96 protein-coding genes (1 of these 96 running past the window's edge) are annotated in these 115,343 nt (G+C 64.4%); 53 read left to right on the top strand and 43 right to left on the bottom strand.

All coding sequences use genetic code 11. The annotated features are described in order from the left end of the window. Window positions 1-108 precede the first annotated feature (108 nt). From JNB89_RS19720 to JNB89_RS19735, 4 genes are all read left to right on the top strand, one after another. The gene (locus JNB89_RS19720; protein ID WP_135893768.1) at window positions 109-1,701 is read left to right on the top strand and encodes an ABC-F family ATPase; all 1,593 of its coding nucleotides are present in this window, start codon (window positions 109-111) and stop codon (window positions 1,699-1,701) included. Window positions 1,702-1,882: 181 nt separating this feature from the next. Further along, on the top strand, window positions 1,883-3,307 hold the full coding sequence (locus JNB89_RS19725; protein WP_220363328.1) for an aldehyde dehydrogenase family protein: 1,425 nt from the start codon (window positions 1,883-1,885) through the stop codon (window positions 3,305-3,307). A gap of 129 nt (window positions 3,308-3,436) precedes the next feature. Beyond that, window positions 3,437-4,627 (top strand): NAD(P)H-dependent flavin oxidoreductase, encoded by a 1,191-nt coding sequence (locus JNB89_RS19730; protein ID WP_220363329.1) that lies wholly within the window; start codon window positions 3,437-3,439, stop codon window positions 4,625-4,627. 69 nt (window positions 4,628-4,696) lie between these two features. Further along, window positions 4,697-5,377, top strand: a complete 681-nt coding sequence (locus tag JNB89_RS19735) for an OmpW/AlkL family protein (RefSeq protein ID WP_220363330.1) — start codon at window positions 4,697-4,699, stop codon at window positions 5,375-5,377. A gap of 101 nt (window positions 5,378-5,478) precedes the next feature. Here the strand turns inward: JNB89_RS19735 and JNB89_RS19740 are convergent, their stop codons facing one another. From JNB89_RS19740 to JNB89_RS19750, 3 genes are all read right to left on the bottom strand, one after another. Then, complete coding sequence (locus JNB89_RS19740) at window positions 5,479-5,682, bottom strand: DUF1289 domain-containing protein (protein WP_027213691.1); 204 nt, start codon at window positions 5,680-5,682, stop codon at window positions 5,479-5,481. A 121-nt stretch (window positions 5,683-5,803) separates the two neighbouring features. Beyond that, a complete protein-coding gene (locus JNB89_RS19745; protein ID WP_220363331.1) occupies window positions 5,804-7,165 on the bottom strand; it encodes a phospholipase A in 1,362 nt (453 codons plus the stop codon). 328 nt (window positions 7,166-7,493) lie between these two features. Next, window positions 7,494-8,789 carry an Nramp family divalent metal transporter gene (locus JNB89_RS19750; protein WP_220363332.1) on the bottom strand — a complete coding sequence of 432 codons (1,296 nt, stop codon included), beginning with the start codon at window positions 8,787-8,789 and terminating at the stop codon, window positions 7,494-7,496. Window positions 8,790-9,322: 533 nt separating this feature from the next. Between JNB89_RS19750 and JNB89_RS19755 the strand changes: the two genes are divergently transcribed. The 4 genes from JNB89_RS19755 (at window position 9,323) to JNB89_RS19770 (ending at window position 13,424) form a co-directional block, all read left to right on the top strand. After that, complete coding sequence (locus JNB89_RS19755) at window positions 9,323-10,423, top strand: polyamine ABC transporter substrate-binding protein (RefSeq protein ID WP_013339474.1); 1,101 nt, start codon at window positions 9,323-9,325, stop codon at window positions 10,421-10,423. A gap of 93 nt (window positions 10,424-10,516) precedes the next feature. Next, window positions 10,517-11,683 (top strand): ABC transporter ATP-binding protein, encoded by a 1,167-nt coding sequence (locus JNB89_RS19760; protein ID WP_013339473.1) that lies wholly within the window; start codon window positions 10,517-10,519, stop codon window positions 11,681-11,683. Further along, window positions 11,680-12,609: an ABC transporter permease subunit gene (locus JNB89_RS19765; protein ID WP_013339472.1), complete on the top strand. Its 930-nt coding sequence runs from the start codon at window positions 11,680-11,682 to the stop codon at window positions 12,607-12,609. Before JNB89_RS19760 ends, JNB89_RS19765 begins: the two co-directional genes overlap by 4 nt. Further along, window positions 12,609-13,424 carry an ABC transporter permease subunit gene (locus JNB89_RS19770; RefSeq protein WP_013339471.1) on the top strand — a complete coding sequence of 272 codons (816 nt, stop codon included), beginning with the start codon at window positions 12,609-12,611 and terminating at the stop codon, window positions 13,422-13,424. The genes JNB89_RS19765 and JNB89_RS19770 overlap by 1 nt, the downstream gene beginning before the upstream one ends. A gap of 31 nt (window positions 13,425-13,455) precedes the next feature. On the opposite strand, the gene JNB89_RS19775 is transcribed toward JNB89_RS19770, so the two are convergent. The 3 genes from JNB89_RS19775 to JNB89_RS19785 all read right to left on the bottom strand — a co-directional run bounded on the left by JNB89_RS19775 (window position 13,456) and on the right by JNB89_RS19785 (window position 17,782). Continuing rightward, window positions 13,456-14,859, bottom strand: a complete 1,404-nt coding sequence (locus JNB89_RS19775; protein WP_013339470.1) for a methyl-accepting chemotaxis protein — start codon at window positions 14,857-14,859, stop codon at window positions 13,456-13,458. Window positions 14,860-15,205: 346 nt separating this feature from the next. After that, entirely contained in the window at window positions 15,206-16,222 is a 1,017-nt protein-coding gene (locus JNB89_RS19780) for an alpha/beta fold hydrolase (protein ID WP_220363333.1), read from the bottom strand. 60 nt (window positions 16,223-16,282) lie between these two features. Next, window positions 16,283-17,782 carry a flavin-containing monooxygenase gene (locus tag JNB89_RS19785; protein ID WP_220363334.1) on the bottom strand — a complete coding sequence of 500 codons (1,500 nt, stop codon included), beginning with the start codon at window positions 17,780-17,782 and terminating at the stop codon, window positions 16,283-16,285. A gap of 275 nt (window positions 17,783-18,057) precedes the next feature. Here JNB89_RS19785 and JNB89_RS19790 point away from each other — a divergent pair, with 275 nt between their 5' ends. Continuing rightward, on the top strand, window positions 18,058-18,747 hold the full coding sequence (locus tag JNB89_RS19790) for a TetR family transcriptional regulator (protein ID WP_220363335.1): 690 nt from the start codon (window positions 18,058-18,060) through the stop codon (window positions 18,745-18,747). Window positions 18,748-18,850: 103 nt separating this feature from the next. Here the strand turns inward: JNB89_RS19790 and JNB89_RS19795 are convergent, their stop codons facing one another. From JNB89_RS19795 to JNB89_RS19805, 3 genes are all read right to left on the bottom strand, one after another. Beyond that, window positions 18,851-20,068 (bottom strand): tetratricopeptide repeat protein, encoded by a 1,218-nt coding sequence (locus JNB89_RS19795; protein WP_220363336.1) that lies wholly within the window; start codon window positions 20,066-20,068, stop codon window positions 18,851-18,853. 176 nt (window positions 20,069-20,244) lie between these two features. Further along, on the bottom strand, window positions 20,245-20,925 hold the full coding sequence (locus JNB89_RS19800) for a PspA/IM30 family protein (RefSeq protein WP_013339464.1): 681 nt from the start codon (window positions 20,923-20,925) through the stop codon (window positions 20,245-20,247). 450 nt (window positions 20,926-21,375) lie between these two features. Then, a complete protein-coding gene (locus JNB89_RS19805; protein WP_220363337.1) occupies window positions 21,376-22,122 on the bottom strand; it encodes a plasmid mobilization protein in 747 nt (248 codons plus the stop codon). A 522-nt stretch (window positions 22,123-22,644) separates the two neighbouring features. Between JNB89_RS19805 and JNB89_RS19810 the strand changes: the two genes are divergently transcribed. Beyond that, entirely contained in the window at window positions 22,645-25,146 is a 2,502-nt protein-coding gene (locus tag JNB89_RS19810) for a penicillin-binding protein 1A (protein WP_135893744.1), read from the top strand. Window positions 25,147-25,462: 316 nt separating this feature from the next. Here the strand turns inward: JNB89_RS19810 and JNB89_RS19815 are convergent, their stop codons facing one another. Genes JNB89_RS19815 through JNB89_RS19825 form a run of 3 tightly spaced genes read right to left on the bottom strand, consistent with a single transcriptional unit; the run spans window position 25,463 to window position 31,331 of the window. Further along, window positions 25,463-27,040, bottom strand: coding sequence for an efflux transporter outer membrane subunit (locus JNB89_RS19815; protein WP_220363338.1), 1,578 nt, complete (start codon window positions 27,038-27,040; stop codon window positions 25,463-25,465). Window positions 27,041-27,042: 2 nt separating this feature from the next. Beyond that, on the bottom strand, window positions 27,043-30,171 hold the full coding sequence (locus tag JNB89_RS19820; RefSeq protein WP_220363339.1) for an efflux RND transporter permease subunit: 3,129 nt from the start codon (window positions 30,169-30,171) through the stop codon (window positions 27,043-27,045). Then, entirely contained in the window at window positions 30,168-31,331 is a 1,164-nt protein-coding gene (locus JNB89_RS19825) for an efflux RND transporter periplasmic adaptor subunit (protein WP_220363340.1), read from the bottom strand. Before JNB89_RS19825 ends, JNB89_RS19820 begins: the two co-directional genes overlap by 4 nt. A gap of 216 nt (window positions 31,332-31,547) precedes the next feature. Between JNB89_RS19825 and JNB89_RS19830 the strand changes: the two genes are divergently transcribed. Further along, window positions 31,548-32,165 (top strand): TetR/AcrR family transcriptional regulator, encoded by a 618-nt coding sequence (locus tag JNB89_RS19830; protein ID WP_013339458.1) that lies wholly within the window; start codon window positions 31,548-31,550, stop codon window positions 32,163-32,165. A gap of 157 nt (window positions 32,166-32,322) precedes the next feature. Here the strand turns inward: JNB89_RS19830 and JNB89_RS19835 are convergent, their stop codons facing one another. After that, window positions 32,323-32,535, bottom strand: a complete 213-nt coding sequence (locus tag JNB89_RS19835; RefSeq protein ID WP_013339457.1) for a hypothetical protein — start codon at window positions 32,533-32,535, stop codon at window positions 32,323-32,325. A gap of 273 nt (window positions 32,536-32,808) precedes the next feature. Here JNB89_RS19835 and JNB89_RS19840 point away from each other — a divergent pair, with 273 nt between their 5' ends. Continuing rightward, on the top strand, window positions 32,809-33,810 hold the full coding sequence (locus JNB89_RS19840) for a LysR family transcriptional regulator (protein ID WP_220363341.1): 1,002 nt from the start codon (window positions 32,809-32,811) through the stop codon (window positions 33,808-33,810). 13 nt (window positions 33,811-33,823) lie between these two features. On the opposite strand, the gene JNB89_RS19845 is transcribed toward JNB89_RS19840, so the two are convergent. The 8 genes from JNB89_RS19845 to JNB89_RS19880 form a co-directional block, all read right to left on the bottom strand. Next, the gene (locus tag JNB89_RS19845; protein ID WP_135893723.1) at window positions 33,824-34,213 is read right to left on the bottom strand and encodes a cupin domain-containing protein; all 390 of its coding nucleotides are present in this window, start codon (window positions 34,211-34,213) and stop codon (window positions 33,824-33,826) included. 283 nt (window positions 34,214-34,496) lie between these two features. Then, complete coding sequence (locus JNB89_RS19850) at window positions 34,497-35,426, bottom strand: AraC family transcriptional regulator (RefSeq protein ID WP_222859004.1); 930 nt, start codon at window positions 35,424-35,426, stop codon at window positions 34,497-34,499. A 50-nt stretch (window positions 35,427-35,476) separates the two neighbouring features. Then, on the bottom strand, window positions 35,477-35,707 hold the full coding sequence (locus JNB89_RS19855) for a DUF2795 domain-containing protein (protein WP_220363342.1): 231 nt from the start codon (window positions 35,705-35,707) through the stop codon (window positions 35,477-35,479). A gap of 155 nt (window positions 35,708-35,862) precedes the next feature. Beyond that, window positions 35,863-36,117, bottom strand: a complete 255-nt coding sequence (locus JNB89_RS19860; RefSeq protein WP_013339452.1) for a hypothetical protein — start codon at window positions 36,115-36,117, stop codon at window positions 35,863-35,865. 248 nt (window positions 36,118-36,365) lie between these two features. Then, on the bottom strand, window positions 36,366-37,703 hold the full coding sequence (locus tag JNB89_RS19865) for a C45 family autoproteolytic acyltransferase/hydolase (RefSeq protein WP_220363403.1): 1,338 nt from the start codon (window positions 37,701-37,703) through the stop codon (window positions 36,366-36,368). Window positions 37,704-38,005: 302 nt separating this feature from the next. Next, window positions 38,006-39,739: a ClcB-like voltage-gated chloride channel protein gene (locus JNB89_RS19870; RefSeq protein WP_220363343.1), complete on the bottom strand. Its 1,734-nt coding sequence runs from the start codon at window positions 39,737-39,739 to the stop codon at window positions 38,006-38,008. 112 nt (window positions 39,740-39,851) lie between these two features. Further along, window positions 39,852-40,589, bottom strand: a complete 738-nt coding sequence (locus JNB89_RS19875) for a glutathione S-transferase family protein (RefSeq protein WP_220363344.1) — start codon at window positions 40,587-40,589, stop codon at window positions 39,852-39,854. A gap of 301 nt (window positions 40,590-40,890) precedes the next feature. After that, window positions 40,891-41,988, bottom strand: a complete 1,098-nt coding sequence (locus JNB89_RS19880; protein ID WP_220363345.1) for a YeiH family protein — start codon at window positions 41,986-41,988, stop codon at window positions 40,891-40,893. A gap of 115 nt (window positions 41,989-42,103) precedes the next feature. Here JNB89_RS19880 and JNB89_RS19885 point away from each other — a divergent pair, with 115 nt between their 5' ends. From JNB89_RS19885 to JNB89_RS19920, 8 genes are all read left to right on the top strand, one after another. Further along, window positions 42,104-43,072, top strand: coding sequence for a LysR family transcriptional regulator (locus tag JNB89_RS19885; RefSeq protein WP_220363346.1), 969 nt, complete (start codon window positions 42,104-42,106; stop codon window positions 43,070-43,072). 165 nt (window positions 43,073-43,237) lie between these two features. Then, window positions 43,238-44,011: a sugar phosphate isomerase/epimerase family protein gene (locus JNB89_RS19890; RefSeq protein ID WP_220363347.1), complete on the top strand. Its 774-nt coding sequence runs from the start codon at window positions 43,238-43,240 to the stop codon at window positions 44,009-44,011. A gap of 67 nt (window positions 44,012-44,078) precedes the next feature. Further along, window positions 44,079-45,059, top strand: coding sequence for a sugar kinase (locus tag JNB89_RS19895; RefSeq protein ID WP_220363348.1), 981 nt, complete (start codon window positions 44,079-44,081; stop codon window positions 45,057-45,059). A gap of 172 nt (window positions 45,060-45,231) precedes the next feature. After that, a complete protein-coding gene (locus tag JNB89_RS19900) occupies window positions 45,232-46,521 on the top strand; it encodes an MFS transporter (protein WP_013339444.1) in 1,290 nt (429 codons plus the stop codon). Between the two features lie 4 nt (window positions 46,522-46,525). After that, on the top strand, window positions 46,526-47,491 hold the full coding sequence (locus tag JNB89_RS19905) for a 2-hydroxyacid dehydrogenase (protein ID WP_220363349.1): 966 nt from the start codon (window positions 46,526-46,528) through the stop codon (window positions 47,489-47,491). A gap of 72 nt (window positions 47,492-47,563) precedes the next feature. After that, the gene (locus JNB89_RS19910; protein ID WP_220363350.1) at window positions 47,564-48,688 is read left to right on the top strand and encodes a LacI family DNA-binding transcriptional regulator; all 1,125 of its coding nucleotides are present in this window, start codon (window positions 47,564-47,566) and stop codon (window positions 48,686-48,688) included. Window positions 48,689-48,883: 195 nt separating this feature from the next. Then, window positions 48,884-49,744: a YhfC family intramembrane metalloprotease gene (locus JNB89_RS19915; protein WP_220363351.1), complete on the top strand. Its 861-nt coding sequence runs from the start codon at window positions 48,884-48,886 to the stop codon at window positions 49,742-49,744. Between the two features lie 86 nt (window positions 49,745-49,830). Next, entirely contained in the window at window positions 49,831-50,196 is a 366-nt protein-coding gene (locus tag JNB89_RS19920) for a DUF3022 domain-containing protein (protein WP_220363352.1), read from the top strand. Window positions 50,197-50,203: 7 nt separating this feature from the next. Here the strand turns inward: JNB89_RS19920 and JNB89_RS19925 are convergent, their stop codons facing one another. Both JNB89_RS19925 and JNB89_RS19930 read right to left on the bottom strand, forming a co-directional pair. After that, window positions 50,204-50,641: a PGDYG domain-containing protein gene (locus JNB89_RS19925; protein WP_220363353.1), complete on the bottom strand. Its 438-nt coding sequence runs from the start codon at window positions 50,639-50,641 to the stop codon at window positions 50,204-50,206. A 270-nt stretch (window positions 50,642-50,911) separates the two neighbouring features. Further along, a complete protein-coding gene (locus JNB89_RS19930; protein ID WP_220363354.1) occupies window positions 50,912-51,442 on the bottom strand; it encodes a Spy/CpxP family protein refolding chaperone in 531 nt (176 codons plus the stop codon). Between the two features lie 208 nt (window positions 51,443-51,650). On the opposite strand from JNB89_RS19930, the gene JNB89_RS19935 reads away from it, so the two are divergent. From JNB89_RS19935 to JNB89_RS19945, 3 genes are all read left to right on the top strand, one after another. Beyond that, entirely contained in the window at window positions 51,651-52,535 is an 885-nt protein-coding gene (locus JNB89_RS19935) for a LysR family transcriptional regulator (RefSeq protein ID WP_220363355.1), read from the top strand. Between the two features lie 72 nt (window positions 52,536-52,607). Beyond that, on the top strand, window positions 52,608-53,066 hold the full coding sequence (locus JNB89_RS19940) for an Lrp/AsnC family transcriptional regulator (RefSeq protein ID WP_013339436.1): 459 nt from the start codon (window positions 52,608-52,610) through the stop codon (window positions 53,064-53,066). 258 nt (window positions 53,067-53,324) lie between these two features. After that, window positions 53,325-54,431, top strand: a complete 1,107-nt coding sequence (locus tag JNB89_RS19945; RefSeq protein WP_220363356.1) for a saccharopine dehydrogenase family protein — start codon at window positions 53,325-53,327, stop codon at window positions 54,429-54,431. A gap of 99 nt (window positions 54,432-54,530) precedes the next feature. On the opposite strand, the gene JNB89_RS19950 is transcribed toward JNB89_RS19945, so the two are convergent. Both JNB89_RS19950 and JNB89_RS31245 read right to left on the bottom strand, forming a co-directional pair. Beyond that, window positions 54,531-55,151, bottom strand: coding sequence for an AAA family ATPase (locus JNB89_RS19950; protein WP_220363357.1), 621 nt, complete (start codon window positions 55,149-55,151; stop codon window positions 54,531-54,533). Next, the gene (locus JNB89_RS31245; RefSeq protein WP_262928050.1) at window positions 55,148-55,279 is read right to left on the bottom strand and encodes a hypothetical protein; all 132 of its coding nucleotides are present in this window, start codon (window positions 55,277-55,279) and stop codon (window positions 55,148-55,150) included. Before JNB89_RS31245 ends, JNB89_RS19950 begins: the two co-directional genes overlap by 4 nt. Window positions 55,280-55,511: 232 nt before the next feature. Between JNB89_RS31245 and corA the strand changes: the two genes are divergently transcribed. The 11 genes from corA to JNB89_RS20005 all read left to right on the top strand — a co-directional run bounded on the left by corA (window position 55,512) and on the right by JNB89_RS20005 (window position 72,812). Next, on the top strand, window positions 55,512-56,489 hold the full coding sequence (gene corA / locus JNB89_RS19955; protein WP_013339432.1) for a magnesium/cobalt transporter CorA: 978 nt from the start codon (window positions 55,512-55,514) through the stop codon (window positions 56,487-56,489). Window positions 56,490-56,887: 398 nt separating this feature from the next. Then, window positions 56,888-57,850 (top strand): sugar ABC transporter substrate-binding protein, encoded by a 963-nt coding sequence (locus JNB89_RS19960; RefSeq protein WP_013339431.1) that lies wholly within the window; start codon window positions 56,888-56,890, stop codon window positions 57,848-57,850. A 423-nt stretch (window positions 57,851-58,273) separates the two neighbouring features. Further along, window positions 58,274-59,866: a sugar ABC transporter ATP-binding protein gene (locus JNB89_RS19965; RefSeq protein WP_220363358.1), complete on the top strand. Its 1,593-nt coding sequence runs from the start codon at window positions 58,274-58,276 to the stop codon at window positions 59,864-59,866. Continuing rightward, on the top strand, window positions 59,863-60,930 hold the full coding sequence (locus JNB89_RS19970; RefSeq protein WP_013339429.1) for an ABC transporter permease: 1,068 nt from the start codon (window positions 59,863-59,865) through the stop codon (window positions 60,928-60,930). The genes JNB89_RS19965 and JNB89_RS19970 overlap by 4 nt, the downstream gene beginning before the upstream one ends. Before the next feature lie 145 nt (window positions 60,931-61,075). Then, window positions 61,076-62,116 (top strand): LacI family DNA-binding transcriptional regulator, encoded by a 1,041-nt coding sequence (locus JNB89_RS19975; RefSeq protein ID WP_013339428.1) that lies wholly within the window; start codon window positions 61,076-61,078, stop codon window positions 62,114-62,116. Window positions 62,117-62,242: 126 nt separating this feature from the next. Then, entirely contained in the window at window positions 62,243-63,166 is a 924-nt protein-coding gene (gene rbsK, locus JNB89_RS19980) for a ribokinase (RefSeq protein ID WP_135893696.1), read from the top strand. A 491-nt stretch (window positions 63,167-63,657) separates the two neighbouring features. Beyond that, window positions 63,658-65,496 (top strand): methyl-accepting chemotaxis protein, encoded by a 1,839-nt coding sequence (locus tag JNB89_RS19985; RefSeq protein ID WP_220363359.1) that lies wholly within the window; start codon window positions 63,658-63,660, stop codon window positions 65,494-65,496. 491 nt (window positions 65,497-65,987) lie between these two features. After that, window positions 65,988-66,749, top strand: coding sequence for a 2-keto-4-pentenoate hydratase (locus JNB89_RS19990; RefSeq protein ID WP_220363360.1), 762 nt, complete (start codon window positions 65,988-65,990; stop codon window positions 66,747-66,749). Window positions 66,750-67,682: 933 nt separating this feature from the next. Continuing rightward, window positions 67,683-69,605 carry a PrkA family serine protein kinase gene (locus JNB89_RS19995; protein WP_013339422.1) on the top strand — a complete coding sequence of 641 codons (1,923 nt, stop codon included), beginning with the start codon at window positions 67,683-67,685 and terminating at the stop codon, window positions 69,603-69,605. Window positions 69,606-69,828: 223 nt separating this feature from the next. Continuing rightward, window positions 69,829-71,100 carry a YeaH/YhbH family protein gene (locus JNB89_RS20000; protein ID WP_013339421.1) on the top strand — a complete coding sequence of 424 codons (1,272 nt, stop codon included), beginning with the start codon at window positions 69,829-69,831 and terminating at the stop codon, window positions 71,098-71,100. Further along, the gene (locus JNB89_RS20005) at window positions 71,097-72,812 is read left to right on the top strand and encodes a SpoVR family protein (protein WP_220363361.1); all 1,716 of its coding nucleotides are present in this window, start codon (window positions 71,097-71,099) and stop codon (window positions 72,810-72,812) included. Before JNB89_RS20000 ends, JNB89_RS20005 begins: the two co-directional genes overlap by 4 nt. Before the next feature lie 56 nt (window positions 72,813-72,868). On the opposite strand, the gene JNB89_RS20010 is transcribed toward JNB89_RS20005, so the two are convergent. Further along, window positions 72,869-73,906 carry a GSU2403 family nucleotidyltransferase fold protein gene (locus JNB89_RS20010; protein ID WP_220363362.1) on the bottom strand — a complete coding sequence of 346 codons (1,038 nt, stop codon included), beginning with the start codon at window positions 73,904-73,906 and terminating at the stop codon, window positions 72,869-72,871. Window positions 73,907-74,231: 325 nt separating this feature from the next. Between JNB89_RS20010 and JNB89_RS20015 the strand changes: the two genes are divergently transcribed. After that, the gene (locus tag JNB89_RS20015) at window positions 74,232-75,536 is read left to right on the top strand and encodes an MFS family transporter (protein WP_013339418.1); all 1,305 of its coding nucleotides are present in this window, start codon (window positions 74,232-74,234) and stop codon (window positions 75,534-75,536) included. Between the two features lie 80 nt (window positions 75,537-75,616). Here JNB89_RS20015 and JNB89_RS20020 read toward each other — a convergent pair whose 3' ends face one another. The 6 genes from JNB89_RS20020 to JNB89_RS20045 form a co-directional block, all read right to left on the bottom strand. Then, window positions 75,617-75,838, bottom strand: a complete 222-nt coding sequence (locus tag JNB89_RS20020) for a hypothetical protein (protein WP_013339417.1) — start codon at window positions 75,836-75,838, stop codon at window positions 75,617-75,619. A 144-nt stretch (window positions 75,839-75,982) separates the two neighbouring features. Next, window positions 75,983-77,290 (bottom strand): glycosyltransferase family 2 protein, encoded by a 1,308-nt coding sequence (locus tag JNB89_RS20025; RefSeq protein ID WP_220363363.1) that lies wholly within the window; start codon window positions 77,288-77,290, stop codon window positions 75,983-75,985. 210 nt (window positions 77,291-77,500) lie between these two features. Then, the gene (locus JNB89_RS20030; RefSeq protein ID WP_013339415.1) at window positions 77,501-77,680 is read right to left on the bottom strand and encodes a hypothetical protein; all 180 of its coding nucleotides are present in this window, start codon (window positions 77,678-77,680) and stop codon (window positions 77,501-77,503) included. Between the two features lie 54 nt (window positions 77,681-77,734). Continuing rightward, window positions 77,735-78,655 (bottom strand): LysR family transcriptional regulator, encoded by a 921-nt coding sequence (locus tag JNB89_RS20035; protein WP_220363364.1) that lies wholly within the window; start codon window positions 78,653-78,655, stop codon window positions 77,735-77,737. A 232-nt stretch (window positions 78,656-78,887) separates the two neighbouring features. Continuing rightward, window positions 78,888-80,279 (bottom strand): DHA2 family efflux MFS transporter permease subunit, encoded by a 1,392-nt coding sequence (locus JNB89_RS20040; RefSeq protein WP_220363365.1) that lies wholly within the window; start codon window positions 80,277-80,279, stop codon window positions 78,888-78,890. Window positions 80,280-80,659: 380 nt separating this feature from the next. Continuing rightward, window positions 80,660-81,097: a carboxymuconolactone decarboxylase family protein gene (locus JNB89_RS20045; RefSeq protein WP_135893685.1), complete on the bottom strand. Its 438-nt coding sequence runs from the start codon at window positions 81,095-81,097 to the stop codon at window positions 80,660-80,662. A gap of 232 nt (window positions 81,098-81,329) precedes the next feature. Between JNB89_RS20045 and JNB89_RS20050 the strand changes: the two genes are divergently transcribed. Continuing rightward, a complete protein-coding gene (locus JNB89_RS20050; RefSeq protein ID WP_220363366.1) occupies window positions 81,330-82,427 on the top strand; it encodes an NAD(P)/FAD-dependent oxidoreductase in 1,098 nt (365 codons plus the stop codon). 72 nt (window positions 82,428-82,499) lie between these two features. On the opposite strand, the gene JNB89_RS20055 is transcribed toward JNB89_RS20050, so the two are convergent. Next, complete coding sequence (locus tag JNB89_RS20055; RefSeq protein ID WP_220363367.1) at window positions 82,500-82,736, bottom strand: hypothetical protein; 237 nt, start codon at window positions 82,734-82,736, stop codon at window positions 82,500-82,502. Between the two features lie 512 nt (window positions 82,737-83,248). Between JNB89_RS20055 and JNB89_RS20060 the strand changes: the two genes are divergently transcribed. After that, window positions 83,249-83,743, top strand: a complete 495-nt coding sequence (locus JNB89_RS20060; RefSeq protein ID WP_135893683.1) for a DUF421 domain-containing protein — start codon at window positions 83,249-83,251, stop codon at window positions 83,741-83,743. Between the two features lie 43 nt (window positions 83,744-83,786). Here the strand turns inward: JNB89_RS20060 and JNB89_RS20065 are convergent, their stop codons facing one another. After that, a complete protein-coding gene (locus JNB89_RS20065; RefSeq protein ID WP_220363368.1) occupies window positions 83,787-85,184 on the bottom strand; it encodes an MFS transporter in 1,398 nt (465 codons plus the stop codon). Window positions 85,185-85,415: 231 nt separating this feature from the next. On the opposite strand from JNB89_RS20065, the gene JNB89_RS20070 reads away from it, so the two are divergent. After that, window positions 85,416-85,568, top strand: coding sequence for a hypothetical protein (locus tag JNB89_RS20070; RefSeq protein ID WP_220363369.1), 153 nt, complete (start codon window positions 85,416-85,418; stop codon window positions 85,566-85,568). Between the two features lie 240 nt (window positions 85,569-85,808). On the opposite strand, the gene JNB89_RS20075 is transcribed toward JNB89_RS20070, so the two are convergent. Next, entirely contained in the window at window positions 85,809-85,949 is a 141-nt protein-coding gene (locus JNB89_RS20075) for a hypothetical protein (RefSeq protein WP_013339406.1), read from the bottom strand. 410 nt (window positions 85,950-86,359) lie between these two features. Between JNB89_RS20075 and mprF the strand changes: the two genes are divergently transcribed. From mprF to JNB89_RS20115, 8 genes are all read left to right on the top strand, one after another. After that, window positions 86,360-88,957 (top strand): bifunctional lysylphosphatidylglycerol flippase/synthetase MprF, encoded by a 2,598-nt coding sequence (mprF, locus tag JNB89_RS20080; RefSeq protein ID WP_220363370.1) that lies wholly within the window; start codon window positions 86,360-86,362, stop codon window positions 88,955-88,957. Then, window positions 88,954-90,276 carry a virulence factor family protein gene (locus JNB89_RS20085; RefSeq protein ID WP_220363371.1) on the top strand — a complete coding sequence of 441 codons (1,323 nt, stop codon included), beginning with the start codon at window positions 88,954-88,956 and terminating at the stop codon, window positions 90,274-90,276. The genes mprF and JNB89_RS20085 overlap by 4 nt, the downstream gene beginning before the upstream one ends. Before the next feature lie 513 nt (window positions 90,277-90,789). Further along, window positions 90,790-92,403 (top strand): amino acid adenylation domain-containing protein, encoded by a 1,614-nt coding sequence (locus JNB89_RS20090; protein WP_220363372.1) that lies wholly within the window; start codon window positions 90,790-90,792, stop codon window positions 92,401-92,403. A gap of 69 nt (window positions 92,404-92,472) precedes the next feature. After that, entirely contained in the window at window positions 92,473-92,733 is a 261-nt protein-coding gene (locus tag JNB89_RS20095; RefSeq protein ID WP_013339402.1) for an acyl carrier protein, read from the top strand. A gap of 28 nt (window positions 92,734-92,761) precedes the next feature. After that, window positions 92,762-94,744 carry an alpha/beta hydrolase family protein gene (locus tag JNB89_RS20100; protein WP_220363404.1) on the top strand — a complete coding sequence of 661 codons (1,983 nt, stop codon included), beginning with the start codon at window positions 92,762-92,764 and terminating at the stop codon, window positions 94,742-94,744. A gap of 294 nt (window positions 94,745-95,038) precedes the next feature. After that, window positions 95,039-96,610: a threonine ammonia-lyase, biosynthetic gene (gene ilvA / locus JNB89_RS20105; RefSeq protein WP_220363373.1), complete on the top strand. Its 1,572-nt coding sequence runs from the start codon at window positions 95,039-95,041 to the stop codon at window positions 96,608-96,610. Between the two features lie 264 nt (window positions 96,611-96,874). Next, a complete protein-coding gene (locus tag JNB89_RS20110) occupies window positions 96,875-98,053 on the top strand; it encodes a 4-hydroxybenzoate 3-monooxygenase (RefSeq protein WP_220363374.1) in 1,179 nt (392 codons plus the stop codon). A gap of 155 nt (window positions 98,054-98,208) precedes the next feature. Continuing rightward, window positions 98,209-98,457, top strand: coding sequence for a hypothetical protein (locus JNB89_RS20115; RefSeq protein WP_013339398.1), 249 nt, complete (start codon window positions 98,209-98,211; stop codon window positions 98,455-98,457). A gap of 95 nt (window positions 98,458-98,552) precedes the next feature. Here JNB89_RS20115 and JNB89_RS20120 read toward each other — a convergent pair whose 3' ends face one another. Continuing rightward, a complete protein-coding gene (locus JNB89_RS20120) occupies window positions 98,553-98,822 on the bottom strand; it encodes a hypothetical protein (RefSeq protein ID WP_013339397.1) in 270 nt (89 codons plus the stop codon). A gap of 98 nt (window positions 98,823-98,920) precedes the next feature. Next, window positions 98,921-99,277, bottom strand: a complete 357-nt coding sequence (locus JNB89_RS20125; protein WP_220363375.1) for a hypothetical protein — start codon at window positions 99,275-99,277, stop codon at window positions 98,921-98,923. A 660-nt stretch (window positions 99,278-99,937) separates the two neighbouring features. Here JNB89_RS20125 and JNB89_RS20130 point away from each other — a divergent pair. Beyond that, window positions 99,938-100,492, top strand: coding sequence for a cytochrome b (locus JNB89_RS20130; protein WP_220363376.1), 555 nt, complete (start codon window positions 99,938-99,940; stop codon window positions 100,490-100,492). 77 nt (window positions 100,493-100,569) lie between these two features. Here JNB89_RS20130 and kdgR read toward each other — a convergent pair whose 3' ends face one another. From kdgR to kduI, 3 genes are all read right to left on the bottom strand, one after another. After that, on the bottom strand, window positions 100,570-101,448 hold the full coding sequence (gene kdgR / locus JNB89_RS20135; protein WP_220363377.1) for a DNA-binding transcriptional regulator KdgR: 879 nt from the start codon (window positions 101,446-101,448) through the stop codon (window positions 100,570-100,572). A gap of 107 nt (window positions 101,449-101,555) precedes the next feature. Continuing rightward, window positions 101,556-102,356: a 2-dehydro-3-deoxy-D-gluconate 5-dehydrogenase KduD gene (gene kduD / locus JNB89_RS20140; protein ID WP_220363378.1), complete on the bottom strand. Its 801-nt coding sequence runs from the start codon at window positions 102,354-102,356 to the stop codon at window positions 101,556-101,558. A gap of 139 nt (window positions 102,357-102,495) precedes the next feature. Continuing rightward, the gene (gene kduI / locus JNB89_RS20145; protein ID WP_220363405.1) at window positions 102,496-103,332 is read right to left on the bottom strand and encodes a 5-dehydro-4-deoxy-D-glucuronate isomerase; all 837 of its coding nucleotides are present in this window, start codon (window positions 103,330-103,332) and stop codon (window positions 102,496-102,498) included. A gap of 313 nt (window positions 103,333-103,645) precedes the next feature. On the opposite strand from kduI, the gene kdgT reads away from it, so the two are divergent. Next, window positions 103,646-104,662, top strand: coding sequence for a 2-keto-3-deoxygluconate transporter (gene kdgT, locus JNB89_RS20150; RefSeq protein WP_220363379.1), 1,017 nt, complete (start codon window positions 103,646-103,648; stop codon window positions 104,660-104,662). Window positions 104,663-104,792: 130 nt separating this feature from the next. Here the strand turns inward: kdgT and JNB89_RS20155 are convergent, their stop codons facing one another. Next, window positions 104,793-106,238, bottom strand: a complete 1,446-nt coding sequence (locus tag JNB89_RS20155; protein WP_013339389.1) for an NAD-dependent succinate-semialdehyde dehydrogenase — start codon at window positions 106,236-106,238, stop codon at window positions 104,793-104,795. A gap of 306 nt (window positions 106,239-106,544) precedes the next feature. Here JNB89_RS20155 and JNB89_RS20160 point away from each other — a divergent pair, with 306 nt between their 5' ends. The 3 genes from JNB89_RS20160 (at window position 106,545) to JNB89_RS20170 (ending at window position 108,467) form a co-directional block, all read left to right on the top strand. After that, window positions 106,545-106,748, top strand: coding sequence for a cold-shock protein (locus tag JNB89_RS20160; protein ID WP_013339388.1), 204 nt, complete (start codon window positions 106,545-106,547; stop codon window positions 106,746-106,748). A gap of 58 nt (window positions 106,749-106,806) precedes the next feature. After that, the gene (locus JNB89_RS20165) at window positions 106,807-107,190 is read left to right on the top strand and encodes a hypothetical protein (protein ID WP_220363380.1); all 384 of its coding nucleotides are present in this window, start codon (window positions 106,807-106,809) and stop codon (window positions 107,188-107,190) included. A 335-nt stretch (window positions 107,191-107,525) separates the two neighbouring features. Continuing rightward, window positions 107,526-108,467: a ProQ/FinO family protein gene (locus JNB89_RS20170; protein ID WP_220363381.1), complete on the top strand. Its 942-nt coding sequence runs from the start codon at window positions 107,526-107,528 to the stop codon at window positions 108,465-108,467. Between the two features lie 43 nt (window positions 108,468-108,510). Here JNB89_RS20170 and JNB89_RS20175 read toward each other — a convergent pair whose 3' ends face one another. After that, on the bottom strand, window positions 108,511-109,851 hold the full coding sequence (locus JNB89_RS20175) for a TAXI family TRAP transporter solute-binding subunit (RefSeq protein WP_220363382.1): 1,341 nt from the start codon (window positions 109,849-109,851) through the stop codon (window positions 108,511-108,513). Between the two features lie 599 nt (window positions 109,852-110,450). Here JNB89_RS20175 and JNB89_RS20180 point away from each other — a divergent pair. Both JNB89_RS20180 and JNB89_RS20185 read left to right on the top strand, forming a co-directional pair. Beyond that, window positions 110,451-111,197: a glucose 1-dehydrogenase gene (locus JNB89_RS20180; RefSeq protein WP_220363383.1), complete on the top strand. Its 747-nt coding sequence runs from the start codon at window positions 110,451-110,453 to the stop codon at window positions 111,195-111,197. A 456-nt stretch (window positions 111,198-111,653) separates the two neighbouring features. After that, window positions 111,654-113,129: a DUF1254 domain-containing protein gene (locus tag JNB89_RS20185; RefSeq protein WP_220363384.1), complete on the top strand. Its 1,476-nt coding sequence runs from the start codon at window positions 111,654-111,656 to the stop codon at window positions 113,127-113,129. 130 nt (window positions 113,130-113,259) lie between these two features. Here JNB89_RS20185 and JNB89_RS20190 read toward each other — a convergent pair whose 3' ends face one another. Next, window positions 113,260-115,343: the 3' portion of an Hsp70 family protein gene (locus JNB89_RS20190; protein ID WP_220363385.1), read on the bottom strand. Its footprint extends 937 nt past the window's final position; the window shows 2,084 of its 3,021 coding nt (coding positions 938-3,021); the start codon falls outside the window, past its right edge; its stop codon occupies window positions 113,260-113,262.

A 115,343-nucleotide genomic window follows, 5' to 3' on the forward strand; every position in this document is an offset into this window, starting at 1 on the left:
GCCCCTAAAAGCCCAATCCCCGCCGCCCCACTTTCGCGCCGGGCGACTTCCCGATAACCTGCTAAAATACTCGGTTTTTCGCCGATATCACATTCAAAGGGACGCGCCGTGCTGTCTACTGCCAACATCACCATGCAATTCGGGCCAAAGCCCCTGTTCGAGAACATCTCGGTCAAATTCGGGGAAGGGAACCGCTATGGCCTGATCGGGGCGAACGGCTGCGGTAAATCCACCTTCATGAAGATCCTCGGTGGGGATCTTGAGCCGAGTTCGGGCAACGTCATGCTCGAGCCGAACGTGCGCCTCGGCAAGCTGCGCCAGGACCAGTTCGCCTATGAAGACGTGCGCGTGCTCGACGTCGTCATGATGGGCCACACCGAAATGTGGGCCGCGATGACCGAACGCGACGCGATCTACGCGAACCCCGACGCGACCGACGACGACTACATGCACGCCGCCGAACTCGAAGCGAAGTTCGCGGAATACGACGGCTACACGGCCGAAGCGCGCGCCGGCGAACTGCTGCTCGGCATCGGCATCGCAATTGAAGATCACAACGGCCCGATGAGCAACGTTGCGCCGGGCTGGAAACTGCGCGTGCTGCTCGCGCAGGCGCTGTTCTCGAAGCCGGACGTGCTGCTGCTCGACGAACCGACCAACAACCTGGACATCAACTCGATCCGTTGGCTGGAAGACGTGCTGAACCAGTACAACTCGACGATGATCATCATCTCGCACGACCGGCACTTCCTGAACCAGGTGTGCACGCACATGGCCGACATGGACTACGGCACGCTCAAGGTCTATCCGGGCAACTACGACGACTACATGCTGGCGAGCACCCAGGCGCGCGAGCGCCAGCAGGCCGCCAACGCCAAGGCGAAGGAGCGCGTGGCCGACCTGCAGGACTTCGTGCGCCGCTTCTCGGCCAACAAGTCGAAGGCACGCCAGGCTACCAGCCGTCTGAAGATGATCGACAAGATCAAGATCGAGGAATTCAAGCCGTCGTCGCGGCAGAATCCGTTTATCCGCTTCGAATTCGAAAAGAAGTTGCACAACATCGCGGTGGTCGCGGAGAGCATTTCGAAGAAGTATGAGCGCACCATCTTCAACAACTTCAGCATCAGCGTGCAGCCGGGCGAGCGCATTGCGATCATCGGGGAGAACGGCGCGGGCAAGACCACGCTGCTGCGTGCTCTGCTCGGCAATCTGCAACTCGATCACGGCACCGTGAAGTGGGCCGAGAACGCGAACATCGGCTACATGCCGCAGGACACGTACGAAGAGTTTCCGAACGACGTCACGTTGATGGAGTGGATCGACGCCTACCGCAAGGAAGGCGACGACGAGCAGATGGTGCGCGGCACGCTCGGCCGCCTGCTCTTTAATGCCGACGACATCCGCAAGTCGGTCAAAGTATTGTCGGGCGGCGAGAAGGGCCGCATGATCTGGGGCAAGCTGATGCTTGGCCGCCACAACGTGCTGATGATGGACGAGCCGACCAATCACATGGACATGGAATCGATCGAGTCGCTGCAAATCGCGCTCGATAAATTCGAAGGCACGCTGATTTTCGTCTCGCACGACCGCGAGTTCGTGAGCGGCCTCGCGAACCGCATCATCGAAGTGAAAACGGACGGCACCCTGAACGACTTTGGCGGCAATTACGAGGACTTTCTGGCGAGCCAGGGCGTGCAGTAAATGCAGTAAAGCCCGCTGGCCGGACCGGATCAGGTTCGCGAAAGAGAAAGCCCGCTTCTTCGAAGCGGGCTTTTTTCATGGCGCCGGCCTCGCGCGTGCCGGGCGCGCGCCGCAAACACCGAGCCTTCGCGCGACGCTGGTTAGAATAGACCAACCAACATCCGAGCGAGGGGCGATCATCATGAAGACCTACGACAAACTCTATATCGACGGCAAATGGATCGCGCCGTGCGGCACCGGCACTATCGACGTGATCGACTCCGGCACCGAGCAGGTGATGGGACGCATCCCCGAAGGCGTCGAGGCCGACGCCGAAAGTGCAATTGCGGCCGCGCGCGTGGCCTTCGACGGCTGGGCTGCCACGAGCGCCGCACAGCGCGGCGACTATCTGGAGCGCATCGCGGCGAACCTCAAAGCACGCACGGACGAGCTGGCCGCGCTGATCGCAGGCGAAGTCGGCATGCCGCTGAAGCTCACGCGCGCAATCCAGGTGGGCAGCCCCGTCTACAACTGGAGCGCGTATGCGCAGCTTGCGAGGAGCTTCGAGTTCGAGAAGCGCGTCGGCAATTCGCTGGTCGTGCGCGAGCCGGTCGGCGTGGTCGCTGCAATCACACCTTGGAACTATCCGCTCAATCAGATCACGCTGAAGGTCGCGGCGGCGCTCGCGGCCGGTTGCACGGTGGTGCTCAAACCGTCGGAGGTCGCGCCGCTCAATGCGTTCGTGTTGGCCCAGGCGATTCACGAAGCCGGGTTGCCCGCCGGCGTGTTCAACCTGGTGAGCGGTTACGGGCCGGTGGTCGGAGAAGTGCTGGCGAGCCATCCATCGGTGGACATGGTGTCGTTCACAGGCTCGACTCGCGCGGGCAAGCGCGTGTCGGAACTGGCGTCGGCGACGGTCAAGCGCGTTGCGCTCGAACTGGGCGGCAAGTCGGCGTCCGTCATTCTCGACGACGCCGATTTTGCCGCCGCCGTGAAAGGCACCGTGAGCGCGTGCTTTCTGAACTCGGGGCAGACGTGCTCCGCGCACACGCGCATGCTGGTGCCCGAAGCGCGCTACGACGAAGCACGCGCGCTCGCGAAACAGGCGGCCGAGAGCTATGTGCCGGGCGACCCGCGCGATGAGAAAGCTCGTCTCGGGCCGCTCGCGTCCGCGGTGCAGCAGGCACGCGTGCAGCAGTACATCGCGAAGGGTATCGAAGAGGGCGCCGAACTGGTGACGGGCGGCGCGGGGCTGCCTGACGGCCTGTCGAAAGGCTTTTTCGTCAGGCCGACCGTTTTCGGCCGCGTGCATCCGAAGGCAACGATCGCGCAAGAAGAAATCTTCGGCCCGGTGCTGTCCATTCTGACCTACAAGGACGAAGAGGAAGCGATTCGGATTGCCAACGATTCGCCCTACGGCCTCGGCGGCGCGGTATGGGCCGGCAGCGACGAGCGGGCGCAAGCCGTTGCGCGCCGCCTGCGCACGGGCCAGGTGGACATCAACGGCGGCGCGTGGAATATGGCGGCGCCGTTCGGCGGCTTCAAGCAATCGGGCTTTGGCCGCGAGAACGGCGTGTACGGTCTCGAGGAATATCTCGAGTTCAAGTCGATGCAATTCAAAGTGTGATAAGCATGACCGGCGTCAATGTTCACGCGGATGCGGCCCGCGCGATCGCATGCAGATTGACCTGAAGCAACGCCGCGCGCGCCCGACGGACGATTATCCACGCTTCGATAATCGTCCGTCGGGTCCGCCATGCTTCACTCTCATTCGTTTTCTCCGCTAGTCATTCGTGGCCGCTCGTTACTGCCCATCGTGCAGGGCGGCATGGGCGTCGGCATTTCGGCGCATCGTCTCGCCGGCAGCGTTGCGCGCGAGGGCGCGCTCGGCACGATCGCCAGCATCGACCTGCGCCACCACCATCCCGATCTCGTCGAACGTTGCCGCGAATCGCCCGATCGCGCCACGCTCGAACAAGCGAATCTCACGGCGCTCGCGCGCGAAATCCACGCGGCGAAGAAACTCAGCGAAGGCCGCGGCATGATTGCCGTCAACGTGATGAAGGCAGTCAGCGCGCAGGCGGACTACGTGCGCGTTGCCTGCGAGAACGGCGCCGACGCGATCGTCATGGGCGCCGGCCTGCCGCTCGACCTGCCGGAGATGACGCAGGGCTACGACATTGCGCTCATTCCGATTCTGTCGGACAGCCGCGGCGTTGCGCTCGTGCTGAAGAAGTGGATGAAGAAGGGCCGCTTGCCCGACGCAGTGGTGATCGAGCATCCGGCGCACGCGGGCGGCCATCTTGGCGTGACCAACCTCGCGGACATGAACGATCAGCGCTTCGGCTTCATGCGAATTCTCGAGGAGCTGGAGGCCGTATTCGCCTCGCTCGGCGTGGATCGCAAACAGGTGCCGCTGATTCTTGCGGGCGGCATCAACAGCCATGAGGCCGTGCGGGCGCTGCTGAACGCGGGCGCAAGCGGGGTGCAGCTCGGCACGCCGTTCGCGGTGACCGAGGAAGGCGACGCGCATCCGAATTTCAAACGCGTGCTGGCCGAGGCTGCGCCGGAAGACATCGTCGAATTTGTCAGCGTGACCGGTTTGCCCGCGCGAGCGGTGAGAACACCGTGGCTTACACGCTATTTGCGGCATGAGGCGCGCATTCGCGAGAAGATCGGCGCGCTCAAACATGCGTGCCCGACCGCGCTCGAATGCCTGAACGTGTGCGGCTTGCGTGACGGCGTCGAAAAATTCGGGCATTTCTGCATCGACACGCGGCTGGCCGCCGCATTGCGCGGCGACGTGGCGAACGGCCTCTTTTTCCGCGGCAAGGAAGCGCTGCCGTTCGGCTCGGCGATTCGCAGCGTGCACGACCTCATTGAACTGCTGCTGACCGGCGTGGCGCGACCGGCTGTCGCAGGGCGCTGGGCGTTCTCGCTCGGTTGATGCGAGTCAAACTGTCGCGCGGCCTGAACTTCCACAATCCCCACATATCATCAATAACGGGGAAGGGAAATGAAAGTCTCGCTCAGTAACACCGCCAGTAACACCATCAGTAGCACCATCAGGACCGCTGCAATTGCTTCCGCGCTACTGTGCGCAACGGCGCTGAGTGCGCCCGCGCATGCAGCGGGCGACGACTCGATGAGCGGCATTCACGCCGGCGACGTGCTCGTGCGTCTGCGCGCAATCAGCATCATGCCGAGCGTTTCGACGACGGGAACGCTGTCAACGCTGCATACCGACGTGAACAACGCGACCGTGCCGGAGCTCGATTTCACCTACATGATTCGCGACAACATCGGCGTCGAACTGATTCTCGGCACTTCGCGGCATCAGCTCACGTCGAGCATCGGCGGCTTGGGTGGCGTGAACGTGCTGCCGCCCACGTTGCTGCTGCAGTACCACTTCAATCACGCCGGGCGCGTGCGTCCCTATGTCGGCGCGGGTTTGAATTACACGCTGTTCTACAACAACGGGCTGCACGCCGGCGCTCAGCCGGTGTCGATCCGCAATCACAGCTTCGGTCCGGCGCTGCAGGCCGGCGTGGACGTGCAGGTGACGAAGACACTGTTCGTCAACGCGGACATCAAGAAGATCTGGATGCACACTGACGCGTCGCTCGGCGCTCAGCCGCTCGGCCGCGTCAGCATCGATCCGGTGGTGGTGGGGCTTGGCGTCGGCATGCGCTTCTGAGTGATGAACCGGCGCGTGGCGTAAGCCGCATCGCCGGGGCGGCTCGCCGAACCTTTCAAGGAGCGTCACAACAAACGGCTCAAGAAGCGCCCGGCGATCCCTCAGAGCTTGTCATTCTGGAAGCGCATGGCCGTGCCTTCCTGCTCGATGCGCGCCCACACGGCGCGCTTTTCCTCGTCGCTCAGGAACACCCAGTTCGACACCTCGCCGGCCGTGCGGCCGCAGCCTTTGCAGACTTCGTCGAAAAGTGTCGAACACACGCCAATGCATGGGCTGTCGGGAAGAGCGTGGAGATTGGAAGCCATCTGGAACCTTGCATCGGGAAAGCGGAGTGCCGCTATGTTAACCGATACGTAAGCGCGGCGTGGCGGCGGCCCCGGATGCCGATGGCCGTCGTCCGTCGCCCGTCGCCCGTCGCCCGTCGTTTCATCGCGCGATGCTGAAGCCAATGCGCGCCATCCAGTGCTGGCGGTTGTTGTAGTCGAGCAGATCTTCGCCGTAGCCGTTGAAATAGCCGGCCCACAGATAGCCGCCCCACGCGCTGCCGAGCAGCTTCGCGAGCGGATAGGTAAATTGCGTGTCGATGCTGCCGTACCAGTGCTTGGTGCCTTTGCGCAGCGTGGTGGCCAACTGCCAGCCGTCGGGGCTGCCGTACTTGACCAGCAGGTCCACGTAACCGCGATAGGCCGCAATGTCGGGGTTGTTCTTCGTGCCGACGTAGTAGTAGATTTTCGGCGACACGGTCAGATGGTTCGCTGCCAGGTCGCCGAATTCCCACGTCGGGCGGATAAACGGCATGTTGATGCTGCGCGAATCGTCGCCGCCCTTGCCGTTCGATTCATGCGCAATGCCGGCCGCAAAGCCCATGCGCGTGAAGAAGGGACTGCGCCAGCCCGTGTCCGGCACGTAATAGAACAACTGCGGCGAGTAGGTGGTGTCGCGAAACGGCCGCGATTCCGCGGAGAGATCCCATATCGAGGTTTGCGTGTACGCGAAGTACAGGTTGTCGGTAAATGCTTTCGAGCGCAGATCGTCCGGAATGCGCAGGCGATACTTGAAGCTCAGTTGCAGCCGGGCATTGGTGTCGCCGTTGTGGCCGAAGGCGATATACATCGGCTCGTAATAGGAGACGTGCGCGAAGACGCCGCGTCCGGTTGTCGACAGCGAGTCTCCGGGCGGCGAGATCGCGTCGCCCGTGGGGCCGTCGAGCGCGGCCGCCGTCGCTGCGGCCTGGGCGGGCGTGCTGGCCTTGCTCTCGTTGCGCTCGGCCTGCGCGATCGCATCCTGCTCGGGGCCACGATTGATCACGACGAGCGCCGGGGAAGCGTCAAAGCCAATCGGATCGATACGCACCTCCCCGCGTGCCGACTCGGGCCACGGCGCCGTGAAGCGCACCTTGCGGAACTGCCCCGGCCGCAGACGCAGCGTGCTGGGCACGCCCGCTTCGCGCGCGAGTTCAAGCGGCCGCGGAGACTGCTCACCGCCGCTCAGATTCACGCGCAAGGTCTGCGGCACGGTGACGGTCAGCGCAGTGCCGTCGTCGGCGGCATAGAGCAGCGTGATCTGCAGCGGCTCGTTGGCTGCGGCGATGCGCGCCGGCTGTAGCATCGAGACCGTGGCAGACGCCTCGCCGCAAACCGCGCTCAACAAGGCCAGCGCGGCGAGGGCGCGAGCCGGCCCGCCGCGCTTTTGGTAGTTGGATGCCCGGCGGTGCCTCGCAAGGCTGCAGGGCGTGAAGCGGTCGAACAGAGCGGCAAGGAACGCGAGGCTGATAGCAACAAAATGCATAGGCTGTCGTCCGGAAGCGGGGGCTTGGAGTTCAACGGCGCGACGCGTGTCGGGTAGGCATCATGCCCGATGCATCGCATTTCATCGGCTCGCCGGCTTTGGGGCGAGACGCGTGCAGATAGAAACGAGTAGAACCGAATAGAAAAAACAGAAAACCTGGTGGCACAACAGGGCTGCCGCGATTGCAGCGCGGCCATTCGAATTACGGCAGCAGATGGCTGCGCCGCCGCGCGCAGCAGCGCGGCGCACACGTCAAGACCGACAGAATATTTACAAGTTCACTACGCCGCCCGCCGAAAGCCGGGTAGCTGCTGCCCGGCCTCGCGCCTTAGTCGCCGAATGCGGCCTGCCACAGCAGCGCGCCGTTGAGCACGATGATGAAGCTCGCGGACATCCACGCGAGCACGAGCGGCACGCCGCGCACGCGCCAGCTTCGCATCAGGCGGGCATCGGACGCATAGCGGATCAGCGGCACCACCGCGAGCGGCAATTGCAGGCTCAGCACCACCTGGCTTGCGACCAGCAACTGATTCGAGCCTTGCTGGCCGAACATCGTCACGGCCACGAGTGCTGGTCCGATCGCGAGAGCGCGCGTGAGCAGTGCGCGTTTCCAGCGCGGCAGGCGCAATTGCAGAAAGCCTTCCATCACCGCCTGGCCCGCCAGCGTGCCCGTGACGGTCGCGCTCAGGCCGCACGCGAGCAGCGCTGCGGCAAACAGAATGCCGGCCCAGCGCGTGCCTAGCAGCGGCGCGATCAGACGATGCGCGTCCGCGAGATCGGTGACGTCGCGGTGGCCACTTGAATAGAACACGGCCGCGGCGACAATCAGCAACGCGGCATTGATCACGAACGCAAACAGAAGGGAGCCGATGGTGTCGATATTGACGACCTGCAATGCGGCCCGGATCTGCGCGTCGCTGCTCTCGGGGGCATGGTGCTTGACGAGCGACGAGTGCAGATAGAGGTTGTGCGGCATGACCGTCGCCCCGACGATGCCGGCCGCGAGCCACAGCATGCCCGCGTTGCGCAGCAGTTCGGGACTCGGCGCGGTGCCGGCCAGCGCCGCGTGCCAGTCGGGCCGCGCGAGCGCCAGTTCGATGACGAAGCACAGTCCGACGAAGCCGATCAGCGACGCGATCACCGCTTCGAGCTTGCGGCCGCCTTGCTGCTGGAGCGCGAGCAGCGCGAACGTGCATACGGCCGACATCAGCACGCCGACCGTCAGCGAGACGCCCAGCAGCAATTGCAAGGCGACGGCGCTGCCGACCACTTCGGCGACGTCGCAGGCGATGATCGCCACCTCGCTGGTAAGCCACAGGAAGATTGTGCGGCGGGGCCCCGAACGCTCGCGGCAGACCTGCGCGAGATCGCACCCGGTGACGACGCCGAGCCGCGACGACAGCCATTGCAGCAGCATTGCCATCAGGCTGGAGAGCACCACCATGCCGAGCAACTGGTAGCCGTAGCCGGCGCCCGCGCCGAGCGCTGTCGCCCAGTTGCCGGGATCGATATAGCCGACGGCGATCAGCGCGCCTGCGCCGACGAACGAGAACCAGTGCGCCGGTCCTCCTTGGGGCAGACGCGGGCGGCGGTTGTGGCGCAGCGCAAACGGATTGGTATTCATGGATGCCTGAGGTCAAGGACTGCCTGAATCCGCAAGGCGTGTGCCTGGAGGCAGCCGGCAGTCGCTGGCAAGCGGGCAGACGCCAGGCGCTGCATTCCCCCAGCGATGGCGGCTCGTGACTTGCCCGATGCCTTTGTCAGCCGCGAACCGCGCTTACGCGAAGCCCGGGCGCCCGCGCGGGCGGGACAGCCAAAGCGTCGCGCAACCGCCACGAGGCAGTCGGCAAACCCGCCGCGCACCAACGCCCCCGAGTGCCGGCCGAGCGCCTCGCCCGGCTGCCGCCCGCTCGTCGCCTTGCTTCCCCGGCTTTTTTTCAGGTAGACATGCGCCTATAACCCGCTAAAATTGCGCCCATTTTCCGCCGGCACGGCTTACGCTGTACCGTTTGCGCGACACTGCGGCATTTTTTTTGGTCCGCGCAATAATTGATGGTAGTTTTCGGGTTTTTCAGGGGAGCCGCAGGCGCAGCGTGGTCGCTGCATCGCGGCGTGCGTGAGGAGGGCCGGCTCGGGCCGGTCACATCGGAGAACGGGATGAAAAGACGGGTATTGGGGCAAGTGGCTGCGCTGGTCTTGTGCGCGGCGCCGTGGCTGACGGCGGCAGCCAAAGATACGCAGCTCAACGTGTACAACTGGTCCGATTACATCGCCAAGGACACCATTCCGAACTTCACCAAGCAGACCGGTGTGCAGGTCAAGTACGACAACTATGACAGCGACGACACGCTGCAAGCCAAGCTGCTGACAGGCAATTCCGGCTACGACATCGTCGTGCCGACCAGCAATTACGCCGGCAAGCAGATTGCCGCCGGCATCTTCGCGCCGCTCGACAAATCGAAGCTGCCCAATCTGAAGTATCTCGACCCGTCGCTGATGGCGCTCGTCGCCGGCGCCGATCCGGGCAACAAGTTCACGGTGCCCTGGGCCTACGGCACGACCGGGCTGGGCTATAACGTCACGAAGGCCCAGCAGATTCTGGGCAAGAACGTGCCGCTCGATAACTGGGACATCCTCTTCAAGCCGGAAAACATCTCGAAGCTGAAGGCCTGCGGCGTGTCCGTGCTGGACGCGCCGGACCAGATGTTCGCCGCCGCGCTTCATTACATCGGCAAGGATCCGATGAGCACGAACCCGGCCGACTACCGCGCCGCGCTCGCCATGCTGAAGAAAATCCGTCCGTACATCACGCAGTTCAACTCGTCGGGCTATATCAACGACCTGGTCGGCGGGGACGTCTGCTTCGCATACGGCTGGTCGGGCGACGTCGTGATTGCGAAGCATCGCGCGATCGAGGCGAAGAAGCCCTACAAGATCGAGTATTACATTCCGAAGGGCGGCGCCCCGGTCTGGTTCGACGTGATGGCAATTCCGAAGGACGCGAAGAACAAGGAAGCCGCGCTCGAGTGGATCAACTACATCGAAACGCCGCAAGTTCATGCTGCGATCACCAACGCTGTCTACTACCCGAGCGCCAACCTCGAAGCGCGCAAATACGTGGACAAGGACGTCGCCAACGACCCGGCCGTGTACCCACCGCCTGACGTCATCAAGACGTTGTTCCTGTTGAAGCCGCTGCCACCCGAAGTTCAGCGGCTGCAGACGCGGCTGTGGACCGAGTTCAAGTCCGGCCGCTGACCCACGGCCACAGGGAACGGGTCGGCATCATCAAGAAGCCCTCGGTTGTTCACCGGGGGCTTTGTTCGTCAAACGCCGGAGTAAAGCATTGTGATGAGTAGTGAGCAGTCGGGCGCGCTGGACCGCACGGCCGGGCCGTCCACCGGCGGCAACGCCGCAAGCGGTGAGGCAGCCGGGAATTTCGTGCAGATCGTCGACGTCGTGAAGAAGTTCGGCGAGACCACGGCGGTCAAAGGGGTGAATCTGTCGGTGCAAAAGGGTGAGCTGTTCGCGCTGCTCGGCAGTTCCGGCTGCGGCAAGTCGACCTTGCTGCGCATGCTGGCCGGGCTGGAGACCGTGACCTCGGGCAAGATCCTGATCGACGGCGAAGACCTCGCGCAACTGCCGCCGTATCGCCGGCCGGTCAACATGATGTTCCAGTCGTACGCGCTCTTTCCGCACATGACGGTGGAGTCGAACGTGGCGTTCGGCCTGAAGCAGGAGGGCGTGCCCAAGGCCGAACTGAAGGAGCGCGTGCAAACCGCGCTCGAACTGGTGCAGATGGGCCGCTTCGCGAAGCGCAAGCCGCATCAGCTCTCCGGCGGCCAGCAGCAGCGCGTCGCGCTCGCGCGCTCGCTGGTCAAGCGGCCCAAGCTGCTGCTGCTCGACGAACCCATGTCCGCGCTCGACAAGCAGATCCGCCAGCGCACGCAAATCGAACTCGTGAACATTCTGGACAAGGTGGGCGTGACCTGCATCATGGTCACGCACGATCAGGAAGAAGCGATGACCATGGCGAGCCGCCTTGCCGTGATGAGCGAAGGCGAGATCGTGCAGCTCGGCACGCCGCACGAGGTCTACGAGTATCCGAACAGCCGTTTTTCGGCGGAATTCATCGGCTCGACCAATCTGTTCGAAGGCCACACGGTCGAGGACGAGCCTGACCACGTCTTCATCGAAACGCCGGATCTCACCACCCGGCTCTATGTGAGCCACGGCATTACGGGCCCGCTCGGCATGCCGGTGACCATCTCGGTGCGGCCCGAGCGCATCGCGCTCACGCGCAAGCCGCCCGAGGGCGCGTTCAACTGGGGCAAGGGCGTGGTCTCCAATATCGCTTACATGGGCGGCTACTCGCTGTATCACGTGAAGCTGGAAGGCGGCAAGACGGTGATTGCGAACGTTACGAGCCTCGCGCTCACCGAAATCGATCCGCCCACGTGGGGCGACGAGGTGTACGTGCGCTGGAGCGCCTCCGCCGGTGTGGTGCTGACGTCATGAAGCACCTGTTCGACTCGTTCCTGAACTGGCCGGTGCGGCGCTTTAACCTGACCGGGCGCACGGCGGTGGTGGCTGGTCCGTTCGTCTGGCTGCTGCTGTTTTTCCTCGTACCGTTTCTGCTGGTCGTGAAGATCAGCTTTGCCGATCTGCAACTGGGCATTCCGCCGTACACGGAGCTCACGAATTTCACCGACGGCGCGCTGAATATCAAGCTCGATCTGTCGCATTACGCGTTTCTCGTCACGGACAGCCTTTATTTCGCGACGTACGTGAATTCGGTGGTGGTGGCGGCGATTTCCACGCTGCTGTGCCTGCTGATTGGTTATCCAATGGCGTATTACATTGCGCGTTCGGACCCGGCGCGCCGTAATCTGCTGATGATGGCCGTCATGCTGCCGTTCTGGACGTCGTTTCTGATTCGCGTGTATGCGTGGATCGGCATTCTGAAAAACAACGGTCTGCTAAACAATTTTCTGATGTCGATCGGCCTGATCCATTCGCCTATCGAGCTGTATCACACGAATACCGCCGTGTATATCGGCATGGTGTATTCGTACCTGCCGTTTCTCGTGATGCCGTTGTACGCGCATCTCGTGAAAATGGACATGACCTTGCTGGAAGCCGCTTACGACCTCGGCGCGAAGCCGTGGAAGGCGTTCTGGCAGATCACCTTGCCGCTGTCGAAAAACGGCATTATTGCCGGCTGTCTGCTGGTGTTCATTCCCGCAGTGGGCGAGTACGTGATTCCGGAACTGCTCGGCGGCGCGAATACGCTGATGATCGGCCGCGTCATGTGGAATGAGTTCTTCGACAACGCCGACTGGCCGATGGCGTCGGCCGTAACCTGTGCAATGGTGTTGCTGCTGCTGGTGCCAATGGCGTTCTTCCAGTACGCGCAGGCGAAGGCGATGGAGGAGCGACGCTAATGAAGCCGAACCGGATCTTGCAGTTCACCGCGCTGGCGCTCGGCTTTCTGTTTCTTTATGTGCCGATCATCAGTCTGATCGTCTATTCGTTCAACGAATCGCAGCTTGTCACCGTGTGGACGCGTTTTTCGACGCGCTGGTATGCGGCCTTGCTGCACGACGACGAACTGATCGCGGCTGCATGGCTGTCGTTGCGAGTGGCGGTGCTGACCGCGTTTGCGTCGGTGGTCATCGGCACGTGGGCGGGTTTCGTGCTTGCGCGCATGGGCCGTTTTCGCGGGTTCACGCTGTACACCGGCATGATCAATGCGCCGCTGGTGATTCCCGAAGTGATTCAGGGCATATCGCTGCTGCTGCTCTTCATCGAAATGGCGAAATGGTTCGGGTGGCCGGCGGGACGCGGCATCTTCACGATCTGGATCGGCCACGTGATGCTGTGCATTTCGTACGTGGCGATTATCGTGCAATCACGCGTGAAGGAACTGCATCCCTCGCTGGAAGAAGCGGCGCTCGACCTTGGCGCAACCCCGGTGCGAGTGTTTTTCTCGATCACGTTGCCGTTGATTTCTCAGGCGCTGGTGTCCGGATGGCTGCTGTCTTTCACGCTGTCCATCGACGATCTGGTTCTGTCGGCGTTTCTCTCGGGGCCCGGGTCGACGACGCTGCCGCTGGTGGTGTTCTCGCGCGTCAGGTTGGGGCTGAATCCCGAGATGAATGCGTTGGCGACCTTGTTTATCGCAGTGGTGACCGTGGGCGTGGTGGCGGTCAACTATTTCATGCAGCGGGCGGAAAAAAGGCGCGTGGGGCTTGCATGAGTGGTTGTCGCCACGAGGGTCTGGATAACGGCTAAACCCGATATCCGATTCTCACGCCGCCCCAATGCCGCCCCTGCACGTACACCGGGGCGGACGCGTCTTTCATCAGCACGAACTCGCCGCCGCCCATATCGCGCCGATAGGTTTGCAGCAGAAACTTCTTGGTATGCGAGCCGGCCGCGAGGCCCGTGCGGTCGTTAAAAATGCGCCGGTTCCGGCAATTGGCCATATTCCACACCACGTCGTCGCGCTGCGGCAAAGAGAACTTTAAATTGTGCGTCGGCAGATAACCGCGCACGTCGATCGCCGCACAAAATGCGACTCGCGGGTCGAGTTCGAGCAAGGGCTCCTGAATCGCCGGCAATACCCGATCGGTAAATGCCGTGAAGCGCGTCATGAACTGCTGGGGATTGCTGCCCGGCACCGGCACGTAGTGTTGATCGAACAGATCGTCGAGCGAAATTTCGCCACGCGCGACGGCCGCCTCGAACACCTTGCTGACGGCCGCGGCCGCATTCTGCACCGCTTCGATAAAGCGGGTGTCAGTGGTTTCCACGCCTGCGGCCGCCGTCAGTTCGATCAGCGTCTCGGACACGCCGAGCAGATTGCCGAGCCGGTCTTTCGCCTGCACGAAGTTTTCGCTGGAATCTTCGACGCCGCTTGCCATTTCCAGCACCTGCGCCTCCAGTCCGCCGCACTGCGTTTCGATCTCGCCGGTGAGCGCGGCGATCTGTTCGGCCTCGTTGTTCAGGTGCGCGATCGCGTCGCCCGTCGAATGAACGACGTCGCCGATCCTGCGCGTGCCTTCGCGCACGCGATGGGCTCGCTCGGTATTCACCGAGCCTTCGTTGATCAGTTGCTCGGTCTGCTGCGTGAGCTCCGCGAGCGTGGTTTCGATCTGACCGGTCGCCTGCGCGGTCTTCGCCGAGAGGTTCTTCACCTCGGCCGCCACAACAGCGAAACTGCGGCCCGATTCACCGGCGCGCGCGGCTTCAATCGCGGCATTGAGCGCGAGCAGATGCGTTTGCCGCGCGATCAGCGAGATTTCCTCGGAGACGCGGCTCACATGCGCTAGCGCGCTGCGCAAAGCGCCGATCTGGCTTTCGATCACCGTTACGCCTTCCACCAGACCGTGAATGTCGGCGAGCGATGCTTCCAGCGTCTGTTGCGACTCCTGCACCCCGGTCGCCGCCTGCGCCGATACATCGCGCATACCGCGCGCGGCCGTTGCGATGCGATGATTGCCTGCGAGCGTCTGCGCGGCGGACTCGCGCAGCGCCCGGCACACCTGCGCCTGATGCTGCACGCGAGCGGCGACCTCGTCGACGTGGCCCGAGACATCGCAGATTTCGATACCCAGTTTGCCGGCTTGCGCGGCGATATCGCCGACGACCCCTTGTGAACGGGCCGACCGCCGAAAGCTGAAACGCGACATGAACGTCTCCTAGATGACGCTGGCGACGCTGGGTTTTGCGCGCTGACCGAGCGCGAACACAGCGTCTTCTCGATGCGTTTACGGCTGGGTTTCGGCCGACTTGATGCGGGGTATCCCTCAGTCGGTATCATGTGCGCTGCGGCGGCGCTCCGCGCTCGAGCTCTCCGGCAAGCGGGCTGCAGCCGTTCCTTACCCACGGTAACAATGATCGATTCCTTCGCGCGTGTTTCGGGCTGGCAACAGCTCTATCATCTTTGGCAACTGCTCGTCATGCTCTGCCAGTTTCTGTGGAGCCTGCTGCGTTTTCTCGGCGGCGGCGCCTAGGCGTGAGCGCTGCCGCCCGCGCTCAAGCCCGCGTGCGACGTGTGTGTTCGTCCGAGGAGTGCAGCGTAGTTGTGCTTTCGCGCGGCAGGCCGAGAAAAGCGCGCAAGTCGGCGAGCACGCGCTCCGGCGCTTCTTCCATTGGGATATGCCCGAGGCCCGGATACATCACCGACTTTGCATCCGGAATGCGCCGGGCGAATTCAGCCGCATGCGCGGTCGGAATCCAGCGGTCTTTCGCGCCCCACAACACGAGCGTCGGAACTGCCAGTGTGGTCAGAACGTTGGTGTCCAGTTCGGCGAAGTCGAGCGTGGGCACCATTTTGCCGATCGCAGTGCGCGTGCCTTCGCCGTGAAAGAACTCGACATAGCGTCGCAGCGTGTGCGGGTCGAGCTTGCGCGGATCGCCGTACACGTTGCGCACCGCGCTTCTGATAATCGCTTCGGGCAGCCAGCGCGGCGAAGTTGCGCGTACCAGCGCGCTGTTGAAAAGGCCGATGTAGATGGGCAGCCGCATCGGAAAGCCTGCGGAATCGATCAGCACGAGGCGCTCGACGGCCTCGCGATGCCGGACCGCGTAGTCCCACGAAATCAGCCCGCCAAGCGAATTGCCGATGAACGTCGCGCGCGTAATGCCGAGTGCCTGCAAGAAGGTGTCGATGAAACGCCGGTAGGTCGGCAGGTTCATCGTTTCGATTGCGCCTGTAGCGGAGCGCAGCGGGCCCGTTACGCCGAACGGCGGCAGATCGAGGCGGATCACGCGGTAAGCGCGCTTGAGTTCATCCGCGACACGGTTCCACGTGTGCAGCGAAGAGGCAAAACCATGAATCATCACGATGATGTCGCCGCTGCCTTCGTCCACGTAATGCACGTCCGCGCCCATGATGCCGATGAACTTCGAGCCGCTTTGCGTATAGCGGCGCCGCAATTCGTCGCGCGGCACGCTCGTAATGCCGAGGCGGGCGGCAAGCGGGCGGGGCGGCAGTGGAGCGGCGCCGCTGGATGCCGGTGAATTCGACGACTGCGGTTCGATGCTAGCCATGTTTTCCGTCTCCCTTTTGTTTGAACCGGACCTGCAATCGCACCCTGGCCGTCGCATGCATCAAGGCAGGAAGCGATAGTCGCGTGGCCGCGCGCGGCGCGTGCGCTTGCGAAAGCTGAACGTGAAGCCGGGCCACTGGGTGGTCACTTTGCCGCTTTGGGTCTGATACCAGCTGTGGCAGCCGCTGACCCACACCGAGCGCCGCATGTCCTCTTGCAGGCGCGTGTTGTAGTCGCGTTGCACGTCGGGCCGCAGGTTCATCGCACGCGCGTTGCGTTGACGCAGCACGCGCAGGCAATCGGCGATGTACTGCACTTGCGACTCGATCATGTAGATCATCGAGTTGTGGCCGAGGGACGTGTTGGGGCCGACGATCATGAAGTAATTGGGGAATTCCGCGATGCTCGTGCCGAGATACGCTTGCGCTCCGTCACGCAGCCACAGCGTGCCGAGGTCCGCGCCGCCGATACCCGTCACGTCAAAAGGCGGGCCCACGTCGTTGACCTGAAAGCCCGTGCCGCAAATGATCGCATCCACACGACGATGCACACCGTCCTCCGTAATAATGCCGTCCGCGACGATTTCACGGATGCCCGTGGTGATTACGTTCACGTTGGGTTCGACAAGCGCGCGATAGTAGTTGCTCGACAGCAGCACGCGCTTGCAGCCAAGGCGGTAATTCGGTGTGAGTTTCGCGCGCAGTTCCCAATCTTTGATGCGCCGCTCGAGGTAGCGCAGACACAGCTTCATCGGCCGGTTCATGAGATTTGGATTCCTCACGAATGCAAGGGCCTGCGATTCCAGCTTCCAGTAGATTGCGCTGCGCACGAGGCGCTGCGTGAAGGGCAGATGCTCGAACAGCCACTGCGCGCGCCGGCCGATGCGCTTGTCGGGCTTCGGCATGATCCACGGCGCCGTGCGCTGGAACAGATCGAGTTGCGCGACGCGCGGCTGGATTTGCGGCACGAACTGGATCGCGCTTGCGCCGGTGCCGATCACCGCGACGTGCTTGCCTTCGAGCGGATATGCATGGTCCCAGCGCGCGGAATGGAAGAGCTTGCCTTCAAAGCGTTCTATGCCGGCGATTCGCGGCATCGCCGGGCGCGACAGGCCGCCGCTCGCGGCAATCAGCACGTCGGCCTCGATCGTCTCGCGCATGCCGTGCGCATCGAGTTCTATGGCCCACACATAGCGCGCTTCATCAAAGCGCGCGGCCACCACGCGCGCATTGCAGCGCACGTACCGCTCCACGCCGTATTTGCTCGCGCAATGCTTCAGGTAGGCGAAAATCTCGGCCTGGCCGCTGAACACGCGCGACCACGCCGGGTTCGGTTCGAACGAAAACGAATACAGATGCGAGGGCACGTCGCAGCCGGCGCCCGGATAAGTGTTGTCGCGCCAGGTGCCGCCGATATCCGCGGCGGCTTCGTAGATCGTGAACGACGTGATGCCCATTTTTTGCAGCCGCACTGCCATGCCGATGCCGGAAAACCCGCTTCCCACGATCGCAATGCGCGGCGCGATGGCTGGTGTGAATGCGGCGGATGAAGCGGATGTCACGTCGGTCTCCAGCAGGGAATGTTCGTGCGCGGCCTTGGTGGGCTGTCTCGTGGGCTGTCGGTGGGCTCGCGGTGGACTGTATCCGCGCGCTGTCTTTGTATGCTGGCCGCACGCGCCGCACGCGCCGCACGCGCCGCAGGCGGCGTAGTCGTCGTCGGTAGCCGCTCGAACGTACCGCGCAGGGTAGACAACTGTACACATCGCGTCAAGATCGTTTAGAGTACCTCTATCAAACGCGCGCCCCGAGCAGCAATTCAAAGCCCACGATGAAGGCCATGAAATCCGTTTTCGACACGGCGCGGCAAACGCAGACCGACGCGCTCGCCGCGCAGCCGTTGCCCGCAGGCAAGCGCAAGCTGATCGACGCCGCGCTGCGTCTGACCGCAGGTGGGCGCAGCTTCGCGAGCCTCGGGCTGCGTGAGCTTGCGCGCGAGGCGGGGCTCAATCCGAACACCTTCTATCGTCATTTCGACACGCTCGACGATCTCGCACGCGAAGCCGTCGACTCGGTCAGCCGCCGCTTGCGGCCCATGCTGCGCCGCGAGCGCTGGCTCGCCGCGCACGACGAACCGCACAGCGTGGCGAGGCGTGCGTGTGTCGCATTCTTTCTGTTTGCGGTGGACAACCGCGAGGCGTTTCTGAGCGCGTTGGCGGAATATCACGGCACGTCGCCGGCGTTGCGCGAAGCCGTGCGCGCGACGCTTCACGCAGTGTCCGCGGAAATGGCGGACGACGTCGTGCAATTGCAGCTCATGCCGACACTCGCGCGCGACGTTGTCGATGAAGTCTGCACGCAGGTGGTGCTGCAACTGTTCCACCTTTCCGCCGAGTATCTCGATGCCGACGCCGCACGCCGTGAGGCGCTCGTCGCGTATGCCGAGCGCTTTATCGTGAGGCTGTTTGCGGGTTCGGTGCTGCTTGCGGAGCATCAGGAGGAGCGCGAGCCGGTGTCGCGGCTTGCGTGAACCGGCGCGGCGCGCGGTTGAAAAGCAAAACAGGCTCCGCGAGGGAGCCTGTTTCATGCCGATGCAAAAGCGCAGAACGCCGCGCTTGACGCGCTGTGAACAATCAGGTGTCGTCGCTCCAGCCGCCGGAATCGTCGTTGCTGCCCATGTCGATGCCGCCGCTGTTGTCGCTCCAGTCGTTCGAGCCCTGCCCGAAGTCGAGGCTGTCGCCGCCAGTGTCGCCGCTGCCGCGGCGGCGCGCTTCGTCGTCGACGATCACGTCGCGCTCCACGACACGCTCACGCCCGGAGTTCAGCGCTTCGCCGAGCAGCACGCCGGTCAGCAGGCCGCCCATGCCGCCGCCGAAACCGCCGCCTTGCTGCACGACGACAGGTGGCTGCTGCTGATACGGCCCTTGCTGCGGATAGGGCGCTTGCGGAGGATAGGGTGCCTGCTGCGGGTTGCCGAAGCGTTCGGCTTCGCGTGCATAGGGCGATTGCTCATTGCCTGCCGCGCCCGCCGCGTTCGCCGCGTTCGGATCCGGCCGGCCTTCGGCACGCGCGCGCAGGCTGCCGATGCGTTGCTCCAGCTCATCGAGCTGATAGGGCGGAACCGGGTTCTTGCTGTTCGATAATGCTTCGACAAGTGTGCGCAACTGGTCTTCGGTGGCTTCCACTTCCTTTTCCAGCGCTTCGTGGCCGGGCGCGTTCGAGAGCTTCACGTCGAGTTTCAGCGAACGCACGGTGTTGAGCAGCTCGGTTGCGCGCTTCAATTGCACGCGACGCTCGTCGTCGGCGCGAGTGTCGTCCTGTTTGCGGGCACGGCGCAAGGTCCAGCGCAAGACCAGGGCGATCACGCCGACGAGAATCAGAATGCCGACCCACATGCCGATGCCGGGACCGTGGCGCTCAGCCGCACGCGGGACGATTGCGGACTGTTGCTGTACGGCGGGTGCGTTCTGCTGCGCAAACGGGTTGTCGGCGCGGCTCGTCGACCGGGCTGCGGCATTGCCTGCGCGTTCCGCGTCGCGGCGAATGCGCGCCTCGGTCTGGGCAAAGCGCGTGGGGTCGGTAAAACGGATTTGCGGATCGAGCGTTTTGGCCTGTTGAAGCTGGGCGAGCGCGTCGCCATAGCGGCCTTCGCGGTCGAGCACCTGACTGTACAGGTAGTGCGCGCGTGCATTGTTCGGATGCGCCTGCAGCACTTCGGACAGGCCCGCGTCAGCCTGCTGCCAGTTGCCTTGCGACATCGCGGATTCGATCTGCTGAACCGTGGGCACGGCAAACGCCGCCGCCGAAACGAGCATCAGCGAGGCGAATGCGCTTGCAATAAGTTTTTTCATTTGCGGACCGGGCGCGGGGCGCCCGTCTCCTTCAGTCGATTGCGGCGGCCGGCGCTCCGGCGGCCGGCGATCCGGCGGCCGGCGATCCGGCGGCCGGCGGCGCTGCTGCCGATGCACCGGACGCCGCTGCGGCATGTCCATCGGCACCCGTCCGCCGTCATGCGAGCCTCACGCAATTACTGGGCCGGTGTATTGAGTTGCTTTTTCAGCGCTTCCAGACGATCTTCGACCGACGGGCCGCGGTTCAGATCGGCGAGCTTGTCGTCGAGCGCCTTGCCGCTTTTGACGTCGGCGGAATTCAGGCGTGCGTCCGATCGTGCATTCGAAAGCGCAACCTTGTCTTCCAGCTTCTGGAAATCTTCCGCCAGATTCTTCCCGCCAATGCCGCCGAGCGCAGTTGCCGCCACGTCTTTCGCCTCGGCGATCTGCTGCTTGGCTTGCAGAATGTTGGAACGCGCGTTCAGGTCGTTGCGGCGCGCACGCATGTCCTCGATCTGGCTCTTCAGTTGCGCGACCGACGGCTCGAGCGTGGCGAGTTCCTTCGTCAGCGCATCGCGTTCGGCCTCGGCAGTAGCCTGCGCGCCGAGCGCCTCGCGCGCGAGCGCTTCGTCGCCGGCTTGCAGCGCACGCCTCGCGCCGTCTTCGTATTTCTTCGCCTTGTCGGCGGCAACGTCGCGCTTGCTTTGCTGCGTGGCCACTTGCGCCTGAATTTCGATCAACGAATTTTCGGCCTTGCCGATGCTCTCGTCGAGCTCGCGCACGATCTGGCGCGAGTCGCGCGACGGGTCTTGCACGGAGTCGGCCGCGTCGTTCAGGAGACCTTTTAGCGTGCGCGAAATGCTGTCAAAAAGCGACATGAAAACCTCCAAAGAATTGTGTCGGCGCTGAAAAATTTCCGCGCATCCAACTGCTTGCCATTGCTACTTTACGCCGCCGCGCAAAAGGCAGAGCAAGCAGTGTAGGCAGCGCAGCGTTCGGACCGCAGGTCGGGGCGCGCGCGCCGAATGCAATAGCGCGAGCGCAGATTGTCCTGTTCGTTCGTGCCACGCGTGGCGAAGCGGGTAGCTCGCAACGATGATTATGCGGGACGTCCCTTCAGCAGCTCGCGGATATTACACCACGGCCTCTCTTAAAATGGCCTTAAAGGGCACGATGCGCGAGAGCTGAGTATGAGAGCGGCGAGTGTCGCCGGCGTGAATTGCGCGGGGCAGGCATGAGCGTGCGAGTCGCCGCAAGAGGGGTGCGGCCGCGTCTTCCTCATCGGCGTCGCGCGTCCATTGGGCTTGGCTATCGATCCTGGTCTATTGCTAGGCGAAGCGGCCGCCCTCGGTGCCGAGGTCGCCTTGCGGCTCGTCGTCCTCAGGCGTGGTGTCGAGACGAGGGCGCCCGAACACGCTCTTCATGCGCGATTGCGTGCTCGCGGTGACGGGCGCTGGCGTGCCGCTCGCGGCCGCGCGGGCGGCGGCGATTCGCGCCACGGCCTCGGCGGTCGCGACGGCGTTCGCATCGACTTCGGTAGTGAGCGCGGCGAGCACGTCTGCGGGCAGCAGCGGGGCAGGTGTCGAAGCGCTCGGCATGCTGTCCGCCGGGGCTTGGCCCGCCGGCGCGGGCATCCGCGACTCGCGCGCCGTGCCGCTTGCCGCGGCGAACGGCGCTGCGTCCGCATCGATATTTGCATTGGCACTGGCATCGGCGAGCGGCTGTGCCTCACCGCTCGCGCGCGCTCGTAGCGCGGCGGGCAACGCTGCGCGCTCACTTGCGCTGCCATGTGCTGTGCCGTGCGCGGTGTCGTGCGCGGTGTCGTGCGCGGCGTCTCGTGCGGTATGGTTCGCAACGCGCCGCAGCGCCGCGTCCAGCGCATCGGGCGCACGCGGCGCATTGAGCCGGTCGACGATGCTCGCCGCTTTCACCTGCTCGCTCGTTGCGTCGAAGCTCAGCACGGCGCGCCGCATGAGCTCGCTGACGCTGATACCGTGCTGCTCGGCTGCGGCGGCTATCGCGCGTTTCTGCGCGGGCGTGACGAATACGACGATGCGTTCGCTGGGCTTTGTCATGATCGGCTCGCATACTTGTTGGGCATGGCGCTTCGCGGCGCGCATCGGTGTGCGCGCAGTCCATCATATGACGAGTTGCGTCGGTGGGAAACGGGCGCGTCGCAAAAATGCCGTGACATCAATGGCTTGTCGCGTTTTCTGTGGGCTTGTCCACAGGGCTGTCAACTTTTTCTGTTGATAACTCCGGCAGTGTGCGCAAGCGCATCGAAAGCTTGCCGAAACTACTCACGTGCTCGCCGGGTGGACTTGCGCGAAGGGAACTCTTACAAAAAAACTGCGTTGGGCGGCGCTTGATTTCTTTAAAATGCGCTGTTACGTTGCGCCGGATACTGTGCCGGGATGCGCCGTGGCGACTCGCCGGGGGCAAAGGGTCGCGCGGCGGTTTGCGTCCCGCACAGCGCCCGCTCGGTATTCAAGCGCGCCTCATGCGCGAGAACAAGGCGGTGACTCAAGCCGTTGAGTAACACGGTTGAGCAACGCGCTCGAGTCTCGCGGTCGAGTCTCGCGCCCACTATTCCAGTCATGCCAATCATCAAACCACCGCATTCTTCGCATTCTCCCGCCGGTCAAGACCGGGACTCCTACCGCCGCACCCAGGGACGCAACGCCGCTTCGCGCGACGCAGACGAAGGCGGCCGCTCGCTCGGCGCAAGCATCGCAATCTGGTTTGCGAGCCTCGTTGCGATTGTCGCCGTGGTGGGCGCGCTGATCGTCGGCTATGCACTCGTCGTCATGGGGCCGCAACTGCCTTCGCTCGAGGCGCTTACCGACTATCGCCCGAAAGTGCCGCTGCGTGTCTACACGGCCGACCACGTGCTGATCGGCGAATTCGGCGAGGAACGGCGCAGCCTCGTGCGCTTCCAGGACATTCCCGACCAGATGAAAAAAGCGGTGCTCGCCATCGAGGACTATCGCTTCTACGAGCACGGCGGCGTCGACTTTCTCGGCATTCTGCGCGCCGGCTTTGCGGACATTGCGCACGGCGGCGCCTCGCAGGGCGCGAGCACGATCACGATGCAGGTCGCGCGCAACTTTTTTCTGTCGAGTGAAAAGACCTACACGCGCAAGATCTACGAAATGCTGCTCGCGTACAAGATTGAACGCGCGCTGACGAAAGACCAGATTCTCGAGCTGTACATGAACCAGATCTATCTGGGCGAGCGCGCTTATGGCTTTGCGGCGGCCGCGCGCGTGTACTTCGGCAAGGATCTGAAAGACATCACGCTCGCTCAGGCCGCGATGCTCGCGGGCCTGCCGAAAGCGCCGTCTGCGTATAACCCGGTGGTCAATCCGAAGCGCGCGAAGATCCGTCAGGAATACATTCTCAGGCGCATGCTCGAGCTTCGCTACATCAGTCAGGAGCAGTACGATCAGGCGGTGAAGGAAGAGATTCACACGCGCAATCCGGGCAACGAGTACAGCGTGCACGCCGAGTACATCGCCGAAATGGTTCGTCAGATGATGTACGCGCAGTACAAGGACGAGACCTACACGCGCGGCCTGAACGTGACGACCACAATCGATTCGGCGGATCAGGACGCCGCGTACCGCGCGGTGCGCAAGGGCGTGATGGATTACGAGCGGCGCCACGGCTATCGCGGGCCCGAAGGTTTCGTGCAACTGCCGGCGGCGGGCGACGAGCGCGACCAGGCTATCGACGACGCGCTGACCGACCATCCGGATAACGGCGAGATCGTCGCCGCGGTGGTCACGGAGGCGGCTCCGAAACAGGTGAAGGCGCAACTGGTCGACGGCACGCAACTCACTATCAGCGGCGAAGGGCTGCGGTTTGTCGCGAGTGCGCTGAGCGCGCGTGCCCCGGCCGCGACGAAAATCAAGCCGGGCTCGATCGTGCGCGTGATGAGCGACGACAAAGGCAACTGGCAGATCACGCAGCTTCCGCAAGTGGAAGGGGCGCTCGTGTCGCTCACGCCGCAGGACGGTGCGATTCGCGCGCTGGTCGGCGGCTTCGACTTCAACAAGAACAAGTTCAACCACGTGACGCAGGCATGGCGTCAGCCGGGGTCGAGCTTCAAGCCGTTCATCTATTCGGCGGCGCTCGACAAGGGGCTCGGACCGGCCACGATCATCAACGACGCGCCTCTGTACTTCCCGTCGAGCACGCCCGGCGGCGAAGCGTGGGAGCCCAAGGACGACGACCAGCCGGACGGCCCGATGCCGATGCGTCTCGCGTTGCAGAAGTCGAAGAACCTCGTGTCGATTCGCATTCTGTCGTACATCGGCACGAAGTACGCACAGGACTTCGTCACGCAGCGCTTCGGCTTCGACGCCGACAAGACGCCGCCGTATCTGCCGATGGCGCTTGGCGCAGGGCTCGTCACGCCGTTGCAGTCGGCGGGCGCGTATTCGGTGTTCGCGAACGGCGGCTATCGCATCAACCCGTATCTGATCAGCGAAGTGACGGACGCGCGCGGTGAGCCGCTTTCGAAAGCGCAGCCGCTCACCGCCGGCCGCGACGCGCCGCGCACGCTCGAGCCGCGCAACGCTTACATCATGAACAGCCTGCTGCACTCGGTCGCGACGGCCGGCACGGGTGCGGGCACCAACGTGCTGCATCGCTCGGACCTGCAGGGCAAGACCGGTACCACGAACGACGCGAAAGACGGTTGGTTCGCCGGTTATCAGCAGTCGCTGGTGGCCGTGGCGTGGATGGGTTACGACCAGCCGAAGACACTTGGCAGCCGCGAATTCGGCGCGCAACTGGCGCTGCCCATCTGGGTCGAGTACATGCAGCGCGCGTTGCGCGGCGTGCCGCAAAGCGAGCCGGCGCAGCCTGAGGGCGTGACGACCGTCGACGGCGAACTGTTTTATTCCGACATGACGCCGGGCAATGGCTTTGTGGCGAGCATCGGGCTGGACTCGGCGAATCCGACAGCGGGCGTCAGCGATGCAGTGGGCGGCGTGGGGCCTGCGGGCATGACGCCGCCGACGGTGCCGCCGCCGAGCGTGTCGTCGAATGAGAAAAAGCAGATCATGGATCTGTTTGAATCGAATAAGCCTTGATGGGGGAAGCGCGTGTGGCGGGGAGGGTAGGGCTGCACGCGTAAGCGCTTTCCATCTTGAGCGCGACCTGGTTTGGCGGCGAGCGGAACGTCAGGCCACGCGCCTGCACACGGTTGTTGTACGGGCCATCTGTACGGGCCATCGCGTCGATTGCCAGGGGCATCGGCGCGTTTTGCTCCGTTCCACACCGCGCGCCGCAATTCCAAACCGCTCGACGGTTTAGCCCGCTTATCAGAAAGTTTTCAACAGCCTCTTCAACACGAAGTGGGGATAACTGCGACGCATCAGGCTGCGGCGACCGCGGCAACCTTGCAGATCAATTCGCATTCCCAGGCTTGTCGCCTGCCGCTTGCGAAGTGGCCTGCGGGGTGGCCTGCAACCCCGCCTGCGCCTCATCCCCCACGGGCGGCTCGCCCATCGCCTGAAACAACGCCGCCGTATCCGTGAGCCGCGCGCTGGTGTAGCGAATCTCATCGAGCTGTGCATTTCGAAACTGCTGCTCGCTCGCGCGTGTCGACGCGACCGGCACAGCGCCGAGCCGATAGCGCGCCGCGGTTTCGTCGAAAATACCCTGCGCCGAACGCGCCGCCGTGTTCGCTGCGTCGAGCGCCTGCGCGTCGTGTTCCAGCGCGGCGAGCGTATCGGCGACGTTCTGGAACGCAGCGAGCACCGTCTGCTTGTATTGCGACACCGTGGCCTCGTAGGTGTTCATCGCTGCGCGGCGCTGTGCCACCAGCGCGCCGCCATGAAAGAGCGGCTGCGAGAGCGACGCGCCGATGCTCCAGATCGCGCCCGCGCCCGACAGCGCCACGGGCCAGCTAAAGCCGCCTTGTCCCATCGACGCGCTCAGCGACAGGCTCGGATACATCTGTGCGGTCGCCACGCCGACATCGGCGGCGGCGGCTTTCAGCGCGGCGTCGGCGGCCTGGATGTCGGGCCGCGCGCGCAACAGTTCGCTCGGCACCACCACCGGCACCTGCTGCGGAAGACGCAGGCTCGCGAGTTCGAGGTCCCCGGGTGCCGCGTCCGGCGTGCGGCCGAGCAGCACGGCGAGCGCATGGCGCGTGGTCTGCCATTGCTGCCTGAGCCCGGGCAAACTCGCCGAGAGGCTCGCCGCATTTTGTTGCGCGCTCAACTGATCGGCGTGCGAAACGGCGCCGAGCGCGTAGCGCCGTTGGGTATCGCGAGCCTGTTCGTTGGCGAGCGTCACGAGCCGCTCGGTCGTGTCGATCTGCGCGTGCAACGCGGCGCTCGTGATCGCGGCGCTTACGATGTTGGCGGCGAGCGCGCGCCGCGCGGCGTCGAGTTGGTACGCCTGCACGTTCACGCGCGCGGCCAGCGCAGCGTCCGCGAGACGGGCGGCGCCGAACAGGTCGATCGTGTAGTGCGCCTGCAATTGGCCGACGAAGATGTTGTACAGGAACGTGTTGGAGCCGATCTCGGGAATCGCCAGCGCGCGATTGCGCGTGGCCTGGCCGCCGGCGTCGATGGTAGGCAGCAGCGAACTGCCGATCTGTGCCCGCAACTGTTCGCGCGCGGCTGCAAGCGTTTGTTCGGTGGCGGCGAGCGTCGGGCTATTGCGCAGCCCTTCGTCGACGAGCGCATTCAACGCATCGGACTGATACAGCTTCCACCATTGCGGCACCGGCTTCGCGCCGACCATGAACTGTTGCGCCACGCCTTGGGCGGCGACCGTCTGCGCAGGCTGCGCTTCGCTGCCGTAGTGAACGGGCTGCGGCAGCGCGGGCGGCTCGCCGCTCGGACCGAACGAACACGCGGCAAGCATCGACGCGCATGCGACGAGCGAGGCGGGCATCGCGAAGCGGGTCGCCGGGAGACGCACCAGGAAACCCGCAGCGCGGCGAACGAAGCGCACATCTGCAAACTGGCTCATGCTCAATTCCCCGTATGGGCCGCGCCGGACGCCGACGGCGTGGGCGGTTCGCGCTCGTCGTTACGTACGCGGAACGACATCGCATAGAGCGCCGGCAAATAGAACAAGGTGAGAATGGTCGCGCTCGTAATGCCGCCCATCAGCGCGGTGGCCATTGGTCCGAAAAAGTTCGAGCGCAACAGCGGAATCAGCGCGAGCACGGCGGCCGCGGCGGTCAGCGTAATTGGGCGGAAGCGCCGCACAGTGGCGCCGACAATCGCGTCGAAGCGCTTGTGCCCGGAGGCAATATCCTGCTCAATCTGGTCGACCAGAATGACCGAGTTACGCATGATGATGCCGAACATCGCGATCACGCCGAGCATGGCGACGAAGCCGAACGGCTGGCCGAACAGCAGCAGCGTGAAGACCACGCCGATCAGTCCGAGCGGCGCGGTCAGCACGACCATCAGCACGCGAGCGAAGCTTTGCAACTGGACCATCAGCAGCGTGAGCACCGCGATAATCATGATCGGAATTTGCGCATTGATCGAAGTCTGGCCCTTGCCGCTTTCCTCCACGGAGCCGCCTATCTCGATCCGGTAGCCGACCGGCAAACTGGCGCGAATCGGCGCAAGCGCGCGGTCCACCGCATGCGTGACGTCGATGCCTTGCGCGCCCGGCGCGACATCGGACTGCACGGTGATCGTCGGCTGGCGGTCGCGCTCCCATATCACGCCGTACTCGAGATCGTTGCGCAGATGCCCGAGCGTGCCCAGCGGCACCGCGCCGTTCGGCGTAGGCATGGCGAGCGTGACAAGCTTTGCCGGGTCCACGCGCTCGGCCTTCGGCGCGCGCAGGTCGACGCTGATCAGCTTGTCGCGCTCGCGGTACTGCGTGACGGTATAGCCGGAGAGCGTCATCGCGAGGAAGCTCGAAATGTCGTCGGAGCTCACGCCGAGCTCGCGCGCCTTTTTCTGGTCGATCTCGAAGCGAACCGAGCGTTCGGCCGGTTCGTCCCAGTCGAACTGCACGTTGCGCGTGCCGGCGTCGGCGCGCAGCGTCGCGGCGACGCGTTCGGCGATCGAGCGCACCGTCGCGATCTCGTCGCCGCTCACGCGGAACTGCACCGGATAACCGACCGGCGGTCCGTTTTCGAGGCGTGACAGACGCGTGCGGATTGCGGGGAAATGATTGCGCAGTTCCGGCTCGAGCCATTGCGCGAGCTTCTCGCGGTCTTTCACGGACTTGGCGGTAATCACGAACTGCGCGAAGTTCGGCTGGGTGAGCTGCTGATCGAGCGGCAGATAAAAGCGCGGCGCGCCGCTGCCGACGAAGTCCACCGAGTGCGCAATCTCAGGGCGGCCCACCAGTGCCTTTTCCAGCCGCTTGGCCTCGCGCAGCGTGGCCTCGAACGACGCACCCTCCGGCAGGCGCACGTCCACCAGCAGTTCCGGCCGGTCCGAGCTTGGGAAAAACTGCTGTGGCACCAGCGAGAAGCCCGCCATTGCCAGCACGAACAGCACCACGGTAATCGCGAGCACGATGAAGCGCCGCTCGATGCACCAGCCGATCCAGCCACGCAGACGCGCGTAGAAGCGCGTGTCGTAGATGTCGTGCTCGTGGTCGTGCGCCTCGTGTGCCTCGCGCTTGCGCTCGGGCAGCAGGTGATAGCCGAGCAGCGGAATCAGCACCACCGCCGCAAGCCACGATGCGATCAGTGCAATGGCCGACACTTCGAAGATGGAGCGGGTGTATTCGCCGGTGCTCGACTTGGCGAGCGCAATCGGCAGGAAACCCGACACGGTGACGAGCGTGCCGGTGAGCATCGGAAACGCGGTGCTGGTATAGGCGAAGGCCGCGGCGCGCGCGCGGTTCCAGCCCTGCTCGAGTTTCACCGCCATCATTTCCACGGCGATGATCGCGTCGTCGACAAGCAGGCCGAGCGCGAGCACGAGCGTGCCGAGCGAGACCTTGTGCAGCCCGATGTCGAACAGATACATGCACAGCGCCGTGACGGCGAGCACGACCGGAATCGAGATGACCACCACCATGCCAGTGCGCACGCCGAGCGACACGAGGCTGACCACCAGCACGATCGCGACGGCTTCTGCCACGGCTTCCAGGAAGTCGTCGACGGAATGGGCGACCGCGTGCGGCATGCTCGACACCTCGGTCAACTGCAGGCCGGCGGGCAGGGCTTTGCGCAGGCGCAGCATCTGGGCGTCGAGCGCCTTGCCGAGGCGGATCACGTCGCCGCCTGGCTGCATCGTCACGCCGATGCCGAGCACCGGCTTGCCGCCCGCGCGCATTTGCGTGACGGCCGGGTCGTCGTAGCCGCGCCTGATCGTGGCGATATCGCCGAGACGGAACGAGCGGCCGTTGATGCGGATCAGCATGTCGGCAAGCGCATCGACGTTCCCGAACTGGCCCGTGGGACGCACGAATACGCGGTCGTCGGTGGTGGTCAGCGTGCCGGCTTGCGACACCGCGTTCTGCGCGTTGATCGCCTGGCCGAGCTGCTGCGGCGAAATGCCAAGCCGCGTGAGCTGCGTATTGGCAATCTCAATGTAGATGTGCTGGTTGGGGTCGCCGAAGTAGTCGACCTTGGCGACGCCGGGTACGCGCAGCAGCACGGTGCGCAACTGGTCCGCATAATCGTGCAGTTGCGCGGGCGAGAAGCCGTCGCCTTCGAGCGTGTAGATGTTGGTGTAGACGTCGCCGAATTCGTCGTTGAAGAAAGGGCCTTGCACGCCCTGCGGCAAGGTCGCCGCAATGTCGCCGACTTTCTTGCGCACCTGATACCAGGTTTCCTGCACCTGGCTGACCGGCGCGGAGTCTTTCATCGTGAAGAACATCAGCGACTCGCCAGGGCGCGAGTAACTGCGCAGGAAGTCGATGGCAGGCGTCTCCTGCAACTTGCGGCCGATGCGGTCCGTGACCTGTTCCTGCACCTGCCGCGCCGTTGCGCCGGGCCAGAAGGTGCGGATCACCATCACGCGGAACGTGAACGGCGGGTCTTCCGACTGCGCGAGGCGCGTGTACGCGAGGATGCCGAAGGCAGTGGCGAGCGCGATCAGAAACACGACCAGCGCCTGATGGCGCAGCGCCCACGCGGACAGGTTGAAGCGTCCCTCTTCATGGGTCGTGCTCATGAAGCGAAGTCCTCGGGATGCAGCGGCGCGACGGCGCGCACTTTTTCTCCGGCGCTCACCGTGTGCACGCCTTGCAGCACGACGTGCTCGCCGTCCTTCAGACCCTGGCTCACCACGATCGTGCGCTCGTTGTAGCGCGCAACCGTGACGCGGCGCAGTTCAAGCGCGCTGTCTGCCGCCCGCACGACCCATACGGCTGGTTGCGGGCCGTCGTGAAAGAGCGCGGTGGCCGGCAACACGAAGAAGCCATGCTGGCCTTCGGCGCCGCTCGCGGTCGATGCGGGGGGCGCCGACAGCGCGATGTCCGCGGTCATGCCGAGGCGCACGTCGGGGCCGGGATTGTCGAGCGTGAGTTTCGCGCGATAGGTGCGGCTTTGCGGATCCGCCGCGGGCGAGAGTTCGCGCACGCGCGCCGTGAACGTGCGGCCCGGCAGCGCGCCGAGCGTGACTTTCGCGGTCTGTCCGGGCGCGAGTCCGGCGAGCGCGCTTTCGGGCACATCGCAGACCACGTCGACTTCGCCGCTCCATGCGAGGTTGTACACGGCCTGGCCCGCCGACACGTTTTGCCCCGTGTCGGCCTGCTCGGCCGTGATCACCCCTGCGTGATCCGCCACGAGCGAGGTGTACTGCAACTGGTCTTTCGCCAACGCCGCCTGCTGCGCCGCCTGGTCGCGCTGCGCAGCGGCCGACGCAAAGGCGTTCGTGGTCTGCTCCAGTTGCGCGGGCGCGATCAGATTTTCTTTGGCTTGCGCCTGATCGCGGTCCAGCTGTTGCTTCGCGTAGCGGTAGCTGTGCTCGGCGGCGGCGAGCTGCGCCTGGGCGCTCGCCGCGTTTTTCTGTGCGTCCGCCGGATCGAGCCGCGCGACGATCTGGCCGTTCTTCACCACGTCGCCGAGGCGCACGCGCCGCTCGATGATCTTGCCGCCGACGCGAAACGACAGCGGCGTCGAGTAGCGTGCCTGCACTTCGCCGGGCAAGGAGGTGACGGGCGCTGTGTTGCCGTCCGCATGAACCGCGACGGCGACGACCGGTCGCGGCTCGGGCGCGGCCGCCTCCTTCTTCGAGCATGCATTCAGTCCGACGACAGCGGCAAAAGCGAGCGCCAGAGCCGCATCGCGCGGCCGCCTGCGGCGCGGGAGCCGACCAGACTGCTGACGCATCGGCGAAGATGCGTGAAAACCGGGACGCTTCACAATGACCTCAGACAGGAAACGGCGAAGGAACAGGCAAGCCGCAGCGGCAGCCCGTGAACTGCGCAGGCCCGCTCATGCAATTGGCATACGCATCTGATTTCCGATGATTCTTCGCATTCTAATACACACATGTATTTGAATGTCGATGTGAATTGGAATTCTTTTCGGTGCTAGACTTCCGCCATGAAACGGCAAAGACTGACACGCGAGCAAAGCAAAGACCAGACACGGCAGCGTCTGCTCGATGCTGCGCAGGCAATTTTTATGAAGAAGGGCTTTGTCGCGGCAAGTGTCGAAGACATCGCGGCAGCGGCAGGCTATACGCGCGGCGCGTTCTATTCGAATTTCCGCAGCAAGAACGAGTTGTTGCTCGAACTGCTGCGGCGCGATCACGAGGTCATGCAGGCAGGCTTGCGCGCCATTTTCGAGGACGAGGCCACGCGCGAGCAGATGGAACAACGCGTGATGCACTACTACAGCAATCTGCATCGCGAGAACAAATGCTTCCTGCTGTGGGTGGAGGCGAAACTGCTCGCGGCACGCGACGGCCGTTTCCGGCTGCGTTTCAACGCGTTCCTGCACGAAAAGCTCGCGCAGCTCTCTGCTTACGTGCGCGAGTTCTCCGAGCGGGTCGGCACGCCGCTACCGTTGCCGGCGGAAATGCTGGCCATGGGCCTGATGGGTTTGTGCGACGGCGTGCAGTTCTTCCACACGGTCGATCCGCAGAATGTGCCGGGAGACATGGCGCAAGCAGTGCTGGCGGGATTTTTTGCGCGCGTCGTGTACGGGCGCAGCGCTTGAGGGCCGCCGGCGCTTAAGCCGCGCGGGCGGCAAGACGACGAGCGCCCAAGGAGCGAGGGGCGCGAGGCGAGGGGACGAACGAGAGGGGACGAACGGCGGCGCGCGTGAGCGGCGTGAGGTGAACGATGCCTCACGCGCAATGGCGCATGTGCCGCGATCAGTTCACGGTGACTTGCGTGCAGGTATCGCCAACGGGGCTCGCGCATACGAACGCATATTGGCCGCTGTAGCGCAGCACTTCCTTACCCGCATGAAGGACGACCTTGATGTCCGGGCAGCGCTCATAAGCAATGAAGGCTGAGCAGGCTGCGGCAGACCAGCAGACCAGAGAAAAGGCGATTTTTTCGAGAAGCTTGAAACGATGTGGCATGGCAATCAACGAGCGGCGTAGCGGGCGGTTCTTCGAGGCGTTATCTTACCAGTGCATAAGGGTTTCTACCTAGCCAGTTTCCGCAATAATGCGTGAAACAGTGGCGTGCACGCGTCACCGGAAGCTGACGAGATTGTCATGTGCGGGTCAGCATTGGGACAGGTCGCGTCGATACAATCGATTCGTTGGGCAAATCCGCGCGAGCCTTGTCGCGCGGGGCGATACAGGCGGCAGCGTTGCGCCGGCCCGGCATTTCGAGGCAGGAGTCGTCCCATGAATCAATTGCAGTCCATGCGCGTGTTCGTCAAGGTGGCGGACCTCGGCAGCTTCGTTCGCGCGGCAACTTCGCTGGATCTCTCCACCGCTGTGGTGACCCGTCATGTGGCGGATCTGGAGGCGCGTCTCGGCACGCGGCTGCTCAATCGAACCACGCGCCGTCTTTCGCTCACGGAATCGGGCGCCACCTATCTGGAGCGGGTGCGCCACATACTCGACGACCTGGAAGGCGTTGAGCAGATGCTGGCGGCGCGTCATCATGAGCCGGTCGGCACGTTGCGCATCGTCGCGCCGGTGGTGTTCGGGCTGCAAAGTCTGGCCCCGGCGGTGCAGTCTTACGCGGCGCGCTATCCAGACGTGGTGCCCGACGTGACGCTCGCCGACCGGCAGGCGGACCTCGTCGACGAAGGCTTCGACGTCGGCATTCTGATCGGGCGGCCGGCACGCAGCGCGAGCATCGTCACGCGGCGCTTGACCACCTGTCAGTTGACCGTATGCGCGACGCCGGCTTACCTGGAGCGCCACGGCACGCCGACGCGGCCCGAAGATCTGCGCAGCCACCCGTGCCTGAGCCGTCCGCCGGAGCAGGGCGGCGAGGAGCGCGTGTTCAGCGGACCGCAGGGATCTGTCCGCGTGCGGCCCGCGAACGCGATCGCCGCGAACAATAGCGAGATGCTGCGGCAGTTCGCGCTACTCGGCATGGGCGTCGCAATCCTGCCGAGCTATCTGATCGGGCGGGACCTGGCGGAGGGCCGGCTTGTCGAATTGCTCGGCGATTATCGTCTGCCCGAGATCGAAATCACCATTGCTTATCCGAGCCGCCTTCACTTGCCGGCGAAGGTGCGGACCTTTGTCGATCATCTGGTCGAGCATTTCCAGTCGGACGCGACCGCGCCGGCGCGCACCGCGCGGCAGCTGAAGCCCGCGCATTCGCTTCGGACCTCGGCGGGCCGGGCCGGGCGCCCGCGCGCGGCCGCGGCGGCGTCGCTGTCTGCCTGAAAGCCGCCACCGCTCAGATCCACAGATCGTTGACGGCCGTGCGTTCGCTGGTTTCCTCGCCGGTGTTGCGCACGCCGCGCGGCTCCACCAGCAGCAGCTTGACCTCGCGTTCGGCGAACGGCTTGTGTTCGGTGCCCTTGGGCACGACGAACATTTCGCCCGCTGACAGCGTCACGAAACCGTCGCGCATGTCGATGCGCAACTGGCCGTCCAGCACGATGAAGGTTTCGTCGGTGTCCGCGTGCTGGTGCCACACGAAATCGCCCTCGATACGCACGACCTTGAACTGGTAGTCGTTCATTTCCGCGACCACGCGCGCTTGCCATTGGTCGTCGAACAGCGCGAGTTTTTCTGCAAAATTGATCGCGCGATAGGCTTTCTGGTTGGTGAGAGTGTCGGACATGCGGTGCTCCTTCGAAAGAGGGTGGCTGTTTCCGGAAGAAGCGTAGCGGGTGCGGTGCGCAGAGGTCTTGAACGTTTGTGGGCGCGCGGTGTTCTGAGAGGCGGGATTTGGCGCTGCGATCTGAATTGGCTTCGGGGCTGCGGTTGGTATCGCGTTTTGCGTTGCGCCTTGAATTGCGTTTTGTGCTTTGTTTTCTGCTTTGTTTTGCGATGCGTTTTTCCGGAGCATTTTGCGGTGCGTTTTCCGGAGCGTTTTGCGGTGCGTTTCCCGCCGGCCTTGCGCGCTATGCCCTGTCCCGCGATGAAATCCCCAGCATCCCGAGCCACTGCGCCGGCGCCACGCCCCACGCGCGCTTGAAGTGCCGTGTCATATGGCTCTGGTCGGCGAAGCCGCTGGCGGCGGAGGCATCCGCGAGCGGCATGCCGGCGAGCGCGAGTTGACGCACGCGATCGAGCCGCCGCATCGTCAGATAGCGGTGCGGGCTCGTGCCAAACAGCGCGCGAAAGTCGTGCGACAAGCTCCAGCGGTCGCGTCCGGCGGCGGCCGCCAGTTCGTCGAGCGTCACGTTGCGCTCGAGCGACGCCAGCAGATATTCGCGGGCCCGCCGCGCGGCGCCGAAATCTACCGGGCGGCGAGTCGCGCGCGCGCCGGCTGCCGCGTGCAGCGCCATCGCCAGTTCGTAGAGGCCGTCGTCCTGTTCCAGCGGATTCATCGCGCGATCCATGCTGCTGAGCACGTTGTGCGTGGCGGCGAAAAGGCGTGGATCGTTCGACAGGCCGCCTTTGACAAACGGCAGCGGCTGGCCGCCGAGCGCTTGCTGGAACAGCGCTGGGTCCACATAGATCATGCGATACCGGAAGCCCTCGCCGGTGCCGGCCTGGCCGTCGTGCGGCTCGTCGGGGTGCAGGACCATGGTGCCGCCGGGCAGGCTGTGACGCATGCTGCCGCGATAGCGAAAGCTTTGCACGCCGGCAAGCGTGCGGCCGATCGCATAGGTATCGTGGCGGTGCATCGCATAGCCGGCGCCGTGGAAAAACGCCTCGATCCGCTCGATGCCGTCCGCGCCCGCCGCGGCTGCCGATGCCGGCGAGCGGTAGATCCAGTCCCCGCCTCGCTTTTCCACCGACGTTGTGGCTGCGGCTCGTGCAGACGCCGGGGCAGCGGTGCCGGGCGGGCTCTGCGCGGCGCCGGTCAACGGCTCGCGGGCGCTCATGGGCTCGGGCCCGGCCGGGCGCGCCGACGGGCCAAAGCACTCCGATCCGCTCACGCGCTCAAGCCTGGCCCGAAATTCCCGCCGATCAGCCGCGTGACCGAATCGACATCCGCATAATCCTGCTCAGGCAGGCCGTCGAGCATCGCCAGCACTTCGTTGCTCGCGCCGCCCTCGCGAGCTGCGTCGACAAGCGTGTCCTTGTTGGCCGGGAAGCGGACTTCGCTGAGCACGTCGGAAATCTGCAGGTCGATGGATTCCCCGGGAATGGACGGTGTCGTCATGCAAGCGCTCCTGCGGATACGGTTAGAAAATGAATGATGGCGCGCGCGAACCTCGGCTCCCATCGCCCGGGACCGGATAGCGCGAGACGAGCCGTGCGCCGCACTCGTCGCCCGATCGCGGCCGATCGGGACAAGCCGGCGCCCAAACGTCGCTCTCAGGTCTGCAAACGCTCATTGTGTGCCGCGAACCCGCGTTGCAGATGTCGCGACTTCGGCAGGACGATGTGCTGCCATTGCTGTGGACGGTTGTCGTCCGTGACCGCCACGTCAGGCGCCGCGGGGGCGACAGGCGCGGCGTTCGCGCGGGCGGCAAGGGCGTTCGCCGGCGTGCTTTCCTGCGCTGTGTGAACCGGCGCGGCAAAGCACGAAGCGGACAGCGTCACCATGGTCAACAGTGTCGAGGTTTTCATGCCCGACCTCCTAAGCTCATGCGGCGCTATGCATTCAGCAAGGCCTGTGCCGTCCCCGCGTCGAAAGGATAGCGCAAGCCGCGCAAGGCCAGGCTGCGAGGCCGCGCGCTTTGCTCACGAGCGGCGCGCGAATTCTGCAACGCGCCCGTCGAGACTACTCATTGTAGATCGCCAATGATGGCGCGGGAATGGCAGCAAATGGGCAGCAATGTTCAGCTGTTCGCGCCTGCACGCCGCTGTTGCAATGGCTATCGCAGCGCCTCGAAGCGCGTCCACGGCCAGGAAGGCCGGTCCCGCATGTAACCGTTCAGCCAGTTCCACTGCGGATGCCGTTTCATGAACGCCTGGGCGTCGAACGGCCGGCCGCACGGATGACCCCAGCGCGCGCTGAACGCCATGTCGCGGGCCATCTCGCTGTCGGTCACCTTGCCGTCGTTCGCGCCCCAGGGATTGAACGGCCCGTGGTCCGAGCCCCCGAAGCGCGCGTCGTCCAGTTCCAGATGCCCGCAGATGGTGCGTGAACATGGGTTGTCGTTGCGGTCGAGGTAGACGTCGTGGTGATCGGCGATCATCGCCTTCGCAAGCTCCGCGTCTATCTTGCCGCGGTGCGTCGCCTCGAGCTGCATGAAGCGCAGCCGCCGCGCGCCGTTCTTGCGCACGTCGGTATAGTCCTCGCCTTCGCCGATGCATTCCTGATTGCGGATTTTCAGGTCGGTCGCGGTGTTGTAGCCGCTGTAAAAGCCGTCCCTGGTGCTTTCGAAGCCCGAATAGTGCAGCCCCAGTTCGTAGCGCGCGATTTCGCCCGTCCTCGTGTCGCCGAGCAGCCAGCTGTTCGCATAGCCGCCGTTGTTGGCGACCGCAAACATTTCGCACCATTCGCCGATGCTGTTCGCGTATTGCGACGCCCGGCGCGAGCGGTAGAACTCCGGTGCGCCCGCCGCGTTGTAGCCGACGAAGTTCGAGATGGTGGTCTCCGTCACCATCAAACCGGCGGCGGTGATCCAGAAATCGGTAAGACTGGAGATGCAGCCGGGCACGCCCTGCATGAGAATGCGGTTGCCCCGGTCCGGAACGATGTCGAACACGACGTTGAACGCGTCGCCGGCGGCGTAGCGGTCCCACGAGTTGTGCGCCATCACGATGCGGCCGTCGCGTGTCGCGCGCCCCGTGGCAATGAACGCGCTGCAATGGTGGCCGCGCCGGCCGCGCCACGGTTTGAGCCCCAGGCCGGGCTTCTGCTGCGCCACGTGCGCGGGCCACCAGCTTTGCAGCAGGTCCATGTAGCCGTTCCACGCCAGCACTTCGGCGAAAGGCAGATTGGCGCCGTCCGCAATGCCCTGGATTTCGTCGGCGAATTCGGTGTCGAGCTTGCTGCCGAACTGGGCAACGGCGGCCGCGACGAAGGTGTCGAAATCTTCGCCGGTGTCCCACTTGGCGAGATAGCGGGCGGTGCGCATCGCGTTGCGGATTTCTGCCGCGAGCAACTGGCCGTGCTGTTCGCCGCGGTCATACGGCTCGCCTTCGATATGTACAAAGATCCAGCCGGCCTCATCGCGGCGCACGGCGTCTGATGACGGTTCGCTCATCTTCGCTCCGGTCGAATGGCGGGCAGGGCCGCACTCCGGCGCGCCCGTCGTGGCGTAAGCCGCGCCGCGGCCAAGGCGCCGCAGCGTCGTTTCATTGTAGAGACTTTGCGCTTCTTTGCGCGGCTTGGTGCGGGGTCTGCGCGCGGTCTGCGCGGTTGGGCGCGAGCGCGCCAGAACCGCCAGACGCACCAGACGCACCAGACGCACCAGACGCACCAGACGCACCAGACGCACCAGACGCACCAGACGCACCAGACGCGCCTCCGGGAGCGCCGGGCCGCCGCAGCACCGCAAGGCCACCGTCAGCGCGTCGGATTCATGCGGAAATACGCATCCAGCAGCGACGTCTTATAGACCACGCCCGCAAGCCGCGGATGCGCGGCGCTTTCTATCACCGGCAGCCGTTCGCCCTGAAATGCCATGAAGCGCTGCAACGCGACGCCGAGCGGCATGTCGGGCGTCAGCACGTCGAAATGCGGCTGGAGATAGTCGGTGGCGGTTCGTGTGGAGGTGTCGCGTTTATCGAGCAGATCGGACGTGATGTCCTTGAGCGCGACCACGCCGAGAAACGCGCCCGACTCGTTCGCCACGTACAGATACTTCACCGGATACTCGAGGAATACGCGCGTCATGTCGTGCACGGTTGCATTGGGCGGCACCACGGTTTGCGCCGGGCGGATCAGCTCGCGCATCTGCGTGGCGCGCAGGCGCGAGCGCTCGAGCTCTTCCTCGTTGCGGCGCAGCGTGATCTCGTACATCGACGTTTTGCCGATTGCGCGCGCCACGAAGTACGCGACCACGCACGACAGCATCAGCGGCAGCACCACCTGGTAGCTGAGCGTCATCTCGAAGATCATCAAGATTGCCATTAGCGGCGCTTGCGTGGCGCCCGCCAGAAACGCGCCCATGCCGACCATCGCATACGCGAACGGCGCCGAAGTGCCGTGCGGCCACAGCGCGTGCATGCCCTGGCCGAACAGCGAGCCGACCACCGCGCCGACGAAGAGCGTCGGCGTGAACACGCCGCCCACGGCGCCCGAACCCGCGGTCGCGGCGGTAGCCACCAGCTTGAATACGAGCACGACGACGAGCGCGGTCCACGTCCACGGCGAATGCAGGATGGAGTTGACCACGCTGTAGCCGTTGCCCCACACCTCGGGTGCCCACACCGACAGCACACCGACCACCAGTCCGCCGAGCGCGAGCCGCGCCGGCAGCGGTAACGGCATTGAGCGAAACAGGGCCTTGGCGCCGTCGAGGAGCCGCAGGAATTGCGGCGCAGCCGCGCCGCACAGCAGGCCAAGTGCGACGAAGAGCAGCACCTCGATACCCGCCACCGGCGGGAATACCGGCATCTCGTACGGCGGCTTGTAGCCGGCGAACTCGCGCATCGTGATGTTCGCGACGACCGCTGCGACCAGCACGGGCCCGAAGCTTTCCATTGCGATCGAGCCGAGCACGATCTCCGTGACGAAAAACGCGCCCGCAATCGGCGCGTTATACGCGGACGTGATGCCGGCCGCCGCACCGCACGCGACCAGCAGGCGCAGGCGCGGCGGATCGAAATGCACCCAGCGTCCGATCAGCGAGGCGGCCAGCGCGGCGAGCTGCACCATAGGACCTTCGCGGCCGATCGAGCCGCCGCTTGCAATCGTGAACAGCGACGAGATGCTGCGCCACAGGCTCAGCTTGACGGGCACCACGCCGTCGCCGATCGCCACGGCCTCCATGTAGTCGACGTGGTTGCATTTGTCCGCGTGACGCCGGGCGACCAGCAGCAGAAAGCCGGCGATCAGCCCGCCGGCCGCCGGCAGCCAGATGCGCACCGTCCACGGCAGGCTGCGCGCCATCTCCACGAAGCTGCCGGAGTGCCCGGAGACGGCGATTTGCAGCATCTCGATGCCCATGCGAAAGGCGATCGTCGCAAAAGCGCCGCCGACGCCCACTACCACCGACCAGACCAGCATGGTATGGGCGTCGGAGAGGCGGAAAAGGTGTTGGGCGCGGGTGCGCAGCTTCAGCAGGAATGAAAGCACGTCGGCGGTACAGGGTGGCAGGAAGGGTTGAAGAACGCGCACGGCAACCAACGCGCGCCCGCTGGACTGAGCGGGCGCTGGGCCGGGCGGGAGCGTGAAACGATGCTGCGCATCAAGCCGCCGCCTTGTCGAGTTCGGGGTAGTGCCTGAAGATGCACGCCTCGTTGTGTTCGATGCGGCGCTCCGACTGCAGATAGGCTGCAATGTTCGGCCGTTCCTGCACGGCGGCATGCAGGGCGGCGAGCCGCGGATAGTGCGCGGCAAAGCGCTCGAGCGCGCGGGGAAACGCGTAAAGCAGGCCGTCGATCAGCTGGAACATGCAGAGGTCGACGTAAGTGAGCGAGTCGCCCACCATGAATGTGTCGCCGGCGGGGTTCTGCTTCAGCACGCGCTCGAAATACTTCATGAACTTCGGGATGCGGTTGTCGATGAAGTCGTGCGCGCGGGCTTTTGCGGCGTCTTTCTGGTCTTCGTAATAGAGGCTCGTTGCGAGCGGATGATGGGTGTCGTGCGCCTCGGTCACCACGTCGGCAATGGTCAGTTGCAGGCCGTTTGCCACATAGCGCAGGCTCTCCACGGACGGTGCGAGATTCAGCCGCGGTCCCAGATAAAACAGAATGTTCGCGGTCTGCGAGATCACCAGATCGCCGTCTTTCAGAAACGGCGGTGCGAAAGGTGGATAGGGCTCGTCGCGGCTTTTCATGACCGCCATCATCGCGTCGGTGCCAAGACCTTCGGACGGCTCGCCGCGCGCCACTTCGACGTAGTCCGCGCCGGCTTCTTCAAGCGCCAGCCTCACGAATTCGCCACGGCCTTGCAGACCGTCCCAATAGTAAAGTTGCAGGCTCATCGATCTGTCCTCATTCGGGTTGCAGGAACGCTGTGCCGAACGCGTGCGCTCCGTGGGCAGTGCAGGGTCCTCGCAGGCCGGCGCCGTCCGTGCTGTTCTTGCTCCAGGTACTGCACGTACTGCACGTACTGCACCTGCGTGCCGACCAAGGAAAGTTGCCGACGTTGCCCATCCCGCAGGTGCCCGCCAGCGCCTGTCGCGTTCTTCGCACGCCAGCCAGTATGCCGCGCCGCGGCGCCGATTGCTTTGCCAGACGCACGAAACCCCGCACGCGGCGGGGTGTGTTCGAGTGAAGAGCGGTTTAGCCGAAGAGGCGCTGGACAGCCCATGTAATACCCAGTCCGCCCGCGATCAGCCACACATACAGAATCAGGCCGGTGGTCAACGCTCGCGGACCTGCCTCACGAATCTGCGAAATGCGTGTTTCGATGCCGAGCGCGGTCATGGCCATCGTCAGCGCGAAGGTGTCCAGCGTGTTGAGCGTGGCGGTGGCGGCGTGCGGCAGCATGTGCAGCGAATTGATTGCCACGCAAGCGAGGAAGCCGAGCGCGAACCAGGGCACCGCGAGTTTGCCGCTGCGATGCTGATGACCCGAAGCGCTTGCATGGGAGTTCACGGAAGACGCGGGGCGGCGCGCGGCGCGATTGACCCACAGCCCGACTGCGAGCAGCACCGGCACGAGCAGCATGACGCGAGTCATCTTGACGATGGTGGCGATATGCGTCGCCTCCGGACTCACGTTGCTCGCCGCGCCGACGACTTGCGCGACTTCGTGAATCGTGCCGCCGAAGAAGAGCCCCGCGCCGACTGTGTCCAGATGCAGCCAGCCCGCGTTGAACAGCACCGGGTACAGGAACATGGAAAGCGTGCCGAACAGCACGACGCTGCCGACCGCCATCGCGCTCTTGTGCGGCTTCGATTGCAACGTCGACTCGAAGGCGAGCACCGCCGCGGCGCCGCAGATAGCGCTGCCCGCCGCCGTGAGCAGTGCCGTGTCGCGGTCGAGCTTCATGATTTTCATGCCGGCCCAGGTGCCTATCAGGAGCGTGCTCACGACCACCAGCACCGATTCGGCGAGGCCCGGCAAACCCACCTGGGCGATTTCCTGGACACTCACGCGCAGCCCGAAAAAGGCCACCGCAATGCGCAGCAGCTTGCGCGCCGAAAAGTTGACGCCGGCCGCCCAGCTTGCCGGCATGCCGTCGCGCAGCGCGTTGCCGTACAGCGCGCCTGCGACGATGCCGACGATCAGCGGGCTCAGGCCGAGCCCGGCGATGGCCGGAATGTTCGCGATGTGGGTGACGGCGGCGGCGAAGAGCGCAACGAACAGGATACCGTTGAGCTGGCCGCGCGCGGACGATGCTTCGGCAGTGGTGGCAGTAACGTGGGCGGTGGTCATGGTGGCAGCCTCGGGACTGACTGGATTCGATGGGCCTAATCCTAAATTAGATATATGAATATGAAAAATCGTGATTTAGAATGGAAAATATCCATAAATCCGATATTTCATTCGTATGACCCCGGATCAACTTATAACCTTTGCCGCCGTGGCCGAGCACTTGAATATCAGCCGGGCGGCGTTGGCGTTGCACTTGTCGCAGCCGGCGGTATCCGGTCAGTTGCGCCAGCTTCAGGACGAATTTGGCGAGCCGCTTTATCAGCGCGACGGTCGCGGCGTGCGCCTGACGGCAGCCGGTGAGCAACTCGCGCAATATGCGGCGCGGCTACGCGACACGTGGCGCCAGGCGCATGCGTACCGCGACGCGCTGCGCGGCCTCGAGCAGGGCACGTTGCGGATCGGCGCGACGACCACGCCGGCCAGTTACCTGCTGCCATACCTGCTCGCGGATTTTCATCGGCGCTATCCGGAAGTGGCGCTGCATACCGTGGACGGCAACACGACCGACATCGTCGGCGCGCTGGGCTCGGTCGACATCGCGTTGATAGAGGGGCCGGTGGGCACGGACTTGCCGCCTGACACCGCCGTGCACCCCTGGCACGAAGATGAGATCGTCGCGATCATGCCCCGCGCGCATCGGCTCGCGGGCAGTGAGGGCGCGGGAGGCGCGGGGGGCCCGGAGGGCTCGCAAGAAGCCCAGCACCGGCAAGACCGCGCGAGCCCGCCGGGCGTCGCGGGCTCGCGGCTCGATCTGGCACAGCTCGGCGCAGAGCCGCTGATCGTGCGCGAGGCCGGCTCGGGCGTGCGGCAGATTGTCGAGCGCGCGTTCGCCCGCGCGGGCGTGCCGATGCGGGTCGCGCTGGAAATTGCCGGCGTGGAGGGCGTCAAGGAGGCGGTGCGGGCGGGCATGGGCATCGGCTTCGTGTCGGCGATGTCGATGCGCCATGAAAACGGCGCACTGCGCGTTTTTTCGCTGGGTCCGCAGCCGCTAACGCGTCGGCTCTCCATTGTCGTGCCGCACGCAAGCGCGCCGTCACGCGTCGTCCAGCAGTTCCTGGGGCTTTGTCTTGCCAATGGTGGGTAGGCTTGCCGACCCGCGCGCAGCCCTTACGGCCAATCGCCTGGGGATTTCCACTATGGCGCCGGTCCCGGACGCCGGCGCACTATTTAGCCATCGCAGCGCTTCGGCGCTTTTTTGAAATCCGCTTTTGGAACCGGTTCCAAAAGCCAAATCGTTCAAGATTGCCCCATGTCGAACGAAGTCGAAATAGCAATTGTCGCCAGCGCGTTCGGTGCCGACGCGGTACGTGTTTCGGGTCATCGCAAGTGGGCGGAAGCGAGCCGCCGCGCCGGAGCCGCCGGTTTCGAGGTGCGCCGCGAGCTGTTCGGTGATGAGGCCGACGCCGCACCGTCTCGCCTTGCGGCGCTAGGCGAGCAGATTGCGGAACTGGGTTTGTGGTCGGTGTACTCGACCCCGTCGTCGCTCTATACGGACCGCGGCCGGCTCAACACGGCCGCGCTGCGCCGCGCATTGGACGAAGCTGCCGCGCTCGGCGCGCGCTTCGTCAAGCTGCAACTCGGCGGTTTTGTCAGCGAAGCGCATGGCGATGCAATCGCCGCGCAATTGCGAGGGGCGGGCGTCCGGCTCGTCGCCGAAAACGGTCAATTGGCGCAAGGCGGCTCACTGCGCCAGTTCGTCGACCTGTTCGCGGCTCTGGAGAAAGAAGGTCACGCAGGTCTCGTCGGCATGACGTTCGACGTCGGCAACTGGGCGTGGTGCGGCGTGCCGGCGCTCGACGCGGCGGTGGCGCTCGCGCCCTACGTCGAATACGTGCATTGCAAGAGCGCGGCGGGCGAGGGCGCACGGCGCTTTGCCGCCGCGCCCGCCGCCGACGACGCCCGTTTTGCCGCCGTACTGGAGCAGTTGCCGCGCGACGTGCCGCGCGGCATCGAGTTCCCGCTCGACGCCGCGTGCATCGACGAGGACGCCACGCGGCGGGTCGCCTGGCTCGCCGCCGCATGAGCAGCGAGCCGCGTGCGGCCAAAGGCCAGCAGGACAGACACAGCCGACGCATCATCAGGAGCAACGCATGAGCACCACAGCCGCAGCGCTGGACATCATCACCTACGGCGAAGCCATGGCCATGTTCGTGGCCGCCGAAACCGGCCCGCTCGCGCGCGTCGGGCAGTTCACCAAACGCATTGCGGGTGCCGACCTGAATGTCGCAATCGGCCTCGCCCGGCTCGGCTTCAAGGTGGGCTGGATGAGCCGCGTCGGCAACGATTCGTTCGGCCAGTACGTGCGTGACACGTTGACGCAAGAGGGCATCGACCAGCGCTGCGTCACGACCGACGAGCGCCATCCAACCGGCTTTCAGCTCAAGTCGAAGAACGACGACGGCAGCGATCCGGCCGTCGAATATTTCCGCCGCGGCTCGGCGGCGAGCCATCTGTCGGTCGCGGACTACGTGGCGGACTATGTGCTGCCGGCGCGTCATCTGCATCTGACGGGCGTCGCCCCCGCGATCTCCGAGAGCTCGCGCGAACTCGCGTTCCATCTGGCACGTGAGATGCGCGCAGCCGGCAAGACGATCTCGTTCGATCCCAACCTGCGTCCGACGCTGTGGCCTTCGCGCGCCGCGATGGTGGAAGGTCTGAACGCGCTCGCCGCGCTGGCGGATTGGGTGCTGCCGGGCATCGGCGAGGGCGAGATTCTCACCGGCTACACGCAGCCCGAGGACATCGCCCGCTTCTACCTCGAACGGGGCGCACGCGGTGTGATCGTCAAGCTCGGCGCCGCGGGCGCGTATTTTCGCAGCGCCGACGAGGCCGGCGTGATCGCCGGCCAGCCGGTCGAGAAAGTGGTCGACACGGTAGGCGCCGGCGACGGTTTCGCCGTCGGCGTGATCAGCGCGTTGCTGGAGGGCCGCACGCTGCCGCAGGCGGTCGCGCGCGGCAACCGCATCGGCGCACTGGCCATTCAGGTGATCGGCGATTCGGAAGGCTTGCCGAGCCGCGCCGAACTCGATGCACTGGAACGCAGCGAGGCGAGCATCGCGCACGCTGCGTAACGCGCGCGTGGCCGGACGCATCGGCACGCATTCACGCACGCAGCCCCGCGAAGCGCGCCAGCGCGAAGCCGAGGGCCACGCCGAGCGTATTCATAAGAGCAAGAGCGCCGCAAAGCGCCGTGGAAGCTCCGTTCATCATCGTTTCGGGAAGCCGTAAAAAGGAGACATTCCCATGTCATCATCTCTCGCGATTCGCCGCTGGTGGGCGATCATGCCGATCGTATTCATCACCTACAGCCTCGCTTATCTGGACCGCGCCAACTACGGTTTCGCGGCCGCCGCCGGCATCAATCAGGATCTGGGCATCAGCAAGGGACTCTCGTCGCTGATCGGCGCGCTGTTCTTCCTCGGTTACTTCTTCTTCCAGATTCCGGGCGCAATCTACGCCGAGCGCCGCAGCGTCAAGAAGCTGGTGTTCTGGAGCCTCGTGCTGTGGGGCGGCTGTGCGGCGCTCACCGGCATGGTCAGCAATATTCCGTCGTTAATGGTGATCCGCTTCGTGCTCGGCGTGGTGGAGGCCGCGGTGATGCCGGCCATGCTGATTTTCATCAGCAACTGGTTCACGAAGAGTGAACGCTCGCGCGCCAACACGTTCCTGATTCTCGGCAATCCGGTGACGGTGCTGTGGATGTCGGTCGTGTCCGGCTATCTGGTGCATTCGTTCGGCTGGCGCAACATGTTCATCGCCGAAGGGCTGCCCGCTGTGCTGTGGGCCGTGTGCTGGTGGTTCATCGTGAAGGACAAGCCGCAGCAGGTGTCGTGGCTCACGCAGCAGCAAAAAGACGCGCTTGCCGAAACGCTGCGCGCCGAACAGGCCGCGATCAAGCCGGTGCGCAACTACGGCGAGGCGTTCCGCTCGTCGGCGGTGATCAAGCTGTGCGCACAGTATTTCTGCTGGAGCATCGGCGTGTACGGTTTCGTGCTGTGGCTGCCGTCGATTCTGAAGAACGGCTCGACGCTCGGCATGGTCGAAACCGGCTGGCTTTCGGCGCTGCCGTATCTCGCCGCTACCATCGCGATGCTTGCAGCCTCGTGGGCATCGGATAAACTCAACCGCCGCAAAGCGTTTGTCTGGCCGTTCCTGCTGATCGGGGCAATTGCGTTCGCGATGTCGTATGCGCTCGGCACGACGCATTTCTGGCTCTCGTATGCATTGCTCGTGATCGCGGGCGCCGCGATGTACGCACCGTACGGCCCGTTCTTCGCAATCGTGCCGGAGCTGCTGCCGAAAAACGTCGCCGGCGGCGCAATGGCGCTGATCAACAGCATGGGCGCGCTTGGTTCGTTCGTCGGCTCGTACGTGGTCGGCTATCTGAACGGCGCGACCGGAACACCGGCGGCTTCGTATGCGTTCATGAGCGTCGCGTTGATCGCCGCGGTCGTCCTTACGCTGATCGTCAAGCCGCAACAGCAGGCTGCGCAGCCTAAGCACACGCTCGCTACACCGTTGCAAGGAAAATAAGCTGATGAAGAAAATTGTCGCGTGGAAGCCGCTGCCCGAGGACGTGCTGGAGTATCTGCAACAGCACGCGCAGGTCGTGCAGGTCGATCCCGCTCGCCACGATGCGTTCGTCGCCGCGTTGCGCGACGCGGACGGCGGCATCGGCGCGAGCGTGAAGATCACGCCGGCCATGCTGGAGGGCGCGACGCGACTCAAGGCGCTTTCCACCATCTCCGTCGGCTTCGATCAGTTCGACGTCGCCGATCTCACGCGGCGCGGCATCGTGCTCGCGCACACACCGGACGTGCTGACCGAATCCACCGCGGACACTGTGTTTTCGCTGATCCTCGCTTCCGCGCGCCGGGTGGTCGAACTCGCCGCGTGGGTCAAGGCGGGGCACTGGCAGCAGAGCATCGGCCCGGCGCAATTCGGTGTGGACGTGCAGGGCAAAACGCTCGGCATTGTCGGTCTCGGGCGCATTGGCGGCGCGGTGGCGCGGCGCGCGGCGCTCGGTTTCAACATGCAGGTGCTTTACACGAACCGCAGCGCGAATCCGCAGGCGGAAGCGGCTTATGGCGCGCGCCGCGTCGAATTGCAGGAGCTGCTGGCGACGGCTGACTTCGTCTGCCTGCAGGTACCGCTCACGTCGCAAACGCGGCACATGATCGGCGCAAAGGAACTGGCGTCGATGAAGAAAACCGCAATCCTGATCAACGCGTCGCGCGGCGCGATCGTCGACGAACAGGCACTCGTGGAGGCGCTCAGGAACGGCACCATTCACGGCGCGGGTCTCGACGTGTTCGAGAAAGAACCGCTTGGCGCCGACTCGCCGCTCCTGCAGATGGCGAACGTGGTCGCGCTGCCGCACATCGGCTCCGCGACTCATGAGACGCGTCATGCGATGGCGCGCAACGCGGCGGAAAACCTGCTCGCCGCGCTGGCCGGCACGCTCGCGACCAACGTCGTGAATCGCGAAGTCCTACAGCGGTGAGGAGCGTGCGGATGAAGCGCTTGCTTGCGAGCCTCGTCGACCGACTTTGCGTCAAGCCGCACAGGTGAGCCGATGAGCGCCACGCCCACCTCCCAACGCGCGCCGCGCCGCGCGACGATTACCGACGTCGCACGCGAAGCCGGCACCGGCAAGACCAGCATCTCGCGCTATCTGAATGGCGAAATGAGCGTGTTGTCGCCCGAGTTGCGCGCGCGGATCGAGGCCGCGATCGAGCGGCTCGACTATCAGCCGAACCAGATGGCGCGCGGTTTGAAGCGCGGCCGCAACCGGCTGATCGGCATGCTGCTTGCCGACCTGACCAATCCCTATACCGTCGAAGTGCTGCAAGGCGTGGAGGCCGCATGCCACGCGCTCGGCCTTATGCCGCTCATCTGCCACGCGGCGAACGAAGTGGAAATGGAGCGGCGCTATCTGCAACTGCTCACGACGTACCGCGTGGAAGGCGTGATCGTGAATGCGCTCGGCGTGCGTGAGGAGTCGCTGCGGCCGGTGGGCGGCGGCAGCATTCCGGCGGTGCTCGTCGACCGCAGCGTCGAAGGGCTCGTCGCCGATATCGTCGGGCTCGACAATCGCGCGGCGGCGGAGCTCGGCACCCGGCATTTGCTGGACGGCGGGTTTCGCGATATCTGGTTCGTCGTGCAGCCGTTCGAGCAGGTCAGCTCGCGGCGGCTGCGCGAGGCGGCCTTTCGCGACACGATGCGGGCTCATGCAGGTGCGCATGCAGATGCGCATGCGGGCGCGGTGCAAGGCCATACGCTGGTGCTGAATCTCGCGGATGCCGTGCAGACCGAACACAGTCTCGCGGAACTGGATCGAGCGGTCGACGCGCCTGGAGAGCCCGGCGCCGCGAATCGCCTCGCGAGCACTAACGGCAACGCTGCGCGCGTCGCGGTGTTCGCGGCAAACGCGCCGGTCGCGCTGCGGCTTGCGCTGCATTTCAAGGCGCGTTACGGCGCCGCCTGGCAGACGCGCGTCGCGCTTCTTTCCATCGACGACCCGGAGTGGGCGGAACTGACCGGCATCACGACGATCCGTCAGCCTACTTACGACATCGGCTATCGCGCGGTGGAGTTCCTGCACGAGCGCATCGAGGGCGTGCAAACCACCGCACGCGATTGTCTGCTGCCGGGCGAGTTGATCGTTCGGGCATCGACGGGTGGGCGCCCGAACGGCTGAAACGCTGAGCGGGCAGAGCGCACCGGCCAGTCAATTCACCTGCGTGTCATGCGCCCCACAAAGTGCGCCGTCGCGCTTCGATGGCAACCTGGGCCTCGCGCATTCGCGCGAGCTTCGGCGCCCATTTCACGCCAATCTGCGATCATGCGGGCTGCGGCGCGCAGCGGTTGTGCGCCGGTCATCGCAAGGAAACACATGGTCGTTGCACCGCTTACCCTGTCGAGCCTCGTACTCGCGACGCTCGGCGTCGCCGCTTTGCCTTTTCTCATTTATCGACGCCTGCGCCGGCCGCTCGCGCTGGAGCCGCGCCCCGCGATTGCCGGCATTGCCGTGTTCGCGCTGTTCGCAATGGTCATCGAGCGGGCGCTCAACGACTTCGTGCTGCATCGGAACGAGGCGACGGCCAGCCTGTTGTCCCATCCGCTTGCATTTGTCGTGTATGGCGCGCTGGCCGCGGGAATCTGCGAAGAAGTGGGCCGCTTCATCGGCATGCGCCTGCTGATCAAACGCGCGGCGGCAAGGGCCGCGGCAGCTGCTCAGGTGCGTGCAACGGCAAAAGCCTCTCCCGTAGACACGACCGGGCGCACGGACGACGGTACCGCGCTCGCCTACGGCCTCGGTCATGGCGGCGCAGAGGTGTGGTTCGTCGGCGTGCTGGTGCAGATTCAATGGATTCTGTTCGCGGTGTTCGAAAACCGCGGCGAACTCGACAGCTATCTCAGCAATCTGCCGGGCGAATCCCTGATGCGCATTCATCTGATACTCGCCAGCATGACGCCGCAGACGGCCGGCATTTTTGCGCTGGAACGGGTCGCCGCGCTCGTTTTCCAGATCGGTTTGTCGGTGCTGATGTGGCGCGGCTTGCGGGCTGGCTGGCGCGCCATCCTGCCGCTTGCCATTGCACTGCATGCTCTGGTGGACGTGCCCGCGGCGCTGTTTCAGGCGCAACTGGTGCCGCTCGCGGCGGTCGATGCGGTGTATGCGCTCACAGCGGTGGTCGTGGCGGGGCTGCTTGTCAGATCGTTTCGACGTCGCGGCGCGCAAAGCATGACGTAGCTACCGAGGTAGGCGGGCCGCTGGCTGCATCGATTGCTCTACAATCGGCGGCTTGCCACCGCATGCCTATAACTTTCGGCACATTCATGGAAGCTTACCAATACGACTGCGCGAGTCCCGAGTTCGAGGAACTGGCGCGCGTCATCAGCGATCTTTTTCCCGAGCAGACGCAGTTCATCCAGCGTGAGACTGAAGACGGCACGCCCACGCTGGCCATTCACTGGGTGGCGATGCGCTTCGGCGCGACGGCGCGCCGCATCGTCATGACGGTGGAGATCGCGCCGGCGGCACTCGCGCGCTACCGGGAGTTGCCCGCGCGGCTGCGTGGCCGCAGCTTCGCGGTGCTGCGCGCGTATGTCGAGGCGAGCATCGGTTCGCTCGAGGAACAGTATGCGAACGGCGAGACGGTGCCGCGCGAAGTCACCGTGGATCTCGGCGACGAATTCGCATGACGGCGCTTCAGTCTGCGAACCGGTAGACCTTGGCGAAGCGGGTGGCCTGCACGACGCCATAATCGCCCGGTGCATACTGCATGATCCAGTCGCCGGCAGCGCCGCGCAGCACATCGCCGCCGTTTGCCGAACGGGCGAGCGAGAACGCCTCGTGCATCTGCTTCGCGAGCACGACAGCGGGCCTGTTGCGATAGACGCCAGGCTCGCCGTGCGCGAGCGCCGCATCGGCAGGAAGGTATTTGGCGTCGAAGCGCTCGCGCGATACGACCCAACGGTCGCCGGTCGAGCCGGTGATCAGCGCGTCGCCCGGCAAGAACCGGTTCGGGCCTTCCAGGCTCATCAATTCGCCTTGCGTGGCGGCAAATGCGACGGTGACCGTTTCGTCTTTGACGACGCGGCGGGCGGCGGCGTCGTGGCGCAGGTCGAGATTCGTCAGGTCGTTCATGAGGCGGCAGATGATGTATGACAGCGTGGATGGACCGCAGCATCGTGACATGGCGTCATCGATTGCGGACCCGCATCATGCCAGACTCGTCTTACGGCGCGCTTTTTTGCGAATGCGATGCAAGCCGATATGCGGTGCGCTCGGGCTAAAAACCGTCGTGAGCGCACCGACATCGCGCGGCACCGCTTCATCGCGACAAGTTCATCGCGGCGAGCTCATCGCGCGAGAATCCGCGCGAGAATCCGCGCGACCCTTGCGACCGGCAAGCCTTTACGGCTTCACCGTCGCATCGCTTGCCGGGGCCGGCGCGGCCTTGCCGCTCTTGCCCTTGCCATGATGACCACGCCGGCCCTCAGGACCGCCGTCACGACGGAACGTCGTGTCGGCAAGCTTCTTCTGCTCCGGCGAGAAGCTGTTGTAAAGCGGATCGAACGCGTCCACCAGCTTCTTCATGCCGTCTGCATGTGCCTGAGCGATGGTGGCGTACTGCTTCATGTCGTCGAGTGCAGACACATTGGTCGCGGCGCGCCGCTCCTTGAACAACTCGCCCATCGTCTGGCCGTTGCCGCGCATCACGTCGGCGAAGGCTTTCCATTGCGGCTCCTGCGCCGGCGTGATCTTCAACTGCGAATGCAGATAGGCGATGCGGTCCTCGACATTGCGTTCATGTCCGCTCTTTGTGGCGGGGGCAGCGGGCGCGGAGGCGGCCGTAACCGAAGGCGCTGCGGCCGGCGCCGAAGCTTGTGCGAATGCGCCGCTCATTGCGACTGCGGAGGCCAGCAAGACCAGTACTTTTTTCATCGAAACTCCTGATGTCTGTTCGAATTGGGACGGATCGGAATAGGGCGTGTGGCGAGCGGCCCGCCTGCGCTGTGCCGGAAACTGCGCGGCCGCGCGCTGAGGGCGGATCGCCCGGTCCTTGCCGTCGGCGCTATTAGTATCACGTTATCCCTACAATGCGGCTGTTGTGCGACAAACGCTTACAACCGAAACGAACAGGAAATAGCGGGTGGATAAATTCGTCAGCATGGAGATTTTCGTGGCCGTGGTGGAGGCGGGCAGTCTGACCGCGGCGGCCGAACGTTTCGAGATTTCTTCGGCGATGGTGGGCAAGCACATCCGGTCGCTGGAAAGCCGGCTTGGCACGCGCCTTCTCACGCGTACAACCCGTCGCCAGAGCCTGACTGAGATTGGCCGGCAGTACTACGAGCAATGCAGACGCATTCTTGCCGATGTGAAGGACGCCGAGTCGCTGGCCGAGGCCATGGCTGCCGCGCCGCGCGGCGTCCTGAAGGTGACCGTGCCGCTCACCTACGGCGTGGAAGTTTTTTCGCCGGCCATGATCGACTATCTGAGTGCGTGGCCTGAAGTCACGCTTGAACTGGACCTGTCCAACCGCATCACGGACCTGGTTGAAGAAGGCTTCGACGCCGCAGTGCGGATCGGCCATCTGGCGGATTCGAGTTTTGTCGCTCGGCCGTTGAAGCCGTACCGCATGCGCGCGTGCGCGTCGCCTGCGTACCTCGCGCGCGCGGGCATTCCGCGCACTCCTGCGGATCTGGTGCAGCACGAGTGTCTGGGTTTTTTGCCTTGGGGCCGCGAGGGCACATGGCGGCTCGGCGGCGAAGGCGCTGCGCAAAGTCCGCTGCGCGCCGGCCGCTTTCGCGCGAACAACGGTCAGGCGCTCAAGGTTGCCGCGCTGCGCGGCTTCGGTCTTGTGCTGCAACCAGAGGCGCTGCTCGCACGCGAGATCGAGAGCGGGGAATTGGTCCCGGTGCTCGAAGACCATCTGCCGCAAGGCGCGCCGGTGCATCTTGTCTATCCGCGCGACCGGCGCGCCACGCCCAAGCTGACCAGCTTCATCGACTTCGTGATGGAGCGCTTTGGCGCCTGAACGGCGCGACCCGCCGCGCAGCGTGAGAAGGCGCGATAATCCGCACCACTGCGACCACTTCCTTTTCTTCGAATGAGACCTCCGCGCCTCGACCAACTCGACGAGCTCGACCGCAACCTCGTGGCACTGCTTCAGGCCAATGCGCGCGAGAGCGTCGCCAATCTCGCCCGCCAGCTCGACGTGGCGCGCACTACTGTCATTGCCCGCATCGCGCGGCTCGAGCGCAGCAACGTGATTGCGGGCTACAGCGTGCGGCTTGGCCAGGACGTGCTCGATTCGAGCATCTATGCGTATGTGGGCATCATCATCGCGCCCAAGCATGGGCCCGCGGTGCAAAAGCGCCTTGGCAAGATGCCCGAGGTGCAACTGCTGTGCGCGGTGAGCGGCGAGTTCGACTACGTCGCCTGGCTGCGTGCGGATTCGCCCGATCGCCTGAACGATCTGCTCGATCAGATTGGCGGCATGGAAGGTGTCGAGCGCACCACGACCTCGATCATTCTCGCCCGCAAGATCGACCGCGGTATGGTGTGAACGGCACCTCGCGTGAGTGCTGTTTCGAGGTATTTTCGTCGCTTTGTTTGTGCGACTCGTCAAAACGTCGAAAGCCGTGGTCATTACGCAGCACTTTGTCCGTATCAACTGATTTTGCTTCTCCCTAGACTGTCGCTCAAGGGTTCAGCCCGCCGCGCGCCGCGCTTTATCGCGGCGCACTTCAAGCTGGAGACAGCGCACGGAACGGACCCGGTCAGGCGCTCAGGCGCCCGGTCTGGTCGATAAAAGGAGAAGAACATGAAAGTTGCCATTGTTGGTGCAGGTCTGATCGGTCACACCATTGCCCATATGCTGCGTGAAACCGGCGACTACGAAGTCGTCGCCTTCGACCGCGATCAGCACGCGCTCGACAAGCTCGCTGCCCAGGGTATTCCGACCCGCCGCGTGGATTCCGCCGACGCCGCCGCACTGCGTGCCGCCATTCAGGGTTTCGATGCGCTCGTCAACGCGCTGCCGTACTACCTCGCCGTGAACGTGGCGTCCGCGGCGAAGGGCGCGGGCGTGCATTACTTCGACCTGACCGAGGACGTGCGCGCGACTCACGCGATCCGCGCGATTGCCGACGACGCCGAACACGCGTTCATGCCGCAGTGCGGTCTGGCGCCGGGGTTCATCGGCATTGCGGCGCACGAGCTTGCAAATCGCTTCACGGAAATTCGCGACGTCAAGATGCGGGTAGGCGCGCTCCCGCAGTTCCCGACCAACGCACTGAAGTACAACCTGACGTGGAGCGTGGACGGCCTCATCAACGAATACTGCCAGCCTTGCGAGGCGATCCGCGACAGCCGCACGCAATGGGTGCAGCCGCTCGAAGGACTTGAGCATTTCTCGCTCGACGGCACCGAGTACGAAGCCTTCAACACGTCCGGCGGTTTGGGTACGTTGTGTGAGACGCTCTCGGGCCGCGTCGAGTCGCTCGATTACAAGTCGGTCCGCTATCCGGGCCATCGCAACCTGATGCAATTCCTGCTCGAAGACCTGCGTCTTGCGAGCGACCGCGACACGCTCAAAGGCATCATGCGCCGTTCGGTGCCGTCCACGGCGCAGGACGTGGTGCTCGTGTTCATTACCGTGAGCGGCATGCGCGACGGGCAACTGGTACAGGAAGTGTTCACCCGCAAGATCTTCGCGAAGACGGTCTGCGGCGTGCCGATGAGCGCGATCCAGATCACCACGGCGGGCGCCATGTGCGCGGTGCTCGATCTGTTCCGCGAAAAGAAGCTTCCGCAGAGCGGCTTCGTGCGGCAGGAGCAGGTGTCGTTGCGCGAGTTCCTCGGCAACCGCTTCGGTCGGCTTTATGAGGGCGAGACGCTGGAGTCGCTGCAAACGGTCGCAACCGTTTGACGAAGTCCGGCCAGCAGACACAGGAACGCCCCGCATGCGGGGCGTTTTTCGTGGTGCTCGCACATTCAGTGTGACCGGCGTGTCGCCGTCACGGCCGCGTCAAACGGGCAAGGGCGGCAGCAGTCCAGAAGCCGGCTGGGGCGCACCGACGATATGCGCGAGCAGTGCGTCGAAGTCAGCCGCCTCTGGTGCTGTGTTGTCGAACATCACAAGATCGTTGCACATATCGCCGCTCGGCAGGAAACGCCGCTGACGGTACTCGTCCCAATGCGCGAGCTTGTAGGCGTCGTTCGGATTGCCGCGCGCCACGATACGCCGGTGCGCGGTTTCTTCCGACACATGCACCCACACCACGCGCACGTTCACATTCTCGCCGACGCCGAGCCACGCGCGATCGAACAGGCGCCGCTCGCGTACTTCACGCGACAGCGGCCCGACCACGAGCGCGCTCACGCCGAGTTCGAGGTTATCGCGCGCGGTGTCGATCAGGCCGCGATATTCCGGCTCGCGTAGGTGTTCGAGAAAAAGCGGGCTGTCGCGATCGTTCGGATCGCCGGTTAGCATGCCCATGGCCGCAGCGCTATAGCTGCCGTACAGGGTGTCCTTGTCGAGCAGACAGAACGGCTCGCCGGCCGCTTTCATGAGCGGGCCGATCAGCTTTTTTGCGAGCGTGGTCTTGCCGGTTCCCGCGTGACCGCAAATGAAAACGAGGTGGCTCACGACGCCCCGCCGTTCAGGAAAGCGCCCGCGCGCCGCGCGTCACACGCCGGATTGCCGTCGCTCGCGAGCCACGTGGTAGCGATCTTGCCGAAGCACGATGCCGCGGCCATCGAGTTGAAACACCGCATGGCGGTCTCCTTGCTGTTGTCCCTTTGCAAGGATCATGAAGAAGAACCCATGTGCACGCAAGAGGCCGACGCGAGAGCAGAGTCCCGCGCGACCTGGCCTTTAACAATTCGATACATGGGACCTGCTCGCAGCCCTTAACATGACGGTTGCACAGTCCATTCACGCAGAGGGCCCTCGCACGCGCACGCCTTGCGATGCGGGCCGCTCTGCTGCGCTTTCAGGGTAACCGATATGTTGATCAATTGCGCCGCCTATCAGGACGGCCGGAAACTCGCCGATATCGACATCGACAGCATCAGCGACTACGTCGCGCGGCCCGAGTGTTTCGTGTGGGTCGCGCTGAAGGATCCGGGCCCGGGCGAACTGGCGGTGATGAAGCATGAGTTCGGTCTGCACGACCTTGCGATCGAGGACGCGCAGAACGGGCATCAGCGCCCGAAAATCGAGGAGTACGGCGAGTCGCTCTTCGCGGTGATGCACACCGTCGAGATGGACGAAGACTGCGAACTGGTGATCGGCGAGGTGGATGTATTTGTAGGAGCGAACTATGTGCTGTCGGTGCGGCGCGGCACGCGTGCCGGCTTTCAGAACGTGCGGGCGCGCTGCGAACGCGAGCCGCAGTTGCTCAAGGCCGGCTCGGCGTTCGTGCTGTATGCGCTTGCCGATGACATCGTCGATCGCTACTTCCCGATTATCGAGGCGATGAACACCGAGATCGAGGCGATTGAAGACCGCATTTTCGAGCGCAACAATTCGGCGGCGTCGCGCGCGATCATTCAGGATCTGTATTCGCTCAAGCGGCGCCTCGTCATTTTGCAGCATCACATCGCGCCGCTGCAGGAAGCGATCAGCAAGCTGACGGGCGGCCGCATTCCGAGCGTGTGCGAAGGCATGCAGGCTTACTTTCGCGATGTCTACGACCACCTGGAGCGCATCGTGCGGATTATCGACGGGCGGCGGGAAATGGTGGTTACCGCCGTGCAGGTGAACCTCGGGATGATTTCGCTCGCCGAGAACGAGGTGACCAAGCGGCTCGGTTCGTTCGCCGCGCTGTTCGCGGTGCCGACGATGATCGCCGGCATCTACGGAATGAATTTCCAGAACATTCCGGAGCTGCATTTGCGCTATGGCTACCCGCTGTGCCTCGCCATCATGCTGACCGTAGACGTCATTCTTTATTGGCGCTTCCGCAAGGCCGGCTGGCTTTGAGGGGGCGGGCGGCTCCAGGTACGCCGACGCTCAAACCACGCCGACCGTTCGCAAGCACACCAACTTCCCTCATGCGACTTGCATGCGGCGCAATAAAAGTCCAGCATAAGCGGCCCGCCGGCGGCTCAGCTTGCAGCCGGCGGCAATACCGTCACGCCTGAATCACGCGAGGACCCATTGCCGCACGCATTCACGCGATTCGCCCACGAGGCGTTTCGTCGCCTCACTGCCCACAGCCGCCGGCCCCAGCGCCGGTCCGCAGTTTCTGCGAGCCGGTGCACTGCAACACCGCGAATCGTTGACAGTTCGGTTCGAATGCGCTGAAAATGAGCCCCGCAAACGTTTGCGCGTAATTAAAAATACGGCTCGAAGGAGCCCGACAAACCAAGGAGATATGCATGAGCCATCGCACTCGCCGCCGCATCCTGGCGGCCGCAATCCTCGCCACCGCTAGCGCCGCGTTGCCGTTTTCCACCGCTTTCGCGCAGACCGCGCCCGCTCACAAGCCCAAAGTCGCCCTGGTGATGAAGTCGCTTGCGAACGAGTTCTTCCTCACCATGGAAAACGGCGCGAAGGACTACCAGAAGCACAACTCGTCGCAGTTCGATCTCATCACGAACGGCATCAAGGACGAAACAGACACGGCGAACCAGATCCGCATCGTCGAGCAGATGATCGTGTCGAAGGTCGACGCCATCGTGCTCGCGCCGGCCGACTCGAAGGCGCTGGTGCCGGTCGTCAAGAAGGCCGTGGACGCGGGCATCATCGTCGTCAACATCGACAACCGGCTCGACCCGGAGGTGCTCAAGTCGAAGGACCTGAACGTGCCGTTCGTCGGACCGGATAACCGCAAGGGCGCACAAAAGGTCGGCGACTACCTCGCGAAGAAGCTCAAGGCGGGCGACGAGGTCGGCATTATCGAGGGCGTTTCGACCACCACCAACGCACAGCAGCGCACGGCCGGCTTCAAGGACGCGATGCAGGCCGCCGGCGCCAAAGTGGTGTCCGTGCAGTCCGGCGAATGGGAGATCGACAAGGGCAACGCAGTGGCCTCGGCCATGCTCAACGAGTACCCGAACCTGAAGGCGCTGCTCGCGGGCAACGACAACATGGCGATCGGCGCGGTTTCCGCGGTGCGCGCGGCGGGCAAGCAGGGCAAGGTGTATGTGGTCGGCTACGACAACATCAATGCAATCAAGCCGATGCTGAAGGACGGCCGCGTGATCGCCACCGCCGACCAGTACGCCGCAAAGCAGGCAGTGTTCGGCATCGACACCGCGCTGAAAGCCTTGAGCGAGCACAAGAAGCAGTCGCAGCTGTCGGGCGTGGTCGAAACGCCGTGCGACCTGGTGACGAAGTGAACGATGGCCGAAGCGGCGCCTGAGGCGGCATATCGGCCGCACGTGAGCGGCTGACGAGCGGCTGACGAGCGGCGACGGCAACGTCGCCTGAATCATCCGTCGATAAATGCTGTATCACCGCTCGCTCACCGCCTCAGGCGTTGCCGGCCACGAGTCAGGCGGATTCGCACCACGTCAGAACTGCGAATCCGCGCCTACTATCCAATGAACACTCAATAGCCGCCCGTTAGCGGCTCAAGAAAGCTGCGCGGCCGCCGTTAATTCCAGAGGTAAGCGTCATGACGGCGGCTGCGCAGGGAGAGAAGCGCAGACCTCGTGCCTGCGCATTCCGCGTATTGGGCCGGCATTGACCGCGCGGCGCCGGGCGCCGCCTCGTTCGAGCGAATCGGGCGGGGCGGCGCGGCGCCGCGAAACAGGATCGCGATGGATTTAACCGACCACGACGCCTTGCCTGCCGTACTGTCCGTCAGCGGCATCGGCAAGACCTATGCCGAACCCGTGCTCGCCGACGTCTCCTTGTCGTTGCGCGCCGGCGAAGTATTGGCGCTCACCGGCGAGAACGGCGCCGGCAAGAGCACGCTGTCCAAGATTATCGGCGGACTCGTCGAGCCGACCGCCGGCACCATGCGGCTCGGCGGTGCGCCGTATGCACCGGCGAGCCGCACCGAAGCCGAAGCGCTCGGCGTGCGCATGGTCATGCAGGAGCTGAACCTGCTGCCCACGCTGTCGGTGGCGGAAAACCTGTTCCTCAACCGCCTGCCGCGCGTGGGGCGATTGCCTGGCTGGATCGACCGCCGCAAGCTGCGCGAGGACGCGCGCCATGCAATGGCGCAAGTCGGGCTCGACGCGATCGACCCCGACACGCTGGTGGGCGAACTCGGCATCGGGCATCAGCAAATGGTGGAGATCGCGCGCAATCTGATCGACGACTGCCGCGTGCTGATCCTCGACGAGCCGACCGCCATGCTGACCGCCCGCGAAGTCGACCTGCTGTTCGAGCAGATCGACCGCCTGAAGGCGCGCGGCGTAGCGCTGGTGTACATCTCGCACCGGCTCGAGGAGCTCGCGCGAGTGGCCGAGCAGATCGCGGTGTTGCGCGACGGCCGCCTCGTGCACGTGGACGCCATGGCCAATCTGACCAGCGACGAAATCGTCACGTGGATGGTCGGCCGCGAACTCGGCGAACAGATCGACCTGGGCGTGCGCAATATCGGCGCGCCGCTTCTGAAAGTCGAGCGGCTCTCGCGCGGCAAGGTGGTGCGCGACGTGTCGTTCGAGGTCCGTGCTGGCGAGATTTTCGGCGTGAGCGGCCTGATCGGGGCGGGCCGCACGGAGTTGATGCGGCTCATATACGGCGCCGACCAGAAAGACGGCGGCACCGTGGCGCTTGCTCCGGCGCCCGGTGCGCCGCCAGCGCCGGTGCGCATCGATTCGCCGTCGGACGCGGTGCGCGCTGGCATCGCGCTGATTACCGAGGACCGCAAGGGCGAGGGCCTGCTGCTGCCGCAGCCGATTGCAGCGAACGTGTCGCTCGGCAACATCGGCAGCGTGGCGCGGCATGGCGTTGTCGATGCGAAGCGCGAGAACGCGCTCGCGCAAAAGCAGATCGACGCCATGCGGATTCGCAGCTCGGGTCCGGGGCAAATTGTCGGCGAGCTGTCGGGCGGCAACCAGCAGAAGGTCGTGATCGGCCGCTGGCTCGCGCGCGACTGCCGCGTGCTGTTATTCGACGAACCCACGCGCGGCATCGACGTCGGCGCGAAGTTCGATATTTATGGCTTGATGGGTGCGCTGGCTCGGGAAGGGCGCGCACTCGTCGTGGTGTCGAGCGATCTGCGCGAACTCATGCTGATCTGCGACCGGATCGGCGTGATGTCGGCAGGAAGCCTGACAGGCGTGTTCGAACGCGACACGTGGACGCAGGACGCGTTGCTGGCCGCCGCTTTCGCCGGCTACCGCAGCCGCGAAGCGTTGTTGCACGACCTCGACACCAATGAAGCAGGGAGCTTGTCATGACCGATCAATCGTTGCGCGACACGGCGGGCGCAAAACACGGCGGGAATGCCGGTGCCGCCGCCGTCAATACGAATGCCGCGCCGCCGGCCGATCCGTCCGCGCCGCTCGCGAGCGGCAAGCCGGCCGGCACGCGGCTCGGGTTTTCGAACTATCTGGGTCTCGCCGGAGCACTGCTCGGCATGATCGTGCTGTTCTCGCTGCTGAGTTCGCACTTCCTGACGTACGACACGTTCAGCACGATCGCCAATCAGATTCCGGATCTGGTCGTGATGTCGGTCGGCATGACGTTCGTGCTGATCATTGCCGGTATCGACCTGTCGGTCGGCTCGGTGCTCGCGCTCGGCGCGTCGGTGGTGAGCGTGGCCGCGCTCAAGTGGGGCTGGGGTCCGCTGCCTTCGGCGCTGCTCGGTGTCGCGGCGGCCGCGCTGACCGGCACGATTACCGGCGCGGTGACGGTGGGCTGGCGGATACCGTCGTTCATTGTGTCGCTCGGCGTGCTGGAGGCCGCGCGCGGCCTTGCGTATCAGATGACGAATTCGCGCACCGCCTATATCGGCGATGCGTTCGATTTCCTGTCTAACCCGATCGCGCTCGGCATTTCGCCGGCCTTCCTGATTGCGGTCGCGGTCATGGTGATCGCGCAACTGGTGCTGACGCGCACCGTGTTCGGCCGCTATCTGGTGGGCATCGGCACCAACGAGGAAGCCGTGCGGCTCGCGGGCGTGAATCCGCGGCCCTACAAGGTGATTGTGTTTGCGCTGATGGGCGCGCTCGCGGGCCTCGCGTCGCTGTTCCAGATTTCGCGTCTGGAGGCGGCTGACCCGAATGCCGGCGTCGGCGCGGAACTGCAGGTGATTGCGGCAGTGGTGATCGGCGGCACCAGTCTGATGGGCGGGCGCGGTTCCGTCATCAGCACGTTTTTTGGCGTGTTGATCATTTCCGTGCTGGCGGCGGGGCTCGCGCAGATCGGCGCGAACGAGCCGACCAAGCGGATGATCACCGGCGCGGTGATCGTGGTGGCCGTGGTGCTGGATACATACCGCAGCCGCCGCAAGCGCGTCTGACATCGTCAGAATAGCGTGAGTCAGGCACTTGAACGGTGGTTTGCAGTAAAGCGTAAGAATTCATGGGTATTGCGGGTTCGATGAGGACGTCCCAAGGTCGGCAGTGGGCCTGACGGCGGGAAAACAGGCGGGAGAGCAACAGGTTATGGCGACGATCAAGGATGTAGCAGCCGTGGCGGGCGTGTCCTTCACGACGGTATCGCACGTCGTGAACAATTCGCGGCCCGTGTCGGCCGACGTGCGCGCGAAGGTCGAACTCGCCATTCGCCAGCTTCACTACGTGCCCTCGGCTGTGGCCCGTTCGCTGAAGGCGCGCGCTACCGCGACCATCGGGCTCGTGGTGCCCAACAGCACCAACCCGTATTTCGCGGAGCTCGCGCGCGGCATAGAAGACGGTTGCGCGCGCAACGGCTACTGCGTGTTCTTCTGCAATTCCGACGACGATCCCGCGAAGCAGCGCAACTATTTGCGTGTGCTGCAGGAAAAGCGCATCGACGGGCTGATTGTCGCGTCCGCCGGCGACGACGCGGTGCTCGCGCAGACGCTCGCGGATGCGCGCGAGCCGCTGGTGATCGTCGACCGCAATATTGAAGGCGTGAATGCCGACCTCGTGCAGATCGACCACGAGAAGGGCGCGTATCTTGCCACCCGTCATCTGCTCGAACTGGGGCACGTGCGGATCGGTTGCATTACGGGGCCGGTCGATACGGCGGTCAGCGCGATGCGCGTGCACGGCTTTATCCGCGCGATGACCGAGCGCGGCATCGACATTCCGCCGGACGCGATTGTCGAAAGCGACTTTTCGGGCACCGGCGGGCATCGCGCCGCTGGGCAACTATTCGATACGGTCAAGCCGTCGGCGATCTTTGCCTGCAACGACATGATGGGCATCGGCGCATTGCGCGCCGCGGCCGAGCGCAACATCAGCGTGCCGCGCGACTGCTCGATCATCGGTTTCGACGACATCGAACTGGGGCGCTTCACCTATCCGGCACTTTCGACGGTCGGGCAGTCGGTGCGCGCGCTCGGCGACATGGCTGCGCAAACGCTGATCGAGCGCATTGCCGGCAAGTCGTCGGCGAGCGCGCGTCCCGGCAGCCGCCGGCGCGTCGTGTCGCCGCGGCTCATCGTGCGTGAATCGACATCGACGTGGGCGGGCGCTGGCAAACGCCATCTGGCGGCCTGAGCGCGCGGCTCACGCTGCGCTCGGCCGGGTCTGCGCTGTGCGCCGGGCGGCCGCGTCCGCGCTTCGGCAGGCTTGAAAGACACGCTTGAAAAACACGTTCGAAAAGCAGCACAACAGGAGAATTGAGTGGCAAGTCAGGAAACGCGCTCACGCGTGGCGGTGGTCGGCAGTCTGAACATGGACCTGGTGGCGCGCGCGCCGCGCCTGCCGCATCCCGGCGAAACGCTGGCCGGCCGTACGTTCGCGCAGGTCCCGGGCGGCAAGGGCGGCAACCAGGCCGTGGCGGCCGCGAGGCTGGGCGCTAGCGTCGCAATGCTGGGCTGCGTGGGCGCCGACGCGAACGGTGCGCAGTTGCGCGCGGGGCTCGAGGCCGAAGGCATCGACTGCACCGCGCTCGAAACGGGCCGCGAGGCGACGGGCGTAGCGCTCATCGTCGTCGACGATGCGAGTCAGAACGCCATCGTGATCGTGGCGGGCAGCAACGGTGAGGTGACGCCTGACACCATTGCGCGCCACGAAGCCGTGCTCGCCGCGGCCGACGTGGTGATCTGCCAGCTGGAAACGCCGCTCGATACGGTGCACGCGGCGCTCGCCACGGCCCGCCGCCTCGGCAAGACGGTGATCCTGAATCCGGCGCCCGCCACCGGTCCGCTGCCAGCCGAGTGGCTGCCGCTCATCGACTATCTGATTCCGAACGAACTGGAAGCCGCGGCGCTGACCGGCTTGCCGGTGGGCTCGCCGGAAGAAGCGGCGACCGCCGCCGCCGTGCTGCGCGCGGCCGGCGCCCGCAACGTGCTGGTGACGCTCGGCCCGCGCGGCGTGCAGGCGGCGCTCGAAGGTGCGGCGCCGGTGCTATACGACGCGCCGAAAGTCGAAGCCGTGGATACGACCGCGGCCGGCGACACCTTCATCGGCGGTTTCGCCGCGCAGTTGGGAGAGGGCGCCGGCGTGGATGCGGCGATCCGTTTCGCGCAGCGCGCCGCGGCGCTATCGGTGACGCGTGCCGGCGCGCAGCCTTCTATTCCGACGCGCGCCGAACTTGGCGATTGATGTGGCTGTCGATTGATGCCGCTGTCAGCAGGCGGCGCGGCCGTGTGTTGCGCCGCGCGGTTCTTGCGAAGCGGTGTTGTCGGGCTCACGTCGGTTGACCCTTTGGCGCGTCTGGCGCGTATTCCGAGCGCTCCGGCGCGTCACGTGCTTTACCGGCCTTGCATGCACCACCCGCGCCACCCGCACCACCCGCACCAGCGACATCATGCGCAATACACCGCCTACGCGCCTGCCTTCCTGACTCCCAAGCCGCATCGCCCGCGCTGCGGCCGGGCGACGCTCTCGCCCCGCGATCGGCACATCCACCCCGTTTGTAACTCTTACCGTACGCGGCCCGCTGCCTTTCATCAGACTACATAAAAGCTTTAAGTCCGCTTGGAGCCTGCCGTTAACGCGTTCATCAGAGCGCCGAACCGACGAAATCGTTACGGTGCCTCACGCGTCATCAGACCTCTATTCGCTGCGTCGCAGCCTCCACGCACAGGACATGTATGAACAAGGGCATTTCGATCAAGGCCCGCATTGGCCTCACCATGGTATTTCTCGCGGCGCTCCTCGTCGGCATCGGGGCATTCGGCCTATTCGGCATGAGTCGCTCGAATGACGCTTACCAGGAGACCTTCACGAACTCCATGCCGAGCGCCGTCGACATCGGCAACGCCGAGTTGTTCGCGGCGCGCGAGCGTCTCGCGCTCGACCGCGCGGCCTTCATGATGGGCACGCCGGAGTCGGCGCCGACGCTGGAGCGTGCCCGCACCATGCGCGCCACCTCGGACAAGTGGTGGCAGAAGTACATGGACCTGCCGCGCGGGCCCGAGGAAGACCGCCTTGCGCGCGAAGTGATCGTCAAGCGGGAAGCGCTGCATCAGCAAGCCGATGCGTTCGCGGCGGTGGTCGCGGCGGGCGAGCAGGGCAAGCTGGTCGATGGCGCGAAGCGCATGCAGGTCGCCTATAACGAACTCGCGGGCGCCGACGACGCTCTGCGCAAGTTTCAGTTCGATGCCGCGAAGGCCGGTTACGATGACGTTCAAGCGAGCTTCCACCAGTTCCGCATGGTGAGCATCGGCGCGCTGGTTGCCGGCGCACTCGCGGCGCTGCTGTCGTACATGGCGCTCAGCCGGGCAATCGCACGGCCGCTGTCCGAAGCGCTGGTCCATTTCGACGCGATTGCCGCCGGCGATCTGCGCCGCCAGGTCGCCGTGACCTCGCGCGATGAAATGGGCCAGATCCTCGAAGGCATCGCGAAGATGCAGCGCAGCCTGATTGAAACGGTGCGCGCGGTGCGCGGCGGCAGCGAGTCGATTGCGACCGCGACGCGCGAGATTGCGGCCGGCAACATCGACCTCTCGTCGCGCACCGAGGAGCAGGCGTCGGCCTTGCAGCAGACGGCCTCCAGCATGGAAGAATTGACCGGCACCGTAAAGCAGAACGCCGACAACGCCCGCCAGGCCAGCGCGCTTGCCGCGAATGCATCGGAAATCGCCAACAAGGGCAGCGCGGTGGTCGGCCAGGTGGTCGGCACCATGGGCGAGATCAACCAGAGCTCCGCGAAGATCGCGGACATCATTTCGATTATCGAAGGTATTGCGTTCCAGACCAATATTCTGGCGCTCAACGCGGCCGTGGAAGCGGCGCGGGCCGGCGAAGACGGGCGCGGCTTTGCAGTCGTGGCGGGCGAAGTGCGCAGTCTTGCGCAGCGCTCGTCGGCGGCGGCCAAGGAGATCAAGGAGCTCATCGATACTTCGGTGGACCGCGTGCAGTCGGGCTCCGCGCTCGTCGACGAGGCGGGCCGCACGATGGGTGAAATCATCAGCGCCGTGCAGCGCGTGACCGACATCATGGGCGAAATTGCCGCGGCCTCCGAAGAACAGAGCGGCGGCATCGACCAGGTGGCGCGCGCCGTCACGCAGATGGACGAAGTCACGCAGCAAAACGCGGCACTGGTCGAGGAAGCGGCGGCGGCTGCATCGTCGCTGGAAGACCAGGCGGACAAGCTGCGTCAGGCAGTCGCCGTGTTCCAGCTCGGCGACGACGCCGGCAAGGCTTCGGCCAGCGCCGCGGCCAAACACGTCCCGCTGCGCGCTGCGTCTGCTGTGGCGCGCCCGGCTTCGCGGGCGGCGGGCCGTGCCGGTTCCGCTGCGCCGGCGGCGGCCGCGGTCGCGGTGCAGCCTGTGACGGCAGGTCATGCCCCGGCTGCTGCGGCTGCTGCGGCTTCGCCCGCGCCGGTGGCCGCCGCAGCAGCGGCGAAAAGCAATCCGGTGCCGCGCGCAACCGCGAAGCCGGCGGCCGTCGCCAGTGTGGGCGGCGATCAGGATTGGGAAACGTTCTGATGGAGGCGGGGGGCGGCGAGGGCGCGCGATTCGACGGTCGGCCAGCCGCGCCCTTCAGCCACCTGACGGCACCGCCGTTACCCCGGACAGAAAGACGTCACCGCAAACCGCGCCTGCTTACGCAGCGCGGTTTTTTTTATGGCGTGCGCATCAAGTCGCATTTGCGAAGCGGCGGGCGCCCTGGCGAGGCTCGCGATCCGGTACATTGACGGGCGCGGCGACGGTAATTCGTAGCCAGATCGCGGAGCGCATCGCCGCGAGGCAAGGCGGTAAAGCATCAGTTGCGGGCACCGCGCTGAGGCAGTGCGGCCCGACGCGGAGAGTGTGGGGCCGGCTGCCAACGGCGAGCTGCCCGAGCCGACCGAGCCGCGCGAGTTGCCTGAGCTGCCCGAGTCGCCTGAGTCGCCTGAGTCGCCCGAGCGGCCCGCTCATCCATTCACTACCTTCGCGCTGCAACAGACATTCAAATGCGCCAGCCACAAAGGACCGACATGACGCCACACGACCTCGCGCAACGCCTCGTGGAAGCACGCCGGCAGCATCGGCCGATAGACGGGCTTCCCGCCGAACAGATGCCGCCGGACGCCGCAACCGCGTATGCGATCCAGCAGGCGGTCATTGCAGGCCTTGGGGACACCACCGGGGCGTGGAAAATCGGCGCGAAGGCGCCGGGCGGTCCTACCTCGGGGGCGCCCATCCCGGCGTCACTGGTGTTGCCGTCGCCGGCGCGCGTCCCGCACGCCGGGTTCTTCCGCGTGCTGGTGGAACTGGAGATCGCGTTCCGCTTCACCGAAGCAATCGAGCCGCGCAGCCGTGCGTATACGCGCGACGAGGTGCTCGAGCTGATCGGCGAAGTGCTGCCGGCCATTGAAATTGTCGACAGCCGCTTTGCCGAGTGGCCGAACGTCGTGCAGCTCGCCCAGCTTGCCGACGCGCAAAACAACGGCGCACTCGTCACCGGCCATCCGCTTTCCTATGCGGGACTCGCGCGCGGCTTCGACTTCGTGTCGCCGGAACTGGAACTGAACTTCGACGGCGAGTCGCTGGTACCTGAGGTCACCGGCAATCCGGCTGGCGATCCGCGCGAGCTGCTTGTGTGGTTCGTCAACCATTGCGCCGCCATGGGCATCACGATCGAACCCGACTGGACGTTGACCACCGGCTCTTATGTCGGTGCGCACAATGTGGGCAAACCGGGCGTCGTGCGCGGCCACATCGACGGCTTGGGGGAGGTCGAGCTCGAACTCACCTGAGCGCGTGACACTGTGTCATGCGACTGGATGCGAGGCGTCACTGTGCGCCGTGCTTGTAACGGCGCATTACAAACGACCAGGCGAACAGGCGAGCGGTGAACCCACGAGCATCCACCTGGGGCGGCCGTCTCACGTGTGGCGCATCCGCGGAGGACTCCTTGGCCGCGTGGCCCTTAGCCGCTCAGCCCTTAGCCGTATACCCTATTGAACCGATTGCGCGCCAGGCCGTTAACCACTTAACCAGCGCACTTAACCAGCGCAGCCAACCAGCGCAGTTAGCCAGCGCGAGAAGCGACGCGCTCATGCAAGGCATGTGAAGCATCGTGCCGATAGCGAAGCAGGCGTGGCGAGATTTGGAACGAATGCTCGCATACCTGGACGAACGGCATGGAAGTTTCGGCGAAGCATGTGTGCAACTTTGGTCGATCAACGTGTAACAGATACGTGGAACCAGGATCTAGCGAGTGTAAGAACCGGCTGTCGAATCATGACGCAGAAAAGAGGCAAAAGCACAAAAGAGTGGTGACGTAGCGCGCAAATGCGCGATGCGGCGGCCAAACTTGCAGCGATACGCAGCGTCGAGGTACGCCATGTGCGTGTGCAACGAGCGCGTGAACGTGAGTAAGGCTGAGTGCTCGAAGCGAGTGGTGGGAAGAGACGGTAAAACCGGGCAGAACGCAGTAACCGGACGCAGTAAAGCCCCCTCACTCGCGTGGCCATTCATGCAGGCTGGCGGCATCGTTGGACGCGCAAGATTGTAGGTGGTCCAAACGTGGTTTCCAAGTGATGATTGTAGGGAGGCGAACACGGCGCGATTTTCGCAACGTAGTTCGTGAAAAAAAATTTAAAAGGGTTTAGGATGAATTCGAGCGATGTCGTTTCCGAATAGCGCGCCGCGCACGACATCGGTCCAGACTTCGGCGAGGAGGTAGCATGGATATCTACAGCAGTTTCGCGACCCGCTTCGAGAAAACGCGAGAAGATGAACTCTCGCTCGAGGAGTACCTCGCGCTCTGCAAAGACAATCCCGCCGCGTACGCCACTGCTGGCGAACGCATGTTGACGGCAATCGGAGAACCCGAACAGATCGACACTCGCAACGATCCGCGCCTGTCGCGCATCTTCGCGAACAAGGTCATCAAGGTATACCCCGCATTCCGTGAGTTCTACGGAATGGAAGAGGTGATCGAGCAGGTGGTCGCCTACTTCCGGCACTCGGCCCAGGGGCTTGAAGAAAAGAAGCAGATTCTGTATCTGTTGGGCCCGGTCGGCGGCGGTAAATCGTCGATCGCGGAACGGCTGAAGCAGCTCATGGAACGCGTGCCTTTCTACGCGATCAAGGGCTCGCCGGTGAACGAATCGCCGCTCGGCCTGTTCGACTACGACGAGGACGGTCCGATCCTCGAAGAGCAATACGGCATACCACGCCGCTACCTCAAAAGCATTCTGAGCCCGTGGGCGGTCAAGCGCCTGCACGAGTACAACGGCGACATCCGCAAATTCCGCGTGGTGCGGCGCTATCCGTCCATCCTGCGGCAAATCGGCATCGCCAAAACCGAGCCGGGCGACGAGAACAACCAGGACATCTCGTCGCTCGTGGGCAAGGTCGACATCCGCAAGCTCGAGCAGTATGCGCAAGACGACGCGGACGCGTACAGCTACTCCGGCGGCCTGTGTCTCGCGAATCAGGGTCTGCTCGAATTCGTCGAAATGTTCAAGGCGCCAATCAAGGTGCTGCACCCGCTGCTGACCGCAACTCAGGAAGGCAACTTCAAGGGTACGGAAGGCTTCGGCGCGATTCCTTTCGACGGCGTGATTCTCGCGCACTCGAACGAGTCGGAGTGGAAGGCCTTCCGCAACAACCGCAATAACGAGGCTTTGCTCGACCGGATTTTCGTAGTGAAGGTGCCGTATTGCCTGCGCTATTCGGAAGAGATCAAGATCTACGAGAAGCTGCTGCGCAATTCGTCACTGGCCAATGCGGTATGCGCGCCCGGCACGCTGAAAATGATGGCGCAAATGTCGGTGCTCACGCGGCTGCAGGAACCGGAAAACTCGAGCCTGTTCTCGAAGATGCAGGTGTACGACGGCGAAAACCTGAAAGACACCGATCCAAAAGCCAAGTCGTACCAGGAATATCGCGACTTCGCAGGCGTGGACGAAGGCATGACCGGCGTGTCGACCCGCTTCGCGTTCAAGATTCTGTCGCGTGTGTTCAACTTCGACTCCACCGAAGTCGCGGCCAACCCGGTGCATCTGATGTACGTGCTCGAACAGCAGATCGAACGCGAGCAGTTCCCACCGGAAACCGAGCAGAAGTACCTGTCCTTTATCAAGGACGTGCTCGCGTCGCGTTACGCGGAATTCATCGGTAAGGAGATTCAGACGGCTTATCTGGAGTCGTACTCCGAATACGGGCAGAACATCTTCGATCGCTATGTGACGTATGCGGACTTCTGGATTCAGGACCAGGAGTTCCGCGATCACGACACCGGCGAGAGCTTCGACCGCGCGGCACTGAATGCCGAGCTGGAGAAGATCGAGAAGCCTGCGGGCATCAGCAACCCGAAGGACTTCCGCAACGAGATCGTCAACTTCGTGCTGCGCGCGCGTGCTGCAAATGCGGGGAAGAATCCCGCGTGGATCAGCTACGAAAAGCTGCGCGTGGTGATCGAAAAGAAGATGTTCTCGAATACGGAGGAACTGTTGCCGGTCATTTCGTTCAACGCCAAGGGTTCGGCGGAAGAACAGCGCAAGCACGAAGACTTCGTCAATCGCATGGTGGCGAAGGGCTATACACCGAAGCAGGTGCGCTTGCTGTGTGACTGGTATCTGCGCGTGCGCAAGTCGTCATGATCCGCACTGCGTGCCGCCCGCGCGGTCCGTCCACGCGGGCACCCTGCGAGCCGCAAGCTGCATGGACATAGCATCGGGCCAGACAGCGTGCGTCTCGCGACCCGAAATGCGCGCGGTTGCCTCGGGTGACAGTAAGCGTTAAATCGCTCGCTGCCGCCGGATGCGCCGCGTGGGACCGGAGTGGGCGCTAAGGCGCTCACCCCGTCCACATTGGAGACCGGGCGTGCTTCATCAAATTATCGACCGCAGGTTAGCAGGCAAGAACAAAAGCATTGCAAATCGCGAGCGTTTTTTGCGTCGCGTCAAGAACTACATTCGTCGCGCCGTGTCGGAGGCGGTGCGCGATCGCAGCATCAAGGACATTCAGAACACGCAGAGCATCACCATTCCGCGCAAGGACATTGCGGAGCCGTCGTTCCGGCACGGGCCGGGCGGCCGGCGCGAAATGGTGCATCCGGGCAATTCCGACTACATTCGCGGCGACAAGATCCAGCGCCCGCAAGGCGGGGGCGGCGGTGGCGGCGGCAGTCAGGCCAGCAACGAAGGCGAGGGTCAGGACGACTTCGTGTTCGAACTGAGCCGCGAAGAGTTCATGCAGTATTTCTTCGACGACCTCGAACTCCCGCGCCTCGTCAAAACGCATCTGCTCGCCGTGCCCACATGGAAAAGCATCCGTGCGGGCTGGGCTGCCGAGGGCACGCCGAACAATATCGACGTGGTCCGTTCGCTGCGCAGCGCGCTTGGCCGGCGCATTGCGCTCGGTGCGCCGCTCGTGAACCAGCTTCACGAAATGGAGCGGCAGTTGGAGGCCCTGAAGGCCGACCCCGACGATCGCCGCGACGAGATCAAGCTGCTCGAAGAGGAAATTCACCACCTGCGCGGGCGCATCTGGCGCATTCCGTTTATCGACCCGTTCGATCTGCGCTATGTGAATCGCGTGAAGCAGCCCACGCCGTCGAGCCAGGCCGTGATGTTCTGTCTGATGGATGTGTCCGGGTCCATGGACGAGCAGCGCAAAGACCTCGCCAAGCGCTTTTTCATCCTTCTGTACCTCTTTCTCAAGCGCAACTACGAGCGCATCGAGGTGGTGTTCATACGCCACCATACGCGTGCCGAGGAAGTGGACGAAGACACCTTCTTCCATTCGACGGAAAGCGGCGGCACGGTCGTGTCCAGCGCACTCGAACTGATGCAGAAAGTGATGGATGAGCGCTATTCGCCGACTGAATGGAACATTTACGGCGCCCAGGCGTCCGACGGCGACAACTGGACCGACGACTCGCCGAAGTGCCGCAAGATACTGGCGGATGACATACTGGAGAAGGTGCGCTATTTTGCGTATATCCAGGTGACGCCGGAAGAGCAGAACCTGTGGCTCGAATATGCACAACTGGCCTTGAGCCAGCCGCACATGGCGATGAAGAAGGTCGAAACCGCGGCTGACATCTATCCGGTGTTTCGCGAGTTGTTCGAAAAGCAGGTGGCGTCGTCATGACGGCAAAGCATTTGCACAACGAAGCGCGCGGCGATCAGCCGGAGCGCGAGACAGGCGTGCCGCAGCGTGAGTCGGGGCATGCCGGGGCAGCGGCGGACGAGACGGGTGCCGCCGCAGCCGGAGCAGTCGACAACGCAGAAGCACGGGGACACACCGGAACGCCCACTGAGGGGCAAAGGGAAGTCCGTATGAACGTAGCCGATAGACGGCCTCTGCCGTGCCCGTCCGACTGGACCTTCGAGTTGATCGAGGAGTACGACTCGCATATTGCCCGTGTTGCGGAGCAATATGAGCTCGACGTGTATCCCATCCAGCTGGAACTCATTAGCGCCGAACAGATGATGGACGCGTACGCGTCCGTTGGCATGCCGGTGAATTATCGTCACTGGTCGTTCGGCAAGCACTTTCTTGCCACCGAAAAAAGCTACCGTCGCGGGCAGATGGGGCTCGCGTACGAGATCGTGATCAATTCGAACCCCTGCATCGCGTATTTGATGGAGGAGAACACGATGACGATGCAGGCGCTCGTCATCGCGCACGCCGCGTATGGGCACAACTCGTTCTTCAAGGGCAATTATCTGTTCCGGCTGTGGACCGACGCGCATGCGATCATCGACTACCTTGTCTACGCGAAGAACTACATTGCCGAATGCGAGGAGCGCTTCGGGCTCGACCGCGTCGAAGAACTACTCGATTCGTGCCATGCGCTGATGAACTACGGCGTGGATCGCTACAAGCGTCCGCAGAAGCTGTCGCTCGAAAAAGAGTTCGCGGCGCGCCGCGAGCGCGAGGCATATCTGCAGTCGCAGGTGAACGAATTGTGGCGCACCTTGCCGACGCGGCACACGCCGTTGCCGGAAGAAATCGAGGAACGCTATCCGCCCGAGCCGCAGGAAAACCTGCTGTACTTCGCGGAGAAAAACGCGCCTTTGCTCGAGCCGTGGGAGCGCGAGGTGATTCGCATCGTGCGCAAAGTGGGGCAGTACTTCTACCCGCAGCGGCAAACGCAGGTGATGAACGAAGGCTGGGCCACGTTCTGGCATTACACGCTGCTCAACACGATGTACAACCAGGGCAAGCTGGAAGACGGCTTCATGATGGAGTTCCTCCATTCGCACAGCAACGTGGTGTACCAGCCGCCTGTCACCAAACCGTACTACAGCGGCATCAACCCTTATGCGCTGGGTTTTTCGATGATGAGCGACATTCGCCGCATCTGCGAAAACCCCACGGACGAAGACCGCAAGTGGTTCCCCGAACTGGCCGGTAGTCCGTGGCTGCCCGCCATGCACTACGCGATGCGCAATTTCAAGGACGAGAGTTTCGTCGCGCAATATTTGTCGCCGCATCTGATCCGTGAAATGCGCCTTTTCTCCGTGCTCGACGACGACATGCGCGACGCGCTCGAAGTCTCCGCCATTCACGACGACAGCGGCTATCAATACGTGCGCCAGGCGTTGTCACGGCAGTACGACATGCACCACCGCGAGCCGAACATTCAGGTGTGGTCGGTGAATACGCGGGGCGACCGCAGTCTGACGCTGCGGCATTTCATGAGCGATAACCGCCATCTTTCGTCCGACAGCGACGAGGTGCTCAAGCACATGGCGCGCTTGTGGCAGTTCGACGTGTACCTCGAAAGCGTCGATGAAAACGGCACGGTGAGGAAGCGCTATGAATGCCGCTACGTGCCGCCGGCAGTGAGGGCGTGACGGGGCGCGCCACGGAACTGGGGCCGGTGAGGAGCCCCAACTCCGATTCAGACCAACTACGCACTGGCCCCTAAGTCAGCCATGAAATCCCGGGCGCGCTCGGACAAACCAGGGGCGAGGTTCAGCGCCCGCGCAGCCGCGAGTGCAACGCGGGCGCGGGCGCTTTCTTCGAGGTCGTCGGCGGCTGCCGTCAACCAGTCTGGAAACCGCTCCGTGAGCGCTTCGATCAACACGGCGGCCTGCCGCCGGTCCTTGTCTGCCTTCAGTGCGCGCGAAGGATCGCGCAGCGTGCTGACTATAAGCTTGTGAAGAGCGAACCGCGCGGGATCGGGCAGCATCACCGGGACCACGTGTTCCTTGCCGAGAATAAAGCCGGGCACCGGGCTGGTTACCAGATAGCGGAAGTACGGAAGCCCTGTTGCGTGAGCGCGCAACTGGGGCAACGGCTTTGTCTCGTACGCTTCGGTGCCCGGCACGAGTAAATCGACCTTCAGCGGCTGTCCGCGAGCCTTGAACGAGGTTGACGGCTTTCGCGAGTCGAGTTCCGGCACTTCGAGAAAGGGAATACCGCTGTCGCGGAGAATGTCCAGAAAACTCCGGTCTTCCGGAATAGCCACCGAAATACTGCCGGTGCTGCCGATGTCGATATCTTCGGTTCGATAATTCGCGGGCAGGCGCACGCCCAGGCTGTTCAGAAGCGCTCCGAACGCGTGCGAACCGACGAGCACGCCGCCGTGGCTGAAGATGCCGGCGTTAAAGAGCGTGGCGAGCGTCAGCGCGGAAGAATTGTCGGCCGCGGCAAAGCCTGCTTTGCGCAGCACCTGGACGTCGGCGGCAAGCGCGCGCATCTCCGCGCTATCGAATAGCCGCGCTTCCAGCGCGGCCTCCGTAGCCGGCTCTCCGGTCCGGCCCAGCGAAATTTCCTTGTGCTTTCCTGACGCCAGATACACGCGCCAGTACGTGTACGTTTTGCCGTCGACAGTTTTTTGTGCAGCGGAGCCGGGGGAGTGCAGTGCAATCTGGCGTTGTCCGCTCGCGCGCTCCGTGACGGAGGAGTACAGCGTTTGCAGCGCGTCGTTGTGAAAGCTGGCCATGGCAGGTGACCCGTTTATACCCTGTTATTGCATATTAAGGTATAAGAGAAAGCCGGTCAAATTTATACCTTAACATCCGGTTGCAAGGGATAGGGATAATGCGCTGGGAGCCCCAGCCCGCGCCTCCAAAGGCCCGAACCGCAACACCAGCACCTCATCGCCGGCCAGCGCCCCGTGCGCCAAGCGCCAAGCGCCGCGCCCATCCGCAGGCCAACAAATCCCAACTTTTGCTTGCGATTCTGTAAAATTCGCCCACGCTGAAAATCGCGTGCCGAAGGCGGCGCCCCGACCGCCGACGCCATTGAAGAGACAAGGAAGACACAACATGACCGACCTCACAGACCAAAGCGTGGCCTCCGCCCACGACACACGGCGTCGCATTTTCGCGATTGTCGGTGCGTCCTCAGGCAATCTCGTCGAGTGGTTCGACTTCTATGTCTATTCGTTCTGCGCGTTGTATTTCGCGCCTGCCTTCTTTCCGAGCGGCAACACCACCACGCAGTTGCTGAACACGGCCGGCGTGTTCGCGGCGGGTTTTCTGATGCGGCCCATCGGCGGCTGGTTCTTCGGCCGCCTCGCCGACAAGCACGGCCGCCGCACCGCGATGATGGTGTCGGTGTTCATGATGTGCGGCGGCTCGCTGGTCATCGCCGTGCTGCCGACATACGCGCAGATCGGCGCGCTGGCGCCCGCGCTGCTGCTGGTCGCGCGGCTGTTCCAGGGCCTGTCGGTCGGCGGCGAATACGGCACCAGTGCCACTTACATGAGTGAAGTCGCGCTCAAAGGGCGGCGCGGCTTTTTCGCGTCGTTCCAGTACGTGACGCTGATCGGCGGCCAGTTGTGCGCGCTCCTCGTGCTGGTGATCCTGCAACAGACGCTCAGCAATGCCGAACTGAAGGCATGGGGCTGGCGCGTGCCGTTCGTCATCGGCGCAATTGCTGCGCTGGTCGCGCTCTATCTGCGTAAATCGCTCGATGAAACCACCACCGCCGCAACACGTCAGCGCAAGGAAGCGGGCACGCTGCGCGGTTTGTGGCAGCATCGCGTCGCGTTTCTGACGGTGCTGGGCTTCACGGCCGGCGGCTCGCTGATCTTCTACACGTTCACCACGTATATGCAGAAATATCTGGTGAACACGGCGGGCATGAACGCGAAGACCGCGAGCAACGTGATGACCGCCGCGCTCTTCGTGTATATGTTGCTTCAACCGCTGTTCGGCGCGTTGTCGGACCGCATTGGCCGCCGAAACTCCATGCTGTGCTTTGGCCTTTTCGCGACCATCGGCACAGTGCCGCTGCTGCATGCGCTCAAAGATGTCACGAGCCCCTACGCAGCATTCGCGCTCGTCGTGCTCGCGCTTGCCATTGTCAGCTTCTACACGTCGATTAGCGGCCTGATCAAAGCGGAAATGTTCCCGCCGGAAGTGCGCGCGCTCGGCGTGGGGCTCTCGTATGCGGTGGCCAACGCGATCTTCGGCGGCTCGGCGGAGTACGTGGCGCTGTGGCTCAAGTCGGTCGGCAGCGAGACGATGTTCTACTGGTACGTGACCTTCCTCTGTGCGCTCGCGGGCCTCGTTGCGCTGCGCATGCGCGATCCGTCGAAGGAAGGGTATTTGCGCAACGAACCTTGAGAATCTTGACCAACCTTGAGCAACCTTGAACGCGGGCGCGCAGTCGATTGCGCGCCCGGTCCCGCATTCTCCGCTCGCATTCACGCCACGACAATGCCAGTGCCGAGCGCGTGCAACAGATCGCGCAGCGCTTCGGCCTGCGCCATTTTTGCGTCGCTGCGCAAGTGAATCTGCACGGCGCGTCCGGCAATACCGTCGATGGGTTGGGCGAGCCACAACTCCACCGCCAGTCCCAATCCATCGGGCTGATTGTCGGCGACCGGCTCGATCACGCGCGGCTTGAAACAGGCACTCTCGGACATGGCGAATCACCTCGGGGCTGATGACGTGTCGGAATCATCGTAATCAGCGGAGCGCGCGTGTCCAAGCAACAAATACGGCTTTGCTAAGTAGACGTTGCTTAGCAGAAAACGCGCTGACGGTGCAGGGCGCAAGTCTGCTGTCGATCAACCGGGTTCGGTGGTGTCGGCTGCCAGCTCGGCGACCAGATCTTTCATCATTGCTCCGGCCTGGCCGCTGAGTGCAGCAGTTGCTGTTGCCGTGGCGGCGACGGCGCTTGCCGCCGTTACTGTGGCAGCCGCCACAGCGCTCGCCGCCGTTGCAGTCACCGTTGCCGCTGCCGTGCTTGCCGCCGCTGCGCCACCTGCAGCCGCCACGCCAGCCACCGCGCCGCTCGTCGCCGCGGCGCCTGCCGCCGTGGCCGTAGCAGCGCTCACCGCTGTCCTCGCCGTGGCCGACACCGCCGACACCGCGGGTGCCGCAGTTGCGGCAATCGTCGCCGCGCGTTCGCGCACACTCACGGCCGCGCGCGACAGCATCAGCAGATGGTAATAAAGCCGTGCGCTCAGCCCATAGTGATACGCAAACAGATGAGCGAGCGCGATCTTCAGACCCAGCCGCGCCTGACGGTTTCTTGCGTGCACTGACACGACGATCGGCGCCAGGCGCCGCAGCGCGAGCCGGCGCGACGGTTCGAGCTGCCGCGGCAGCTTCAGCTTCTTGACGAACGCGTAGGCGCTGAGCGTGGCGGCCGCCGCCGTGCCGCGCGTGCTATGGGAAATGGAACTCGCGGTCTTGCGATACACCGATACATAGTCGTGCAGGTAAAAGACTTCACGCGCCGCGAGGCACAACTCGGTGCCGAACACGAAATCGCAGCACGCACCGTACTCCTCCTTGTAGCCGATGCGCTTGACGAGCTGCGCGTCGGCCATCCAGCCGTTGTTCGGAAACATCTGGATCAGGCCCGTCCTGCCGGGCAGCGCTTGCAGTCCCTCGGCGTCCTTGGTGCGCCTGAATGCGGCGTTCAGCCGCGTGCTCGCTTCGAGGTCGATCGCGCCGTCGGGGCCTGCTTCATACTGCGCACCGAACGCCGCATCGAGCCTCGGATGCTGCTTCCACAGGCAGATCAGTTTTTCGACGGCGTCGGTGGTGAGCAGGTCGTCGTCGTGAATCAGCACGATCTTGTCGCCGCTCGCGCGCTCGAACAGGCTCGCGACGTTGCGCGCCTGGCCAAGCGGCGGCTGGTTCCTCACGTAACGGATGCGCCGTGCTTCCAGCACGTCGGCATAGCGAGATGCGAGCAACTGCTCGGTGCGCGCATCGCTGGAATCGTCGCCAATCAGGATTTCCAGATTGCCGTAGGTTTGCGCCAGACACGAGTCGATACATTCGACGATCAACTCCGGCCGGTTGCAGGTCGGCACGCAGATCGACACCTTGGACGACTCGGCGGCGGGCACAGGAATAGACATGGGCGTCGCCTTTGTTATCTGTTGAAGGGGCGGCAGCCGGCTGCTTGTTCGCATACATTGCTGCAAGCAGAAAAGTAGTGCATTGAGCCGAAAAAATATTTCGGAAAAAAACGGAAAAAATGTCTGCTATATGAAAGCGGCCGAAAGGGAAAAATTTATGCGGCTTTGCCGATCAAACGCAGCAAAGCCGCTTGCAGGCCAGCGCTTAATTCAGCCGACTGACGGTTCGCCTTCGCCCGGTTTCTGGCCGGGCCGGTCTGCGGGCGACTGATCGCGCCCTTCGTCGCCGCGTTCGGGCAGCTTGCTCTTTTCGTTGTCGCTATGGACGGCGGGCTGCGGATGGGCGATGTCGTCCGGCTTGTCGTTGCTCTGCTGCTTGGGGTCGGCCATGGCGTTCTCCTCGATTGAACACGTAGCTGATGGAGCAAAGCCCGGGCCCGGCGCCTAGTCGGCCTGCGCCGCGCCCAGCAGCGAAACGATGAAATCGAGAAACGCGCGCACTTTGGCCGGCGGATGATGCCGCGACGGATAGAGCGCGTAGAGCGGATAAACCTCGTCGGCCCAGTCGGGGAAAAGCTCCACCATCTTGCCGCTTGCGAGCAGCGACTCGGCGCCGAGCGCGAGGATCTGCGCGACCCCCTGGCCCGCGGCGCACGCACTGTGCAAGGTGCCCACGTCGTTGACGGTCAAGCGGCCTTGCGGCGTCACGACCATTTTCTTGCGGCCGCGGTGAAATTCCCAACTGAAGGGATAACCGGTGAGCGGATCGCGGAACTTGATACACGCGTGCCTGCCGTTCTCCAGCTCGGCTGGATTCGCCGGATGCCCATGCTTTTTCAGATACGACGGCGCGGCCACCGTCAGGATGCGCGTGTCGAGCAGCTTGCGCGCGATCAACGACGACACCGGCGGCTCGCCGAACCGGATGGCGACGTCGAAACCCTCGCTGACGATGTCGCCCAACTGGTCGCGGGTAATCAGCTCGACGTGCAGGTCAGGATGTCTGTCGATGAAGGCGCCCACCCTCGGCCCGAGTATCAGGCGTGAGAAGAACGGGTCCATGTTCACGCGCAATCGTCCGCGCACGGCTGTCGCGCCTTGCGCAGCGGAAGCGGCCGCTTCTTCCAGCCCGTTCAGGAGCGGCACGATCTGCTCGTAAAAGCGGCGGCCCTCGTCGGTGAGCGTGACCGAGCGTGTCGTGCGGTCGAAAAGCCGGATGCCCAGGCGCGCCTCGAGCCGCGCGACCGAGCGGCTCACACCGGATTGAGACATGTCGAGCGCAACGCCCGCCGCCGCGAAACTTCCGCAATCGACAATGGCTGTCAGCACGCCCATGCCGTTCAGCATGCGCTCGTCGAATGGCATTGGTTAGTCCTTTTTATGGGTAAACGCCGTACATGCTAACGCGAAACGCCGGCTGGCAAGTCCCGCCACGAAAGACCGTGAACCGGCGATGCGGGGCGCATGGAGAATTGGCGACGGATCGGGGCGCGGAGGCGCGCCGCGCCGCGTGCACGGTGCGCGGCGGCGTGGCGGCGTGGCGTGGATCGACGACAAGCATGGCCCAGCGACAACCCAGCTTGCAGCGCGATCCTCTTCAGCGTCCCGCGCCCTGGCTCGCCGGCGCCCGTGCGGCAGGCGCGGTGTCGAGGTGACGGAACACCCATGCCGAGAACAACGTAATCGCGCCGACGCACACGAAGCTCAGCCGGAAGCCGAGCGCGGCGGAACCCCATTGCGCGGCAAACAGCTTCACGAGCCCGCCGCCGATCGACACGCCGAGCCCGATCGCGAGCATCTGCACCATCGAAAAAAGGCTGTTGCCGCTGCCGGCGTCTTCATGTGAAAGCCCCTTGAGCGTGACGCTGTTCATCGCCGCGAACTGCATGGAGTTGGCGGCGCCAAACACCGCCAGAACCGCGATTTCGACGATGAGCGGCGTGCCGCGCGAGATCAGCGCAAAGGCCACGATCGACGAACCGACGACCAGTGTGTTCACGAGGAGGAAAAGCTCATAGCCGAAGCGCCGCACGAGCGGCGTGATCCAGCGCTTTGCGAGCGTGCCGGCGAGCGCGGCGGGCAGCATCATCAATCCCGAATGCAGCGGCGTATAGCCAAGCTCGAGCTGCAACAGCAGCGGCACCAGAAACGGTACGGCGCTCGAGCCGATACGGCATACCAGGTTGCCGATCAGGCCGACGCTGAAATTCGGCTCGCCAAACAGCGACAACTTGAAGAGCGGGTTGCGCCGACGCCTCGCGTGCGGAACGTAGGCGAGGGCGCTAACGGCCGCGAGCGCAAAAAGTGCCGCCGACCACGCCGCCTGATGCGTCGGCGAAGGCGCGTCGACGGCCAGCGAAAACGCGATCATAGAAAGCGACAGCAATCCGCAGCCGACGAAGTCGAATGGCGGCGCCTGCGTCTCGCCGTGCGCGGGCAGAAAGCGCTGCACCGCGTAAAGGCCGACCACGCCGATCGGCACGTTGATCAGAAAAATCCAGTGCCACGTAATGGCCTGAACGAACCAGCCGCCGAGCGTCGGTCCGGCAATCGGACCTAACTGACCCGCAACCGAAATGAACGCCAGCGCCGACACGTACTGATCACCCGACACACTGCGCAGTACGGCGAGGCGTCCGATCGGCAGCAGCATCGAACCGCCCACGCCTTGCAGCACACGCGCGAGCACCAGTTGACCCAGCGTATGCGCGCTCGCGCAGCAGACCGAGCCGATCACGAAGATCAGGATTGCCGCGAAATAGACGCGCCGCGTGCCGAAGCGGTCTGCGAGCCAGCCTGAGGCGGGCGTGAGCATTGCCATGGTCAACGTGTAGGCGACCACGATCGGCTGCATGGCGAGCGGCGCGACGTTCAGACTGTGCGCGATGGAGGGCAGCGCGGTATTGACGATCGTCGTGTCGAGCGACTGCATGAAAAAGCCGGCGGCGACGATCCACAGCAGCGCGGTATGCGACGAATCCCTGGTCATGTAATGGAAGGCGGTCGGCGCGCGGGCGCCGCTAGCGAGCGGTTGTCAGCAAACGCTTCAATGATACGGCATCGGGCGGCGCAACGCGAAGGCGCGACGCAGGTCGGGCGTGCGAGGCCGTGCGGTGCATAGGACAGTGCCGTGACCCCTTGCGACGCAGGCGCGCCCATGAACGCGTGGGCCAGGGACGCGGGGGCTGGGGTTTCAAAGCTGCGCGGTCGGCTCGCGGGGCTCACCGGGCTCAAAAGGCTCAAAAGGCTCGGAGCGCTAAACGGGGCCCACGAGCTCACGCAGTACGAGCCCGTATCGCTCATCGGGCAACCCGGCTGCTTTCACGGCCGCTGAGCGCCCCGTACCGGGATGCTCACTCGCCGTCGCGCTTATTCAGGCATCTTGCGAAAGGAAATCGCAAAGCGATTCCACGCATTGATGGCCGACACCAGCAGCGTCAGGTCGACCAGTTCTTCGTCGCTGAAATGCGGGCGCACGGCTTCCCACACGGCGTCGGGCACATGGTCGTGCGAGATGAGCGTCAAGGCTTCCGTCCATTCAAGCGCGGCGCGTTCCCGATCCGTGAAGAACGGCGTTTCGCGCCATGTGACCAGCGTGGCGAGACGCCGTTCGGTCTCGCCGCCTTTGCGGGCGTCGGTGGTGTGCATATCGACACAGAATGCGCAGCCGTTGATCTGCGACGCGCGCAGCCGCACGAGTTCCGCGAGCGACTTTTCAATGGACGATTTGCCGATGCGTTCCTCGAGCCCGAGCATTGCCTTGATCGCGGCGGGGCTGGCTTTATAGAAGTCGAGACGTGCTTGCATGATTCACTCCTTGCGTTGGTTTGGCGCGCATCCGCTGATGCGATGAGTGAATACTAGCCGTCCCATTGGCTTGGCAAAATGGCCATTTTCGGCGTTTATAAGGTAGCCACTTTTGGACCATCGCGAAGTGTCCCAACCGGCCGCAAGCGTCCTTGCTCGCTGTAATGGCATCGTTGCCGCAGTGGCGTCGATTCGGTATGGTGGGTCATCGCCCTTATCGAAGAGTTCAGCCATGACGTCCGCTGCCGAGCCTCTTTCGCAGCCTGCTTCACCCGCCATTCGCTCCGACGTGTTGATCGTCGGCGCGGGACCGGTGGGCCTCTTTGCCGCTTTCGAGGCCGGCGTGATCGGCTTGTCATGCCAGATCGTGGATGCGCTTGGCAAGATTGGCGGCCAATGTACGGAGCTGTATCCGGACAAGCCGATTTACGACATCCCCGCGATTCCTTCATGTACGGCGCGTGAACTGGTGGACCGCCTGCTTGCGCAGTGCAAGCCGTTCGACGTGCCCATTCATCTCGAGCAGCGGGTCGAATCGGTCGAGCAGCGCAGCGATGGGCGGTGGACCGTGCGCACCGACCGCGGCCTCGTGTTCGACGTTGCGGCAATCATGCTCGCCGCCGGTAACGGGGCGTTCGTGCCGCAGAAACTGCCGCTTGCCGAAGCGGTGCCGCTCGAGTCTCGCTATGTGCATTACAGCGTGCAGCGTCTTGCCGATTTCGCCGACAAGACCGTGGTGGTGGCAGGCGGGGGCGACTCCGCGCTCGACTGGGCGCTTGCGCTGCGTAAAGTGGCGCGCCGCGTGACGCTGGTGCACCGGCGTAACGGCTTCAGCGCGGCTGATTCGAGTGTCGAGTTGATGCGCCGCGCGGTGCAGGCCGGCGAGATGGACTTTATCGTCGGTGCGATTTCAGGGTTAAAGCTCGAAGGGAACGCGCAAGGCAGCGCGCAAGACAGCCCGGAAAGTGGCGCGCTCAAATCTATCACATTGCGACATATCGACGGCGAGACTGAACTGCACGCTGAGCAACTCGTCGTGCTGTACGGCCTGGTCGCCGATCTCGGGCCGATAGCGCAGTGGGGCTTGAGTATTCATGGCGGCCGTGTAGACGTGGATACCTCCAACTACGAGAGTTCGCGGCCGGGCATTTTCGCGGTGGGCGACATCGCCAACTATCCGAACAAGCAGAAACTGATTTTGTCCGGCTTTCATGAAGCGTCGCTCGCACTGCGCAAAGCGTATTCATATGCTTACCCCGAGCGCAAGCGCGTGCACGTGCATTCCAGTTATGACGCGAAACTCGCCGAAAAAGTCAGCGCGGCAGGCTGAGTCGACGGAACGATCGCGACCGGGCCGGTGACCATCGCGTGCTCGGCCCGGGTCTCTGCTCATCGCAGATCGCTATTTTCCACCGGGTTGGCTTGCGGCAGCCGCCGCGCTCGCGGCTTTCTGCTTTTTCTTCGCTTCATGATGGCCGATTGCACAGCCTGCTGCGGCGCCCGCCACGCCGTGGCCGCCGGCAATATGTCCGCCGACGCCGCCGACTACCGCGCCCTTGGTGCAGCCTTCCGCGTGGGCTGTCGTGTGAATGAACGTCAACGAGACGAGCAGAGCGGTGGCGAGAGTGGCATGTTTCAAGGGAAGCTCCTTATGTCGGAATAGGTAGGAGCCTCGGACGCAGCAATTAAGAGTCCTGACCTGCGTTAAGCGGTCTGAAAGGCGCGGGACAGGCAAATTGCGCAAGACTGCGGGTGTCCCGTCGAAGGGTTCACTTCCAGCCCGGTGGATCACGCCTGCGGACGTGTATGCCTGACACACGCACCACGCGAGACTGCGCCTGTCGCCGCGCGCTTGCGACACATCGCGAGGTCGCGCGCGGCTTTGCGTGAGTTGAACGTATGCGGGGTTGACCGTGCACAGCAACGGCACATGGTTTGCTTCTCTATGGCATCTGCGGGTGAGGGCGGGAGGCAACTGCTGCTTTGTTGAATCGACGCGACCGAGGAACGCCGGCGCGCAATCACGGCGATTGCCGCAAACGTTCCTGCCAGCCTCCGGCGTCGGCCCGCAATCAGCGCGGCAGTGCGCGATGCAAGCACAGCACGCGCCTACGACCAGCACGGCGACGCGCCGCAAAGGAGGATACAAGAATGATGGACGCGATCTATCTGCTGTTCGGGCAAGGGCGGGACCTCGACCCGTTGCAGATGAGCCTGCGCGCGGTGCTCGTGTTCCTTATCGCGCTTGTGTTGATCAGGGTGTCGGGGCGGCGCTCGTTCGGACAACGCTCACCGTTTGATTCGGTGGTAGTGATTCTGCTTGGCGCCACGTTGAGCCGCGCGATAGTGGGCGCGTCGCCGTTTGTCGCAACCGTGCTCGCGTCGCTCGTGATCGTGGTGTGCCACCGCCTGCTTGCGTGGATTTGCATGCGCTCGCGTGCGATCGAGCGGCTGGTGGGCGGCGTCGAGCGCGAGGTGTACAGCAACGGCGCGTTCAATGAGAACGAACTGCGAGCCGCGCTGATGACCTCGAACGACGTGTGCGAAAGCGTGCGGCAGAAGATCGGCTCGCGCTCGCTCGACAAGGTCGCCGCGGCGATTCTCGAGCGCAACGGCGAGGTGAGCGTGATTCGCAAGGAGCAGTGAGCGGGCAGCAACTCGCAAAGGCGAGCCGCACGCAAACCCACCGTCAGCCCCGGCCCCCGCGCGAGATTTCCTCGCCTGCGCGATGCGGCAGTCGCAAGGTAACCGGTATCGACGCAAACGAGCACAGTCCCACGACCAGAAACGCGGGCCAGAAATCCGACCACATGATGGTTTCATGGCCGTTCAGCAGTCGCGAGATCTGCAGCACGATGCCGCCGACCGTCACGCCGAGGCCAAGCGACATCTGCTGCACGACACTGCCGAGGCTCGTCGCGCGTCCCACATCGCGGCTCGCTATTTCCGCGTAGGTCAACGAATTGAGACTCGTGAACTGCAGCGCGGGGAAGAAACCGCCCAGCAGCACCACCACCCAGATAATCCAGGTCGGCGTGCCAGGAAAAAACAGGCCGCAGGCCGCGATCGAAATGCCCGACAACGCCGCGTTCACCGCCAGCACGGAGCGAAAGCCATAGCGATGCAGCACGCGCGAGGCCACGGTACGCATGAACATGCCGCCGAACGCGGATGCGCAGGTGATCAGCCCGGATTGGAACGCGCTCATGCTGTGTCCTTCCTGAAGCATGAGCGGCAACAGGAACGGTAGCGCGCCAAGGCCGATGCGGAACAGCGACCCGCCGAGCACGCTCGCCTGGAACGTCGGCACCTTGAAGAATCGCAGATCGAGCAACGGCAGCCGCACGCGTTGCGCGTACGCAATGTAGAGCCCGAGCAAAACCGCGCCGACCCCGCACATCGCGAACGCGTCGCGATTGGCAATCAGCTCGCCGCCGACGAGCGACAGCCCGAGCAGAAGCAGCACCGCCCCCGCCGCCGACAGCACAAAGCCGACCCAGTCGAGCGGACCGGGATCCGGCTCACGCGTATTGGCGATGTGCCTGTTGGTCAGATAGATGCCGAGCACGCCGATCGGCACATTGATGAAAAAAATCAGGCGCCAGTGCAGATAAGTCGTGATGAAGCCGCCGAGCAGCGGGCCGGCAGCCGGGCCGAGCATGGCCGGCACGCTCAGATAATTCATCGCGCGGATGAAGTCGGATTTGTGTACGACCCGAAAGATGATGATCCGGCCGACCGGCACCATCATCGCGCCGCCCACGCCTTGCACGAAACGCGCGAGCGTAAAGGTGGCGAGCGAATTCGACGCGGCGCACAGCAGCGAACCCGCCACGAAGATGCCGATTGCCGTGCGAAACACGGTGCGCGCGCCGAAGCGGTCGGCGAGCCAACCGCACACTGGAATGAACACGCCCAGCCCCAGCACGTAGCTCGTCACGGCGATTTTCAGCGTGACCGGATCGCGCCCGAAGTCGCGCGCCATGGCCGGCAAAGCGGTGACTATCACATTCGCGTCGACGCTCTCCATGAACATCGCGCACGCGACAATCAGAGGCGCAATCAGGGCTTTCTGGGCGACGGTCATGAAAGGTCTGCTGCAGGCGGCGGCAGGTAAAGGGGACATTATTGCACCTGTACGGTGCGGTTTGTTAACAAGTTCCCCGCTCATGCCGCCCTTTTTAGACGCAGCAAGAGGACCGCGCTGCGCTCGGCCTGTCATTCGCGCGCCACATTTTTTGTTTTTTGTTGCGCTGCGCAATGAGAAGACTATAATCGGGTTATTCCCTAGGTAGAAACCCTATACAGGACCCCGACCATGAACACTGCAACCAACGCCGCATCCACCCGTAACGCCGTCGCTGCCAAGGGCAATTGGCTCGCCAGGCTGCGCGCACTCGCGCTGCACGCGCTGAATCTGCATCTGCAAAACTGCGCTGTTATTGCTGAAGCGCACCGCCGTCCGCAGTAACAGCGGGGGCGCGGCTCAGGCCGCGCTTACAGGCGCCCCGGGCTGTCGCGCTGGCTGACTCTGCTGGCCGGAAAGCTGGCAAACTCAGATTGCTCGAGAGCAAGGCGGCGCAAAAAAACGGAGCAGAAAAAACTAGCGGCGCATTTCGCGCCGCTAGTGCTTTGTAAGTCTGCCGTAACGTGCGCGGCTCACCGCGCACTGTCGGGCACTCGTGTTTTGCTGCGCACGTCCCGCGCGTGTTCAGTCATCGGCGCGGCGCGTCACCTTCGCAAGCGTTTGACGCATTTTCGCCGCCCGGGCGGACAATGCGCTCATCAGCAGTAGCGTCGACACGAGACCGACCAGATATACGCCCGCCACCATCCAATCCTGTTCCGCCATCATCTTTCTCCCGTCAAGTGCCTCCTTCGTGCGATCAACGTATCGCATTTCGCGAGGCTATTGCTTGCAATTACGGCAACCGCGGCAAAAAGCTTAAGCCGTGGGCGTTGGCATGTTGCCGAACGCCGATCCTACGCATGAGCTAACGCCGAAATCTTCGTTCGCCGTGTGCAATTAACGTTTAAACTTCAGCCCCCTGAGTTTCCAGGTCAGCCGACGCAGCGCCGGGGGAGCGGTGTGAGGGCGACCATGGCCGGCAAGCGGCCCAGGTTAAACCCCGGCGCCAACGCCTGTACTGTCAACCTTTTCACCGGCCTGCCGTTATCCAGTTGTAATCACCGGAAGGCGATCTGGCGGCTGTCGGCCGTCGCCGCGACAGCTGACAGCTCCACGCAAGGCCCGCATTGACCATGTTCCATCGATATAAGAATAAATTCGACCGGCTGCGCGCCGCGATGTTCGTCCGTGCATCGAAGGCGCCTGGCATCAGGGGATTGCTCTCGCCCGTGCTCGCGCTCGCGATCTGCGCGCTACTGCTGGTCGTGCTTCAGCACCTCTCCCAAGCCGTCGACTACCGCTCCGTCATGCACGAGTTGCGCCGCCTGAGCGCCGCAGAATGGATCGCAGCGCTGGCGGCAACCGTGCTTAGTTATCTCGCGCTCGTCGGCCGCGATGCGGTCGGCCTGCGCTACCTGGGCGCGCGCGTGCCGCCCGCGGCGCTGTGGATCGGCGCGACCGCGGGCTCCGCGCTCGGCAATGCGACCGGCTTCGGCGCATTGACGGGCGGCGCCGTGCGCGCCCGCGTCTACGGGGCGGCGCGCATCACGCCCGCGCAGATCGGCCGCATGACGGTCTTCACGAGCGTTTCCCTCGCACTCGCGCTAGTTCTGATGACTGCGCTCGGCATGGTCTGCGTGGCCGGGCTGCTGGCACCCATGCTGCACCTGCCGACGGCAGGCGTGCGCTGGGTGGGGGCCGCGCTGCTCGGCGCGCTGATTCTGCTGACCGCGGCCTGCCGCGTCGAGACGCGCGCGATCCGCACGCGCTGGCAGTGGCTGTCGTTCGACATTCCCGCGCGCCGCGACCTCGTCGAGCAGGTGGGTCTCGCCGTCGTCGACGTGGTCGCCGCCGGCCTCGCGTTGTGGGCGCTGCTGCCGCATGCCGACGTGAACTTTGTCACCTTCATCACCGTTTATGCGGCGGCAATGCTGCTCGGCATGATCGGCCATACGCCCGGCGGCGTCGGCGTGTTCGAAGCGGCCATGGTGTTCACGCTGAACGGCAGCGTCGCGACCCAACAGATGCTCGCAGCGCTGCTCGCCTATCGCGCCATTTACTTCGGCGCGCCGCTCGTCGTCTCCGCCGCATTGCTGGCGGGCTTCGAGGGCCGCGCGCTCAAAGGGCGTCTGCCGTTGCGGCACGCGGCCGGCGCGTCGAAGCTCGCGCCGCTGTTTCTGAGCCTCGTCACCTTCGTGGTGGGCGGCATGCTGGTGATCTCCAGCGCTACGCCCGCCTTCTGGCAGCGCCTTCATATCCTGCGCGACGTGCTGCCGCTGTGGGTGCTCGAAAGCTCGCAGATGCTGTGCAGCGTGCTCGGCGTACTGTTGCTGTTCGTCGCGCGCGGGCTGCTGCGGCGTCTGGATGCGGCCTGGTGGATGACCTTGCTGCTGGCGGTACTGAGCCTCGGCTTGTCGCTTACCAAGGGTCTGGCGTTTGTCGAAGCCGGTGTGTTGTGCACGCTGATCGTGCTGCTGCTCGTCACGCGCCGACGCTTCAATCGCCATTCGTCGCTGTTTGCCGAGCGTTTCACGGCGGGTTGGCTCGTGTCGGTCGCGATGGTTCTGATGCTCGCGACGTGGGTGATGCTGTTCGCGTTCCGTGACGTGCCCTATACACGCGACCTGTGGTGGCAATTCGCCTTCGACGAACGCGCTCCGCGTGCGCTGCGCGCGACGCTGGCCGCGAGCCTCTTTGCAGCCATCTTCTCGTTCTGGCAGTTGCTGCGCCCAGCGCCCGGCCGTTTTGTCAAGCCTGCGCCCGAAGATCTGCAGGACGCGGCGCGCATCGTGCGCGCGCAGGAACGCAGCGACGCCGGTCTCGCGCTGATGGGCGACAAGAGCTTTCTGTTCTCCGAGTCGCGCGAGGCGTTCCTGATGTACGCGAAGTACGGCCGCACGTGGGCCGCGCTGCACGATCCGGTGGGGCCGCGCGAAGAGTGGGCGGGTCTCATCAGCAAGTTCGTCGCGCTCGCGCACGCGCACGGCGGGCGCGCGGCGTTCTACCAGGTGCGGGCAAACGCGTTGCCGTTGTATCTCGACGCCGGCCTCTCGCTGATGAAGCTCGGCGAGGAAGCGCACGTCGTGCTGGAGGAGTTCGACCTGAAGGGCTCGCATCGCGCGCATCTGCGCTACGCGCTCAAGCGCGGTGAGCGCGACGGCTTCACCGTCGAAGTGATCGATCAGGCGGACGTGCCCGCGTCGCTCGAAACGCTGCGCGGTATTTCCGACGGCTGGCTAAACTGCCGCGACGCGCGTGAAAAGAGCTTCTCGGTCGCAGCCTTCACCGACGAATATCTCGCCGCGCAATCGGTCATGCTGGTGCGCCAGAACGGCGAGCCCGTCGCGTTCGTCACCTTCATGACGACGGACCTGAACACCGAGGCGACAGTCGGCGTGATGCGCCACGTGGAAAGTGCGTCGCCGTATGCAATGGAATACCTGTTCACGCAACTGGCGCTGCATCTGAAGCAGGCGGGTTTCCGCTCGCTCAGTCTCGGCATTGCGCCGCTCTCGGGCATGCAGCCGACGCCGCTTGCGTCGCGCTGGCACCGGGTGGCGGGCATCGTGTGGCGCTTCGGCGGCCGCTTCTATAACTTCCGCGGACTGCGCGCTTTCAAGAGCAAGTTCCAGCCGCATTGGGAGCCGCGCTACCTCGCGGCGTCGGGTTCGGTGGGTGTGGTGTTCACGCTCGCGGACCTGTCATTGCTGGCGGGAGGCCGGCGTTCATGATTCTGCATTCGTTCTTCCGGCTCGCCGTAGTGGCGGGTCTCGTCTCCTGCAGCACGCTCGCAGCAGCCGCGGCGACCACCGCCGCAAGTTCTCCCGCTAACGCCGCCACGACCATTCCCGGCGGCCGCTACGGCAACGTCACCGTGACGCGGCCGAGCGGTCCGCTGCGCGGCTTCGTCGTGCTTTTCTCGCAGTCGAGCGGCTGGAGCGCGGCCGATCAGCAAAGCGCCGATGCGCTCGCCAAGGCCGGCGCGTTGACCGTCGGCGTGGATACCGCGCGCTATGCGGCGAATCTGGCGGCCAACGTCGGGGCCGAGCCCGCGCAGAAAAACGAGACCTGTCATCAACTCGTGGGCGATGCTGAGGCGTTGAGTCACCAGTTGGAGCGGCAGTCGCAGTCGAGCCATTATTTCGCGCCGATCGTCGCGGGCACCGGCCAGGGCGCGACGCTCGCGTTGCAGGTGCTCGAACAGGCGCCTTCGAACACGATTGCAGGCGCTGTGATGGTGGATGCCGAGCGCACGCTCGATGCGCGTTTCAAGCCTTGCCCGCCTGATCCGACCATCATTCGCGACAAGATTCCGGGCTTCGTCGAAAAGGCGTCGACGGGCAACGCCGACCGCGCGCGGCTTGTCGCGTTGGTCACACCGCATCTGCAAACCGTCGCGACTCATGACGAAGATGTCTCCGATTTGCCGCTGATCGAATTGCCCGCCGCGCATCCGAACGGTTTGATGGCGATCGTCATTTCCGGCGACGGCGGCTGGCGCGATCTCGACAAGACCATCGCGCAGGCGCTGCAGAAAGACGGCGTGTCGGTGATCGGTTGGGACAGCCTGCGCTACTTCTGGAGTGAAAAGCCGCCCGCGCAGACGAGCCGCGATCTCGCCCGGGTGATGCAGACCTACGGCGCACGCTGGCACGCGGAGCATATCGCGCTGATTGGCTATTCGTTCGGCGCCGACGTCATGCCGTTCGCGTATAACCGCTTGCCGGAAGCGTTGCGCGCCAAGGTGTCGCTGATCTCGCTGCTTGGCTTCGCGCCGGAAGCCGATTTCCAGATTCGCGTCGGGGGCTGGCTCGGTATGCCGGCAAGCGACAAGGCGCTGAAGGTGCGTCCCGAACTCGCGCGCGTGCCGCCGGGCATCGTGCAATGCATCTACGGGCAGGAGGAGGAAGGCTCCTTGTGCCCGGCGCTGACGAAAACCGGTATCGAGGTGATCAGGACTTCAGGCGACCATCACTTCGGCGGCGACTACAACGCGCTCGAACGGCGCATTCTCAGCGCGTTCAAGAAGCAAAGCGGCGTACGCGACTGATCAATACTCTGCCGCGCGCCGGCTGGCTGGCGCGTGGCCTCGTCACGTAGAAACGGGCGAGGCGTCGCCGATCTATCACGCAACGCCTGCGCCGCGGTGCGCGGGCGCTGCATCGCTGCAAAAGCGGGCCGTGCGGGCCGCAATGCAGCGCAAGCCGATGCATGTGACGCGCTTCGCTTCTGACGGGCGCACCTTCGTTCGCCCTCCAACATGCTTCACAACCACCCGCTCGGCCGATCGCGCTTTGCGAGCGCTATCGCACATATGGCGGCGCTGCCGGCTTTTATGATCCTTTCAAATCGTACAGCCTGGTCGATCGGCCATCGTGCGGTCAACCGACGCTGCCAGGCGCCGTTGCGTCCATTCTGGTTGTGACGTTCTACTGCGATAACGCAGCATGCCATCGCGCAGCGGCACTGTGCGCAGGCGTGCTTTCGACATGACGGGCAATGGTCATCGCGCGGCGGGCGGCCGTGCGCGGCATGTCCGTGCATGCGCCACGCGAGGCCGTGAATGCTGGATTCCTTCTTCTTCGACATGGCCGCGCGCGAGCCCGAGCGGAGCGCGTTGTGGGTCGACGAACAGTTGTACCGCTATCGCGAACTCGCTGAGCGTGCCGGGCGCATCGCGGCTGGATTGACCTGCGCGATGCCTGCCGACGGCCCGCGCCGCTGTCTGCTGTTCGCGCATCGCAGCGTGGCCGCATACGCCGGCGTGCTCGGCATCCTGAAGGCGGGGCTCGCGTATGTGCCGCTCAATCCGACGCTGCCCGCGGCGCGCATCGCGGCAACTATCGGGCAATCCGGGGCGCCGGTGCTGCTGGTCGACCGGCGCTGCGCGACGCGCCTCGACGAAGTGCTGCTGTTGATAGACGAGTGCCCGCAGGTGTTTTTTATCGGCGACGAAGAGGAGCCGGGCAGTCTGACTGAAACGCCAGATAGCCGTAAAACGCTGCGCACCGATCATCTGCCGCGGCTGCCGGACGTATCGACGGCTGTGCAACTCCCAGCGGCTTCACGCGCGCCGCAAGATCACGCGTATGTGCTGTTCACGTCCGGCTCGACCGGCGCGCCGAAAGGCGTGCCGATCTCGCATGCAAACGCCTGTGCCTATGTGACGGGGCAACTGCAATTGCTCGGCCGGCTGCCCGACGCGCGCCATGCGCAGTTCTGCGAACTCTCCTTCGATCCTTCCGTGCACGACATGTTCGTGTGCTGGGCAAACGGCGCGTGCCTCTATGTGCCCGCGACCGTCGAGCCGATCTATAACGCCGACTTCATCCGGCAACATGCGATCACGCATTGGAACAGCGTGCCGTCGGTGGCCGTCTTCATGCAGCAGTTGCGCAAGCTCGGACCCGACGCATTTCCAAGCCTGCAAGTCACGTGTTTTGGTGGCGAGGCGCTGCCGCGCGACGTCGTCCACGCGTGGCGGCGCGCCGCGCCGAACTGCCGGATCTTCAACGTGTACGGTCCCACCGAAACGACCATCGGCTGCGCGGCGTTCGAAGTCACGGCAGCGTTTCTCGCTGACTCGAGCTGGTCGACGATGCCGCTCGGCAAGGCCGTTCCCGGCATGGATCTGCTGGTCGTCGATGCGGCACTTGAGCCTGTCGCATGCGGCGAAAGCGGCGAACTGCTGATCGGCGGGCCGCAAGTGGCGGCGGGCTACTTGCGTGCCGACGAAGCGAATAATCACCGCTTTATCGACCGGCGCTACGCGGGCTACCGCTCGTCGCACTGGTATCGAAGCGGCGACGCTGCGCGACAAGTGGCGGGGTACGGCCTGGTTTTTCAGGGCCGTCTGGATACGCAAATCAAGATTCGCGGCAACCGGGTCGAGCTCGAGGAAGTCGAGCAGGTGATCCGGGATTGCAGCAGCGCTGCGTTGTGCGCGGTGATTCCGTGGCCCCTCGATAACACCGGCCGGGCCGATGAGCTGATCGCGTTTCTAACCGGTGTACCGGTCGATGCGGCGCAGGTCGTGCGCGGCTGCCGGCAACGCTTGCCGGCCTACGCGGTGCCGCAGCGGGTGATCGCGCTCGAAACGATGCCGCTCAACGCGAATGGAAAGATCGACAGAAGGGCGCTCGCGGCCCACTACGCCAGCTGCAATGTGCTCACCTGAGAACGAAACAGTCCGCGCGACGGCGACGTTCGAGCGCCGCGCGCGCCACCACACATCCGGGGAAAACGAATGAAACAACATGTGCGCCGCATTCTTCAGGAGACTGCCTGCCTGAACGTGGCCGTCGACACGCTCGGCGACGACGACGACCTGTACGCCGCCGGTTTGTCGTCGCTCGGCACCGTGCGCGTGATGCTGGCCATCGAGGAAAACTTCGCGGTCGAAATTCCCGGCACGCTGATCACGCATGCGATGTTCGCCAGCATTGCCGCGCTCGCCGGCGTGATTGCGCAGATCGTGCCGGAGGAGTCGCTTGCGGCGCGAACCTGAGACGGCGCTCGCGCGACCCATCACGATCATGCCGACGATGACACCCATGACGTTCGACGGCTGTTTCGGATGGCTGCACCGGCCTCGCAGCGTGCAGGCGACGATGGGCGTGGTGCTGTGCAATCCGTTCGGTTATGAGGCGCTGTCTGCGTATCGCGGCTGGCGCGATCTCGCGGATGCGCTGGCTGCGCGCGGCGTGACGGCACTGCGCTTCGACTATCCCGGCACCGGCGATTCGAGCGGCAACGAAGAAGACCCGCTGCGCTGGCGCGCGTGGCTCGACAGCATCAAGTCGGCGGTTGGCGTGCTGCGCGAGCAAAGCGGCGTCTCGCGCATCACGTTGTGCGGCTTGCGTCTTGGCGCGACGCTCGCCGCCATCGCAGCCCAGGAGCTGGGCGGCGTCGACGACCTCATCATGCTGATGCCGCTCGTGTCGGGCAAGGCGTACATTCGCGAGCTGGAACTCCAGCAGCATACGTGGCTCGCTGCACAACGCGCGCTCGGACTGGAGCTGGGGGACGAGCGCGCCGGCACCGTCGGCGCGCACGGGTTCAGGTTGTATCCGGACACGCTCGCGCTGCTCGCAAAGGTGGATCTGACTGCCGCCGATGCAGGTCGGGCCACGCATGGCGAAGCGCGGCTCGCGCGGCGCGTGCTGCTGCACGATATCAACGATAGTGCGCGCTTGCAGAGACTGGCGGCGCACTATCGGGCGCTCGGCATGCCGGTGGAGGTGCAACTGTCCGGCGAATACGGACGGTTCTTGCTCAATCCCAGCTACAGCGAGTCGCCGCGCCGGGCGTTCGACAGCGTGCTCGAGTGGCTCGATGGCGGGGCGTCTGCCCTGTCGATGGGGGCAATGTGTTTCAGTGCGCAAACTGCGTCGGGTGTCCCGCACGCGCCGGAGGCAACGGATGCGTCGAGTGCGCCGAACCCACAGATCGAACAAATTGCACAGATTGCGCAAGTCGACGTCACTCCCGCCGCGCCGTCGGTGAACATTGCTTTCGCCGACGGCCGCGAGAGGCCCGTGGTGTTCGGCGGCTACGTGGGGGTGCTATGCGAGCCGCGGCGCGCACTGCACGGCGCGCCGGCAGTGCTGTTCGTCAACACCGGCGGCGTGCACCGAATCGGCGACAGTCGCTTCACCGTGTTGATGGCGCGGCAGCTCGCCGCGCAAGGCATTGCTTCGCTGCGCATGGACCTGAGCGGTCTTGGCGACAGCGTGCGCCGCGACGCGGCGCTGACGCTCGACACGGTCTATTCGCAGTACTCGATTGACGATGCGTGTGCCGGCGTCGACTGGCTGACGGCCGCCGGCTATCCGAAGATCGTCATGGCCGGTGTGTGCAGCGGCGCGTATGTGAGCCTGCATGCGGCGCTCGCGCGCGCTGCCGTAACCGGTTGTGTATGCATCAATCTGCCGTTTTTCAGCTGGGGCGGCGCGCGCGTTCGGCCGGGCGCGCAGTACGTCGCGTCGAGCGAAGTGTATCGGCGCGCCATGCGCAATCCGCGCAAGTGGCTGCGTTTGTTGACAGGCCAGGCCAATGCCCGCGCGATCGGCCTGGCACTCGCGCGACGTCTGTCCGCACGCGTCGCCGCGCGCGCGGGCGCAGTGCTCGAAGGTTTGCTTGGCGAGCGCACGCCTGGCGGGGCGATTCGCCGACTCGCGTTCGAACTGGAGCGCAAGGGCGTGCAAACCGCGCTGCTGTACGGCACGCTCGATGAGGGCCTCGACGAGCTCGACATTCATTTCGGTCCCGACGGTAACAGGCTGCGCAAGCGCAGCAACATATCGGTCAAGCAGATCGCCAGGGTCGATCACGCGCTGTTTTCAAGCGGCGCGCGTGAAGCGATGATGGCGCAATTCGAACGGTTCTTGCGCGAGCGCATCCTGGGCGCGTACAGCGATTCGGCAACTACAGCTGCATCTGCATCTGCGTCTCGCGGCTTGCGCACCGCGCAGCCAGGCTCGCAGCCGCGACGCCAGCCCGGAGTGCAACGGCCCTGACATGCCGCGGCCCTAAATGCAGCAGGGGCCCTATACGCAGCGGCCCTACACGCAGCGGCCCTACACGCAGCGGCCGCATTGACAAATCCTCGCGAGTCAACGATGATCGGCCACATGAACTGCCTCGACATCCGTATTGCGCTGATTATTAGCATCATTCATCGAATGGTGGGTTAGCGCGCGTCTGATTGCAGTCACACATAACCCGCCCCACGAGGCGGGTTTTTTGTATCCGCTGGCTCCCGCCTCCTGGTCGACTTTCAATGCCATGTCATTGCCGCACAGGAGCTTGCCTTGCCGTTTCGCGAATCTCAACCGCTCGTTGAAGCCGCCCACGACGTCGCGCTTCGTCACGACTACCTGAAAAAAACCCTCACCGCGCGCGTCTACGACGTGGCGCGCGAGACCGAGCTCGAACGCGCGCCGCATCTGTCGGCGCGGCTGCGCAATCCGGTGTATCTGAAGCGCGAGGACAACCAGCCCGTGTTCTCGTTCAAGCTGCGCGGCGCGTACAACAAGATGGCGCACATGCCCGCCGACGCGCTCGCGCGCGGCGTGATTACCGCGTCGGCGGGCAATCATGCGCAGGGCGTGGCGCTCTCGGCGGCACGTATGGGCGTGAAGGCGATCATCGTGGTGCCGGTCACCACGCCGCAGGTGAAGGTCGACGCGGTACGCGCCCACGGCGGCCCGACCGTCGAGGTCGTGCAGTTCGGCGAGTCGTACAGCGACGCTTACGGCCACGCGGTGAAGCTGCAGGAAGAGCGCGGGCTGACCTTCGTGCATCCGTTCGACGACCCGTATGTAATCGCCGGCCAGGGCACCGTGGCCATGGAAATTCTGAGCCAGCATCAGGGCCCGATTCACGCGATCTTCGTGCCGATCGGCGGCGGCGGACTCGCGGCGGGCGTCGCGGCGTATGTGAAAGCGGCGCGCCCCGAGATCAAGGTGATCGGCGTGCAGACCGACGATTCGTGTGCGATGGCCGCATCGCTGAAGGCGGGCGAGCGCGTCACGCTCAACGAGGTGGGCCTCTTCTCCGACGGCACCGCGGTGAAGCTCGTCGGCGAAGAAACCTTCCGGCTGTGCAGCGAATATCTCGACGACGTGCTGCTCGTGAATACCGACGCGCTGTGCGCCGCGATCAAGGACGTCTTCCAGGACACGCGCAGCGTGCTCGAACCGGCGGGGTCGCTGGCGGTCGCCGGCGCAAAGCAGTACGCGGAGCGCGAGGGCATCGAGAACCAGACGCTGATTGCGGTTACGTCCGGCGCGAACATGAACTTCGACCGCATGCGCTTTGTCGCCGAACGCGCGGAAGTGGGCGAAGCGCGCGAAGCCGTGTTCGCGGTGACGATTCCCGAGGAGCGCGGCAGCTTCAAACGCTTTTGCGAGCTGGTCGGCACGCGCAGCGTGACCGAGTTCAACTACCGGATCGCGCAGGCCGAGTCCGCGCACATTTTCGTGGGCGTGCAGATCAGGAACCGCAGCGAGTCCGCGCAGATCGCAGGCGCATTCGAGGCGCACGGTTTTGCGACGGTCGACCTGACGTTCGACGAGCTCTCCAAGCAGCACATCCGCTACATGGTGGGCGGGCGCTCGCCGCTCGCGCACGACGAGCGCCTGTTCCGCTTCGAGTTTCCCGAGCGGCCGGGCGCGCTGATGAAGTTTCTGTCGTCGATGGCGCCGGACTGGAACATCAGTCTGTTCCATTACCGCAACCAGGGCGCGGACTATAGCTCGATTCTTGTCGGCATCCAGGTGCCGCAAACGGACAACGCGGAGTTCGACCGCTTTCTCGCGACGCTCGGTTATCCGCATTGGGAAGAGACGCAGAATCCGGTGTATCGGTTGTTCCTGGGCTAAAGCGTCTATGAGTGTAAGCCCCGTGCGTGCGCTCGGGGTTTACCTTGAGTCGTCACTCCGGCACGCGAGCGGCCCCGCCGAGCGTGGCTCCCGGCAAGTGCCGTCAGCAGGGCGTGTCGTCGCATTGGCCACGGCCAAGCTGGCTTGCGATGCCCCGTCGCTATCTCTAAACGCAATACAGCCTATCCGCGATATCGCGTTGCGCGATAGATGGGCCGATTGTCAAACTTGAGGCAAATCAAACTCGCACTCAGGAGACACATCATGCGCACCCAGGTTGGCATTATCGGTGCAGGGCCGGCGGGCCTGCTGCTTTCCCATCTTCTTCATCTGCGCGGTATCGAGTCGGTCGTGCTCGAAACGCGCACGCGCGAGCAGATCGAATCGACGATACGCGCCGGCGTGCTCGAGCAGGGCACGATGGATCTGCTGACCGAGGCCGGCGTTGGCGAGCGCATGAAGGCCGAAGGTGCGCTGCATCATGGCTTCGAGCTTGCGTTCGAAGGCAAGCGCCGGCGCATCGATCTGACCGGACTCACGGGGCACTCCATCACCGTCTATGCGCAGCACGAGGTCATCAAGGACCTCGTCGCGGCGCGCGTTGCGGCCGGCGGGGCGTTGCGCTTTGGCGTATCGGAAACGTCGCTGCACGGCATCGACACCGACACGCCGTCGATCCGCTATCGCCACGAAGGTGAGGCATGCGAGCTGCAATGCGATTTCGTGATCGGCTGTGACGGCTCGCAGGGCGTTTCGCGCGGAGCTATTCCGCAGGCTTTGCGCCGCGACTACGAACGGGTGTACCCGTTCGGATGGTTCGGTATCCTATGCGAAGGACCGCCTTCGTCGGATGAACTGATCTACGCCCGGCACGAGCGCGGCTTTGCGTTGATCAGCACGCGTTCGGCCAACGTGCAGCGCATGTATTTCCAGTGCGATCCGAAAGATTCCGTCGACAACTGGTCCGACGACCGCATCTGGGCCGAACTGCACGCACGCGTGGACTCGCACGACGGCCAGCACGTGGTGGACGGCAAGATCTTCCAGAAGAACATTGTCGGCATGCGCAGTTTCGTTTCGGCGACTATGCAGCATGGCCGGCTGTTTCTCGCGGGCGACGCCGCGCACATCGTGCCGCCGACAGGCGCAAAAGGCATGAACCTCGCTGTCGCCGATGTGCGTCTGCTCACGAAGGCCTTGAACGCCTTCTACGTCGAAAATCGCACCGACCTGCTCGAGCGTTACAGTGAAACGGCGCTCAAGCGCATCTGGCGTGCGGAGCATTTCTCGTACTGGATGACGAGCATGATGCATCGTGTCGAAGGCGCGTCGCCGTTCGAGCAGCAGCTTCAGGTTGCGGAACTGGAATACGTGACCACGTCGCGTTCGGCGGCGAAGGTAATGGCGGAGAACTACGTCGGCGTGGCCGTGCCGCAGGACTGAGCGAGAACGGGCCGCCTGCCATTGTCGGTGCAACAGCAACACTGAATTCAGGTTTAGCGGATTTATCGTCTACTACGACGCACCTACACTGCCTTCAACGCTGCGAACGAATTCCGCTCGCGGCACAGATAAAAGACAGAACCGGAGGTGGTCAAATGAAATCGCTTATTCGCGCAGTTGCTGTTGCCCTCGTGTTGGGCGCGCCGCTTGTTTCGATGGCTCAGACTTCAGGGCAAACGGCGGACCAGAGTACCGACGCCGTTCGCAGTGCAGCCGCTTCGCAGGACTCCGCGCGAGCCGCGGACAGCGGCTATGGTTCGGGCGGCCACGGGACGTGGCAGGCGGGCCGCGGCGGAGATATTTCGTTCAGTTCGTACTCGCCGCCGGTTTACAACGCACGCTGAGCGTTAACCCAACGCTTTCGATGCGCTAGCTTCGACGCGCGAGCGTTGAGGCGCACACAAGACAGCGCGCGACGCATCATGCGCCGCGCGCTGTGCTATTTCCGGACCGTATCTGCGTGCGGCGCGCGCAGCAAGGTCATCTCGTTGTAGAGGAGTGCGCGCAGGTCGTCGTCGGTGGGGCGCGTGCCCCAATGCCGCGCGCCCGCCACGGACGCTATGGCGATCCACGAATGCGGTGGAAACCATTCGCGAACGAGCGCGCCGTCCTGGCGCAGACACAATTGGCCGGTCAGCTCGCTGTATTCCGCGCAGACGAGAATGCCGTCGATCTGCGCGGTGACTCGTCGTGGCTCAGTGCGTACCACTGTATCGCTCCTGCAAGATGCCGACGCATCGCCGCAACCGGCGCGGCCCGATCGTCAGATCCGTCGGCGGTGCGCTCGAGGCGCCGATCGCGTCACCGTCAATGATAGCCACCATGACCGTGCCATTCGCCGCGGCCGCGCCAGTCTCCGTGCGGACCGCGCGCGTCGTGCCACTCGCGTTCGCGATGACGCTCTTCCCACTCGCGACGCTCCCAATAGCGGTGGCCGTCGTAGTAACGATCGCCGTACCAGCCGGGGCTCACGACCACCACCGGAGGCGGCGGTGCATACACCGGCGGAGGCGGCGGGGCATAGACCGGCTCGGGCGCATAGACGACGCCTGGCACACCGATATTCACGCCGACGTCGACGTGAGCCAGCGCGGCCGACGAAGCGCCGATGCCAAGACCGGCGAGCACAGCAATGGACAGCAAGCGGTTTCGTGACGAGTTCATATTGTTGGTTCCCGCGTTCAGTTGATCTTGTGACGACGGTGAGGCCGCGGCCTCATCAGTAACGGTCGTGGTAACGGTAATGGTCGTGATAGCCGCCTGCCGGCACCACGATGCAGGCGCTCAAGCCCATGCCCAGTGTTGCCGCGAGAATGACCCATGCGAGAATTCGTTTCATGACACTGCTCCTCTTTCCTGATGACCCGAACTCTACTGAGAGGCCGCATTACCGGTGTGTTCGTGTGTAACAGGACGTGTCGAGCGCATTGCGCGGCGTGCTGCCGGAAAGCCCGGGTACTCGAGGCGGTTGGAGAAGGGCGTGGAAGTGCGTGGAAGGGCACCGCACGGCTATGGAGACGGACAAGCCGTTGAGCGCGCTGTGAAAAGCCCGCTTTTGTGCGTCTGTTGCTAAGCGCCGCTGCGCGAAGGCGCCCCGGCGGGCGCCTCACACAAGCGCCGGCCGTGCGGGATGCGTCGCCTATGCTGCACGGATACATTCGGTTGCAGACTGGCGGTTTCCGCCGGTGTCTTGCGACATTCCGGCTCACGCGGCTAACGGTCCGGGCCCAGGTCAGCTTCCGTTAAGATTTGCCGGGTACCATGCCGGCTCGTACTCTGGCGCGATACGCGCTTTCCCACACCACGAGACAGACGGAACGTCCCATGAACATGCAATCGCTGAATACGAATGCCCGCCGTTATGCGACGGGCTATGATGGTGTCGCCAGGCTTCTTCACTGGCTAATCGTCCTGCTGATCGCGGCTCAGTTCGTGATCGGCTGGACCATGCCGGACATTCACAAGGGCACGCTGCCGCAAGGGTTGATCGCCTGGCATCTGGGCGTGGGCGCAGCGCTGATCGCGGCCGTCGTGCTGCGAATCGTCTGGCGCGCAACGCATCGCCCGGCGCCGGCATCGCTGTCGCCGTTGTTTCGAATCGTGTCGCACATCACGCACGGACTGCTGTATCTGGCGCTCGTCGTCGTGCCGGTGCTCGGCTGGGCGAATGCGTCGTCGCGGGGCTGGACGGTGAAGCTCTTCGGCGTGTTGCCTTATCCGTCTATCTCGCCGGTGGGCTCGAGTGTCGGCCACGAAATGGGCGACATCCACGGCTATCTCGCGTGGGTGCTGCTGGCGCTGATCGGGCTGCACGTGGCGGGGGCGCTGTTTCATCGCTTCGTGCTGAAAGACGACGTGTTGCAGCGCATGCTGCCGTGACCGCGTGATAGTCGGGACGACTGCCAGGCCGCTTGGACACGAGGCGCCGGCGCGCCCGCCGCTAACGGTGGCGAGGCTTAGCCAGGTTGCACCGCTGCATGCCGCGGCTCGGCCGCCTCGCGGTAGCCGAGCCGCGTCGAAATCGCATGGCCCGATTCGCGCAGCAGCGCCACGTAGTGCGACTTCGTGTCGGCACCGCAGCGCATGGTCGGAAACGAAATGGACAAGCCGGCGATCACGCGGCCAAAGCGGTCGAACACCGGCACCGCGATGCACTGCAAGCCTTCTTCCTGCTCCTCGTTGTCCTCGCCGTAGCCTTGCTCGCGAACACGCGGCAGGATGCTGAGCACCGCCTCGGCAGAGGAGAGCGTCTTCTGCGTCGACTTGCGGAATTCGACGTGAGACAGCACCTCGCGTGCATCGGCCTGGTCCATCCACGCGAGCAGCACCTTGCCGATCGCCGTGCTGTGAAGCGGATTGCGCCGGCCGATGCGCGACTGCATGCGCAGCCCGTAATCGGCGTCAATCTTGTGAATGTAGATGATTGCGTCTTCGTCGAATGCGCCCAGGTGCACCGCCTCGCGCGTCAACTGGCCGATGCGGCGCATTTCCACGTCGGCTTCGCGCACGAGATCGACGCTTTCCAGCGCCTTCGCGCCGAGCTCGAACAAACGAATGGTCAGACGGTAGCGCTCGGTCTCCACTTCCTGCGTCACGAAGCCGAGCGCCTTGAGCGTCTGCACGACCCGATGCACGGTGGTTTTCGACATGCCGAGCCGTTGCGACAGTTCGCTGATGCCGATCTGCCCGCTGTCGCCGATTGCGCCGAGAATCGCGAACACGCGGCCAATCGACGAAGCCGATTCGGCTTTCTCGCTGCCGCATTCGACGCTGTCCGCGTCGTGGGCAAGGGCCGCGGAGTCGTCCTTGCGCTGCTGTCTGCCGGTTGCTGCCATTTCCGTGATTTCCTGGTGAATCGCTGATCTCTGCCGCTTTTCTGTCGCTTCTCTGTCGCTTCCTCGCGGACGCCGGGAGCATACCGCGTCTTGCGTGTTCTGCCGAGTCAGCGCGCGAGCCATCCGCCGTCTACTGCCAGTGTATGCCCATGCACGTAGTCCGACGCTGACGAGGCGAGAAAAACCACCGGCCCCGCCAGATCGTCCGGCATGCCCCAGCGGCCGGCGGGAATTCGGCTAAGAATTTCGTCGTTGCGCTGCGCGTCTTTGCGCAACGCCGCCGTGTTCGCCGTGGCCATGTAGCCCGGCGCGATGGCGTTCACGTTGATGCGCTCTGCGGCCCATTCGTTAGCCAGCAGGCGCGTGAGGCCGAGCACGCCGCTTTTCGACGCGGTGTAGGAGGCGACGCGAATGCCGCCCTGGAACGAAAGCATCGACGCAATATTGATGATCTTGCCGCCGCTTTGCTGCCGCACGAATTGCTTCGCGGCCGCCTGCGCGAGAAAGAACAGGCTCTTCAGATTCAGGTCGATGACGGCGTCCCAGTCGCTCTCGGTGAATTCCAGTGCGTCTTCGCGGCGGATGATGCCCGCGTTGTTGACGAGCACGTCGACGCGCCCAAAGGCTTCGACCGCCGCACGCACGATGTCGTCCACCGGTGCGATCGACGCAAGGTCGGCGCGCACGTCCGCGAATCTGCGCCCGGCGGCTGCGATGCGCGCGGGCGTTTCCCCGGCCTCGGCACGCGACACCCCAACGATGTCGCAGCCGGCCTCGGCCAGTGCGAGCGCCATCGCGGCGCCAAGGCCTGTATTGCTGCCCGTGACGATGGCGACCTTGCCGCTGAGATCGAACGGATGGGGCGCAGGGCGGTTCAAGGCAGAGGTGTTCACAATGTCGAAGTCCATGTCGTGTGTTTTTTTGCAGGCGCGGCGCCGCTGGCGCCCGTTGGCAGCGCAGCCGCCCATGCCGGCCGTCTGGTCCTTTGCGCAAACCTGCGAACCAACGCTCGATGCTTGCCGTTCAGGCATTCAAGCGATCAAGCGTTCAGCGCAAATCGCGCACCGCGATGTGGTCCATGTCGCTGAACACCTGGTTTTCGCCGACCATGCCCCAGATGAACGTATAAGCCCGCGTGCCGACACCCGAATGAATCGACCAGCTCGGCGAGATCACGGCCTGCTCGTTGTGCACGAGGATGTGCCGCGTCTCATGCGGCTCGCCCATCATGTGAAAGACCGCGGCGTCGTCGGCGACATTGAAATAGAAATACACCTCCATGCGCCGCTCGTGCGTATGGCAGGGCATGGTGTTCCACAGGCTACCGGGTTCGAGCTTGGTCATGCCCATCGACAACTGGCAAGTGGGCAGCACCTCGGGCACGATGAACTTGTAGATCGTGCGGCGGTTGCTCGTGGCAGGATCGCCGAGCGTTTGCGGCGATGCCTCGGCAAGCGAGATCGTGCGGGTCGGGTGCGACTCGTGCGCGGGTGCGCAGTTCAGGTAAAACCTGGCCGGCCGCGCGGCGTCCTCACTGCCGAACGCCACCGCTTGCGCGCCGCGGCCAATGTAGATCGCTTCCTCGTTGCGCACCGCGTAGCGCGTGCCGTCCACGTCGACCCAGCCGTCGCCGCCAATGTTGATCGCGCCCAGTTCGCGCCGTTCCAGCAGGAAGTTGACGCCGATCGACTTGCCGAGCGAGCCGGGCACTTCGACTGCGCGCGTGGCCGGCCACACGCCGCCCACGATGATGCGGTCGATGTGGCTGTAGGTGAGCTGCAGCGCGTCGCGCTCGAACACCTGTTCGACCAGAAACTCCTTGCGCAGTCCGGCGGTGTCGAGCGTCTTCGCGTATTCGCTGTTGATGGCCTGCCTCACTTGCAGGGTAGCTGCCATGGTGTCGTCTCCTGTCGATGGCGCTGGGCCGCTGGTGTGCCGCGGCGAATCTGTGGGCTCGACTGTAGCGCGTTATTCAATTTTTCGGAACAGTGGTCCGGAAAATAATGCGAAGGTTGGCCAATAGCGCTGCGTGCCGGGCTCATGGCCGGGTAAACGATGAGCGGGTAAGACGCAAAATATCGGAACGCCGTTCCTTTCACGATGCTATATTGCGCCGAAAGGGAGCAGCCGGCGCGAGACCGGCGCTGACGCAAGACGGCGTGACGGACAACCGGACGCCCCATCCACGGAGGAGACAATGAAGCTCAAGAAGGCCATCGACCGCATTCCTGGCGGCCTGATGCTCGTGCCGCTGCTGCTTGGCGCCTGCGTTCACACGTTCGCGCCCGGCGCGGGCAAGTATTTCGGCTCGTTCACCAATGGACTGATCAGCGGCACGGTGCCGATTCTCGCAGTCTGGTTCTTCTGCATGGGCGCGACAATCGACCTGCGCGCTACCGGCACCGTGCTGCGCAAGTCCGGCACGCTGCTCGTCACGAAGACACTGGTCGCGTGGATCGCCACCCTGGTCGCGTCGCACTTCATTCCGGTGGACGGCGTCAAGGCGGGGCTGTTCGCCGGGCTATCGGTGCTCGCGATCACCACGTCGATGGACATGACTAACGGCGGGCTGTACGCGGCAGTCATGCAGCAGTACGGCACCAAAGAGGAGGCCGGCGCATTCGTGCTGATGTCGGTCGAGTCCGGGCCGCTCGTCAGCATGATCATTCTGGGCGCGGCGGGCGTGGCGTTCTTCGAGCCGCGGCTTTTTGTCGGCGCGGTGCTGCCGTTTATGGTCGGCTTCGCGCTCGGCAATCTCGATGGCGAGCTGCGCGACTTCTTCGGCCGCTGCGTGCATCCGCTGATTCCGTTTTTCGGCTTTGCGCTCGGCAACGGCATCGACCTGGGGGTGATCGCGAAGAGCGGCATGGCGGGCGTGGTGCTCGGCCTCGCGGTCATTGTCGTGACCGGCATTCCGCTGATTCTCGCCGACCGCTGGATTGCAGGCGGCAATGGGGCGGCGGGTCTTGCCGCTTCGTCGACGGCGGGCGCGGCCGTGGCCAACCCCGCGATCATCGGCGAGATGATTCCGAGCTTCAAGCCGCTCGTGCCGGCCGCCACCGCGATGGTTGCGACCGCCTGTCTCGTGACCGCGATTCTGGTGCCTATGCTGACCGCGCTATGGGTGCGCCGCTTTCAGGCGAGCGGCTCGCTGCGCGAAGCCATGGCGACCCCGGCCGCAGTGCCGCTGAAGGAAAGCGATGCGCACGTGTGAGGTTGCTGCTGAGGGCTACTGAACAATTGCGAACGGGCGACATAAAAAAAAGTCCGCGAGCCGGAACTCGCGGACCTCGACGTGCAACGCGTGCCACGCTCAGGCGCCTGCCTGAGCGCGCCTCTATGCATCAGGACGACATCACCGTCACGGCCTTCGTGACCAGATACGCTTCCATTGCTTCCGGTCCGCCTTCCGAACCATAGCCCGAATCCTTCACACCGCCGAACGGCATTTCGGGCGTCGGCGTGGCGGGCTGGTTGATCCACAGCATGCCGACTTCGAGCTGTTGCGACAGCAGATGCACATTGCTGAACGACTTCGTGAACGCGTAGCCGGCAAGACCGAACGGCAGGCGGTTGGCCTCCGCAATCGCTTCCTCCAGCTTGTCGAAACCGCGGATTGCGGCAATCGGCCCGAACGGCTCGTTGTTGAACACGTCCGCTTCGAGCGACACGTTGGTGAGCACTGTCGGCGCGAAGAAGTTGCCTTCGGAGCCGACGCGCTCGCCGCCCGTCTCGACCTTTGCGCCGGTCTTGCGCGCGTCTTCGAGCACCTTGCTCATGGCCGTCAGACGGCGCGCGTTCGCGAGCGGCCCGAGCGTCGTGCCTTCGGCGAGACCGTCGCCGAGCTTCAGGCTCTCGGCGTGCTTGACGAGCGCCGCGGCGAACTCTTCGCGAATGCTGTTGTGCACGAGAAAGCGCGTGGGCGAAATGCACACCTGGCCCGCGTTGCGGAACTTCGCGCCGCCCGCTGCCTTGACGGCGAGCGCGACGTCCGCGTCGTCAGCGACGATCACGGGCGCGTGGCCGCCCAGTTCCATCGTTGCGCGCTTCATGTGCGCGCCGGCCAGCGCGGCGAGTTGCTTGCCGACCGGCGTGGAGCCGGTGAACGTGACCTTGCGGATCACCGGATGCGGAATCAGGTAGCCCGAAATTTCCGCCGGATCGCCGAACACGAGGCCGACGGTGCCCGCCGGCACGCCCGCTTCGACGAAAGCCTGCAGCAGGCCCGCCGGCGACGCCGGGGTTTCCTCGGGCGCCTTGACGAGGAACGAGCAGCCGCTCGCGAGCGCCGCGCTCAGCTTGCGCACGATCTGATTGACGGGGAAGTTCCACGGCGTGAAGGCGGCGACCGGGCCGATCGGCTCCTTCAGCACGAGCTGCTGCGCCGCCAGATTGCGCGACGGCACCACGCGCCCATACAGGCGGCGGCCTTCGTCGGCGAACCATTCGATGATGTCTGCCGCGGCCAGCACTTCGATCTTCGCTTCGGCAAACGGCTTGCCCTGTTCCTGCGTCATCAGGCGGCCGATGTCGGAGGCGCGTTCGCGCACCAGCGCGGCGGCCTTGCGCATGACCGCGGCGCGCTCGTGCGCCGGCACCTTGCGCCACGCTTCGAAGCCGCGCTGCGCTGCCTCGAGAGCGCGGTCCAGATCGGCGATGCCGGCGTGGGCCACCGTGCCGATCACCTGGCCGGTAGCGGGGTTGAGAACGTCGATGGTCTTGCCGCTCGCGGCATCGCACCACTCGCCGTTGATGAGAAGTCGGGTATCGGTATAGCTCGAAATTGCCATGCTTGTTCCTGTAAATGGGAAAACGACAGCCTGCGCGGCGCCTCGAGACGAGGCAGGGCGCGCGTGGCCGAGAATGGACTGCCGATAAGGAAACATCTTATCTGATTGCGCCCAAACGCACCGGCGGCCGCACCGTCGGCGAAGGCGCGGCACGCATCTTGCGACACCTGTTTTCGGGGCTGCCGCGCCGGCCTGCACGACGAAGACAAGGATTAGCGCATGGCGGGCCGGGCGAAGCGCCGTCGCCTGAAGAGGCGTACAGTCGAGCGGCAGTCCCAGTCAACCCGATGCACATGAGGAATCGACATGCCTACCGGTACAGTGAAGTGGTTTAACGACGCGAAGGGCTTCGGCTTCATCACACCCGACGACGGGGGTGAAGACCTGTTCGCCCATTTCTCGGAAATCCGCGCCGAGGGTTTCAAATCGCTGCAGGAAAATCAGAAAGTGAGCTTCGAAGTGAAGCAGGGGCCGAAAGGAAAACAGGCAGCGGACATCAAGCCCATTTAGCACAGGCCGAGCGGCCGCGGCTTTGTCGCGCCGCGCGGCGCGCAGGCGAGGGGCTCGTATGAACAGGCAATCGGCCTATCAGGAAATCGAAGCCAACGGTGGCGAAGCCTATGCAAGGTACTTTGCCGCCCACCGTCCCGACGCGCCGCTGACGCCGTTCTGTCATCGCTATCTGTTCGAGAAAGAAGAGGCGCGAGCGCGCGAAGAGCGCGGCTTCGCGCTGAAGTCGCTCGCGCAGATGGAGTCTTCGTCGCACGTCGCGCAGGCGGCCGCAAGCGCGTCGCGCGAGGCGGCCGACGCCGCGCATACCTCGGCGAGCGCCGCCCGCCGCTCCGCTTTCTGGACGATGATCGCGGCGATTGCGTCGGCGCTCGGCGTCGCGGTGAATGCCGCGCTGAATCTCGGCTGGCTCGAGTGGGCGCGACATGTCGTGGCGCACTGAGACGCTTGTCGTCTGTCGGGACGCAGAAAGTTGCAGGCGGCTGTGAGCATTGAGCGCAGCTACGACTTTCCGTGCGTTTCAAATGCAACGTCTCCCGGGCAACGACTCGCACGCACCGCACAACATGCAACGCAACGCGAGCGCGCAACATGCAGCGTGCAACACGCAGCGTGCAATCCGAGCGCCCAACATGCAGCGCCGCTGCGCGCAAACGCCGCGCGTGTTCTCGCGCCGCTGCGCCAGGTGCTGCCGCGGCCCGCGCCGCGTTGCAATGCCGTCACGAATGTCTTACCGTGCGCTGCTACAATCTCGTCTTTCTCGATTGGTTGTGCGCTATGGGTTTCGAACAACTCGCTGAACTGAAGAAGCAACTGGCCGCGGCACGTGCGCAGTCTGAGCCCGCCGCCAAGGGCGACGGCAAATCCGGCGCGAGGCCCGAGGCCAGGTCGGAGGCAAGGCGCGACGCCCGAAGCGACGGCAGGCCGGCTGCGAAGTCGTCCCCGCCTCGCAAGGGTGCGGGCACGGGCTCCGGTGGCAAGGCGAGCGCGCGGCCTGCCGGCAAGCCGTCGCAGCCGCGCCGTGGGGCCCCGGCTGCGGCGCCCGCAGCGGACGCACGGCCGGTCGATCCGGTGGTCAAGTCCATTGGGCGTCTGCAAAAGCGCTTTCCGAATGCGTTCCCGAAAAATCCGGCGCCGAAGTTGCCGCTGAAGGTCGGTATTTTCGAAGACCTGGTCGTGCATGCGAAGGAACTGTCGCTGACCGAAGCCGAGTTGCGCGACGCGATCAAGACCTGGTGCCGCGGCGGCCGCTACTGGAAGGCTCTCGCGGAAGGCGCTGTGCGCGTCGACCTGAACGGAGCCGAGGCCGGCAAGGTCACGGCTCAGGAAGCGGCGGGCGCGCAGCGCCTGCTGGCACATCGCGCCGCGAAAAGCGCGAAGGCCGCCGCAGCGGCTGCATCGGCGGATGAGCAGAAGGCAACGCCGGCGGACGCGCAGAACGTGTCGCAAGACGCTGCGCAGCACGCCACGCAAGCTGCTTCGCAAGACTCGTCGGAACACGCGACGCAAGCCGCTTCACGGGCAGATGCGCGGGCAGATGCGCAGGCAGATGCACAGGCCGCTACGCAAACCGCTTCACAACCGCTTGCGCAGCCCGTCGCGCAGTCAGGCGAAGACGGCAAGCCGCAAACGGGAGCCGAGCAGTCGTCGATTGACGACAATGCTGCTGCGCAATCCGCCAACCTCTCCGAGACGGCGCCCGCCACTCCGCAAGCCTGAGTTGGCCTCGTGCCGGCCGCCTGAAACGTTCGGTGGCCGCTTCTTAGCGCATACCCGCGCCAAGCCGGCTGCGCACGAAGCCGACGTGTTCGCGCAACACGTAGAACGCGTCGGCATAAGCGAGCGGCATGCGCAGCCGATTCAGCGATTCCTCGATCTGATCCAGTTGTGCGAAGAGCCGCGCGCGCTCTTCGCCGGTGGTTTGCGCGAGCGCGCCGCGCTCGATCGCAATCAGCGACCCGTAATAGCGATAGATACGCGAACGCACACGCCAACGGTACAGCGCCGGGATCAGCCGCATCGCCGGAAAGAGCAGCACGGCCACCGGCAATAGCAGCACGAGCGTGCGGTCGCCGATGCTCGCTAGCCAGAACGGCAGCGTCCGGTAAAGAAAGCTCTTGCCGGTGCGGTAGTAGCGCTGCGCATCTTCACTGATCTGATACTCGTGCGCGATCGGACTAGGGAATTGTCCGGCGCGCTGCAACAGGCCTGGCCTGCCGTGCACTTCCTGCGCCGCCTCGATCAGCAGATCCGAAATAGCCGGGTGCAGATCGGTGCGTGCGACGAGTTCGACCGTCGGGCTGATCAGGTGCACCGTGTCAGGCGGGATCTTGTGCCGCAAATCGAGCACGCCGGGCGGCAGATCGATCTGATCCAGATAAGGAAAGAGCCGCGTATAAGCGGCGGCTTCGTCAAAACTGATTGCCGAAATGCCGGGCACCCGCAGCAGCCGCAGCATCAGCGCGCGGGTCGCGGAGTCGCCGCTCAGAATGGCCGCGTCCACTTCGCCTGTGACCAGTTGCGTGGCCGCCTGCAGGCCGTCGCTCGGCACGAATGTCGTCTCGCCGCCGCGCAGGATGCCATTCGCATCGAGCAATTGCAGCGCGAGCAGCCGTGTGCCGCTGCCTTCGCGGCCCACCGCGATCCGTTTGCCTTCGAGCCCGGACAGCTGGGTCACGCCGGTGCCGCGGTAAAACACCACGACAGGCACATAGAACACGCTGCCGAGCGACATCAGCGACGATGTATCGCGTCCGCTTGCCACCCCGCCTTGCACCAGCGCGAGGTCGACGCGCTGCTTCGGATCGAGCAGCCGCTGCAGGTTCTGTACCGAGCCGTCTGATTCGAGCACGTTCAGCGTGATGCCGTTTTGCGCGAGAATTTTCTTGTACTGATTGGCGGCCACGGCAAACGAGCTGTCGTGCGGGCCCGCGCTCAACGTGATGGTTTTCGGCGGTGCCGGGTCGACGAGCCACACGATGAGCGTGACGACCAGTGCAGCCACGGTGGCGACGACAGCATAAGGCAACATGTGATCGCGCCATTCGGCATGGAGCAAATCGCGAGGGAACTGCGGAGAACGACGCGGACGCTGCGCTTTCATAGGCATTCCGTGCGGTGGCCGGGATCAGCCATTGTCCACCTCGGCGGACGAAGTTGTCGTCGGCAGTTTGCTCTATTGACGGGGTGAGTGGTCGCCGGTTGTCCTCGCGGTACGTCGGCCCTGAATTGCGGCATGGGCAGTTGCCGATTCGTCGCAAAAGATCTTTAATCGAAGAGCCAGGCAATCGTTCCTGATGCATGAGTAGCCTGCGCTACGAAGGAGACGATCGTGTTGTCTGCCGCATTGGATACTTTGGGTGCGTTGGCGGTGTTGCTCAGCATCGCCGTGCATATTGCGCTCGAGCGCAGCCGTTGAATGCGCCGCGCAGCGTGCGGCCACGGTGCCGCCCGACCGGTCCTGCACCGGTCCGACACCGGTCCCGACACCGGCCCACACCGGTCTCCCCAACCGTCTTTAATCGGGTTTGCGGATTGTTCGGCTCCCGCGACGTATCTATTCGCCTGCAGCCGCTTTATCCGCATGGCGGCGATGCATAGAGTGTCACCAGTGCCAGCGCCGCAGCGTCCCGCTGAAGCAGCATGAATGCCGCGAATCTGCGCGGCAGCATGCCGGCGCTAACCCATTCAAGGACACAGCTCATGAGCAAGCTCACAGGTAAAGTTGCAGTTGTAACGGGTGCATCGAAAGGTATCGGCGCGGCAATCGCGAAGGCGTTGGCTGCGCAAGGCGCGTCGGTGGTGGTGAACTATGCGTCGAGCCGTGCGGGCGCCGACGAGGTGGTCGCTGCGATCAGCGCTGCAGGCGGCAAGGCGGTGGCGGTGGCGGGCGACGTATCGAAAGCCGCGGATGCGAAAGGCATTATCGACGCCGCGGTGGAAACGTATGGCCGCCTCGATATCCTCGTCAACAATTCGGGCGTATACGAATTCTCGCCGATCGACGACATCACCGAAGAGCACTTCCATAAGCACTTCAATGTGAACGTGCTCGGTTTGCTGCTCGTCACGCAGGCAGCGGTCAAGCATCTCGGCGAAGGCGCGAGCATCGTCAACGTGAGCTCCGTGGTGAGCCGCATCACGCCGCCGGGCAGCGCGGTCTACACGGCGACCAAGGGCGCGGTGGACGGCATTACCGGCGTGCTCGCGAAGGAACTCGGGCCGCGCAAGATCCGTGTGAACTCGGTGAACCCGGGCATGGTCGCGACCGAAGGCACGCATAGCGCGGGCATTATCGGTTCGGACCTCGAAGCATGGGCGCTTAGCACGACACCGCTCGGCCGCATCGGTCAGCCTGACGATATCGCCGACGTGGTGACCTTCCTCGCGTCCGACGACGCTCGCTGGTTGACCGGTGAGAGTCTGATCGCGAGCGGCGGGGCGCGATAACAAGTGGTCGCTCTTTGACAAGAGCCATGAAGTCGATGCGAGCGGCGCCTTTGGGCGCCGCTTTTTTTCGTGGGTTCGCTTGGAAGGTGAGGGACCACACGACTAAGCTAACGACAACAAGCTCGGATGTCATTGAAACGCTAGGAACAACTCCATCCCGGCATGCTTTTGATCCGATGACTGTCCGCGCGCCCGACACGATCGCTCACAATGTTCGCGCCGCTATCTCCCCCTGAAAAGAGGGGGGCAAATTGCCCGCCCAAGTGAGTATCGTGACGTTCGCCGTACTGCCTGGCACGAATTGCTATCGAGACATGGGGCGTGATCCGCTGCGGGGTAATGGCTGGCGTTTTGAACATCGTCCGCTAGACGATGGGCAACGAGTCTGCCAATTACGCTTTCTGGTTGGGCGCACCAACCGGGCCCATGCGGCTCTTTCTGGAGAAGGGAGCGATTGTGAACGCCAAGAAGAAACTCATTGTTGCCGCCGTTTCCGCATTGCTGACCGTTGGCAGCGTGGCGCATGCCGGTGCCGTTGCGCCGTCGCCCGGCTGGAATGAAGCGATGCCGGGCGGTCCCGATGCGAGTGTCCGGATCACCGAGAGCTACGCCCGGATGGTTGCGCGTGACACATACTTCTGGGCGTGGCCGATGGTCAACATCTACAACCGCCGGCTCGCGTTCAAGCAGGCGCCCAAAGTCGGCTTGATGAACGGCACGCTTCCCTTCGCGCCGCTGAACCGGCTTGCCATGTTGCACGACTACATTCAGCCGGAGCAGCGCTGGGTTGCCTGTCCTAATCAGGACGTTGCTTACGGCGCGGGTATTGCAGCGTTGGACGAAACGCCCGTCGTCGTGCAGGTGCCTGACTTTGGAACGCGCTTCTGGGTTTATCAGATCGTGAATACGCGAACCGACAGCTTCGCGCAGTTAGGATCAATGTACGGCACGCGGCCGGGTTTCTATCTGCTGGTCGGCCCAGACTGGAACGGCAAGGTTCCGGCCGGCATCACGAGAGTATTCCGCTCCAGCACCAATACGGCCTTCGTCGTGCCGCGGGTGTTCATGGACGACACTGCGGAAGACCGCGTCGCCATTCAGCCTGCGCTTGCCGGCATCGACATCTACCCGTTGTCGGAATTCGACGGCAAGCTGAAGCGGAGTGACTGGAGCCAGCTACCGGCGCTCAAGTCGCCCACCGGAGACGACAGCTCCTGCGAGACGAAATGGGTCTTGCCCGAGAAATTCTTCGACGAATTGCCCCTCGTGTTGAAGGACTCGCCACCCTTGCCGGGCGAAGAAGCGCGCTACGCGCAGATCAATGCAGTACTGGCCGCAGCGAAAGACGATCCTGCGCTCAAGCGCGCGATGATTGACGAGGCCGTCAAAACGGAGCATGAACTCATCGACCCGCTCCTGCAGTTCCGCAACTGGGGCAGGCCAGCGGGCAATCACTGGAGCTCGACCGCGAACAACGCCTCGTTCGGCACGGACTATTTCACTCGCACGGCGGTGGCCAAGTCGAACATACTCGTCAATGCGCCGACCGAGACCAAGTACCTGTACCAGGACCTGGATGCCAACGGCCAGCGGCTCTCGGGCGCGAATCGCTATGTGGTCACGTTCCCAAAAGGGCAGACGCCGCCCGTCGACGGCTTCTGGTCGTTGACCCTGTACGACGACGCTCATTTCTTTGTGCCGAACCGCCTCAAGCGTTACTCGCTAGGCACCAAGAACCGCAACCTGAAGTTCAATGCAGACGGTTCGTTGACCCTCTATGTGCAGGCCGATTCACCCGGTGCCGACCGCGAGACGAACTGGCTCCCGGCACCGGCCGGCGCACCGTTCTCGCTATATCTGCGAGCGTATTGGCCCAAGACCGGAATTGTCGACGGCTCGTGGGCTCCGCCACCCGTATTGCTTGCCCGGTAATCGCACTCGGTCGAGCGCCGTCGTAGGTCTGCGGTGTCGCCACGTTCACAGGCTTGCGTCGGCCCTCCATTGGCGTTGCAAAAAGTAGGGTGGCCTTCAGCGCGCTCCGCTAGCTCGCCCCGCGAACCGCTCACTCCGAAATTAGCTTCAACCCGGCAGGTAGCGACTCGCCGAACACGCGCCCCTCGTCTGCATCGTCGAGCTCGATAACTTCGCCGACCATCGCAATCCACGCGCGCGGCGCGTTGCTCGCTTCGAGCCTGCGTATCACAGCTTCGCGCGTCGCGTCCGGCAAGTCGCGCGAACGGTCGCCTGTCATGCGTGCAATCTGCACGGCGGCAAACGCGGCCGGGTCGACCTTCTTCCAGTCGAGCGCAAGAATCGCGTCGAGCCACCTGCTCGCGATCTCGGGCGGCACGACGTTATGCGCGCTGCCATAAAACGGCTGGCGCGCGCCGATCCGGCCGACAGCCCACCAGCTTTGGTGATTCTCGGCAGGCTTTTGCAAACGCGCGAGTACGGACTCGCCGAGCTCCACCTTGCGCTCCACCGGAATACGTTCGAGCGACGCGCTCAGGCGAACCATATCGGCAATACCGGTTTTCGACACGTCGAACGGCAGCTTGTGACGCGACTGCGCCGCTGTTTGCAGATACGTCATCGCGTCGAGCACGCGTAGCTGCGCAGTCTCGTCGAGGCCGCCCGCGGCGCGACGCCACAGCGTCCACCATTCCGACCAGACCTGGCTTTCCTGGACGTACTGAATACCGTCGTCGAACAGCGCCCATAGCTGCTCGACGCGCCATTCGTCGAGCGGATAGCCAAAGCCCGGGCGCACGCAGTAGCCGGCCAGATTCAGCCAGAGCCGCTCGTGATCTGCCGAGCGGCGGCGCCGCTTTGCGCGTTCCCACAGCGCGCCGAACAGTTCGCGAAGCAGCGCGCTGTTCCACGTCTCGCGCGGCCCGAGCAGATGTTCGAGCTGCGAGCGCAGGCGCCTGATTTCTTTCTTATCGACGTTTTGCGAGCGCGCACCGAACGAGCGGTCGATCTGTTCTATGGCTTCGTCGAGCCGCGGGTGCCGCGCGCCGGCCGCATCGTCCGCGACATTCACCTGCGCGTGCTCGCGCCGCAATTGAAATTCGAGCAGCCAACGCTCGGCGGGATTGTCGCGGTCGATGCAGTGCACTTCGAGTGTGCCGACTTCAGTGAGCGAGGTGGCGATGCGCACGGCTCGCTCACGAGCGGAGCCTGCGCCGCGCGGCGCGACGATGGCAGCGATAGGCGGCAGGCGCACGAAGTCGTCGCCCGCGAGATCCGCGAGCTCGCCGGGCGCATACACCGTATCGGAACTCGACGACACGAGGTGAAAGCGCACCGGATGCCCGAGCCGCAGTGCAAACGTGCGTTCCGCGATCAGGATTTCGTGACCTTCCTCGGTGCCGCGCGGCAACAGGCAGATGCCGCGCGGCGCAAGGGGCCGAGCGGATGCCTCGCGCGGTTCCTGAGCGTCGTGGCGGCCCCGCGCCGGTTCGTCGAGTACGAGAAAGTAGCTGCGCGGCGAACCCCCGCCGATTCGCGGTGCGCCGCCCGCGCGCGCGAGGCTGTAGGCGACCGCCCCGCGCGCGACGGCGACGTCGGGATTGTCGTTATGCAGCACGTTGAGCGGCTCGCCGCGCCACGCGCCCAAGGTGTCGGCGAGTCGCTGTTGCAGCGGCTGCGCGCGGAACACGCCGCCGTTCAGCAGCAGGGTGTCGGGCACGGGAAGGGGCGGCGGCGCATCGCTCGCGGCGCCAGCGCTCGCGGCCGCGCTGGAAGATGTGGAAGAGGCCGCCGCCCCCGCATCGTGGCCATGCCCGGCAGCGCGCGCGCTGACATCACCATCGTGTGCAGCCAACGCCTTGCGCGACTGCGCGTCAAACCGGCTCAGAAAAGCCGCGATATGCCGCGTGACGGCGGCGTCTGTCGCATACGGCAGGCCGAACTCGACGAGCGCGCCGCGCGGCCTGCCAGGCCGCTCGTGCGACGCCACCGCCGGAAAGAAGCCGTCGACGATCACGCGCTCCACTTCCTCGCGCGTGATCCGGGCGCTGCGCGCGCCGCCGACCAGCTTCGAGCCGGCGCCAAGCAGCGTGATCGACGCCGACTCGGGCGCGTCGGCTCCGAGCAACTGTTCCTTCGCCGCGCGGCAGCGCTCGACCAGTTGCGACAGGCTGG

Origin of the sequence: Paraburkholderia phenoliruptrix, assembly GCF_019511605.1 — a bacterium.
GTDB classification, from domain to species: domain Bacteria; phylum Pseudomonadota; class Gammaproteobacteria; order Burkholderiales; family Burkholderiaceae; genus Paraburkholderia; species Paraburkholderia phenoliruptrix_A.

Bases quoted from the DNA above. Each gene is read 5' to 3' on its own strand.
- JNB89_RS19725 (WP_220363328.1), top strand. From the start codon at position 1,883: ATGAAGACCTACGACAAACTCTATATCGACGGCAAATGGATCGCGCCG.
- JNB89_RS19730 (WP_220363329.1), top strand. From the start codon at position 3,437: ATGCTTCACTCTCATTCGTTTTCTCCGCTAGTCATTCGTGGCCGCTCG.
- JNB89_RS19735 (WP_220363330.1), top strand. From the start codon at position 4,697: ATGAAAGTCTCGCTCAGTAACACCGCCAGTAACACCATCAGTAGCACC.
- JNB89_RS19740 (WP_027213691.1), bottom strand. From the start codon at position 5,682: ATGGCTTCCAATCTCCACGCTCTTCCCGACAGCCCATGCATTGGCGTG.
- JNB89_RS19745 (WP_220363331.1), bottom strand. From the start codon at position 7,165: ATGCATTTTGTTGCTATCAGCCTCGCGTTCCTTGCCGCTCTGTTCGAC.
- JNB89_RS19750 (WP_220363332.1), bottom strand. From the start codon at position 8,789: ATGAATACCAATCCGTTTGCGCTGCGCCACAACCGCCGCCCGCGTCTG.
- JNB89_RS19755 (WP_013339474.1), top strand. From the start codon at position 9,323: ATGAAAAGACGGGTATTGGGGCAAGTGGCTGCGCTGGTCTTGTGCGCG.
- JNB89_RS19760 (WP_013339473.1), top strand. From the start codon at position 10,517: ATGAGTAGTGAGCAGTCGGGCGCGCTGGACCGCACGGCCGGGCCGTCC.
- JNB89_RS19765 (WP_013339472.1), top strand. From the start codon at position 11,680: ATGAAGCACCTGTTCGACTCGTTCCTGAACTGGCCGGTGCGGCGCTTT.
- JNB89_RS19770 (WP_013339471.1), top strand. From the start codon at position 12,609: ATGAAGCCGAACCGGATCTTGCAGTTCACCGCGCTGGCGCTCGGCTTT.
- JNB89_RS19775 (WP_013339470.1), bottom strand. From the start codon at position 14,859: ATGTCGCGTTTCAGCTTTCGGCGGTCGGCCCGTTCACAAGGGGTCGTC.
- JNB89_RS19780 (WP_220363333.1), bottom strand. From the start codon at position 16,222: ATGGCTAGCATCGAACCGCAGTCGTCGAATTCACCGGCATCCAGCGGC.
- JNB89_RS19790 (WP_220363335.1), top strand. From the start codon at position 18,058: ATGAAATCCGTTTTCGACACGGCGCGGCAAACGCAGACCGACGCGCTC.
- JNB89_RS19795 (WP_220363336.1), bottom strand. From the start codon at position 20,068: ATGAAAAAACTTATTGCAAGCGCATTCGCCTCGCTGATGCTCGTTTCG.
- JNB89_RS19800 (WP_013339464.1), bottom strand. From the start codon at position 20,925: ATGTCGCTTTTTGACAGCATTTCGCGCACGCTAAAAGGTCTCCTGAAC.
- JNB89_RS19805 (WP_220363337.1), bottom strand. From the start codon at position 22,122: ATGACAAAGCCCAGCGAACGCATCGTCGTATTCGTCACGCCCGCGCAG.
- JNB89_RS19810 (WP_135893744.1), top strand. From the start codon at position 22,645: ATGCCAATCATCAAACCACCGCATTCTTCGCATTCTCCCGCCGGTCAA.
- JNB89_RS19815 (WP_220363338.1), bottom strand. From the start codon at position 27,040: ATGAGCCAGTTTGCAGATGTGCGCTTCGTTCGCCGCGCTGCGGGTTTC.
- JNB89_RS19820 (WP_220363339.1), bottom strand. From the start codon at position 30,171: ATGAGCACGACCCATGAAGAGGGACGCTTCAACCTGTCCGCGTGGGCG.
- JNB89_RS19825 (WP_220363340.1), bottom strand. From the start codon at position 31,331: ATGCGTCAGCAGTCTGGTCGGCTCCCGCGCCGCAGGCGGCCGCGCGAT.
- JNB89_RS19830 (WP_013339458.1), top strand. From the start codon at position 31,548: ATGAAACGGCAAAGACTGACACGCGAGCAAAGCAAAGACCAGACACGG.
- JNB89_RS19835 (WP_013339457.1), bottom strand. From the start codon at position 32,535: ATGCCACATCGTTTCAAGCTTCTCGAAAAAATCGCCTTTTCTCTGGTC.
- JNB89_RS19840 (WP_220363341.1), top strand. From the start codon at position 32,809: ATGAATCAATTGCAGTCCATGCGCGTGTTCGTCAAGGTGGCGGACCTC.
- JNB89_RS19845 (WP_135893723.1), bottom strand. From the start codon at position 34,213: ATGTCCGACACTCTCACCAACCAGAAAGCCTATCGCGCGATCAATTTT.
- JNB89_RS19850 (WP_222859004.1), bottom strand. From the start codon at position 35,426: ATGAGCGCCCGCGAGCCGTTGACCGGCGCCGCGCAGAGCCCGCCCGGC.
- JNB89_RS19855 (WP_220363342.1), bottom strand. From the start codon at position 35,707: ATGACGACACCGTCCATTCCCGGGGAATCCATCGACCTGCAGATTTCC.
- JNB89_RS19860 (WP_013339452.1), bottom strand. From the start codon at position 36,117: ATGAAAACCTCGACACTGTTGACCATGGTGACGCTGTCCGCTTCGTGC.
- JNB89_RS19865 (WP_220363403.1), bottom strand. From the start codon at position 37,703: ATGAGCGAACCGTCATCAGACGCCGTGCGCCGCGATGAGGCCGGCTGG.
- JNB89_RS19875 (WP_220363344.1), bottom strand. From the start codon at position 40,589: ATGAGCCTGCAACTTTACTATTGGGACGGTCTGCAAGGCCGTGGCGAA.
- JNB89_RS19880 (WP_220363345.1), bottom strand. From the start codon at position 41,988: ATGACCACCGCCCACGTTACTGCCACCACTGCCGAAGCATCGTCCGCG.
- JNB89_RS19885 (WP_220363346.1), top strand. From the start codon at position 42,104: ATGACCCCGGATCAACTTATAACCTTTGCCGCCGTGGCCGAGCACTTG.
- JNB89_RS19890 (WP_220363347.1), top strand. From the start codon at position 43,238: ATGTCGAACGAAGTCGAAATAGCAATTGTCGCCAGCGCGTTCGGTGCC.
- JNB89_RS19895 (WP_220363348.1), top strand. From the start codon at position 44,079: ATGAGCACCACAGCCGCAGCGCTGGACATCATCACCTACGGCGAAGCC.
- JNB89_RS19900 (WP_013339444.1), top strand. From the start codon at position 45,232: ATGTCATCATCTCTCGCGATTCGCCGCTGGTGGGCGATCATGCCGATC.
- JNB89_RS19905 (WP_220363349.1), top strand. From the start codon at position 46,526: ATGAAGAAAATTGTCGCGTGGAAGCCGCTGCCCGAGGACGTGCTGGAG.
- JNB89_RS19910 (WP_220363350.1), top strand. From the start codon at position 47,564: ATGAGCGCCACGCCCACCTCCCAACGCGCGCCGCGCCGCGCGACGATT.
- JNB89_RS19915 (WP_220363351.1), top strand. From the start codon at position 48,884: ATGGTCGTTGCACCGCTTACCCTGTCGAGCCTCGTACTCGCGACGCTC.
- JNB89_RS19920 (WP_220363352.1), top strand. From the start codon at position 49,831: ATGGAAGCTTACCAATACGACTGCGCGAGTCCCGAGTTCGAGGAACTG.
- JNB89_RS19925 (WP_220363353.1), bottom strand. From the start codon at position 50,641: ATGAACGACCTGACGAATCTCGACCTGCGCCACGACGCCGCCGCCCGC.
- JNB89_RS19930 (WP_220363354.1), bottom strand. From the start codon at position 51,442: ATGAAAAAAGTACTGGTCTTGCTGGCCTCCGCAGTCGCAATGAGCGGC.
- JNB89_RS19940 (WP_013339436.1), top strand. From the start codon at position 52,608: ATGAGACCTCCGCGCCTCGACCAACTCGACGAGCTCGACCGCAACCTC.
- JNB89_RS19945 (WP_220363356.1), top strand. From the start codon at position 53,325: ATGAAAGTTGCCATTGTTGGTGCAGGTCTGATCGGTCACACCATTGCC.
- JNB89_RS31245 (WP_262928050.1), bottom strand. From the start codon at position 55,279: ATGCGGTGTTTCAACTCGATGGCCGCGGCATCGTGCTTCGGCAAGATC.
- corA (WP_013339432.1), top strand. From the start codon at position 55,512: ATGTTGATCAATTGCGCCGCCTATCAGGACGGCCGGAAACTCGCCGAT.
- JNB89_RS19960 (WP_013339431.1), top strand. From the start codon at position 56,888: ATGAGCCATCGCACTCGCCGCCGCATCCTGGCGGCCGCAATCCTCGCC.
- JNB89_RS19965 (WP_220363358.1), top strand. From the start codon at position 58,274: ATGGATTTAACCGACCACGACGCCTTGCCTGCCGTACTGTCCGTCAGC.
- JNB89_RS19970 (WP_013339429.1), top strand. From the start codon at position 59,863: ATGACCGATCAATCGTTGCGCGACACGGCGGGCGCAAAACACGGCGGG.
- JNB89_RS19975 (WP_013339428.1), top strand. From the start codon at position 61,076: ATGGCGACGATCAAGGATGTAGCAGCCGTGGCGGGCGTGTCCTTCACG.
- JNB89_RS19985 (WP_220363359.1), top strand. From the start codon at position 63,658: ATGAACAAGGGCATTTCGATCAAGGCCCGCATTGGCCTCACCATGGTA.
- JNB89_RS19990 (WP_220363360.1), top strand. From the start codon at position 65,988: ATGACGCCACACGACCTCGCGCAACGCCTCGTGGAAGCACGCCGGCAG.
- JNB89_RS19995 (WP_013339422.1), top strand. From the start codon at position 67,683: ATGGATATCTACAGCAGTTTCGCGACCCGCTTCGAGAAAACGCGAGAA.
- JNB89_RS20005 (WP_220363361.1), top strand. From the start codon at position 71,097: ATGACGGCAAAGCATTTGCACAACGAAGCGCGCGGCGATCAGCCGGAG.
- JNB89_RS20010 (WP_220363362.1), bottom strand. From the start codon at position 73,906: ATGGCCAGCTTTCACAACGACGCGCTGCAAACGCTGTACTCCTCCGTC.
- JNB89_RS20015 (WP_013339418.1), top strand. From the start codon at position 74,232: ATGACCGACCTCACAGACCAAAGCGTGGCCTCCGCCCACGACACACGG.
- JNB89_RS20020 (WP_013339417.1), bottom strand. From the start codon at position 75,838: ATGTCCGAGAGTGCCTGTTTCAAGCCGCGCGTGATCGAGCCGGTCGCC.
- JNB89_RS20025 (WP_220363363.1), bottom strand. From the start codon at position 77,290: ATGTCTATTCCTGTGCCCGCCGCCGAGTCGTCCAAGGTGTCGATCTGC.
- JNB89_RS20030 (WP_013339415.1), bottom strand. From the start codon at position 77,680: ATGGCCGACCCCAAGCAGCAGAGCAACGACAAGCCGGACGACATCGCC.
- JNB89_RS20035 (WP_220363364.1), bottom strand. From the start codon at position 78,655: ATGCCATTCGACGAGCGCATGCTGAACGGCATGGGCGTGCTGACAGCC.
- JNB89_RS20040 (WP_220363365.1), bottom strand. From the start codon at position 80,279: ATGACCAGGGATTCGTCGCATACCGCGCTGCTGTGGATCGTCGCCGCC.
- JNB89_RS20045 (WP_135893685.1), bottom strand. From the start codon at position 81,097: ATGCAAGCACGTCTCGACTTCTATAAAGCCAGCCCCGCCGCGATCAAG.
- JNB89_RS20050 (WP_220363366.1), top strand. From the start codon at position 81,330: ATGACGTCCGCTGCCGAGCCTCTTTCGCAGCCTGCTTCACCCGCCATT.
- JNB89_RS20060 (WP_135893683.1), top strand. From the start codon at position 83,249: ATGATGGACGCGATCTATCTGCTGTTCGGGCAAGGGCGGGACCTCGAC.
- JNB89_RS20065 (WP_220363368.1), bottom strand. From the start codon at position 85,184: ATGACCGTCGCCCAGAAAGCCCTGATTGCGCCTCTGATTGTCGCGTGC.
- JNB89_RS20070 (WP_220363369.1), top strand. From the start codon at position 85,416: ATGAACACTGCAACCAACGCCGCATCCACCCGTAACGCCGTCGCTGCC.
- JNB89_RS20075 (WP_013339406.1), bottom strand. From the start codon at position 85,949: ATGGCGGAACAGGATTGGATGGTGGCGGGCGTATATCTGGTCGGTCTC.
- mprF (WP_220363370.1), top strand. From the start codon at position 86,360: ATGTTCCATCGATATAAGAATAAATTCGACCGGCTGCGCGCCGCGATG.
- JNB89_RS20085 (WP_220363371.1), top strand. From the start codon at position 88,954: ATGATTCTGCATTCGTTCTTCCGGCTCGCCGTAGTGGCGGGTCTCGTC.
- JNB89_RS20090 (WP_220363372.1), top strand. From the start codon at position 90,790: ATGCTGGATTCCTTCTTCTTCGACATGGCCGCGCGCGAGCCCGAGCGG.
- JNB89_RS20095 (WP_013339402.1), top strand. From the start codon at position 92,473: ATGAAACAACATGTGCGCCGCATTCTTCAGGAGACTGCCTGCCTGAAC.
- JNB89_RS20100 (WP_220363404.1), top strand. From the start codon at position 92,762: ATGCCGACGATGACACCCATGACGTTCGACGGCTGTTTCGGATGGCTG.
- JNB89_RS20110 (WP_220363374.1), top strand. From the start codon at position 96,875: ATGCGCACCCAGGTTGGCATTATCGGTGCAGGGCCGGCGGGCCTGCTG.
- JNB89_RS20115 (WP_013339398.1), top strand. From the start codon at position 98,209: ATGAAATCGCTTATTCGCGCAGTTGCTGTTGCCCTCGTGTTGGGCGCG.
- JNB89_RS20125 (WP_220363375.1), bottom strand. From the start codon at position 99,277: ATGAACTCGTCACGAAACCGCTTGCTGTCCATTGCTGTGCTCGCCGGT.
- JNB89_RS20130 (WP_220363376.1), top strand. From the start codon at position 99,938: ATGAACATGCAATCGCTGAATACGAATGCCCGCCGTTATGCGACGGGC.
- kdgR (WP_220363377.1), bottom strand. From the start codon at position 101,448: ATGGCAGCAACCGGCAGACAGCAGCGCAAGGACGACTCCGCGGCCCTT.
- kduD (WP_220363378.1), bottom strand. From the start codon at position 102,356: ATGGACTTCGACATTGTGAACACCTCTGCCTTGAACCGCCCTGCGCCC.
- kdgT (WP_220363379.1), top strand. From the start codon at position 103,646: ATGAAGCTCAAGAAGGCCATCGACCGCATTCCTGGCGGCCTGATGCTC.
- JNB89_RS20155 (WP_013339389.1), bottom strand. From the start codon at position 106,238: ATGGCAATTTCGAGCTATACCGATACCCGACTTCTCATCAACGGCGAG.
- JNB89_RS20160 (WP_013339388.1), top strand. From the start codon at position 106,545: ATGCCTACCGGTACAGTGAAGTGGTTTAACGACGCGAAGGGCTTCGGC.
- JNB89_RS20165 (WP_220363380.1), top strand. From the start codon at position 106,807: ATGAACAGGCAATCGGCCTATCAGGAAATCGAAGCCAACGGTGGCGAA.
- JNB89_RS20170 (WP_220363381.1), top strand. From the start codon at position 107,526: ATGGGTTTCGAACAACTCGCTGAACTGAAGAAGCAACTGGCCGCGGCA.
- JNB89_RS20175 (WP_220363382.1), bottom strand. From the start codon at position 109,851: ATGAAAGCGCAGCGTCCGCGTCGTTCTCCGCAGTTCCCTCGCGATTTG.
- JNB89_RS20180 (WP_220363383.1), top strand. From the start codon at position 110,451: ATGAGCAAGCTCACAGGTAAAGTTGCAGTTGTAACGGGTGCATCGAAA.